This window comes from Janthinobacterium sp. GW822-FHT07H10, assembly GCF_058798675.1.
The window spans coordinates 114,831-230,173 of the sequence record NZ_JBXAKS010000004.1 but is presented as its reverse complement, the minus strand read 5'-3'; the positions used below and the strand labels follow the sequence as shown (position 1 = coordinate 230,173).

The following is a 115,343-nucleotide window of genomic DNA, read 5'->3' as shown; positions in this document are numbered from 1 at the left end:
CAGCACAACCACGCCGATCCATCCTCACTTGCCGCCGCCCAGGCCGCGCATCTGCTGCTGGGCGCGCACTGCGACATCGTCTGGAGCACCAAAACCTTTGGCCAGTTCGATGCCGACCAGCCCTCGTGGCGCGCCTTCACGGGCCAGAGCGAAGCCGAACTGATGGGCCGTGGCTGGATCAATGCGCTGCACCCGGACGACCGCAACCTGCCCTACGCCATGCCAACGCAGCTGACCACGGTGTTCGAGACGGAGTACCGCCTGCGCCATGTCAGCGGCGCCTACCGCAATGTGATCGTGCGCATGCTGCCCGTGCGCGCGCCGGACGGCGGCGTCATTGAATGGCTGGGCTCGCATTGCGACGTGACGCAGCAGCGGCAGACGGAGCAGCGCCTGCGCCTGGCCATGCAGGGCGGCCGCATGGGCACGTGGGAGATCGACCTGGGCAGCGGCAGCATGACGTGTTCCGACGCGTTCAGGGCCAATCTCGGCTTGCCGCCGGCCAGCAGCATTGATTACGCGCAATTGACGGGCGCCATGCTCGACGGCGACCTGCAGCACTGGCAGGCGGCCGTGCATGCGGCGATCGCCAGCGCCAGCGACTTCGAAGTGGAAATCCGCGTGCGCTGGCCCGACGGCTCGCTGCACTGGGCCCACATGCGCGGCGCCTGCGCCAGCGACGGCGCCGGCAACGTCATCGCCCTGTCCGGCATTTCGCTCGATTTGACGGCCAGCAAGCAGAACGAGGAAACCTTGCGCCTGACCCTGGCGGCTGGCGAAGTGGCCACCTGGAACTGGGACATCGTTGCCGACCGCGTCACGGCCGACAGCAATATGGCGCGCCTGTTCCCGATCGATGCGGACGCGACGGCAGCGGCGCCGCTGGCGCGCTACCTGGACGTCATCCATCCTGATGACCGTGAGCAAGTCAGCGCGCAGATTGCGCAAGCGCTGCACGCGCACACGCCGTTCGAGGCCAGCTACCGCGTCGGCGCCGGCGACGGCCAGTACCGCTCGGTCATCGCGCGCGGACGCGTGGAATACGCGGCCGATGGCACGCCGTTGCAATTGCCGGGCGTCCTCCTCGACATCACGCGCCAGAAACAGGTGGAAGACGCGCTGCGCAGCAGCGAGGAACGCTACAGCACCTTGATCGAGCTGATGGACCAGGCTTTTTGCGTGATTGAAATGCTGTACGACGAGCAAGGCCGCCCCGTGGATTTCCGCTACCTGGAAGGCAACCCCGCCTTCGTCAAGCAGTCGGGCCTGGACAATGCCATCGGCAAGACCATCCGCAGCTTCGTGCCCGACCACGACCAGCACTGGTTCGACCTGTACGACCAGGTCGTGAAAACAGGCGAGCCTGCCCGTTATGAAAACGAAGCCGTGGCCATGGAGCGCTGGTTCGAAGTGTTTGCCGCGCGCCTGGGCGGGCCCGGCAGCCGGCTGCTGACGGTGCTGTTCAGCGACATCAGCGAACGCAAGCGCTCGGAGCAGCAGCTGCGCCAGCTGGCCGACAACCTGTCCGAGATGGACCGGCGCAAGACGGAATTCCTCGCCACGCTGGCGCACGAGCTGCGCAACCCGCTGGCGCCCATCCGCAACGGCTTGCAGATCATGCGCCTGGCCGCGGACAAGCCCGCCACCGTGGCGCGCGTGCGCGACGTGATGGAGCGGCAAGTCAATCAGATGGTGCACCTGGTAAATGACTTGCTGGACGTGGCCCGCATCACGCGGGGGCAGATCGAACTCAGGCTCGAACGCGCGGACTTGAAAGCCATCATCGCGGGCGCCGTGGAAACGAGCATGCCGCTGATCGAAGCCAACCGCCACCAGTTGCAGGTAGCGCTAGACGAGCAGGCGCTGCCGCTCAACGCCGATCCCACGCGCCTGGCGCAAGTGCTGGGCAACCTGCTCAACAATGCCGCCAAGTACACGCCAGCCGGCGGCCACATCAGCTTGCGCGCCGTGCGCGATGGCAACGAGGTCTTGATCGAAGTCAAGGACAGCGGCGTAGGCATTCCCGCCGAGTCGATCGCCACCGTGTTCGACATGTTTACGCAAGTGGGGCAAAACATGGGCCGCGCCCAGGGCGGCCTGGGTATCGGCCTGTCGCTGGTGCGGCGCCTGGCCGAATTGCATGGCGGCAGCGCCACGGCGGCCAGCCCCGGCGCCGGCCTCGGCAGCACCTTCAGCGTGCGCCTGCCGCTGCTGGCGGTGGCGCCGGCAGCGCCCGCCGAAACGGCCATCCCGGCATATCCCGCCAGCGGTCGCCATTTCCGCGTACTGGTGGTCGACGACAATGTCGATGCGGCCGATACGCTCGCTGCCGTGCTCGACATGATGGGCCATGCCACGCAGGTGGCCCACGATGGCGCGCAGGCACTGGCGATGGCGCCGCAATTTTTGCCCGACGTCATCTTCCTCGATATCGGCCTGCCCGGCATGAACGGCTACGAGGTGGCGCGCGCCTTGCGCCAGACGCCGGCCGGCGCTGCCGCCGTACTCGTCGCATTGACGGGCTGGGGCGCTGAAAACGACCGCAGCCAGTCGAGTGCGGCCGGCTTCGACCACCATCTGACCAAACCGGCCAACCTGCTCGCCATCGGCGAACTGCTGGCCACCCTATCCACACCGAAAATACTTCCAGACCATGACTGAATCCCTGAATCCCCTCCGCCGCAAGCTCTTGCTGGCCAGCGGCGCCGCCCTGCTGTGCCCGACACCGCTGCTGTTCGCCGCGCCCGCCATCAGCATCGCCACTGCCGAAACACAGCTGGCTGCGCTGGAACAGGCCGCCGGCGGACGCCTCGGCGTTGCCGCCTGGCGCCACGGCAGCGACGTGCGCGTCGCCCACCGCGCCGACGAGCGCTTTCCCCTGGCCAGCACCTTCAAGGCCATGCTGGCAGCCGCCGTGCTGGCCCGCAGCGTCAGCCAGCCGGGCTTGCTGGAGCAGCACGTGCGCTACGAGAAAAAAGAACTGGTCACGTATTCGCCAATCACGGAAAAGCACCTGGCCGACGGCATGAGCGTGGCCGAGCTGTGCGCCGCCACCTTGCAATACAGCGACAATAGCGCGGCCAATTTCCTGATGAAAATATTGGGCGGACCGCAAGCCGTGACGGCCTATGCGCGCAGCATCGGCAATACGCTGTTCCAGCTGGAACGCTGGGAAACGGAACTCAATAGCGCGATTCCGGGCGAAGTGCGCGACACGGCCAGCCCCGCGTCGATGGCGCACAGCTTGCAACAAGTGTTATTGGGAAATAGCTTGCCGGCGCCGCAGCGCCAGCAACTGGACGCCTGGATGCACGGCAACACGACGGGCGACAAGCGCATCCGCGCCGGCGTGCCTGCCGGCTGGCACGTGGCCGATAAAACGGGCTCGGGCGCGTATGGCAGCGTCAACGATATCGGCGTCGCCTACCCGGCCAGCGGCGCGCCGCTGCTGATCGCCGTGTACTACACGCGCGAACAGAAAAATGCGCCGACGAACCAGGACATCATCACGGCCGCCACGCGCATCGTGACGGCCGCGTTGGTCTGATTAGATCCAACCCTGATAAAACCGTCGCGAGCGGAAGAGAGCTGTCGCCGAGAGCGGAACTGTGCTTTAGCACAGTGAGCATCGCAGGCGGCAGATCACGACGCGCAGCAGGTTTGATCAGGTCGTTGGGGGTAAGGCCGCCATGAAACCCGCGTATGTGGACCAGGCGGGGTCGGCCGCGCTGCGAATTTCAATCGGGAACTTCGGGCGCGGCGCCAGCGCCGTGTTCAGGCGGTTGAAGAATTCCTCGCCCGACTGGGTGTAGTAAATCCATTCGCGCAGGTTTTCTCCCGTGGACACCAGCGCCAGGGTGGCGAAGCCATCCGCTTCCACCACCGGTTCCAGCGCCGCTTCCAGCTCTTCCATGTGCTCGCGCTCGTTCGGCGCGGGCATGCCCGTCTCGTCTTCGTAGCGCCAGGCGATGATGATGCGGTCCGGCTGCGACGACAGGTCCCAGTCGTCATGGAAGGCATCGACGTAGCGGTAGATGATGGCCATCTCGTCGCTGTGCGTGACGACGGTGCCCCAGCTGCGGGCGGAAGTGGAATTCTGGTTCATGGTTGCAACAGTCAAAAGTAGGGATCAAACAAAGGGCAAGCAGTTTACAGCACTGGCGGGCAAGTCACATTCCAGGCGTCATATTGGCCCCCGCTCTTGCGCAGCCAGATGCGGGCGTAGCTGTCGCGGTCGCTCTTGAACACCAGTGCATAGCGCTCTTCGGCGCGCGGCGCGGCGGCGCCCACGTCGACGGCCGCCAGCGCAAACGGCAAGGCGCGCAGCGGCGCGCAGGCCGTATTGCCCGCCATCAGCAACCGCGCCCGCGCCAGCAGGGGCTTCTGGTACAGCAACACGCCTTCCAGCTCCGCATCGGGCACGCGCTGCAGCATGCGCACGGGTTCGGCCACGGCGCGGCAAGTGCCACGGTCGAGCCAGGCGTAATACTCGATGCCCGCCTCTTGCCAGCGCGCCTGCTGGCCCGAGCCCTGCAGCACGAACTTGGTGCGCTGCGTGCGGCACAGTGCGCCATGGCCACGGTAGGGCGGCGCTTCCACGCTGCCGACCACCTCGCTGCCACGGCCACCGACCACGGGCACGCTTTCGAACACGGTGCGCGTGGCCGGCTCGCCCGGGTATTGCTGCGCATAAAATGCCAGCAGGGATGCGCGCTGCTGTGCATCGACCACCGCATCGGCTGCGCCGGCAGAGACACACACGGCCGACGCCGCAAACAGCGCCAACGGGCGCACGAAATATCCTCGCATGTCATTCCTTCACTGGAGTTCAAGAGCGGACCTCGCCCAAGCGCAGATTATATAGTTACCAGGAAAGACAGGGATGACGCGGCGTCAGGACGTGCGGAGGGTGGCGGTGCATCGCCTGACTTCGCCGTCAAAGGAGAAGCAAACTTGATACTTAGTAAGACGCTGTCTTGCTGCTCAGTACTTGCCGCAACAGTTGCCGCTTGGCCGACAGCGCCGCGTCCGTCAAGCTCCATTGCTCCAGCCGTGGCGCGTACGCGGGCGTCATCATCCAGCCGAACACTTCGGCCTTGTCTTCCTCGGGGCCGTAGGCCGCGTAGCGGCTGACCAATCCCGGCTGCGGGTGGCCCAGGTTCTGGAAGCCCTTGCCGTAGGCCGTGGCGCCGCCCTGGCCGTACGCCGTATCGGGCGGGTTCAAGGCCAGCCAAACGGGGTCGCGGTAATAGAAATCGTTGAACAGCCGGTATTCGATGAAATGGTAATACTCGTGGTGCACGCGCAGCTCCATGCCGGATGGACACATGGCGGCCAGCATGTTGTCGGCGTAGACGACGCTGTCGATTTCCGGCGCCGGCATGGCCAGGCGGCGCTGGCCATCCACGCTCAAGTCCTTCACCAGCACGACGTGGCGCAAGCCCGTCTGCGCGAAGACGCCGGCCGGATAGCGTTCCATGGCCGGCAAAACGATGCTGAGCAACAACTGCAAGCCGGCCCGGTCCTCCTTCGAGTCCGTGAAGGCTTGCGCCTCGCCGCCGGGCATGGCCAGGGACCAGGCGGGCGCCAGCCGCATGGCCGCCAGGCGCGCCGTGGCGATCGCCTGCAGCTGCGCCACGCTGGCGCCCTCCGGGGCCACGGGCGCATAGCGCGCGCCCCAGTCGCACTCGCTGCGCATGCTGTCCTGCCTGGCGGCGCGCTCGAATGCCTCCGTATGGGCAGCCGATGGCGTGTCCATGCCGGCACTGGCGCAGCCGCCCAGCAGCACAGCACAGATGAGGAGGGGCAATACACGGCGAGACGGCATGGCGGCTTTCACACATGGAACGATACGGCATTGTACTGATGCAAGGCATGCGCCTGCTAAAATCGCCGCGCCTTTCACTCATTCCAGGTCCGCCATGTCCATCTGCCTTGCCCTGCTGCGCCGCGCCGCGCTTGCTTCCGTCCTGACCTGCACCGCCTTGGCCGCCGGCCAGGCGACGGCCACAGCCGCCGCGCCCGCGCACAAAGTCATCGTCGACATGGATATCGGTGACGACATCGACGACGCCTTCGCCCTGGCGCTGCTGCTGCAAAGCCCCGAGATCGAGATCGTCGGCATCACCACCGACTGGGGCGACACGGCCTTGCGCGGCCGCCTGCTCGAACGCCTGCTGCGCGACACGGGCCATGCCGGCATTCCCGTCGCGCAAGGCATCGCCACGCCCAACCCCACGCCGTTCACGCAGGCGCGCTATGCGCAGCGGGGCCTGGCGCCGGCACAGCCGCCGCCGGACGCCATCGACTTTATTTTGCGCGAAATCAAACGCCAGCCTGGCCAGATCACTATCCTGGCATTGGGACCGCTGACGAATATCGGCGCCGCCATCGCGCGCGACCCCGTCGCCTTCGGAACAGTAAAACAGGTGGTGATGATGGGTGGCTCCGTGCGCGCCGGCTACCGCAAGTCGCAGTACGTGCCCGTGCGCCCGGCCGACAAGGAATACAACATCGCGTCCGACGTCAAGGGCGCGCAGGCGCTGTTCGGCTCCGGCGTGCCCATCGTCATGATGCCGCTCGACTCGACGCAGATACGCCTCGATGAAGTGGAGCGCAACGCCATCTTCGGCCATGGCTCGCCGCTGACGGATGCCGTCACCCTGCTGTACCACCAGTGGATCGACACCTATCAGCCATGGTCCAGCAACATGCCGTCGCTGTTCGACGTCGTGCCCGTCACCTGGCTGCTCGACCCGGCCAGTTGCCCCACGACGCCGCTGCGCATTGCCGTCACGGACGACGGCTTGACGCGCGAAGTGGCGGGCAAGGCCAATGCCCAGGTATGCCTGGCATCGGATCAGCCGCGCTTTTTCAACATGTTCATGCAGCGCCTGCTGGCCGCACCGCAAAAGGCGCAGTGAGGCGGCAGTGAGGCTTAACGCGGCAAGACTTCAAAGACGAGGAACTGCGTCACCTGTATCTTGTCGTGGAAATTGTCGTCGGACACCATCACCAGGCTGGCATGGCCGTTCGCCAGCCTGGGGCCCCAGCTGATGCCTTCGATATTGTCCAGGCGCGGCAAGTTCAGCGCGTTCATGTCCAGCACCAGGCGCTTGCCGGCCAGCGTATAGCTGGCGCCTTGCAGCGCGGCCACGTCCTTCACGTCGGTCGCGCCGCGCACGTCCATCTCGTACACGCGCACGAATTCGTGGAACGTGCCCTGCGCATCCTGCACGCCGGCCCGCTCGAGCACCAGCAGGCGGTGCTCGTCGATGGCGAGGATTTCCGAGATGCCGTTTTCCGCGAAGCGCGCGGGGCCGCCTATGGAGGCGACTTTTTCCAGCGGATACACATACTGCGCCAGCACCTGGCCGTCGCGGCCGAAGCGCGTGATGCGGTTATGCGCGCCGGCGACGAAATCGGCCACGGGCCCGTCCTGCAGCAGCGGCGCCTCGATGGCCGCCCACAGCGACTGGCCATCGGCCGCAAACGCCAGTCCCTCGAAGCCCAGGTTGTCGCGCACGCCCGATGGCTTGCCTTGCGCAGGCGCGCCCGGCGCCGGCATGGCGAACATGGCTGGCAGCGGCAGGCTGCCGATCAGGCTGCCGTCGGCGCGCGCATGGCGGATGAACGGTTGCGCCCCCAGCTTGCGGTCGCCTTCGCTCGTGTACCAGAGGCTGCCGTCCTGCGGATCGACGCGGATGCTTTCGATGTCGGGCACTTCGCCGCCCTGCGTGCGCCACGCTTTCAGGTTGGGATAGGGGCTGCCGTCCGCCTGCCGATAGAAATGCACGCCGATCAGTTCCACGGGAGCGACGTGCTGCGCGTCATAGCGCAGCTTTGCCGTATAGAAGCGCGCCGGGTTGATGGCCGAGCGGTCGTCGCTCGTCATCACCCAGCGATCGTTGCTCGCATCGTAATCGATGCCGGACAGGCCGCCCACGGCCGTGCCCTGGTAATCGTGTTTCCAGGCGATGCGCTGCTCGCCGATCAGGCGCAGCGCCATGCCCGGTTCCGCCGGGGCGGCAGCCGTGGCATGCACGCCGCGCACGGGCGGCTGGACGCAGGCGGCCAGCAGGCAGGCGATGGCAAGGGGAGCAAGAATGCGGCGCAAGGGGACGGCCATGGTTTCCTCGTGAGTATGCGCCGGGACACTATGTCGCCGCGCGATGCGCCGACATTTTGCGGGGCAGAAACGGGCCGGTCAAGCCGGCGTTCCCGCCCGCACCGCTTTACCTCTGATAGTTCTTGAAGAAATTCCAGCTGATCACGGTGGCGTCCGGGCCCAGCTCATCGCTGAATGGCCAGCCCGGAGGACCGCCGCTCCACGCGTGGTTCATGCCTTCCACCGTGTATTTTTGCGCGATGACGGCGCCGTTGTGCAGATAGGTATCGATGGAATAGCTGCGGCCATACGGCACGGTCTGGCGCACGATGCTGTCGGCACGGTAGCGCACGCTGTCATTGTCGAGGCCATCGTCGCCGTAATCGCTGGTCTGCAGGAATTGCTCGATGGTTTGCTCGCCATTGACGGGGTTGACGACGATGTCGGAAGTGCCGTGGAACACCATCGTCGGCATCAGCCGGCGCGGCGAACCCGAGCAGCGCCACGCATCCTTGCCGCGCACTTTCGGGTCGAACGAGCTGCCGTTGAACAGCGAGTCGGCGGCCGTGATCATGCCGGTGGCGCCCTTGTACATGCCGCCCGAATGCACCATCACGGCGGCGAACACGTCCGAGTAGCAGGCGGCCATGATGGAGGCCATGGCGCCGCCTGCCGAGATGCCCGTCACATACACGCGGCTGTCCTGCACCGCATATTTATTCTTGACCTTGTTCAAGATGCCCATCAGCACGGCCGGTTCGCCCGTACCCCGCTCCTGGTTCAGCGGCAACATGAAATTCCAGCAGCGCATGGGATTGGCCGTGACGTTCTGGCGCGGATAGACGACGATGAAATTCTCGCTGTCGGCCAGTTCGTTAAAGCGGCTGACGGCGGCCATGCTGTTCGGCTCGGAACCGCAGCCATGCAGCATCAGCACGACGGGCAGCGGCGTGCTGGCGTTGTAGTTGCTCGGTAGCCAGACCTGGTATTCGCGCGAACCCCACAGGCTCGCGTACAGGCCGAAGTCCCACTGCCCGGCGGAAGCCGGCAACGCGGCCAGCAAGCCGCAGGCGGCGATGAATGCAGATAACAAGTGACGCAGTTGGTGACGCAAACTCGGAAATTCCATGCCAGTCTCCTGATTATTATTAACGACGAAAACAGCGACAATGGGCCGGCTTGATCCAACGCAAGCCGGCCACTCCTACAACGCCCTACTCTTGCAACGTCCTACCTTGATGACACCTTAAAATTTGTAGCCTGCCTTGGCGATGATCTGGCGCGGCGGGCCGTAGAAACCGTCGAGGATGAACACGGCGGGAATGTTGTAGCCATCCGTGCGGTAGCGCTTGTTGCCCAGGTTGCTGCCATGCAGGCTCAAGGTCCAGTTCTTCGGCGCTTCCCAGACGATGCCGGCCGTCCAGATGCTGTAGCCGCCCTGCGCCAGAGTTTCGCTCAAGTCCGTGGTCGGATACACCTTGCTGCGGTAGCCATAGCCGACCATGCTGCGCAGGGCGCCGCCGAAGACGTCGCGGTCCGTGCGCGTCAGGTTCAAGCCCACTTGCCGGCGCGGCGTGTTGCTGAACTTTTGCGTATCTGCAATGTTCTTGCCGCCGCTCATGAACTCGTCATAGCCGGCATTGAGCAGGGCGAGGAAGCCGTTGACTTCCCACTGGCGGTTCGGTCGCCACGAGAATTCGAATTCGGCGCCCTTGACGGTGGCCTTGCCCGCGTTCGTGAAGTCGCCATAGAAGCCCGGCACGCCGCCCGGCTGCACATAGCTGGTGAAGACGGACAGCTGGATATCCTTGTAGCGGTTGTAGAACAGGGCCACGTTGGCGTCGAAGGTGTCGTCCGGCGCCGCATACTTCATGCCCACTTCCAGCGCGTCGAGTTTTTCATCCTTGTATGGCCGCGCGGAATCGGGCACCACCAGGTTGTTGGCGCGCACGTTGTAGCCGCCCGACTTGAAGCCGCGCGACAGGTTGCTGTAGAAATTCGTCGTCTTCGACGCTTCATAGCGCACGGACAGTTTCGGCGAGGTATTGCTGACGGAGAGCGACTTGTCGAAGTCGGCCGCCGTCTGGATGGGCCGCGTGAAGCCGACGTCGGCGAAGGTGCGGTTGAGCACGATGGCGCGCTTTTCCTCGCGCGTGTGGCGCAAGCCCGCATTGATGCTCCACACCTTGCCCAGCGGCCAGGTCCAGTCCGTGTACAGCGCCGTGCTGTCCGTCTCCACCGTGCTGACGGCGGCCGTGAACTGGCGTCCCAGGAAGTTGTTGTAGATGCCGCCGCCGGCCGTGCCTTCGAAGCGGTACAGGCCGATCACGCCGGCGCCGTAGTCGCCGCTGTACGAGGCCTGCAGCTCCAGGCTCTTCTGTTCGTCGCGCGAGTCGCCGAAGACGTCGGCGATCGGCTGCGGCAAGCCGTCGAAGTCGATGGTTTGCTCGGACGTGCTGCGCCGCTTGGCGCCGATCACTTTCACGGACCAGTCGTTCGACAGCGTGTAGTTGGCCACCAGCGAGCCGCCCCGGTTGTGCGTGAAGTTGTGGCCAGGCATGCCGCTCTGGATGTCGTACGCATCCGTGCTGGCCGGCCGCTTGAGCGGGTCGAAGGCGCTCACGCCCATGCGCTGGAAGCCGCGCACGCCCGACTTGTCGTCGGTGGCGTCCACGCTCAGCACGACGGTCAAGGGTATATCCTGCGGAAAGTAGCCGACGGAGAGGCGCGCGGCCGTGCTGTCCTGGTCGCTGACCTGCTCGCCATTGAAGGTGTTGCGGCCGAAACCATCGCGGTCCAGCTTGGCGGCCGCCAGGCGCGCGCGCCAGGTGCCGCTTTCGTTGGCCACATTGAAGGCGGCCTTGAAGTTGCGCTGGTTGTAATTGCCCAGGCCCACTTCCGCCGAGCCGCCGTTTTCCTTGCCCAGCGGACGCGAAATATACTTGATGGCGCCGCCGATGGTGTTCTTGCCGTACAAGGTGCCTTGCGGCCCGCGCAGCACTTCGATGCGCTGCACGTCGAAGACGTCGAGCAAGGCGCCTTGCGGACGGGCCATGTAGACGTCGTCGAAATAAATGCCCACGCCCGGATCCACGCCCCAGACGGGGTCGGCCTGGCCGACGCCGCGGATGAACGCCGTCAAGGTGGTATTCGTGCCGCGCGAGGCGTACACGGTCAGGTTCGGCACGCGTTCCTGCAAGTCGGCCAGGTTCTGGATATTCGCCCGCTCCAGGGCCTTGGCGGAAAACGCCGTGACGGCCAGCGGCACGTCCTGCAGGCGCTCCTCGCGGCGGCGGGCGGAAACGGTGACGGTTTCCATGCGTTCTTTCGCATCGCTGGCTTCCTGGGCACTGGCAGTGCTGGCAGCCGCGGGGCTGGCTTCCTGCGCATGGGCCTGGGTGGCAAAGGCGCCGGCAACGGCGAGTGCGGCGGGCAACAGTTTCAAAGCAAGTTTCATAGCGTCTCCAATGTCAGGCTTGCTGACCGCCAGGGAAAACGGCCGGACTCCAGAATCGCAAGACGTAACGGTACCCGCGCGCGTGAAGCGAGCACCTGCCCTGCGACGATTGAAGCCGGCCCCCTGCCCGTGCGGCAAGTGGCCTGTTTATTTTGAATGTAGAGTAAGGAAGGACTGCAACAAGGTATTCACACGCTGCGCCTGGTCCAGGGGCGTGGCGTGGCGCGAGTTCGCAATGATTTCAAACTCGCAATGCTGAATCTGTGCGGCAAAGGCCCGTTTGCTGGCGACGGGCGTGTAATCCTGGTCGGCCGCCATGATGAGGACGGGCATGGCCAGGGCCTGGAAGTGAATCTCGATATCCCAGTGAAAGATGGCGTCCAGCGCGGCCAGGTAGGCGCGCTTGTCCATGCCCGCCATCTGCGTGGCGAAGCGTTCGACCAGCGCCTGCTGCGCGGGATCCGGGAACAGCTTCTTGCCGATGATCTTGCCCATGGGTTTCAAGCCCAGGGTGGCGATCACCGTGCGGCGCAGCCAGTAGGCAAACAGCAGCGCAGCGGGTTTGCGGCCCTGGAATGGTTGCGAGTTGATCAGGCACAAGCTGGCGACGCGGCCCGGCGCCCGGTTGGCCATTTCCAGGCCCACCATGCCGCCCAGGGAAAAGCCGACGATGTGCGCGCGCGGCACGTCGAGCTGGTCCATCAGGTTGAAGACGTCGTTGGCGAAGTCGCCGATCTGCCAGTCGCCGCCGGGAGCGGGACTGCGGCCATGGCCGCGCAGGTCGGGCACGATCACGCGGCGCGCAGCACTGAGGGCGTCGATTTGCGCACGCCAGTCTTCGGCGCAGGAACCGAGGCCATGCAGCAGAAACACTGGGGCTTGCTGCGCGGGATCGCCCTGCCCCCTGCCGAGGTCGAGGTAATGCAATGGAACATCGGATGTCGTGTGACGCCGCATTCTGTCTCCTTGCTGTTGAACATGCTTTGTGTTCAGGTGCAGGAATATATTTTCCTGCTGTTGGAAAACATAATACGGAATCCGAATTCCGATTTCAAGTTAAATCGACAAATATCTCAAGTCAGGTAATTTAAAGCAACACGTACCAGTTCATCCTCGAGCGCCGCGCCCGACAGGAAGGAGAGCGAACCCGACAAAACGTGCTGATTCAGGATGCCCAGCAGCACGGGCGGCACCACCATCATCGCCTGCGTGGGGTTTGGATGGCGGATGCTGGCTGACTTGCTGGCCAGCACGGCCACCGTGCGCTGCGAGATCAGATGATTGATCTGGTGCACCTTGTCGCGGAACTGCGCATCCTGCGAACAGCGCGTGATGAGGGCGCGCAGCACGCCGCGCCGGCCCGTGTTGACGGCCACGAACATGGTCACCATGGCGCGGATGAACTCTTCCAGGCTGCGCCCTTCCCACTGGCGCAGTTCCGTCAGGGTCTCGACCTTGTCCACCATGTCGGAAAAAAAGCGCTGCAGCAGCAAGCGGCTCAGGGTGTCCTTGTCGCCCAATAAGCGGTAGAACGTGCCGACGGAGGTTTCCGCCAGCCTGGCCAGGTCGGCCACGCCGATTTCATCGAAACGGTTTTCCGCCAGCAACTGTTCGCCTACCAGCAGCAGGCGCTCGAACGCTTGCTTGCTGCGCGCCTGGGTGGGCTCGGGTGGCACGATCATCTGCGGGAAGGGCATCGGAAAGGAAGGCATGCGGCGTCGGCGTCTTTGAATAGTGGAACCATGGTTCCGTTATTGGATACGCCTATTGTAACGCGGGAGACGGCCGATGGGGAGCGTTCCCGTCACGCTCAGCTGCGGTTTCTGCCCTGCCACTCCATGTAGACGTCGGCGCGCTGGTAATGGGCGTCGCCGGCCGGCCGCGCCACGTGCGTAAAACCGCTGCTTTCATACAGGCGGATGGCCGGTGCCAGCTTGCTGTTCGATTCCAGGAACAGCAGTTGCGCGCCGCTGGCCTCGAAGGCGTCGAAAGCCCGCTCGATCAGCCGGCGCGCAATGCCCAGGCCCTGGCACTCGGGCGTGACGGCCATCTTCGACAGCTCGAAGCTGGCGTCGCCGGCGCGGATCAGGGCGCAGGTGCCGACGATCGTGCCGTCCAGGCGCGCCAGGAAGATCTGTCCGCCAGCATCGAGGATTGAGCCTTGCGGATCGGACAGCACCTTGTCGTCGAGCGCCTCGACATAGAAATAGCGTTCCAGCCAGGCGATATTCAGGCGCTTGAAGTCGGCCGCATAGGGCGCGTCGTAATCGATGATGTCCACGGCGGCCCGCTCGCGCTGGCGCCGACAGGCGGCGATCGTCTCGCCGAAGCCTTGCGCCTGCAGGCGCGCTTCGGCCCGGTCCAGGCTGGCCATCAGCTGCGGCGTGCCGTGCTCGAACACGGCGTCGACGGCCGCACGCACATCGTCCCACAGCGGCGCCATGTTATGCAGCAAGGCCAGCCCGGCGTCGGACAGCGCCAGCAAGCGGCGCCGCTCGTCCTTGCTGTCCGGCATTTCCACCACCACGCCGGCATCGAGCAGCTTGCGTCCCAGCTGCACCACCACGGGATGCGTCTGCCCGATCTGCGCGGCCAGCGCCGTGATGGACGTGGGACCGTTGTCGCGCAGTAGCAATAACAGGGGGAAACAGCGCGACGTCAGTTCGACGCCAGCCGCCAAATAGCTGGTGTCGACGCCGGCATACAGTTGATCGGAAAGACGGCGCAGGCGACTGGCCAGCATCAGCGAGCCGTAGTTTTGCAGGGTGGAGGACATGAGGAAGGAAATATATGTAAGTAGTTACGTATACCATAACGTAAACTATCTACCCAGGTCAAGAGGGACCTGGTGTCACAGACAACTGGCAGCAAGGGCCGCCAAGGCGTCAATCCTCATCGGCCAGCGCCTCTTGCAGCCTGGCCTGGAACACCGTCTCGACCAGCGCTCCGAGTCCCGGCCACACCTGCGTCAGCCAGCGCCTGCCCTCCTCGCTCGGCGCCACATACGGCTCGCTGCGCGTGGCGCACACCAGGCCGATCGCGATGACTTGGCCCGCATCGTCCAGGCCGCCCGCGATCATGGCGTCGATGGGCAAGGCGATCAGATCCGCGGTCAAATGCGGACGCAGCAGGCAGGCCGGCGCGATGATGGCGAACGACGCTTCCACGTAATTCCAGCAGTTGGTGGGCCAATGGGCCTGTTTGACGGCGTCGAGGAAGGCCGCGTCGCTGAGGGCATCCGGCCGGGCTTGCGCCTGCTCGTAAAAGGCGGCGAGGGCGACGAGTTGTGGCGGGGAAGTCCAGGTGGGCATCGGGCATGATCCGGAAGGCGCCGCGCTGGGCTGGCGGCAAAGGCGGACTGTAGCATGTTCAAGCGGCACGCCGAAACACGGCTGGCCCGGGCATAATGCTGGCATCATTCTCGCCCTTGATCTATGTATGCCGACCGCCTTTGAACTCTGGAAAGCCGAACTTTTAATTGTGGGCAATATCGTCCAGGATGACGATAGCGCCACGCCGCCCGATGACGCGCATCGGCGCTTCCAGCGCTACTGCGCCATGCTCGATGCGCTGACGGGCACGGAAGGCGCGCAATACGCGCTGGCCATTTTTCAATCCGTGCAGGCCGAGCACGATTACGGCGCCTACCAGACGGCCAACCGCGCCGCCTGGCGCTTCGGCGAAAGCGTGTATTGCAACGCCCTGCTGCACGAACTGCCGCGTTTGATCGCCAGCTTGCCCGACTGGGCCGGCGACTTTCTCGTCGGCATCGCCAACGGCGCCGGCACGCCCAACGCCTCGACCATCGCCTGCTTCAACGCCCTGCTGGCCGCCGCGCCGCCAGCGGAGCAGGCGCTGATCACGGCGTTTATCGCGCAGCAGGAAGACGACGGCTGGTTCGAGCATTGCCCGGGCGTGCTGGGCAATCCGTAAGGGCCGCGCGCCTTTCTACTGATGATCAGCATAACTACTTGAGGAACTCCATGTCGGTCTACGCCATTACCATCCCCTGCTTTGCACAGATGCTGCGCTCATTGACGACCTTGCTGGCCAAGGGCGAGGAACGCGCCCAGGCACTGGGCTTCGATGCACAAAACCTGCTCGAGTCACGGCTGGCGCCCGACATGCACACCTTGGCGCGGCAGGTGGAATTCACGTGCACGCAGGCGCAGGAAGCCGTGTGCCGGCTGACGCAGCAGCCTTTGCCGCTACTTGAAACGCCCGCGAACATGCCGGCCGCCAGGGCATTGATCGCGCGCACGCTGGAGCTGCTGGCCGCCGCGGACCGCGCCGCGATCGACGCCAGCGCGCAGCAGCCGGTCGCCATCACCCTGGGCGGCGGCTTGACCTTCGACATGACGGGCCAGGAATACGCGGTGAACTGGGCCACGCCGCAATTCTATTTTCACCTGGTGACGGCGTACAACATCCTGCGGCACAACGGCGTGCCGCTCGGCAAAGCCGAGTATGTGCAGCATATGTTTGCCTATGCGCAGCCAGCGTGAGCGTTGCGACGGCGCACACATTTCAATAAGGAAGAAACCATGCTGTTATCACTCGACGATCCCATCTGGCCCACCCTGGAAGGCGGCTACCGCATGCCTTACGATGTGGCCGAGGCGCTCAAGGCCATGCAGGCCGGCGAAGACATGTGGCATGAGCTTTGGGAAGAGTTGCACCACCAGGGCGACGTGGGCGTCGCCTCGTATGCGGCCGTGCCCCAGCTCGTCCACATGCTCGGTGGCGCGGCATCGCGCGAGGAAGATTTCTATGCGCTCATCGCCTTGATCGAACTGGAGCGCCACCGCAAGCACAATCCGCCGCTGCCGGACTGGCTGGCCAACAGCTACCAGTCGGCCTGGGCGCAGCTGCCCGCCATCGCCGCACGCGACTTGCAGGGCCAGCTTGATCCCGTCATGCTGGAATCCGTGTTCGCCGTGCTGGCCCTGGCCAAGGGCAACTTGCGGCTGGGCGCCCTGCTGCTGCAGATGGACTCCTCCGAAGCGGACGAGTGGCTGGAAGAGCGCCTGGGCTGGAACGAGCTCTACGGCGACGCCGCCTGAGGTTTAGAAACGCTCGTCGCGGATGGCCGGCAGCACCAGTTCGCGCACGAAGCACACGTTCGATAGGCTCAGCAGCGCGCGCACGATGGTGAGAACGTCATGCACGGGAATCAGCTCGCCTTCGCCCCGCGCGGCGGCGTCCGCCAGCGGCACGGACAAGCCATCCTGCGTATTCAGGTAGCCGAGCTGCAGCGCCGTCACGGCCAGGCCCTGCTCGCGGAAACTTTCGCGCAAGGCATCGGCGATGCCGTTCAGGGCGAACTTCGACGCGCTGAACGTCACTTCCGGGCGGCCGCTCTGGCGCAGGCCCGACGTGGAACCCGTGAGTATCAGCTGCGGCTTGCTGCTGCCCAGTAACCTGGGCACCAGGCGCTTGAGCAGCAGGATCGTGGCCGTGATGTTGGTATTGACCATGTCGACGATGGCCTCGTCCGCATCATCGAGGAAGGCATACTCGTCGGAAAACGCCTTTTCTTCCCACACGCCCAGGTTGTAGATCACGGCATCGAGCCCGGCGGGCGCCTCGCGCGCAATCTGCTCGACGGCTTCCACGGGCCGAGCCAGGTCCGCCGCGATCCACTGCAGCTGCGCGCCTAGGCCTGCATCCAGGCCGGCAGGACGCTGGCGCGATACGCCGATGAGCGTATGCCCGTCGCCCAGCAAGCCATCGACGAGCGCGCGTCCCAGGCCCCTGCTGGCGCCCACGATCATGATTTTCATGCAGTGTCCTTTCTAATGAAGTCAACGCCGATGATAGCCGCGTTGTATTAAGCACAGCTGAGGCTGCGTGGGCGGCCGCCGCCCTGGCGCGGCGTTTACTCACGCGGCGGAAATGCGTATGCTAGCTCTGGCAATCTCCCATAAAACACAAGAACGAGACACATGCCTACTTCCGACACCGCCGCAAGCAACGCAGCAACACGCCCCCTGACCCAGCAAGACTACAAGACCCTGTCGCTGGCCGCCCTGGGCGGCGCGCTGGAATTCTACGACTTCATCATCTTCGTCTTCTTTGCCAACGCCATCGGCCAGCTGTTCTTCCCGCCGGAAATGCCTGAATGGCTGCGCCTGCTGCAAACCTTCGGTATCTTCGCCGCCGGCTACGTCGTGCGCCCGCTGGGCGGCATCGTCATGGCCCACTTCGGCGACTTGCTGGGCCGCAAGCGCATGTTCACCCTGTCCATCCTGATGATGGCCGTGCCGACCCTGCTGATCGGCCTGCTGCCCACGTATGCCACCATCGGCCTGGCGGCGCCGCTGCTGCTGCTGTTGATGCGCATCTTCCAGGGCGCGGCCGTGGGCGGCGAAGTGCCCGGTGCCTGGGTGTTTGTCTCCGAACACGTGCCCAGCCGTTTCACGGGCTTTGCCTGCGGCGTGCTGACGGCGGGCCTGACGGTCGGCATCCTGCTCGGCTCCCTCGTGGCGACGGGCTTGAACACCGTCTACACACCGGCAGAAATCACCGATGGCGCCTGGCGCTATCCCTTCCTGCTGGGCGGCATCTTCGGCTTCGGCGCCATGTATCTGCGCCGCTGGCTGCATGAAACGCCGGTCTTCGCGGAAATGCAGCAGCGCAAGGCGCTGTCCACGGAAATGCCGCTGAAATCCGTGCTGCGCAGCCACCGCGGCGCCGTCGCCGTGTCCATGCTGCTGACCTGGATGCTGTCGGCCGGCATCGTCGTCGTCATTTTGATGACGCCTGCCCTGTTGCAAAAGATCCATCACATCGCGCCGCGCACCACCCTGGTGGCCAATACCGTGGCGACCCTGTGCCTGGCCTTCGGCTGCATCCTCGCCGGCATGCTGGCCGACCGCCTGGGCGGCAAGCGCGTGATCTTCGTCGGCTCCGTGCTGCTGGCCATTTCCACGTATATTTTCTACACCACCATCGGCAGCCGCCCCGACCTGCTGCTGCCCCTGTATGCGATGACGGGCCTGTGCGTCGGCGTCGTCGGCGCCGTGCCTTACGTGCTGGTGCAGGCGTTCCCGGCCCAGGTACGCTTCTCGGGACTGTCGTTTTCCTACAACTTGTCGTACGCAATTTTCGGTGGCCTGACGCCCGTGGTCGTGACCCTGATGCTGAAGAACAACGTGCTGGGCCCCGCCTATTACGTGATCGGCGTCTGCGCGGTGGGCATGCTGACGGCGCTGTTCATCCAGGACCAGCGGCAGACGGTGGGACGCTAGATTCGCGCAGCGCGCGGGGCTAGCCTCGTGCGCTGCATCAACTACGCCGCAAACATATCAAGAAAATAGCAATAGGAAGTCGTCAAAGGAGCTTGAAATCTTTCGCCAGTAATCATCGTCCCACAAGATGACAGAGGGCGCGCTCCGGGCGCCCCTGAAATCGAAACAGAATTGACTCCCGTCACCGGCCATGCCGAAACAAATGATTTCTGTAAAATCAACGATGTCCGGTATGGCTCCCGGGCCAGCACTGACACTGCCAAGCTCCCCATAGCAGCCATCGCAGACGAAACACGCCCCGAGCTTCGCTGTCTGGGCAGTCAATTCGACGACATCCGTATAGATGTGAGCCAATTCCGTCTGCAAGACGCCACCGCAAGAATCCAGTTCTTTCTTCAGTCTCAAATTGCAAAATCCTTCCGCATCCCGATGCCTTGCTGCAAAAGCAACATACTCGGCGGGTAAGTCCATACCGTTAATCTGCATCGCTGACTTTACCTTTCACAATCGGAGCATGATATTAAATCAAATGTGCCTGGACCCGGCTTGACGGGTTCCTCCCAGCCGAAAGCCCGCGCCGAACCACACCGCATGGAGCCACACGCTGGCCGGCGCCACCTTCGGGTGGCTTTTTTCGCCCCGATTTGTCGCGCTGCACCAAAATCTGAAAACACGTTTCACATCGCGGAATCTCAAACAGCAGACTCAGCCATTAATGCTCTCACTTTTTGAAAATTCATTTCACATCCTGAAAATCAATAATTAAGCCATTGAAAAACAAGGAATAAATTTAAGTTATATGTCTTATATAAGACTTGAAGATCGCCACGAATCGGCCTACTATTTAGTCATGCAGTTCGCATCGACAAAGCGGCGCACTCGACGATTTTCTCAAACTTAGTTTTTCTTTAGGAGATACACATGTCCCAATATCAAGACGACATCAAGGCAGTTGCCGGTTTGAAAGACCAACAGGGCAGCGCCTGGAACGCCATCAATCCCGAGTCCGCCGCCCGCATGCGCGCCCAGAACAAGTTCAAGACGGGCCTGGACATCGCCAAGTACACGGCGAAGATCATGCGCAACGACATGGCTGCCTACGATGCGGATCCATCCAAGTACACGCAGTCGCTCGGTTGCTGGCATGGTTTCATCGGTCAACAGAAGATGATCTCGATCAAGAAGCACTTCAACAGCACCGACCGCCGCTACCTCTACCTGTCCGGCTGGATGGTCGCCGCCCTGCGCTCCGAGTTCGGCCCGCTGCCAGACCAGTCCATGCACGAGAAAACCGCCGTCTCAGCCTTGATCAAGGAGCTGTATACCTTCCTGCGCCAGGCCGATGCGCGCGAACTGGGCGGCCTGTTCCGCCAGCTGGACGCGGCCCAGGGTGCTGAAAAACAAGCGATCCAGGCCAAGATCGATGGCCATGTGACCCACGTCGTGCCCATCATCGCCGACATCGATGCCGGTTTCGGCAATGCGGAAGCCACCTATCTGCTGGCGAAACAGTTCATCGAAGCGGGCGCCTGCTGCATCCAGATCGAAAACCAGGTATCCGACGAGAAACAATGCGGCCACCAGGACGGTAAAGTCACGGTGCCGCACGAAGACTTCCTGGCCAAGATCCGCGCCATCCGCTACGCCTTCCTGGAACTGGGCGTGGACGACGGCATCATCGTCGCCCGCACCGACTCGCTGGGCGCCGGCCTGACCAAGCAGATCGCCGTCACCAATGAACCAGGCGACCTGGGCGACCAATACAACTCCTTCCTCGACTGCGAAGAAGTGTCGGCCGACGCGCTGGGCAATGGCGACGTCATCATCAAGCGCGAAGGCAAGCTGCTGCGTCCGAAACGCCTGCCGAGCAACCTGTTCCAGTTCCGCGCCGGTTCCGGCGAAGAGCGTTGCGTGCTCGACTGCATCACCTCGCTGCAAAACGGCGCCGACCTGCTGTGGATCGAAACGGAAAAACCGCATATCGCGCAAATCGGCGGCATGGTCAGCGAAATCCGCAAGGTCATCCCGAACGCCAAGCTGGTGTACAACAACAGCCCGTCGTTCAACTGGACCCTGAACTTCCGCCAGCAGGTGTATGACACCCTGAAGGCCGAAGGCAAGGACGTCTCCGCCTACGAACGCGCCCAGCTGATGAGCGTGGAATACGACCAGACGGAATTGGCGATCACGGCCGACGAAAAGATCCGCACCTTCCAGGCCGACTCGGCCCGCGAAGCCGGCATCTTCCACCACCTGATCACCCTGCCGACCTACCATACGGCAGCCTTGTCGACCGACAACCTGGCCAAGGAATACTTCGGCGACCAGGGCATGCTGGGCTACGTGGCCGGCGTGCAGCGCAAGGAAATCCGCCAGGGAATCGCCTGCGTGAAACATCAAAACATGTCCGGCTCGGACATCGGCGACGACCACAAGGATTACTTCAGCGGCGAAGCGGCGCTGAAGGCGGCCGGTAAAGACAATACGATGAACCAGTTCTGAGTTTTGGGTTTGGCTTCAGAATGAAAAAGCCCGCTTCGGCGGGCTTTTTTGCGTCTGCCGGCCGGTACGTGCAACGCGGCTGGCCGCGGGCATCAGCATCGCTGCCCCGCTGCAAGCACGCCGCGATGGCCATGTCCGACAGGCAACTTTCAGCTGTGCTAATCTTGACTCCCGGGTGAGCACCTTGCGCAGAGACCGCATGCCCGGAAAGCCTGGTCCATGCCGGCGTATCGCCGGGCATGCCATGCATTTCTTCTGGAGATAGCGCGTGCCTGATGTGACAGCCTTGCTGATGTTTGGACTCGTGGCCCTGGGCATGGCGTTGACGCCCGGCCCCAACATGATCTACCTGATTTCCCGCTCCATCAGCCAGGGCCGCCGCGCCGGCTTCATCTCGCTGGGCGGCGTCGCCGTCGGCTTCCTGTTCTACATGCTGTGCGCCGCCTTCGGCATCACCGCCTTGGTGTTTGCCGTGCCCTACGCCTACGATGCACTGCGCTTCGGCGGCGCCGCCTACCTGCTGTACCTGGCCTGGCAAGCCGTCAAGCCAGGCGGACGCTCGGCCTTCGCCGTGCGCGACCTGCCTGTCGATGGACCGCGCAAGCTGTTTCTCATGGGCTTGATCACGAATCTGGCCAATCCCAAGATTGCGGTCATGTACTTGTCGTTGCTGCCGCAGTTCATTACGCCGGGGCATGGGAGTATTTTGGTGCAATCGGTGGTATTAGGTTGCGTGCAGATTTCCATCAGCCTGGTGGTGAATGCGGGAATTGCGGTGATGGCGGGGTCGATTGCGGGATTTTTATCGAGTCGGCCGGGGTGGGTGATGGTGCAGCGGTGGATGATGGGGGGCGTGTTGACGGGGTTGGCGGTGAGGATGGCGGCAGAGGGGCGGAAATAAAAAGGCTGAGGCCGAAAGGGAAGCGAGAGGGGGATTCATATCCTAACTTGAAGCGCAGATAGATTCTTGGATGTCGATGAAAATTAAGATGTGCATACCCCCAAATCTACTCTTTTTTCAGCAGAATTTTTATTTTCAACTTTGAAGTTATTATGCTCCCAATGGGATGTAGGATAGCATGATCGATCGGTTGAGTCCGCGCTCCTCGCAGACATAAATTCTTACCACCTTTTTATTGCGCCCAAAGAAGATGAATAACATGCAACATCTGATTTTTCCAAGTAATGGAAAAATAAATAAGGAATACAGATAGTGGTTACTTTATTTTCTATTGGCTACACAATCCGTCCAGCTGATATCATCGGACAGTCCATTATTTTTATAAATTTGAAAGCCCTTAGATCCTTCCTTTTGAATTAGCAACTGAATTTTTGACACACCAGGTGCCAATTTTGTCGGGTAGTCACTATGACTCTTAAAAAGCTCTAAGCAGAATTCCATATCTTCGCTGCTAATAAAATCACCGATTTGATACTTCGCAACCATTTCCCGCATGTGCTTCGTCAGATCTCCCTTCTTCTCAAAGACATGGTTCCCAATCACTACTCGTATAGCTCTCGACATTTCCATCTCCTTAACGAATCACAATTGATTTCTCATCATGAGAAAACTTCCTACCAACTAAATATTTATCGTTGTCCAACTCTGGCGCCACATTGGTGGTTGTCATAATAACTTGATGAACAACGTTCGTACTACTAGAAGCTTGAGCAATAATCTTCTGAAAATTATAGCTCCGATCAACTTCCATACCGCCATCCTCAATACCATCCAAAATTAATAGACGCGGGTAGCGGAAATACTTATTCTGCAACGACGAGAGCAGCAATGCTAAATGGAATGAATGACGGAGGAATACCATCGAACTTGCAGAAAACTGCTTTTGCCCATCAACTGAAAGTTGATTTGCTCCAAAATCGATATCTACAATATTTGCGTTCGCAAAAACATCTTCCCTATATAAATCAGCCCTCAGGATATTTTTTAAATTGTTTGCAACTGAAAGATATGCCGCTTGATGACGATCAGCCTGTTCCCTGGTTACCGCCTCAATTCGGCCCTTGATCCAATTCAAGTTCGCCTCAACGGTACCAAGTTGAGAAGTTAGCTGCTCCAGAAGATCCGCAAGTTTTTTAAGCTCTAACGCATTCTTAATTTCCTGCTCTTTGGCGCCAATTTCACGTGAAATAGCCTGAACTTGGATCAGCTCTGGCGATCGCCATTGAACTTGGTTTCGTTTAAATTCCGTTTCCAAGGACTTGAGCTGTGCATCTGCTGATGGTAGTTCGCGGTTGATTGAGTCCAACTCTTCCAGTTGTTGAACGCGAATAGCCAACGATTCCTTCAATTGCAGTGCCAATTCATTGCGCATCCGAGCAAGCTGTGAGCGTGCCGAATCTTCCGCCACTGGAGATTTGCACAACGCACATGTTGCCGTTGTATCGGTTTTTGGATCAATTTTTGTGAAACAGCTAGGGCAAACAGAAAATACTGCTCGACCAAGATAGGACTCCGCAACAGCAGACTCCTCTAAACTAAACATTCGATCTTCAAGCTCCTTGAGAAAAAGCTCAGAGTCAGCAATTTCAGCTTCTAGTTCAATCTTCTTCTGCTTCAGCTTGGAAAATTTGGAGTGAGCAGCACTCAGCCTCTCACGAAGTGAATTATCCTCTTTTACAGCGGAAACCTTGGGAGATGGCGAATTATTAACATTGTCGAGCTTTTCTTGAAGCGACCTAATTTCACTTCCTAAATTTTGAATCTGGCTCTCCAGAAAATCTAAAGAAATATGAGTACCAGATTTTCCAAAGGTATTATAGATAGTCCGTATACTAGCTCGCAAAGATGATGATTCTTTGTCAGCCGCAGTCTCGCGCAATTTCAACTCATAAAGCTCTGTTGAATCGATACCCAACAAATAATCACCAACTGCTGATCGAGTAATCGCGCGATCAAAGCGATCAAACCTGAACAAATCGGATGATGGCGTTTCTTGGTCAGAATAAATCAATCGCATCAACTGATGCATAGTGATATTTGATCCGCCCTCTCCTCGCAGTTCAGGAACCTCCATCAACCTAAATAAGACTTGCGAGAAACTTTCCTTCGCATCACTACGTTTGAATGGGAACAACTGCCACATTGCTGGAGTAGCAGCAAGTGCCCTCTCAATCTCGCCCCAGAAAATTGACAGCGGCCGTAACAATTCCATACTCACATGACGCTGCAAAGTGACCACAGCTTCATTGATGCTAACCTGCAAATAAATATCGTCACAAACCTTCGCCATCTCATTAAAGCTGATGGACTCTGAACCTAATGCATAGGCAATGAAACGAATGGATGTGGTTTTTCCCGAACTATTTTCACCAGTGATTACATTAAGCCCTTCATGGAAAGATATGTCCATGACGGATCGCTGATCCTTCGTCACAACTAACCGATTTATTAGAATCGTTGGCTTATACAATGTCATATCGGTACTCAATTAGTTTGGAGCGATGCTTCAATCCATTATCACCATTAGGGCGCATAGCAATCATATCGGACAATACGAACTTACCGACCGTCGTTTGCCGATCCAGGAACCTATCTACAGCCGCAACTAGATCATTTGGCATGTCTGCAGCAGACAGTTTCAAGATTCCTCGTTTAAGATCATCCTCATCAACAAAACCAGCAGCGACTAATCCACTCAAAGCGGATAGAAAAATTGGCTTCATCTTTTCGAATGCTGCCTTATTTCCCAGTGTCTGACGGTACGGATTCTCAGCTTCCTTTGCGGCGGTTCGCATAGACTTAAACTCAGCTGGAAAGGTAAAATGAATTATCTTAGCAGGATAAACCAGAAAGTAATCTGCAATTCGAGCAGCATCAAGCGTTAGCTCGATCTCTTTGCCGCTCGCGGCAATAGCGATGGTTAAAATTCTGATTGCACTATGATACGGGTCTAGTGCTGGATCATATATCAGCATCTGCGTCCCACCTTATATGGCAATTACCTGCCAAAAAATAGACCAACCCTTGAATGTCCATCTTATTCAGCATAAGTGGATTGCTCTCTAGAATTTGCAAGGCAGGAGAGATGACCTTTTCCAACATCGCCGCGTCTACTGCCTCGCGGCTACACTTTGCCTGGATCAACGGCCACACGGACATCTCAAAGTTGACAACGATCTCAGCCATCACAAACGAATAAATCGTCTGGGCTGAACGAGATCCCTGCTGCTTCATGATGGCTTTGTAGGCTGCTTGCTTTCGCAGTAAGGCGATTTTTAGCATGTCCTCTCGACCGGCCACTGTAAGCTTTTCTTCCAATCCACGAACATCTGGGCTGGTCTCATTCGTCAAGAAATGCTCAAGTTTTTCGGTCCAGGCTGTCAGGGTTTGATCAGCAAGAGTCTCAGCAAGATATTGTTCAACAAGCCTTGCCATTGCAGTAGGCTCGCGAGCCGCGTAATAATTGTGGATATCACGGCCAGCAATGTCTCGCCCTGCCGCATTCTCACGAATGGTGGTGTTCACGCCGAAAATCTAAACGTTCACTTCTTGTGGATGTCGCGGCCAGCGATATCACCACGAGTTGTGTTTCCTTTAATTGTAGTAGTGTTTTTCGAGTTATCGAAGATCATTTTCAATGTCCAACCACCAGCCAAGCCAGCAATAAACGAGGCGATCTGGGTCCAGTATTCCATTGTATTTTTCCCTAATTTTGTATGTGTATGGCAACGCCACTGTAGCAGTGTTTATCAAAAAAATAAACCTTTGCAAAATATGACGTTGATCTAGCCTCATATTTCTGAGTCCAAGTCGACACAATGCCGCTACCAAAACAACATCATGGGTTTCGGAAACACCTAGTTTCTGCAAAATGCCATCCTGAACCAATTATTCTAGCTACTGAAAAAATTAAAATTCGATCACTTTTCCGGTTCAGAGGCCTCAACCTGATCAACAGTCGCGAGATGCCCGGGAAGGGTCGTCAACAATTCAATTTGACAGGCAACTATGCTTTAACAAAATGGTCATACTCACCGTTAGCCGATCCCACGGCTGGAATCAATGCAGCGCTGCTGCCATTGAGCGATCTCCTCCGAGTCCCAGGCGACAGACTTGGGACCGATGGAAATAGGCGCTGGCAACACGCCTGCCTTCACCTTGCGCCAGATTGTGGCGCGGGACCAGCCGGTAGCCTCGATTACCGCAGGCAAGCGGAGGAATTTTTTAGTAGTGGTCATAAGATTCTCCTTCGATTGATGAACAGCAAACAATGGAGAGTCATGCCGACTCTCCGCGATCGTTCCGGCAGCGCCAGGGCTGCACTCCTTACATATCTTCCGCTCCATGCGCTGCGTCCCTGATACAAGTGAGCGGTCATCTGCCCAGATAGATGGAAGTGACCTGTTCACGTCCATGTCCCATCTCCGCCGAAATCTTCAGCCGCGCAGCTTGATCTGCGAGTTTTTGCGAAGCATCCAGCTGCCTCGACGTCGGGCCGCCACTGGCTGGACTAGGTCGGCCAGTCAGCTCGGCATAGCGCCGCTGCGCGTACTCATGGCGCAGCCCATGCACGCCATGGATGCCAGCCTTGTCGCACTGCGCACGAAAGCGGTTCAACTGATCCCGATACCGCAACTGCGCCGGAATCAAGCTGCCTTTTCCGGCCAGCGCCTTGGCCGCTTCCAGCACGGCGCGCTGCTGTGTCGTGGCAATCGGCACCTCCCGGTACTTGCCGCCCTTGGTCCAGCTATCCTGCAGCCGTATGATGTTCCCGCCATCGGCCCATCCCGGCTTGATCTTGATACTTTCCTCGCGCCGCAAACCAAACGCCGCCTGCAACTGCAGGGACATGCGCGTATACGGATCATTCACGCGGGCCAGCGTGTCGGCGTCGAGCACCTTCGCCTTCGAGACGTTGGTGACAAACACCCGCTCCGCGATGCCGTATTCGCCGTTGGTGCGCGCAATGATGTTTTCCTTGCCGATCTTCTCGGCCCACCAGCGCAGGGCGCTCATGCGATTCTTGATCGTTCCGGTACTGACACCATCCTGTTTCCACTTGCCGAGCAGCGCCGCCACATGCTTTGGTTTCAGACTGTCCACGCTCATATGCTGGAAGCCCCGTTCCGCCAGGTCGTTGGCGCACAGGTTTAATAAACGTTCGCGGTCGGCCTGCGTCGCAAAACTGCCATCCCGGTTGCGGTGACACAGTTGCTTGAGCTGGTAGTTCAGGTCGCGCATGGCAAAGTCATCCTTTCGATCCTTGGTTTTCACATCGATGCAGCGTGGTGTAATCCTGTCAGGTAAGTGTTTCTGGCCACCCTCACTGCCTCGGCAGAAAAGGTTGAATCAAGGACCTCGGGACACCACTCCCGTGTATGCGGTTGCTGTTAATGCCTGCCCGCGCCGCATGCGCGTGTGGCACCGCTGCGCGCTCCCGGAGGGAGCTGCCGCAGCGGGGACCAATCACCCAGGGTCCATGGAGTGCACATCGTGCACGGATCAACTTCAACTAATCAGCCCGTAGCGGGCGAAGGAAATCGCAAGGCTAGCCTGCGATGGAGAGGCATCTGGCCTCGTCACTGAGCACCGTCACGCGGATGCTCTGTACTTGCCGCCTGGGCCTATGCCGTCGGCGGCGCGTCGTCACTGGCAGCACGCCGCCAGTAACGACGCGCGCACGTAGCCATGGCATGTGACGGCATGCATGCCAGCATCGCACTCGCGGTGACGATACTGGCGACTCTGAAGCACACGCGCTGGCGGCAGCCGCGATAGCATCGCATCGCTGGCATTTCTGCTGACGGTGCGGCTTGCGGCAAAGCCATGCTGTGCTTCATACGGTGCGCTACCTCGCGGGGCATGCGAACCAATCGGGGCAGGAGTCTTGCTCCTGTTTGAGGAAGCGCCCATCGGGCGCAATCATCCAGGCAATCCGACTTGCGGATTGTGGGATATGAAGACGCTGAAGGCAGCGCTTTATCGTGCCGAGATGTGCATGCTTCTGCATGGCCCGGCGATATATCTAGCAGAAACTGCTAAGTATCATGGTGGCGGGTGACGACCGCAACGCCTATGCCGCTAAGCATAGGGACATGCTCGATGCATGCCCTCGTGGGAGCGATTCCCACATAAGAGAGCTTCATTCTATGCCTGATATCGACGTTTGCAAGTGGTTCGTTTCGTCAAGTGCGCTTTTCGTAGTACGCAGAATTGGGACCGGCGCGGACTGGGCTGCTGCTACTGGCATTGACCGGCAGCGTTGCAGCCGGGACAAAGGCTCCGATAGCTAGTTTATGTAATTTTTCCTTGGAAGCGGTCTGCTTGATAAGCGCATCCGTGAGGCGCAGTACATACTCAGACATGGTGCCTGGGCGTCTGCGGCGGCGCTCCCTTGCCGCTGACGGCATCGATGTAGTCGGCCCAATCCTGCATCATCTTGCGCCGTTCGGCCAGGAACTGCGCCCGGTCATAGGCACTGGCCACCTTGTCCTTCGGCGCATGTGCCAATTGCCGATCCACGACTTCATGCCGGTAGCCAAGGCGCTCCTTGATGGTGCTCATGGCAAGCGCCCGGAAGCCATGGCCGGTCATCTTGCCCTTGTATCCCATGCGTCCAAGCGCCACCAGTATCGTGTTATTGCTGATCGGCTTTTCGTGGTCACGCTGATTCGGGAACAGGTACCTGCTGCGGCCCGTGATCGCATGCAGTTCACACAGCAGCTCCAGCACCTGGCGCGACAGGCATACATGATGGTTGGTCATATCCGGATTGACGGTCAGCTTGCCGCGCTTCATGCGCTGCCATGGAATGATCCACTCGCCGCGCTCCAGGTCAATTTCACTCCAGGGCGTTTCGATCAACTCGCTGGTGCGCACAAAGCACAGCAGCATCAGCCGCAGCGCAATGCGGGTCGGCGCAAACATGCGTGCTTCGTTGCGGTCCAGAATGGCCAGAAACTGCGGTAGTTCGTCAGCGTTGATAGCGGCGAAGTGTCCGGCGCGGACGGTCTTCAACACATCCTTCATATCGGTGACCAGATTACTCTCTGTGAATCCGCATTGAATCGCGTAGCTGAAAATTGACGCACATACCGCTTTCTGGCGATGGGCGATTTCGCTTGCGCCGCGCTCCTCGATCTTACGCAGTGCAGCGATTACATCGAGGTGCTTGAGTTCATCGATGGGCCTGCGGCCAATGGCCGGGAAGATATCTGCCTCCAGCCGTTGCAGGACGTTCTTGGCGGTGCGCTCGCTCCAGGTCGGCACCTTGTTGGCGTGCCACTCGCGGGCAATCTTTTCAAATGTGTTGGCGGCGCGCTCCTTCAATCGCCGCTTGGCGTCATCGCGGTGCTTGCCGGGATCGATCCCTTGCAGAATCAGGCGGCGGGTCTCCAGGCGCTTTTCGCGAGCATGCTGCAGCGTGATTTCCGGATATGGGCCGAATGTCAGCAGGTTGTCCTTGCCGTTGGCCTGTCGGAACTTGAAGCGCCAGATGCGCGAACCGCTTGGTGTCACCTCGATGTACAAGCCGTCGCCATCAAACAGTTTGTACAACTTCTCGCGTGGCTTGGCGTTCCTGATACGAGCGTCAGTCAGCGGAGCAATGATCTTGGGCATGATGCACCTCCACGTCAACGTGTTGAAAGAACACTATAGACAAGATGGTGCAAATTAAAAGAGTAGACGATCAAGGGTATGCCGCCGATTCCACATCACCTACCCTAAAAAAAGCGCGATGCATTGAAATGGGCTGACACGACCTGAGACGCCGAAAAACGAAAAAACCGCTTAGAATCAAGGCTCTAAGCGGTTTTTGAGGGACTTCCTGAGACGTCCTGATCTTACTTAATTACTATCCGTGGCGGAGAGAGGGGGATTCGAACCCCCGATAGGCTATGAACCTATACACGCTTTCCAGGCGTGCGACTTCAACCACTCATCCACCTCTCCTGCAGGCAATGCGTCTACTTGCTCGCATTGCGTACTATTTCTCGCTTGTCGCGAAGCCGCAGATTATAGCAAAGATTCTACGGACTGCCAAAGTTATTTACCGTGGGGTAAAAGTAGCGCGTACAGCAAGCTGGCAATGGCTGAGGCAGACCCGGCGGGGGCCTGCTCCCCAGTGGGGCGCAGGCCGATCCCGACGGGACTGGCCTTCTTAAGACGCTTCCTTCAACTGCTCCAAGATGGCCGGGTTTTCCAGGGTCGAGACGTCTTGCGTGATCGTCTCGCCCTTGGCCAGCACGCGCAGCAGGCGGCGCATGATTTTGCCGGAGCGGGTTTTCGGCAGGTTGTCGCCGAAACGGATTTCCTTCGGCTTGGCGATCGGGCCGATTTCCTTGCCGACCCAGTTGCGCAGCTCCAGGGCCAGCTTCTTCGCTTCCTCGCCGGTCGGACGCGCTTGCTTGAGCACCACGAAGGCGCAGATCGATTCGCCGGTCGTGTCGTCCGGGCGGCCGACTACCGCCGCTTCGGCCACCAGCGGGTTGGCCACCAGGGCCGATTCGATTTCCATCGTGCCCATGCGGTGGCCCGACACGTTCAGCACGTCATCGATGCGGCCCGTGATGGTGAAATAGCCCGTATCCTTGTTGCGGATGGCGCCGTCGCCTGCCAGGTACATCTTGCCGCCCAGCTCTTCCGGGAAGTAGCTGGACTTGAAACGCTCGGGGTTGTTCCAGATCGTGCGGATCATCGATGGCCATGGGCGCTTCACCACGAGGATGCCGCCCTGGCCGTTCGGCACGTCCTGGCCCGCTTCGTCGACGATGGCGGCCATGATGCCCGGCAATGGCAGGGTGCAGGAACCGGGGACCATCGGCGTCGCGCCTGGCAGCGGGGTGATCATGTGGCCACCCGTTTCCGTTTGCCAGAAGGTATCGACGATCGGGCATTTCTCGCCGCCGATGTTCTTGTAGTACCACATCCACGCTTCCGGATTGATCGGCTCGCCGACGGAGCCCAGCAGGCGCAAGCTGGTCAAGTCGTAGTTGCTTGGATGCACTTTCGGATCGACGTCGGCCGCCTTGATCAGCGAACGGATGGCCGTGGGGGCTGTGTAGAAAATGCTGACCTTGTGCTTCTTGATGGTTTCCCAGAAACGGCCCGCGTTCGGGTAGGTCGGGATGCCTTCAAACACCACTTGCGTGGCGCCCACGGCCATCGGGCCGTACGCGATGTAGCTGTGGCCCGTCACCCAGCCGATGTCGGCCGTGCACCAGAAGACGTCGTCGGGCTTGATGTCGAAGCTCCACTTCATCGTCAGCGCGGCCCACAGCAGGTAGCCGCCGCTCGAGTGCTGCACGCCCTTCGGCGTGCCGGTCGAGCCGGAGGTATACAAGATGAACAGTGGATGCTCGGCATCGACCCATTCCGGCTCGCATTGCGCGCTCTGGCCTTCGACCAGGTCGTGCAGCCACGTGTCACGGCCGGCCACCATCGGCAAGTCGCTGCCCGTGCGCTTGTACACGATGACGTTCTTCACGGAATCGCAGCCGCCCAGCGCCAGCGCTTCGTCGACGATGGCTTTCAGCGGCAGTTTCTTGCCGCCACGCAATTGCTCGTCGCCCGTGATGACGGCCACGGCGCCCGCGTCGATGATGCGTTCCTGCAAGGATTTCGCGGAAAAGCCGCCGAAGACGACGGAGTGCGTGGCGCCGATGCGCGCGCAGGCTTGCATGGCGGCAACGCCTTCGACGGACATCGACATATAGATGATGACGCGATCACCTTTGCTAATACCTTTGGCTTTCAGGCCATTGGCAAATTTGCACACCTGGGCGTGCAATTCCGTGTAGCTGGCCTTGGTGACGGTGCCGTCGTCCGCTTCGAAGATGATGGCCGTCTTGTCGCCCAGGCCATTTTCGATGTTGCGGTCGAGGCAGTTGTACGACACGTTGAGCTGGCCGTCTTCAAACCATTTGTAGAATGGGGCGTTGTCTTCGTTCAGGGTGCGGGTGAACGGCTTCTTCCAGCTCAGGTTTTCGCGCGCCAGCTTGGCCCAGAAGCCTTCGTAGTCGCGCTCGGCGTCGGCCACCATGGCGCGGTAGGCGTCCATGCCGGAAATCGTTGCCTGCGCGGCAAACGCTGCCGATGGGTTAAATACGCGCGACTCTTCTGGTCCCTGCTGTTCCGTGCCCTGCCCTTGGTTTTCTGTACCGGCCATGCTTGTCTCCAGTGTAGTAATTGTTTGCTAACACGATAAGCGCCCTGTCTTACGGACGCCTTACATTGCGCGTTTTATGCTGCGTTTTGCTCTGTCCATACTAACCATAAGCGCCTTCGGCAATAGGAGTCAAGGGGACGCCGTACAGTATTTTCGCTGGGAAAATGCCTGTTGCGCCGAAGGTTCAATACCACTTTGTATTTCATCAAACCCAATAATCCAGAGCAAGGCCATGCGCAGTGATCGGTAGCAAGTGTAAAATGTCGGGCATGCCAAAAATTGGTATTTACTCCCCCAGGAACCTCCACATGATCGACCACCTACCACCGTCTGCCAAACATACCAAGCTGCGCCCACTGTCCGCCTTCATCTTCATGTCGCGCTGGCTGCAGTTGCCGCTGTACCTGGGCCTGATCCTCGCACAATGCGTGTATGTATTCCATTTCTGGGTGGAATTGTCCGACCTTATCGGCGCCGTGTTCGGCAATGATGCCGCCTTGCAGCACGTGCTGACGGCCGTTGCCGTGCCGGGCAGCGCCCTGCCGACCAAGCTCAACGAAGCGACCATCATGCTGGTGGTATTAGGCCTGATCGACGTGGTCATGATTTCGAACCTGCTGATCATGGTCATTATTGGCGGCTACGAAACCTTCGTTTCGCGCATGCACCTCGATGACCACCCAGACCAGCCGGAATGGTTGTCGCATGTAAATGCTTCCGTGCTGAAGACGAAATTAGCGATGGCCATCATCGGCATCTCGTCCATCCACCTGTTGAAGACGTTTATCAACGCCAACTCGTACAAGATCGAAGTGATCATCGCGCAAACGGTGATCCACATGGTCTTCATCCTGTCGGCGATGGCGATTGCCTACACGGACCGCATCATGACGGTCACGCAAACCCAGGCACGCAACCATTGACCCATAAGCCCATGACGGCCGGCGGCCGTCGTGGGCCTTGTCACTCCGATGCAGTAACCGATGCAGTAATTAGTAAAGAGTCTTACCCTTCTTATCTACCGCGAGAACACCATGACTGTCATAAAGCAAGAAGACCTGATCGAATCCGTCGCCGCAGCGTTGCAGTACATTAGCTACTACCACCCTGCAGATTACATCGAGCACCTGGCGCGCGCCTACGCGGCCGAGCAAAGCCCGGCGGCAAAAGATGCGATCGCGCAAATCCTGACCAACTCGCGCATGTGCGCGGAAGGCAAGCGTCCTATCTGCCAGGACACGGGTATCGTCAACGTCTTCCTGAAAATCGGCATGGGCGTGCGCTTCGAAGGTTTTAGCGGCACGGTCACCGACGCCGTCAACGAAGGCGTGCGCCGCGCGTACAACTTCGACGACAACAAGCTGCGCGCCTCCATCGTGGCCGACCCGCATTTCGACCGCAAGAACACCAAGGACAACACGCCAGCCGTCGTGCACATGGAACTGGTCGAAGGCAATACCGTCGACGTGAAAGTCGCTGCCAAGGGCGGCGGCTCGGAAAACAAATCCAAGATGATCATGATGAACCCGTCCGATTCGCTGGTGGACTGGGTCATGAAGACCGTGCCGACCATGGGCGCCGGCTGGTGTCCGCCTGGCATGCTGGGTATCGGCATCGGCGGCACGGCCGAAAAAGCCATGCTGATGGCGAAGGAAGTGTTGATGGAAGACATCGACATGTTTGAGCTGAAACAACGCGGCCCGCAAAACAAGCTGGAAGAATTGCGTATCGAGCTGTGCGACAAGATCAACTCGCTGGGCATCGGCGCGCAAGGCCTGGGCGGCCTGACGACCGTGCTTGACGTAAAAATCATGATGCACCCGACGCACGCCGCGTCGAAGCCCGTCGCCATGATCCCGAACTGCGCCGCCACGCGCCACGGCCACTTCGTACTCGACGGCTCGGGTCCGGCCTACATGGAACCGCCATCGCTGTCGTCGTGGCCGGAAGTGCACTGGACGCCGGACACGGAAAAATCCAAGCGCGTCGACCTCAACACGCTGACGAAAGAAGAAGTCGCTTCGTGGACGCCGGGCCAGACCTTGCTGTTGAACGGCAAGATGCTGACGGGCCGCGACGCCGCGCACAAGCGCATCCAGGACATGCTGGCCAAGGGCGAGGAATTGCCCGTCGACTTCAAGAACCGCGTCATCTACTACGTCGGCCCGGTCGATCCCGTGCGCGACGAAGCCGTCGGCCCGGCCGGTCCGACCACGGCCACGCGCATGGACAAGTTCACCGACATGATGCTGGAAAAAACCGGCCTGATCGCCATGATCGGCAAGGCCGAGCGCGGCCCCGTCGCCATCGAATCGATCCAGAAGCACCAGTCGGCTTACCTGATGGCCGTCGGCGGCGCCGCCTACCTGGTGTCGAAAGCCATCAAGCACGCCAAGGTGCTGGGCTTTGCCGACATGGGCATGGAAGCCATCTACGAATTCGACGTCGTCGACATGCCGGTGACGGTGGCCGTGGATGCGAAAGGTACTTCGGTGCACAACACGGGTCCGAAGGAATGGCAGGCGAAGATCGAGCAGCTCAATAGCAGCGTCAGCCAGATCCCCGTGACGGTCGCTTAAACAGGCACTACCCTACGCCGCGCGGCAATACCAGCGCGGCGTTTTTCATCCTCTTCGGTTTCCTATGACTTCTACTGCAAGCAATGCCCACGCCAGCGCCCCCATCGGCATTTTTGATTCCGGCGTGGGCGGCCTGTCCGTGCTGCGCCATATCCGCGCGCAGCTGCCGCAGGAAGACCTGATCTACGTTGCCGATTCCGGCTACGCGCCGTATGGCGACAAGACGGAGCAGCAGGTCGTCGACCGCTCGCTGGCGATTGCCGCGTATTTGCTCGGGCATGGCGTCAAGGCGCTGGTGGTCGCCTGCAACACGGCCACCATCGCCGCCATCAAGGCCTTGCGCGCGCGCTACCCGGAACTGCCCATCGTCGGCGTCGAGCCGGGCCTGAAACCGGCGGCGGCCATCAGCCGCAATGGCAAGATCGGCGTGCTGGCCACCGAGCGCACCTTGCGCGGCGACAAGCTGCTGGCCCTGCGCGAGCAGGTCAGTGCCGCCACGGGCGCCACGTTCATCCTGCAACCGTGCATCGGCCTGGCCGACCGCATCGAACAGTGCGAGCTGGGCAACGACCCGCTGGACGCCACCAGCGCCATGCTGGAGCGCTACATCGCGCCCGTGCTGGCGCAAGGCGTCGACACATTGGTGCTCGGCTGCACGCACTACCTGTTCGTGCAGGACACTATCGAACGCACGGTGCGCGCGCATACGTCGCAACAGATCACCCTGGTCGACACCGGGGAGGCCGTGGCACGCCAGCTGACCCGCTTGCTCGACGCGGCAAGCTTGCGCCGCACCGGCAACGATGCGCCGCAGCTGCAGGGGTACACGACGGCCACGGTCGAGTCGCTGGCGCAAGCCTTCGCCGGTTTGCTGGACTTGCACCCGCCCGTCACCCACCTGTCCGTGTGAGGGAAATCGGGCGTTTTCAGGCAATCTTTCGATTCTTTAAAAAAGACTGCATTTAGATTTGCCACTTTGCCGAGTTCTTTGTATAATTCGGCACCTGTTCAGCAAAACAGCTAAACAGGTAAGTAAGACAGTGGTGGCTGTAGCTCAGTTGGTAGAGTCCAGGATTGTGATTCCTGTTGTCGTGGGTTCGAGCCCCATCAGCCACCCCACAGAATAATGAAGAGCCCGGTTTTCGAACCGGGCTTTTTCTATTCCGGCGCCGCTTTTCTTCATTCTCCGATACCGGCTCCGGTATCGCTTCCCGTAAAAAATTCATTAGTGCAAATTTGACCATCGCCCTACTCTGGCTTGCGGCCTGGACCGCCCTATAAAAACAGCACGGAGACAACGATGAAGCAAATCCTGGCAGCACTCTGCCTGATGTTCTGCGCCCACGCGGCGCAAGCGATCAACCTGACGGGCGTGCCGAACGCACACGACCCCGGCACCCTGAGCCGCGATGGCGACACATATTTCAACTTCACCACCGGCACGGGCATCTGGTATTCCAGCTCGACGGACCTGCTGAACTGGTCGGCCGGCCCCGCGCCCGTGTTCAGCACGCCACCGGCCTGGATCGCCAATAAAATTCCCAACTTCAGCGGTTCGTACTGGGCGCCCGACGTGATCCACATGAACGGCTACTATTATCTGTATTACTCGGTATCCACCTTCGGCACCTCCGTGTCGGCCATCGGCGTGGCCCGCTCGGCCTCGCTGAAGAACCCGAACTGGACGGACCTGGGCATCGTCGTGCAATCGTATGGGGGCGGCGCGGAAATCAACGCCATCGACCCGGCCCTGTTCCGCGACCATGACGGCAAGGTCTATATGTCGTATGGCTCGTTTTTTGGCGGCATCGGCGTGGCCGAGATCAACCAGGCGACGGGCAAGACGGCGGGCAACGTCACCACCATCCTCGGCGGTGGCGGCAAGGATATCGAAGCGCCCTACATCGCGCGCGATGGCGAGTATTACTATCTGTTCGTCAACCGCGGCAAATGCTGCCAGGGCGCGGCCAGCACGTATTACGTGGAAGTGCAGCGCGCCACCAGCGTGACGGGGCCGTACAGCGGCACGCGCACGGTCTTGCCGAATCTCGATGGCAAATACAAGGGACCGGGCCATATCGGCGTGCTCAAGCAGGATGGCTGCAACTACGCCTCCATCCACTATTACGACGTCAACGACAACGGCGCGGCCAAGCTCGACATATTAAAGATGACGTACAGCGGCGGCTGGCCCAGCCTGACGCGCAATTTTGCGCTCGCCAGCTGCGGCGGCATCTCGGACGGCCCCACGGTGCTGCGCTCGCGCCTGAGCGGCAAGGCGCTGGCCGTGGCCGGCGCCGGCACGGCGAACGGCGCGCTGGTGCAGCAGCAAACCTATACGGGAGGGAAACACCAGCAATGGTATGTGGTGGGACATGGCGATGGCTATTACAGCCTGATCAACGCGAACAGCCTGCTGGGCCTGGATGACTACAACAACTCGACCACGGCCGGCACCAACATCGCGCAATGGAGTTATTGGGGCGGACTGGGCCAGCAGTGGCGCTTCGCCAGCCCGGCGGCCGGCTACCAGACGATCACGAACCGCTACAGCAACCTGACCCTGGACGTGCTGAACCTGAGCACGGCGGAAAATGCGCAGATCATCCAGTGGAACCTGACCAATGCGAACAACCAGCAGTGGTCGCTGAGTCCGCCATAAAGCGAGGAAACTAGCCCGCCAGCACCGACTGCACTGTCGTCGCCAGGTCTTCCATGCGCACGGGTTTCACGAGGAAGTGGCGAAAGCCCACGGCCAGCGCGTCGTCCATGTACATGGGCAGGCTGTGGCCGGTGACGGCGATCAGCACGGCGTGGGCCGTTTCCGGATTGTTGTGCAGGCGGCGGCCGATCTCGATGCCGCTGATGCCTGGCATCTCGATGTCGAGGTAGACGGCGTCGGGCACGCACAGCTTGACTTGCTCGACGGCCATCTGCCAGTTGCGCACCACCACCGCGTGGTGGCCCAGCGCTTCGAGCAGCATGGCCAGCGATTCGCCCACTTCCTGGTTGTCGTCGACCACCAGCAGATTCAATTTGCGCGCGGCGGCGGCCGGCTGCTCGCCCTGGCGGCGCTCCACAGGCGAGTTGCCCGGCGCCTGGTGTTCAGTTGTCTGGCTCATTGTTCGTTCACGTCTGACGGCTGCAAAGACGGCAGTATACAAGAAGCGCGCCCAATGCCGCCGCACCCCAGCACTGTAGCCAGGCGGCAATCCGGACGTCCGCTGTACCGCCCCAACAACACTTCAGCGCCCTGGCATGGGCAAAGGCGGCGCTACGCAGTTTGCGCAATTGACGGATAAAATGAGAATCATTATCATTCTTATCCCCTTGCGCCGGATGCCCACGCCACGATGTTGTCGCGCCGCCTTACCGAACGCGCCAACATTGTCATTACGGAGATCCATGCATGGCCGCCATACATTCCCCCCTGCCTTTTTCGCTGCGCCCGTGCGCGCTGGCCATCGCCCTCGCCTGCCTGGGCGCCCCGCTGGCGGCACAGGCACAGCAAGCGAACACGGCCGACAATGCCGGCCCCATCCTCGAAACGATACAGGTCAGCAGCAACCTGCTGGGCACCAGCATGGCCGCCAGCACGAAGAATTTCGCCGGCGCCCGCACGGTGGTGCAGAAGGACGATATCGAGAACTCGGGCGCGGCCAGCCTCAGCGACGTCATGCGCCGCATTCCCGGCGTGCAGATCAGCGATAACTCGGGCAGCGCCGGCAGTGCCATCTCCCTGAACATCGGCGTGCGCGGCCTGGCCGGGCGCTATTCGCCGCGCAGCACGGTCTTGCTCGACGGCATCCCCATGTCGGTGGCGCCGTATGGCCAGCCGCAACTGTCGTTCGCCCCCGTCAGCCTGGCCAATGTCGAGACGGTCGACGTGGTGCGCGGCGGCGGCGCCGTGCGCTTCGGCCCGCAAAACGTGGGCGGCATCATCAACTTCAAGACGCGCCGCGTGCCCACCACGCCGGGCGTCACGGGCGACGCCACCGTGCGCTACAACTCGTACAGCGAAGTGGGCCACAACACGCAGGCCAGCGTCTTTGCCGGCACCCAGCTCGACAGCGGCCTGGGCCTGGCCGTGCTGTACTCGGGCATCCGCGGCAGCGACTGGCGCGTGGGCAGCGATGAAAAAGTCAACGACTTCGCCCTGAAGCTGCGCTACGACCTGAGCCCGACGGCCGAGGTATACGCCAAGCTGTCCTACTACGACGTGACGTCGCGCACGCCGGGCGGCCTGACGGCGGCCCAGTACAGGCAGGACCCGTTCCAGAACACGCGCCCCACGGACTTCTGGAGCGGCGAGCGCAAGGCCTTCGACATCGGCTACCTGAACGCCATTTCCAGCACGCAGGAAGTGGAAGTGCGCGCCTATTACAACAAGAGCTCGCGCGAAAGCACCCTGATCAACGCGAACCGCACGGGCCTGGGTCACCAGCCGCGCAACTACGAGACGACGGCCATCGAGCCGCGCTACACGCAGCGCTTCATCACGGGCAAGGTATCGCAGGACGTCACCGTCGGCTACCGCTACCTGGCCGAGCGGGCCGATGAAACCATCTACAACGTCGTCATCGCCAGCGGCCTGCAGCAAAAGCCGACGCGCTTCGCGAACAACGCCACCGATGCGCAAGCCGTGTATATCGACGACAAGATCGCCATCGGCGCGTGGCGCATCACGCCTGGCGTGCGCTATGAGCACATCAAGACGGAGCGCTTCAACCACTTGCCGACCGACCAGAAGATCGAGTTGCTCAACAACAAGGCCCTGCCCTCGCTGAACGTGGCTTACTTGCTCAACAACAACGTGACCCTGTTCGGCAACTACAACAGCTCGTTTGGCGCCGTGCAAAATACGCAGCTCAATGCGCAGTCGGACAAGAATCCGCTGCAACCCGAACTGGCGAAAACGGCCGAGCTGGGCGCGCGCTGGAAAAGCGGCCAGCTGTCGGCAGAAGCGACCTTGTTCAACATCAAGTTCGACAACCAGATCCAGTCCGTCGGCAGCGGCGACAGCGCCGTCTTCTACAACGTGGGCGCCACGCACCACCGTGGCCTGGAATCGGCGCTCGACTACCACTTCGACAAGTCCGGCCCGCTGGCCGGCTTGAACGCCTACGTCACCTACACCTACACCAAGGCCACCTTGCAGGATGGCGCAAACGCGGGCAACGACGTGCCGTTCTACTCGCGCAACACGGATACCGTCGGCGCCCACTACCAGCTGGGCGCGTGGGGCTTCGACCTGTCGAGCAGCCACCAGAGCCGCCAGTTCGCCGATGAAGCCAATACGGTGGCGGAAAACGCGGCGGGCAACCTGGGCGTCATTCCTGGCTACCGCACGTGGAATATGCAGGCGAAGTGGAAAGTGCCGGGCCAGGCTGGCCTGGAACTGGTCGCCGGCGTGAATAATCTGAGCGACAAGCGCTACTTCACGCGCACGTCGGACGGCAACCTCGGCAAGATGGTGGGCGCGCCGCGCATGGTCTACCTGCAAGGCCGCCTGGCGTTCTGATGTCCTGATACCCGCGCGCGGCAGTGCCTATCGACTCGATATGCTGCCGCGCACGCTTGCCGCATGAAGAAACCTGCCTCGCTGTTGTAACGATGCAGGTTTTTTTACACCCGCGATGTCACAAAAATACTCTGGTGCAAGCAGCGCCAGGGCGCGCTTCGCCTTGGGGTGGCATTGCAATTAATTCATCATGGAAATCAATTGCCGCAAGGATATAAATGATTTCACAATTGCATTTATTTTTATCGAGCGCTTGTTCTTTGTGTGAGTTTTGGTGATATTCTTTAAATGTCATTTAGGAAATCAAATTAACTTTTAATCAACGGATAACACATGAAAAAGCCTGCCACTCTCTTCACGATCGCCGCACTGGCCGCCCTGGCCACCGCTGGCGCCGCCAACGCCGCGACCGAACTGGTGGTCAACGGCAGTTTTGAAAGCAACGTCATTGGCTCGCCCTACGCGCAGTTGAGCGCCGTCACGGGCTGGACCTCGTCCGTCAGCGGCAACACGGCTTTTGAAATCCAGAAAGGCGCCACGCAAGGCGGCCTGAGCGGCTTCAACCCCGTCGCCGCCGACGGCACGCAATATCTGGAACTCAATACCGAAAGCCTGTCGTCGCTGTCGCAAACGATCGCCACCACGGCTGGCGGCACGTATGCGCTGTCGTTTGCCTACTCGGGCCGTCCCGACACGCCGGGCGGCGCAAACAGCCTGATGAATGTCTACTGGGGTTCCACCCTGCTGACACCCACGGCCCTGGTCGGCAACACGGGCGGCGTCTGGCAAAGCTACAGCCAGAACCTGACGGCGCTCGGCAACTCGACGGTGCTGCGCTTCGAATCGATCGGCCCCGTCTCCGCGCCCACGTACGGTTCCTACCTGGACAACGTCTCCGTGATGGCCGCCGTGCCGGAACCGGAAACCTACGCCATGATGCTGCTGGGCCTGGGCTTGCTGGGCTTCATGGCGCGCCGCAAGCCTGCCGCCTGAACCTGATCGCCACGCCGGCAAAGCCGCCCCGCTGCAAAGCCGGGCGGCTTTTTCACGCCTGCAGACGCATATAAAGTTTCATGAAATGTTGCCCAAAAGAATTAAATTGCGACTACAATAGCATGACGTAGATCAAGCAATGCCCAGCATCGCTCCGCCAGGGCCGCCACCCCGCCCTGATCACCAGCACGCATTTATTGAACAGGATGGCTGGCGAGGCCGGGTGCGTTTCCGCTCCTGGCACCGCCACCAAGCACGCACCATGTCTGAAGAAAAATCCATCACTGAAACGAGTTCCTACGGCAAGGAAACCCCCGTGGGCAGGCCCGATGTCGATGGCCGCGCCGGCATTTTCGTGCCCACGGCGGAATTTGACATCGACAACACGACCACCATCCGCAAGGGCGCTGGCATCGTCGGCTTCGGCAACCTCGACGGCACCCTGACCGTGTATTTCGAGGCCAACCGCTTCGACGAGAGCAATCTGCACAAGTGGGAACACAAGGCGCGCAAGGCGTATGACCGCATGGTCATGGGCGCGCCCACGGTGTCGAAGGCGAAGATCGATGCGCGCATGCTGGAACAGGTGGGCATCATCGATGGCATGGGCATCAATATCAAGCACCCGGAACGCCTGACGCAATGGCTGGCCATGTCGAACGTGCTGGACACGGCGCCGGAAGCGTCCGTGGTGCGCTGGAAGAATCGCTGAATCGGCCGGAGAACGAGGCGTGGCGCCAGCGACGAGGCATTGTCCTACAAAGTGTCGGACAGTCATCTGATGCCCTTAAGCATCAACTCATCCTATGATGAAAGCATACCAACACACCTCATACTACTCAGGAGTACGACATGTCCCGCCTCATCCCGATCAGCTTTGGCGCCTTGCAAATAGGTCTGGCAGCGGCGGCGATGTATATCCTGTGCTCGGCGGACGTGCTGCACCAGACGGCCGTGTATTTCCACTGATTTCATCTCCAGGCAAACACGCAGCCGAGGGCAAGGGACGTTCCCGCCCGCTGCCCCCAAGGTGCAGTCAATTTGCTGCGATGTGACTAACGTCGGCCGTGGTAGCGGCCATGCCCGCCCCAGCCGCCGCGGTGTCCACCGTAGCGCCCAAAGCCAAACACGAAGTCCAGCCCGATCGACACGGGCGGGTTGTAATAATACGGTTGCGGCGCATACACGGGTGCCGGCACATACACGGGCTGCTGCACATAGACCGGCTGTTGCTGCACATACACTGGCTCATTCGTATATTCGACGCGCGGCTCGCTGATGACGCGGCCGGCCTGCACCGGCTCGGACGACACGGTATGCCACTCGTACGGGTTATACGCCCCCTGCGGCGCGCGCGTGCCGTAATAGGCGGGACCGGGCGGGGCCACGGCGCAGCCACCCAGGGCGGCCAGTGAAATTACTGCCAACAGGGTTTTCATCGCAATTCTCCTGATATGTACCACTACTTAATTAAGTACTATAAGAAATAATGAGGCACTTTGCTGCCCTTTTACCGATTGTTACACCCCGAAGCACGCCGCAACATGGAATGTGGCAAAGCCGCCACAGCCGGCCCATGCCGCATGATTCCTCAAATAAATGGAATAGCGCACGTATCGATCACCTTGCCCGCCGCATCGTAGCGCTGCACGCAGACCTGGTAGCGCACGCCGTAATCGAGGTCGACTTGCTCGACCTTGCCATATTTCAATTTCCAGCTGGGCTGCACCTGTTGCTTGCCGGCCAGCGCCGCCACGTCCTGCGGAATGGCCATGGCCGTTTGCACCTCGCCCTGGCGCGCTTCCTGGCGCCGCGCCACCTCGATGGAGACGGTCAGCGCCACGTCGACGCCGCCATCCGCATACGCCAGCACGGGCGCACTGCGCTGTGCCCGCATCACGCCCCAGGCGCAAGCCTGGCCAGCGGACTCGCAGCGTTTCAATTGCGCCAGCGGAAAATACTCGGCAGCAATCTTGCCATCCTTGATGGGCCAGCTCGTGCGCACGCCGTCGCGCTTGCCGGTCAGGGGATTGTCCCAGCTCAGGCTATTGACGACGGCCACCGTCTGTCCCGGCTGCAAGCCGGTGGGCGTGCCCAGCGCGGCGCAGGCGGACAACAGCATGGCGCTGGCGGCAACGGTGGAAAGTGTCAGGATGCGCTGCATGGTAGGCCTCTTTGATGGGGGAGCCCGAAGGTATGCTTCGAGGGTAACAGAATGGGGACGGCGCCGCCGTGGGGTGGCGCACATAACAGTACGGGCAGCGCCTTCGCAAGCGCTGCCCGTCATGGGTGAAGCAAAGTCCGGGAGCCAGGCTCCCGGCTAGGCCAGGATCAGTCCAGCTTCCAGGCGTAATCGACCTTGGTCCAGGTTTGCGCCGCGGCGCCGTCCTTGGTGCCCGGCTTGAACTTGCACGCGGACAAGGCCTTGATGGCAGCCTTGTCCAGGTTCTTGAAGCCGCTGCTCTTGTCGACTTTCGAATCGGCAACAGTACCATCGGCATTGACGAGGAAGGACATGGAGACCGTACCCTGCTCCTCGTTCATCAGCGAGGCTTTCGGATAGTCGGCCTTGCAGGTCTTGGCGTCGAACGACGCCGGCACCTCGGCCGCAAATGCCGCGGAAGAGACGGAAACCAGCAAGGCTGCTGCAACACTCACATAACGCATACTTTTAGACATTTGCTTCCCCATAATAGATCAGAATCAGACAGAGTTCACAGCTTCCAGGCGTAGTCGACCTTGGTCCAGGTCTGCGCCACGCTGCCATCCTTGGTGCCCGGCTTGAACTTGCAGGCGGAAATGGCCTTGATGGCCGCCTTGTCCAGGTTGCGGAAACCGCTGGATTTCTCCACCTTGGAATCGACGACCTTGCCGTCGGCGGCCACCAGGAACGACATCGTGACATCTCCCTGCTCTTCATTGATCAGGGAAGCCTTCGGGTATTCCGCCTTGCAGTTTTTGGCATCGAAGGTCGCCGGCACTTCGGCGGCCAGGATGGTGGCGCTCACGCCGGAGAGGAGTACAGCTGCGATAACACTACGCTTATTCATAGTTACACTTTTACACTTTTCAACAACGTTAAACAAAATCGTAAAACCGGCTGCACGCGTTGCCGTGCGCAGCCCCTGGATCTACCACCACCTGCCTTAAAACTCTTCCCACTCGTCATTGCTGCTGGACGCAGCCGCCTTGCGTGGCGCCGGAGCGGCCACGGGTGCGGCCGCTTCCGCCTTGCGGGCCAGCGACTTGACCGGACGCAATGCCGGCGCCGGCTTGCGCGCGGCGACCGGTGCGGCCACGGCAGGCGCGGGCACGTACGCCGGGGCTTTTTCCTCGCCTTCGACCAGCTTGAAGATGCTGACCACATGGGCCAGTTCGGCCGCCTGGTCTTGCAGGCTTTGCGCGGCGGCGGCCGCCTGTTCCACCAGGGCTGCATTTTGCTGCGTCATGCCATCCATCTCGATGATCGACAGGTTGACCTGTTCGATGCCGGCGCTCTGCTCCTGGCTGGCGCTGGCGATCTCGCTCATGATGTCGGTGACGCGGCGCACGCTGTCGACCACTTCACCCATCGTCACGCCGGCCTGGCCAACCAGGCGCGTGCCGCGTTCCGTCTTCTCGGCCGAATCGTCGATGAGGATCTTGATTTCTTTCGCGGCGCCAGCGGAACGCTGGGCCAGGTTGCGCACTTCCGACGCCACCACGGCAAAGCCACGGCCTTGCTCGCCGGCACGCGCCGCTTCCACGGCCGCGTTCAGCGCCAGGATGTTGGTCTGGAAGGCGATGCCATCGATCACGCCGATGATGTCGACGATTTTCTTCGCCGACTCATTGATCGAGCTCATGGTATCGACCACTTGCGAAACGACGGAGCCGCCCTTCAGCGCCACGTCCGATGCGGTGGCGGCCAGCTTGTTGGCTTCCCGCGCATTGTCGGCATTCTGTTTCACGGTCGAGGTCAGCTCTTCCATGGCCGACGCGGTTTTTTCCAGCGCGCTGGCCTGCATTTCCGTCCGCGACGACAGGTCGATATTGCCGTCGGCAATCTCGCGCGAGGCCGTGCCGATGGTTTCCGTACCGACGCGCACCTGGCCGACGATGCCCACCAGGCTGTTGCGCATTTCCTTCATTTCCGCCAGCAGGCTGGAATTGTCCGATGGCTGCGTATGGATGCCGATCGACAGGTCGCCATTGGCGATGCTGCCGGCGATCGACGCCGTGTAATCGGGTTCGCCGCCCAGCTGCTTCAGCAAGCCGCGGGTGATCACCAGCGCCGCCGCCACGCCCATCGCCACGGCCAGTACGCCGAGGATGATCATGAACAGGCGCGCGCTGTCGAAGGCCTTGCGGGCATCCGATTGCATCTGCTCGTTCAACTTGTCTTCCAGCGTGGCCAGCTGCTCCAGCGCTTCCATCCATTTTTTCTGCACGGGACGGATTTCCTTGATCATCACGCGCGTGGCGCCTTCCGCATCGTTGGCCATCCACAGCGCGGATGCCTTGGCGATGGCCGGCATGGCGGCCGCCTCGTATTCCTTGATCGAGGCCAGCAAGGTTTTTTCCTCAGGCGTCGACTCGATGGCGAATTTCTCTTCGAGCTTTTTCTGCGTTTCCTGATAGGTATTCGTTTGCGTCTTGATACGCGCCATTTCCGGCTCCATATCGCTTGCGTCCGTCATCAGGGTCAGGATGCGCAGCGAGGTGATGCGGTCGCTGACGTTGCCACGCATATCGATCACCAGGCGGGTGACGACATTGTTGACATTGATCACATGATCGAGACGTTCCTGGATTTGCGCCATGCGCGCGATGCCGAGGACGGTCACGGCCACCAGCAGAACCAGTACCAGGGCGAATCCCAGGCCCAGGCGAGTACCAACCTTCATTTTTGCTAAATTCATTTCGGCTCTTCGTAAATGAAACTATTGATAAGAATTTTTGCCCGGCACGACAAGACGAAGGCTGCGGGACGCCGGTTTCCGCCGCTGCCGATTGCTCAGCTGGTGGTATCCGGCCGCACGCAGCCTGGGGTACTTCCTGGTCTGCAGCTGCCCTGAAACAAGCGGTGACTGCGCATGCAAATTTGTTCCACACACTGCTGTTTTTACACTGTTGATGGTGAGATCAACATCAAACATTCATATGAGAAATATTTGTCTATAATCAATTATAGGTGTAAATTTTGCCTCAAAGCAAGCAATAAGTGCCTGAATAAATTGCAGATTAACTTTCTTCGGGGAAATGGCAACAAAGCCGTTTCTTGCCTTCTAGAAATGCCCCATGGCAGTGCGGGCGTGCGCCGAAACAGCGCATTTACAACACATGGCATAACCATATGACATCGTTCTGGAAGGGCGACTCAGAGGAAGGGGGAGTACGGACAATACCAGTGCGCCGGGGCACCGGTCTAGACAAGTTGGATCAGCTATCCCAACTGCAATGCATGACATAGGCGTGGCCGTCCACGCCAAAGACAAAGACGCTCCAGATGGCGCCCAATTGTCCTCCCAGGCTGCGCTGGCCCGACGATACCAGTTGATACCAATGCGGCTCGCTACCGAGCAATTCAAGCAGTTCGCGCGCGAAACCGTCATATAAGCGGGCGTCGAGCGGCTGGCGCTCCGCCTCGCTTATCGGTCGCAGGCGCTCGAGCAGCCACTGGCGCGGCGTGCACAAGGCGCCGCTGCACACCACCATCTCGATCGGCTGCAGGCGCAAGCCATCGGGCGCCACCTGCAGCGCGCGGCACAGCGCATCGAATGCGGCCGGCGGCGCGACGGCTCCCAGATACTCGCAAAGAAAGGCGCTGCCGTCATCCTTCAGCGCGCTGACGGCTTGCAGGTAGCCATGCAGCTGCTGCGCATGGCCGTGGCCGTCGCCGCGCATCAGGCCGGCAACGACAGGCGCGCCGCCGCTTCCAGCAGCAAGCGCGGGTCGCCCGAAGCGAGCTTCTTCGAATCGGACAAGGTCTGGCGGAAACCGCGCGCGCCGGGCAGGTTTTGCATCAGGCCCAGCATGTGGCGCGTGACGCTGTTCAGCTTCAAGCGCCCCGCTTCCTTCTCCAGCTGCGCACTGATGTACGGAATCATCGCCTCGAGCACCTGCTCGCGCGTCTTCACGGGCGACTCGTCGCCGTAATAGCGCTGGTCGAACTGCGCCATCACGTAGGGGTTGTGGTAAGCCTCGCGGCCCAGCATCACGCCGTCGAGGTGCTGCAGGTGCAGGTCGATCTCGTCCAGGGTCTTGATGCCGCCATTGATAATGAACTCGAATTGCGGAAAATCACGCTTCAAGCGGTAGGCATAGTCATACTTGAGGGGCGGCACTTCGCGGTTTTCCTTCGGGCTCAGGCCTTTCAGGATGGCGTTGCGCGCATGCACGATAAACGTCTTGCAGCCGGCATCGGCCACGGTGCCGACGAAGTCGCGCACGAAGTCATACGACTCGCTGTCATCGATGCCGATGCGGTGTTTCACCGTGACGTCGATATCGACCACGTCGCGCATGGCTTTCACGCAGTCGGCCACCAGTTGCGGCTCGGCCATCAGGCAGGCGCCAAACGCGCCCTTCTGCACGCGCTCGGACGGGCAGCCGCAGTTCAGGTTGACTTCGTCATAGCCCCACTGCTCACCCAATTTGGCGCTGGTGGCCAGGTCCTTCGGGTCGCTGCCGCCCAGCTGCAGCGCCACCGGATGCTCTTCCTCGTTGAAGCGCAAATGGCGTTCCACGTCGCCGTAGACGAGCGCGCCGGTCGTCACCATCTCGGTGTAGAGCCAGGTGTGGCGCGTGATTTCGCGGTGGAACTTGCGGCAATGGCGGTCGGTCCAGTCCATCATCGGGGCGACGGACAGGCGGCGGGAAGGCAAAGAGGAGGAAGTCATGGTGTCTACAAAAAACAGGGACTGCAAATGACAAACCCGCTGCGCGCCTCACCAGTGACGGTGACGCGGCGCAGCGGGCCGGAAGCGGCATGGCCCGCGGGCCATGCTCTACAACATATTACGCGTCACGCGACGCTTTTTTACGCTCGTGCTCTTTCAGGAAGCGCTTGCGCAGGCGGATCGATTTAGGCGTGATTTCCACCAGTTCGTCGTCCTCGATGAATTCGACTGCGTATTCCAGCGACATCTGAATTGGCGGTACCAGGCGCACCGCTTCGTCGGTACCCGACGAACGCACGTTGGTCAGCTGCTTGCCCTTGATCGGGTTGACGACCAGGTCGTTGTCGCGCGAGTGGATGCCGATGACCATGCCTTCGTAGACCGGGTCATTGTGCGACACGAACATGCGGCCGCGGTCTTGCAGTTTCCAGATCGCGTAGGCAACAGCGGCGCCGTCGTCCTGCGAAATCAGCACGCCGTTGCGACGGCCAGCCATTTCGCCACGGGTGTTGTCGACTGGCGCGTATTCGTGGAATACGTGGCTCATCAGGCCGGTACCGCGGGTCAGGGTCATGAATTCGCCCTGGAAGCCGATCAGGCCACGCGCCGGGATCAGGTACTCGAGACGCACGCGGCCCTTGCCATCCGATTCCATGTTTTGCAGGTCGCCGCGACGACGGCCCAGTTCTTCCATGACGCCGCCCTGGTTGGCTTCTTCCACGTCGACCGACAGGTTTTCAAACGGCTCGTGGCGCACGCCATCGACCATCTTGAACACCACGCGTGGACGCGAAACGGCCAGCTCGAAGCCTTCGCGACGCATGTTTTCGATCAGAATCGTCAGGTGCAGCTCGCCGCGGCCCGATACTTCGAAGATCGTGTCGTCGTCGGTTGGTGCCACGCGCAGAGCAACGTTGGCTTTCAATTCTTTTTCCAGACGGTCACGCAGTTGACGCGAGGTAACGAACTTGCCTTCGCGGCCAGCCAGTGGCGAGTTGTTGACCATGAAGTTCATGGTCAGGGTCGGCTCGTCGACGGTCAGCATTGGCAGCGCTTCAGGCGTGTCCAGTGCGCACAGGGTCGAACCGATGCCGATTTCGTCGATACCGTTGATCAGGCAGATGTCGCCGGCAACGGCTTCGTCCACCAGCACGCGCTCCAGGCCCTTGAAGTTCAGCACCTGGTTGATGCGGCCCTTGATCGGGGTAGCGCCTGGGCCATTGATGACCAGCACGTCCTGACCGACCTTGACGGTACCGCGGTTGACGCGGCCAATGCCGATCTTGCCCACGTACGACGAGTAGTCGAGCGAGGTGATCTGCATTTGCAGCGGGCCTTCCGGATTGTCGTCGCGTACTGGAACGTGTTCCAGGATGGCGTCAAACATCGGCTTCATGTCGCCGCCGCGCACGTCTTCGGTCAGGCCGGCATAGCCGTTCAGGCCCGAAGCGTAAATGATGGGGAAATCCAGTTGTTCGTCGGTCGCGCCCAGCTTGTCGAACAGTTCGAACGTCTGGTTGATGGCCCAGTCCGGACGTGCGCCTGGACGGTCGATCTTGTTGACGATGACGATAGGCTTCAGACCCAGTGCCAGCGCCTTGCGCGTGACGAAACGGGTTTGCGGCATCGGGCCTTCTTGTGCATCGATCAGCAGCAGAACCGAGTCCACCATCGACAGAACACGTTCCACTTCGCCGCCGAAGTCGGCGTGGCCTGGGGTGTCGACGATGTTGATGTGGGTGCCTTCGTACTCAACGGCGCAGTTCTTCGACAGAATCGTAATGCCGCGCTCCTTTTCCAGGTCGTTCGAGTCCATGACTCGGGTGTCGACCGCTTGGTTTTCACGGAAGGTGCCGGACTGACGCAGCAGCTGATCCACGAGGGTGGTTTTGCCGTGGTCAACGTGGGCGATAATGGCGATATTACGAATTGCGCGTTTTGTATTTGACATGGTCGTAGTAGTTACTGAAAAACTGCGGAGTGCGTACAAGGTGTACGAGATACCCGAATGCTAATCTATTTCCGGAACCGCGTAGTATAGCATGTTGCGTTGCAACGCTATCTAAAAATGCTGGCGGCTCCCGCAGTCGGGGACGGATTGTTTAAAAATGCGACACCGGGTTAGCAGTGTCGCTGATCAATATGACTTGACCATGACTTACCTATGACTTGACGGCACCGGACAAAACCGTCGCGAGCGGAAGTGAGTTGTGGCCAAGAAGCGCAGCTGTGCGCATGCACAGTGAGCCTCGCAGGCCGCAAATCACGACGCGCAGCAGGTTTGCTCAGGTGTTCACTGATTCACTGATGCGCCGTGGCGATCAGACGCTCCGGCGCCAGGATGCTGTACTCCTGCAACTGGCCCGTGCCCAGCAGCTTGCTGTCGTGGTACACGCGTACCCGGCCCGGTTCGGCTGGCACGGCGACGTCTTCCTTGCCCAGCGCGATGCGCTGGCCATGCAGGAAGCGCTTGGCCAATTCTTCCGTCAGCTGCACGGCGGGAAAGCTCGACAGCAAGGCATCGACGGGCGCCAGCAAGCTCAACGGAGCGGCATGCGCCGTCAGTTCGTCGAGCGTGACGACGCCGTCGAGGGTCAAACTGCCCACTTGCGTGCGGCGCAAGGCGTTCAGATGGGCGCCGCAGCCGAGCGCATGGCCGATGTCTTCGCCCAGCACGCGGATATACGTGCCCTTGCTGCACATCACGGACAATTTCAGGAACGGGGCTTCGTAGCCGAGGAATTCGAGCTTGTGAATGGTCACCGGGCGCGCTTCGCGCTCCAGGGTGATGCCTGCCCTTGCATACTCATATAAGGGCTTGCCGTCTCTTTTCAAGGCCGAGTACATGGGCGGCGTCTGCAAGATCGGCCCGCGGAACTGCGCCAGCACGGCCTCGATCTGCTCCTGCGTGACGTTGACGTCGCGCGTTTCCAGCACTGCGCCTTCGGTGTCGCCCGTATCCGTCGTCTGCCCCAGGTGCACCAGGGTTTCGTAGGTTTTATCGGCTTCCAGCAAATCCTGCGAGAACTTGGTCGCCTCGCCAAAGCACAGCGGCAACAAGCCCGTGGCAAATGGGTCCAGCGTGCCCGTATGGCCCGCCTTCTTCGCGTTCAGCACGCGCTTGGCCTTGATCAGGGCATCGTTGCTGGACCAGCCCACGGGCTTATCGAGCAGCAAGACGCCATCGACCAGGTCGCGCACCCGCTTGATGCCGGGCGGTTTCTTCGGACCGGCCACTGTTATTGCTCGTCCGCTTCTGGTTTGACGTCCGGCTCGGCATCGGCCGCGCGCGTGGCGTTCGCCTTGTCGATCAGCAAGGACATTTCCATGCCGCGCGAGGTCGAGCTGTCGTGCACGAAATGCAGCATCGGCAGGGTGTGGATATGCAGGCGCTTGCCCAGCAAGCCACGGATGAAGCCAGCGGCGGCCATCAGGCCTTCGGTGGTGTTCTTGATGGCTTCCTTGCTGTCTTTCAACATCGTGAAAAACACCTTGGCGTGTGCGTAGTCGGGCGTGATCTGCACTTCGGTGACGGTGATCATCGTGCCGACACGGGGGTCTTTCAGTTCGTAGGCGATGATTTCAGCCAGATCGCGCTGGATCTGGTCTGCCACGCGCAAGCCGCGCGCCGGCATGGTTTTGCTATGTTTAGCCATGATAGTAAGTGCTGTCCTAAGTGCCGCAGGGCGCATGGGTCAAACGGTTGCCCGTTGACCAATGCGCCCCACGTGTTTGCGCGGACAACGATATGTCCGCGCCATTACTGCTGTGATTACAGGGTACGAGCGATTTCCTGGACTTCGAATACTTCCAGTGTGTCGCCAACCTGAATGTCGTTGTAGTTCTTCAGCGACAGGCCGCACTCCAGACCGGCGCGAACTTCTTTCGCATCGTCCTTGAAACGCTTCAGGGAGTCGATCTCGCCGCTCCAAACCACGATGTTGTTGCGCAACAGGCGGACGGAAGAAGCACGCTTGACCACGCCATCGGTGACCAGGCAACCGGCAATCGCGCCCACTTTCGAGACCAGGATAACCTGGCGGATCTCGACCTGGCCGATGACGGTTTCGCGTTTCTCTGGCGCCAACATGCCCGACAACGCCGATTTGATCTCGTCGATCGCATCGTAAATGATGTTGTAGTAGCGAATGTCCACGCCATTCGACTCGGCCAGCTTGCGTGCCTGGGCATCAGCACGGGCGTTGAAGCCGATGATGACCGCTTTCGAGGCAACTGCCAGGTTGACGTCCGATTCCGTGATGCCGCCGACGGCCGCGTGTACCACTTGTACGCGCACTTCGGAGGTCGACAGTTTCTGCAAGGAACCAACCAGCGCTTCCTGCGAACCTTGCACGTCGGTTTTGATGATCAATGGCAAGTTTTTGACTTCGCCTTCGGCCATCTGGTCGAACATGTTTTCCAGTTTCGCGGCTTGTTGCTTGGCCAGTTTCACGTCACGGAACTTACCTTGACGGAACAGACCAATTTCACGCGCCTTGCGCTCGTCCGCCATGACGACGACTTCTTCACCGGCGACCGGCACTTCCGTCAGACCCTGGATTTCGACCGGAATCGAAGGACCCGCTTCAGCGATGGCCTTGCCGTTCTCGTCCAGCATGGCGCGAACACGGCCATACGACGAGCCAGCCAGAATCACGTCGCCGCGCTTCAGGGTACCGGACTGCACCAGGATCGTCGCGACAGGACCACGGCCCTTGTCCAGACGCGCCTCGACAACCAGGCCGCGCGCAGGCGCATCGACCGGTGCCGTCAATTCCAGCACTTCGGCTTGCAACAGCACTTGTTCCAGCAGATCGTCGATGCCCTGGCCCGTTTTGGCCGAGACCGGCACGAATGGCGATTCGCCACCGTATTCTTCCGGCACGACTTGTTCGGCAACCAGTTCCTGCGTCACGCGGTCCACGTTGCCACCCGGTTTGTCGACCTTGTTGATCGCCACCACCAGCGGCACGCCGGCTGCTTTCGCATGGGCAATCGCTTCTTTCGTTTGCGGCATCACGCCATCGTCGGCGGCAACCACCAGAATAACGATGTCGGTTGCCTTGGCGCCACGGGCACGCATCGCGGTAAACGCTTCGTGACCCGGGGTGTCGAGGAAGGTGATCATGCCGCGTGGCGTATCGACGTGGTAAGCGCCGATGTGCTGCGTAATGCCGCCCGCTTCGCCCGATGCAACCTTGGCGCGACGAATATAGTCCAGCAGCGAGGTCTTGCCATGGTCGACGTGACCCATGACGGTGACCACCGGTGCGCGTGGCTTGGTTTCGAAGTGCGCGTGTTCGCCCACATCGGCCAGCAACGCTTCCGGATCGTCCAGTTCGGCGGCGAACGCCTTGTGGCCCATTTCTTCCACCAGAATCATGGCGGTTTCCTGGTCCAGCACCTGGTTGATCGTGCACATCTGGCCCAATTTCATCAAATGCTTGATGACTTCGGATGCCTTGACGGACATTTTGTGCGCCAGTTCGGCCACGGTGATCGTTTCCGGTACGTGCACGTCCTTGACGACGGCTTCCGTCGGTGCCTGGAAGTTCGATTCACGGTCGTCATGGTGCGTCGGGCGACGGCCCTTCGCGCCACCGCGCCAGCTGTCACGGCCGCCTGGGCCGCTGTTGCCGCGTGGCTTGGGACCACCGGTGGTGCCGCGTTTTTTCGCGTCATCGGACCAGGTGGACGACACATTGGCCGACTTGATGGATTTCTTGTCTGCAACAACAGGCTTCTTGTCGCCCGGCTTGTCGCCAGGTTTCTTGTCAGCAGGCTTATGCAGCGTGCCTTCCGGCGCCTTCGGCTTGACCGGTACCGGCACTGGCTCAGGGGCTTTGATGGCGCGGCGTGGCGCGTTCATCATGGCCTTGATCTGGGCGACTTCGTCGGCAACAGCCTTGCGTGCACGCTCGGTGGCTTCCGCTTTGTCGGCGGCTTCCTTGGCGGCAACAGCAGCGGCGGCGGCTTTTTTCTTCGCTTCTTCAGCGGCAGCGGCTTTTTTCGCTTCCGCAGCAGCGTCGTCGGCGACGGCCGGCGTGCCGGCGGCAGCGGCAGCAACCACGGTGGCGGCCTTGGCGGCGGCTTTCTTGGCTTCTGCTTCGGCTTCTTTCTTCGCGGCCAGTTCAGCCTGTTGCGTGGCTTTCGCCTGGGCTTCTTTTTCCGCGTCGAGCTTGGCCAGACGTTCTTGCTTTTCGCGCAGATCGGCTTCCTGGCGGGCGATCAGTTCTGCCTGTTTACGGGCATCTTCTTCACGGCGCGCCACTTCGGCGGGATCGATTACCGGTGCGGCAGGCGCGACCGGCTCAGCGGCGGCGACCGGCGCCGCTTCGTCACGCTGGACGAAGGTGCGTTTCTTGCGCACTTCCACCTGGATGGTGCGCGATTTGCCGGTTGCGTCAGCTTGCTTGATCTCAGTCGTTTCCTTGCGGGTCACGGTGATTTTTTTCTTTTCTGTGTCAGCCGCTGCGCCATGGGTGCGGCGCAGATGATCCAAAAGCTTGTCCTTATCATCTTTCGACAATGGATCTGACGTCGAACTTTTTTCGACGCCGGCAGAACGCAGCTGCGTCAGCAGCAAATCTGCAGGCATCTTCAGTTCGGTGGCAAATTGGGCTACGTTGTTACTCGCCATTCAGTCCTCTTTTCTATGTGTCGCGGAGATGATAAAGATACTCAAATTAAGCCTTTGCGGATTCGGCCAGACTCCATGCCTTGGCTTGCAACGCCTTGGCACGATCGTCGTATTTCGAGTCAACCAACTTCATCTCATCGTCGGTCACATCTTTAAATTCACTTGTAATCAGTTCACGCGCACGGTCCGCAGACAAGGCCAGGATTGCGCCAAATTCGTCGTATGCCAGTGCTGCAAATGCTTCAACGGTCTTGATACCAGCCAGACCCAGCTTGCCGGCGGTGACGCGGTCCATGCCTTCCAGACTCACCAACGCCTCATCCATGCCTTCCAGACCCTCTTCCGAAGCGATCGCTTCGGTCACGAGCGCATCACGCGCACGGGTACGGAGTTCATTGACGGTATCTTCGTCAAACGATTCGATTTCCAGCATTTCGGAAATTGGCACGTAAGCGATTTCTTCCAGACTGGCGAAACCTTCTTCCACCAGAATATCGGCCACTTCCTGGTCGACATCGAGCTTTTCCATGAACAGGATGCGCACGGCAGCCGTTTCCTGGGCAGCTTTGTCGGCCGATTCTTCGGCCGTCATGATGTTGATCTTCCAGCCGGTCAGTTCCGACGCCAGGCGTACGTTCTGGCCGGAGCGGCCGATCGCGATCGCCAGGTTTTCTTCATCGACGACGACATCCATCGCGTGTTTCTCTTCATCGACCATGATCGACGAGACGTTCGCCGGCGCCAGGGCGCCAATGACGAACTGCGCCGGATCTTCCGACCACAGCACGATGTCGACGCGCTCGCCGCCCAGCTCACCGGTCACGGCCTGCACGCGCGAACCGCGCATGCCGACGCAGGTGCCGATCGGGTCGATGCGCTTGTCGGCCGTGTAGACGGCGATCTTGGCGCGTACGCCGGCGTCGCGGGCCGCCGATTTGATTTCCAGCATGCCTTGCTCGATTTCCGGCACTTCCAGCTCGAACAGCTTCATGATGAATTCTGGCGCGGTGCGCGACAGGATCACTTGCGGGCCGCGCATATTGCGGTCGATGCGCAGGATGTAGGCACGCACACGGTCGCCGATACGCAGATTCTCTTTCGGGATCATCTGGTCGCGTGGCAGGCGTGCTTCGATCTTGCCCGACTCGACGATGGCGTCGCCGCGTTCCATGCGCTTGATGGTGCCGGTGACGAGCGAATCGCCGCGTTCCAGGAAGTCGACCAGGATCTGTTCGCGCTCGGCGTCACGCACGCGCTGCAGGACGACCTGTTTGGTATCCTGGGCGAAACGGCGGCCGAATTCGACGGATTCGATCGGTTCTTCGATGTGATCATCGACTTCGATATCGGGAATCTGTTCTTTTGCCTCGAAATGCAGGATCTCCTGATCCGGCAATTGCAGGCCCGCTTCATCGGGCACCACGTGCCAGCGGCGGAACGATTCGAATTCGCCCGTTTCGCGGTCGATCGAAACGCGGATGTCTACCTCACCCTCATACCGTTTCTTCGTGGCTTGCGCCAACGCGAATTCGAGGGCGCCGAAGACGACATCTTTATCGACGTTTTTTTCGCGCGCCAGCGCGTCAACCAATAATAAAACTTCGCGGCTCATGCTTTGCGTCCCTTAAAAACCACCTGCGGCACCAAGCGTGCCTTATCCACATCGGCGAGCGTAAACTCCAACATCGCCGGACCATCCTTACCTTCAAATTCCAACGACAATTTATCGCCCACGGGTTCTTGCAGAATCCCCTGGAACGATTTCCGGTTGTTCGTACCCGGCATCGCCACGTTCAGCTTGACGATGATTTCCTGGCCTGCGAAACGGACAAAGTCTTCCAGCTTGCGCACCGGACGATCGAGACCCGGGGAAGAAATCTCGAGACGCTCGTAAGGAACGTTCTCTACCGTCAACACATGCGATAACTGGTGACTGACCGTGGCACAATCTTCGACCGTGATCGGACCTTTTTCAGCGGCATCGGCGGCGCTGAAATCAATAAAGACGCGCAGCAGCCCGCGCTCGGCACGTTCGACATCAACGAGCTCATAGCCCAGACCTGTGACTGTCTTTTCAATTAATCCCAACTGCTGCAAGAAATTCTCCAGAAAAAGGCCTGTTTTTCAGCATCGCGGCACTGCAACAGCGCCGACGGCATGCAAAAGAACACGCACAAGTCATATATGGCCCCTTGCGGAGCCATTACAAACGGTTCAACAAAAAAAAAATGGGCATCTGCCCATCTTCTTGTATTTCCCCAACCAGATGAAAGCACTCCCCACCAAACAACCCTGCGGAGAACTTTTATTAGGCTGCAGATTATAACCTCTTATTAACTTCGCCGCAATGCCGCACACGAGGAGCGGCCCGGCTTACAACAGTTACAAGAGCGCGCACCCGGGGCAAATAATCGGGGGCGCGAGAAGCAATCCTCTGAATTAACCTTTGCTGCGACGGCGCGGCATGCCATCCATGCCGCCACGATCCATGCCGCCGCGCGGCTGGCCACCGGAGCGCGCCTGACCACCGGCACCGCCCGCATTGCGGCGCGGACCCGTGTTGGCGAAACCGAATGCCGTTTGCAGCGGATCGGGCTGGCGCGGACCGCGTTGCGGCGCGCGGCCTTCGCCGCCACCGGCCGGACGGCCCTGGCCTGCCGCACGCGGCGGACGACCCTGGCCTTGCGGCGCGCCTTCGAACGACGCCGACGAACGGGGCTGGCCACCCTGGAACGGACCTTGCGGCTGGCCACGGCCAGGACCACGCGCTTCGCCAGGACGGCCGCTGCCGCCTGGGCGACCCTGGCCTTGCGGACGGGCAAACTGGCCTTGCGGCTGGCCACGGCGCGGCGCGACCGGGAATGGATCGGCGTTGCGGTTGCTCACATCGATGCGGTTGCCGTTCGGCTCATCGTCGCGGCTGGCCTTGCGTGCTTCGCGGCCCTTGGCGGCGCCGGCGGCACGGGGATCGCCCGAAGGCGGCATTTTCTTTTCGATGCCGTAGGCGGCCAGCAGGTCGCGCACGGTGTTTTCATCCATCTCTTCCCAGCGGCCGCGTTTCAGGCCGCTCGGCAGGGTCATGGCGCCGTAGCGGGTACGGATCAGGCGCGAAACGGTCAGGCCGATCGCTTCGAACATGCGGCGCACTTCGCGGTTACGGCCTTCGCCGATGACCACGCGGTACCACTTGTTGATGCCTTCGCCGCCGCCATCGGCAATCTTGGAGAATTGCGCCAGACCGTCTTCCAACTCGACGCCGGCCAGCAGCTTCTGGCGCATGCCCTCTTCCAGCTCGCCCAGCGTACGCACGGCGTATTCGCGGTCGATGCCGTAGCGGGGGTGCATCAGGCGGTTGGCCAGGTCACCGGACGTGGTAAACAGCAGCAAACCTTCCGTATTGAAATCGAGGCGGCCGACGGCCAGCCATTTGCCGGCCTTCATGGTCGGCAGGCGGTCGAACACGGATGGACGGCCGTCCGGGTCATTATGGCTGACGATTTCGCCGGCCGGCTTGTGATAGACCAACACGCGCGGCGGCTTCTTGCTGACGCGGCGCTGGATCAGTTTGCCGTTGATGCGCACATGGTCGCTCGGCAAGATGCGCTGGCCGATATGGGCTGGCTCGCCATTCACGGAGACGCGGCCGGAAATGATCAGGTCCTCCATGTCGCGGCGGGAACCGAGGCCGGCTTCGGCCAGCACCTTGTGCAGCTTCGGCGCGTCGTCGTCGGACGTCAGGTCGCGGCGCACGGCGGCTTTTTGCACGCGGCCCGTGCCACCCTCTTCGCTGTCGAAAGCGTCGGAGGTGACGAAGGAGAACACGGCGTCAGCATCACTGAGCTTGCCCGGCGCGGCCTGGCGGCCCTTGCCCTTCTTGCGGCTCTTGCCGGCGTTCTTGCCGGCGCCTGGCACGTCGTTGCGCGGACCGCGCGGCAGGCGCGGACCGGAAACGAGGTTGCCTTCGGCATCGAACACATCGGCGACGGGCGCGGCCGGTGCCGCATCGGCGGCCTGCGGCGCTTCGGCGCTGTCAACAGGCGGACGCGGCGGCTGGCGCAACGCGCGCTCGGCTTGCACGCCACGCATCTGACGCGGACCGCGCGTCGGGCGCGCTTCGGCTGGCTTCTCGGCCACGGCTTCCGGCGCAGCTTCCGCTTCGGCGGCGGCGGCCTTGGCGGCGGCGCGGGCGCGCGGCGGACGCGGCGCCGGGGCGGCAACCGCCTCGGCAGCGGCTTCCGCCGCGTCGGCCACGGCCTTCAGGGCTGGCTTGGCGCGGGTTTTCTTGGCGGCCGGCGCGGCATCGGCAGCGGCAGCATCGGCAGCGACGGGCGCATCGGCGGCCACGTCGGCTTTCGTGCGGCGCTTCGGCTTGGCGGCAACGGCGTCGCCAGCAGCGGCAGCGGCTGCCGTATCGGCTTCGATCTGGGCCTTGGTGCGGCGCTTGGGCTTGGCAACGATGGCTTCGTCGCTGGCGGTAACTGTCTCGGGTGTATTCGGATTATTCATTCTTCGTTTCTTGGCTGTGCTGACCTGGCGCAGCGTCAACCGTTAGTTCTGGCGCAGGGTCGTGAGTGTAGGCTTCGTCCATGGGCGAAGCATCGGGGCCGGCATCAAGGCTTGCTGTCACATCTGTCACAGCCGTATTGCTACCTGCACCAAGCTGTAGGGCAACTTCATTCGTTGCCTTGTCAAAATTTTCTTGCAGGGCCGCTTCCAGGGCTTCAAGCCCATTGCCCTGCATTTCACTGATTTGCTGCAACGGCGGCAGCTGGGACAGCGAATGCAAACCCAGGTCATCCAAAAACTGCTTGGTGGTGGCCAGCAAGGCCGGCCGTCCCACCACGTCGCGGTAGCCGATCGCATCGACCCAGCCGCGGTCTTCCAGCATCTTGATCGTCTGCGAATTGACGGCAACGCCGCGAATTTCCTCGATATCGCCGCGCGTCACCGGCTGGCGATAGGCGATGATGGCCAGGGTTTCCAGCGTCGCCCGCGAATACTTGGGCGGCCGCTCCGGCGTCAGGCGGTCCAGATACATCTTCATTTCCGGACGGCTTTGAAAACGCCAGCCGGAAGCGAGGCTGACGATCTCGATGCCGCGTCCTTCCCACTCATCGCGCAACTCTTCCAGCAGCTGCTTGATCGTGTCGGCGCCAACGCCGACGCCGCGCACGCGGCCATTCTCGTCCGCATCGACGAACAGCTTCTTCAAGCTGTGGATCGACAGCGATTCACGAGCGCACAGCAATGCGGTTTCGAGGACTTTCTTAGCCTCAATTGTATTCATAGCAATTCTGTGCGGATGTGTGTTGCAATTCGTATGCAGAGAAAGAAATCAAAACGTTCATTTCAACGTAACAGATGGCAGACATCGATGATGACGCCGTGCTGGGTTACTAGTTGAGGCTGTTTCCGACGCCTTGGCCGATGCGCGCAAAGCGGGACTTGCGGATGCAGTGAAAGTCCTGCGATCCATGGTGCTGGCCTTAAATAACCAGCAATGAAACGATATCCGGAGCAGCTGCTTCCCCTGTGGCGGCACATCAGCCAGGCAGGCGAGCAACAGTCGTCGTTTCATCCAACGATGCCAATTGTACCTGATAAAAAGCGGAAAAGCGCAAAACCGGGCAAAACACGCGTTTTACCCGGCCCTGGCGCGACACATCGCCCTGCCCTTCGCCTTACAGGGAGGCGAGTTTCTCCGAGAGAATGGCCGATGCACCCAGGAAAGCTGGGTACTGCGCCGTGATGACAAACGTCGGCACTTGCGACACGTAGTTGGCAAAGCGGCCCTTGCGCTCGAAGCGGGCGCGGAAACCGGAGCGGTCGAAGCGCTGCCCCAGGCGTGGCACGATGCCGCCGCCTATATAGATACCGCCGAGCGCGCCCAGGGTCACGGCGACGTTGCCCGCCACCGTGCCCAGCATGCAGCAGAACGCCTCGATGACGTCGTCGCACAGCTGGGATTCGCCGGCCAGCGCGCGGCGCGTGATTTCCGCCGCCGTCAAGTCTTCGGCCGGCACGCCGGCGCGGTCGGCCAGGGCGCGGTAGATCAGTTCCAGGCCGTCGCCGGAAATCAGGCGCTCGGCCGAGACGTGCTCGTATTCGCGCCAGGCAAATTGCAAGATGCTCACTTCCGTCTCATTGAACGGCGCGAAGCTCACATGGCCGCCTTCGCTTTGCAGGGCGATCCAGCCGCCATGCGACGGAATCAGGCCCGACACGCCGAGGCCCGTGCCGGCACCGATCAGGCCGATGGCCGTGTTCGGACGCGCCGTGCCGGCGCCGATCTGGTGCTTTTGCTCGCTCGACAGCAGCGGCAGCGCGCGCGCCAGGGCCGTGAAATCGTTGACCACGTCCAGGGTCGTGAAACCGCACTCTTCGCGCATGGCGCGGATCGAGAACGACCAGTGGTGGTTCGTCATGCTGAGGAAGTCGCCGTCGACGGGGTTGGCGATGGCGATCATGGCATGGCGCACGGCTTGCCCGCCTGCGGCGGCCACATGCGGCAAGGCCAGGTAGGCTTGCAGCGCGGCGGACAGGCTCGGGTAATCGGCGCAAGGCAGCACTTCCACCAGGATGATGTGGCCGGTGGCCACTTCCAGGGCGAAACGGGCATTGGTGCCGCCCACGTCGGCCAGCAGGCGCGGTCCATCGGCGAAGGCGGAAGTCGGCAGTACGGGAGAAGACGAAGCGCTCATGATTTGAATTATGAAGTGGGACGCATGGGACGCCAAGCTTAAAGGATGAATGCGCCCGGAGGCAAGCAAAGTTTGTAGTTTAAGTACATCAAAACAAGCCTTTATTGGTAGTTCCACTCCAAATGCAACAAGCAGCGTCAAAATTGCTCACGAACAATGATTTATAGTAAGTACTTGCACTCGCCAGCCATGTGAAAAGCATGCTGCACAGCAGCAGGAATCGCCTTGAAAGCAGAGTATGCCGGAGTTTGCGCAAAGCCGCTGTATACGCGACGGCGCAGGTGCGGCACTGCCGTCCGGACGGCCCGGCGACGCTGTTTTCGTATTATTACTACCGGTTTTTACGGCCGGCCTGCGTGCAGGATGCGGCGCGGATCAGGATGGCAAACCTTCGCCCAGCAGGCTGGCCGGTACGGCCTGATCGGAGCGGTAGGCGGCATTCCAGGCATCGAGGCCGCCATGCAGGGGCTTGGCCCGGTGGAAGCCGTGCTGGTGCAGCAGCGTGGCCACTTGCGCGGCCGTCACATCGTTAGGACAGCTGCAATACACGATGATGTGGCGGTCCTTGTCCATGGCGATCATGGCTGGTACCGGTTCCTTGCCGTTGAAGAACAAGGCACCCGGCACGGCCGGCTCCAGCGCCTGCGCCGTGGCGCTGCGGGCGTCGACCATCAACGGGTCCTCGCCCTGCTCGATCAGGTCCAGCAATTCATCGATGCCGATGCGCTCGATCTGTAAGGCCTGGCGGAAACGCCGGCGTTCAAGGAATTTGTACAGCAGGAACAATCCCAGCAAGGTCGCCAGCACCAGCAGGGCCGTGCTGCCCATGGTGCTGAGCAAATCGAGCACTTGCTGCACGCTGGCATGGAAGATCACGCCGACGACGATGCCCGTGCCGCTCCACAGCAAGGCGCCCAGGCCCGCGTACAGGAAGAACAGGCCCGGCGGCGTGCCCAGCGCACCGGACATGGGCGCGGCCACGGTATTGAAACCCGGCACGAATTTGGAGACGATCAGGGCTTTCGGGCCCCAACGCTTGAACTTGTCTTCCGTCTGGCTGACGCAGTAATCGGGCGACAGCGAGATGCGGCACAGCAGGCGCAGGATGCGCTTGCCGAAATGGCGGCCCGCGCGGAACCACGTAAAGTCGCTGATCAGGCAGGCGCCCAGCGCGGCGGCCAGCACCAGCGCCCCATTCATGTCGCCATCGACGGCCAGCGCGCCCGCCACCACGAGAATGGGGAAGGCGGGAATCGGCAGGCCGAGCTGCTCCACCAGCACGATGCCAAAGACGATCAGGACACCGTAATGTTCGAGCAGGTAAATGAGGTTGGGCATGGCCGCTATCTTACCGTAAAAGCGAATTTAAACCTGGACGCCTTTCGGAATGGCGCTGAGCAGGGTGCGCGTGTACGGATGGACGGGATTGCGGTACAGCTCATCCGAATCGGCCAGCTCCACCACTTGCCCCTTGTGCATCACCATCACCTGGTCGGCGATGTATTTGACCACCGACAAATCGTGCGAGATGAAGATGTACGACAATCCGAATTCATCCTGCAAATCCTGGAGCAGGTTCAATACCTGCGCCTGCACCGACACGTCGAGTGCGGACACGGATTCGTCGCAGACTAGAATTTCCGGCTGCATGGTCAGGCAGCGGGCGATCGCGATGCGCTGGCGCTGGCCGCCGGAAAACTCGTGCGGATAGCGGTGGAAAGCCTGTTCCGGCAAGCCCACCTTGTCGAGCAGCCAGTACGCCTTGGCAATGCGTTCCTTGTCATCGGCGCCGATGTTGTGGATGCGCATAGGCTCGAGCAAGATCTGCCCCACCGTAAAGCGGGGGTTCAGCGAGGCATACGGATTCTGGAAAATGATCTGGATGCGGCGCTTATACGGCAGGTATTCCTTGTTCGGCATGGCGATCAGGTCCTTGCCGTGGAACATGGCCGTGCCGCCCGTCGCCTGGTGCAGGCGCAGCAGGGTCAGGCCCACCGTCGTCTTGCCGGAACCGGATTCGCCCACCACGCCCAGCGTCTTGCCACGCGGCAAGGTGAACGACACGTCCTTGACGGCCTGGAACTCGCGCTTGCCGAACAGGCCCTCGCGCGTATAAAAGCTCTTGCTCAGATTATTCACCACCAGCACCGGCTCGTCGCCCGGGGTATAGCCGCGCGTGCGCTGCTTCACTGCCACGCCGGGACCGGCCTTGCCTTCCATATAGTCGGCGATGACGGGCAAACGCCACGGGCGCTCGTCCAGGGACGGACGGCAATGCAGCAGGGCTTTGGTATAGGCATCGGTCGGCGCTTCGAATACCTGGCGCACCTCGCCCGTCTCGCGCACTTCGCCGTGACGCATGACGATCACCTGGTCGGCAATTTCTCCCACCAGGCCCAGGTCGTGGGTAATGAACAGCACGGACATCTGGTGTTTCTTTTGCAGCGCCGCGATCAGGTCCATGATCTGTTTCTGGATCGTCACGTCCAGCGCCGTCGTCGGTTCGTCGGCGATCAGGAGCTTCGGCTCGCAGGCAATCGCCATGGCGATCATCACGCGCTGCTGCTGGCCGCCCGACATCTGGCTCGGGTAGGCGTCGATCTTGGTGGCCGGATCGGGAATGCCCACTTCCTCGAGCAGCGCCAGCGTGCGCGCCCGCGCCTGCTTGCGGTTCATGCCCATGTGCTGGCGCAACACTTCGGCGATCTGGAATCCCACGGTGAAGACGGGGTTCAGGGACGACATCGGCTCCTGGAAGATCATCGAAATATCCTTGCCGCACATGGTGCGCCGCTCGGCAATCGACAATTGGAGCAGGTCGCGCCCGCCGAAATGGATGCTGGAGCCGGGATCGATGATCGTGTTATCCGGCGGCAACAAACCCATCACGGCCAGCGAGCTGACGGACTTGCCGCTGCCCGATTCGCCCACCAGCGCCACGGTGCTGTTGCGCGGCACGTTGAACGAGATGCCCTTGACGGCTTCGAACGTGGTCTTCTTGTCCAGGCGGAAGGTGACGCGCAGGTCGCGCACTTCCAACAGGTTATTCTGGTCCATGAGCAACTCCTATTTCACTTTGGGGTCGAGCGCATCGCGCAAGGCATCGGTAAACAGCGAGAACGCCGTCACCAGCACGGCCATCGCCGTGGCAGCGGCCGTCAGCTGCCACCATTTGCCCAGGATCAGTTCATTCTGTGCCTCGTTGAGCATGCTGCCCCACGAGACGGTCCCCACCGGCACGCCAAAGCCGAGGAAGCTCAAAATCACTTCGGCCTTGATGAAGCCCACCACGAGGATGGACATTTGCACCAAGGCAACGTGGCTCACGTTCGGGAAGATGTGCGAGAACATCTTGCGCCAGTGCGAGGCGCCGATGGCGTCGGCCGCCATCACGTATTCGCGCGCCTTGTGCTTGATGTATTCGGCGCGTATCAAACGGTACGGCCCCGTCCAGCCCGTTAACCCCAGGATCAGCACGATGGTCAGCACGCCCTTCTGCTGCAGCACGGCCGCCACCGTCAAGATCATCAGGATCGATGGAATCGACGTGAAGATGCTGTAGAACCAGTTGAAGAAGTCATCGACGATGCCGCCGAAGTAGCCGGACACGGCGCCGAACAGCGTGCCCAGCACGACTGCCAGCAAGGCCGCCACCAGGCCCACCACGATCGACGTTTCGCCGCCCTTGATGGTTTTCTGGATGATGTCATGGCCCCACTTGTCGGCGCCGAACGGCAAGGTTGCCGCCTTGTGCGTGACGAGTTTCTTGGCCTTGCCCATGCCGGCGCGCAAGGCCGTCAAGTCGTCGGCCAGCGGGTCGGTGACGCCGTACATTTCCACGCCAGCCGATGGATTGCTGCCCATCTGGGCGCGCAGTTCGGCGATGTCGTCGGCCAACGGGTCGAGCACGTTGACGGGCGTGGGCGCGCTGCGCTCGTCCGGCACGTGGATGGCGCCATCGCCCCCCGCGTCCGCATCGGCGCCGACAAAGGTCGGCGGCGCATAGCTGACGGCCACTTCATCTTCCCAGTTCGACGCCACCAGGCCGCTGGCGGACGCCAGCACCAGCAGGAAAAATGCGCCGACCACGGCCAGCGATACCATTGCAATCTTGTCGCCGCGCAAACGGCGCCACGCCAGGGCCCACAGGCCGGGCGATGTATGAGGTTTCGACATCGTCTCTTTCTACTTCAGTTGTACGCGAGGGTCGACCGCCTGGTACAGCAGGTCGGTGAGCAGGTTGAAGAGCATGGTGGCGGCGGCGACATACACGGTGATCGCCTTGATCACCGGAAAGTCGCTGCGCTCGACGGCCAGGATCACTTCACGCCCGATGCCGGGAATGCCGAAGAAGCGCTCGAGCAGGAAGGCGCCGATCAGCAGGGCTGGCAAGTTCGACATCACATAGGTAATGATGGGGATGGCGGCATTGCGCAGCACGTGCACCCACATGATGCGGCCTTCCTTCAAGCCCTTGGCGCGCGCCGTGCGCACGTAATCCTGGTTCGCCTCGTCGAGCACGAAGGTGCGGAACAGGCGCAGCGTGGGCGCGATGGAGACGGCCAGGCCGATCAGGATCGGCAGGGTCGAATAGCGCAGCAGGTTTTCCCAGAAACTGTCGCCCCAGCCCTGCACGGGGAACAGGCCCAGCTTGTAGGCAAAGCCGTACTGGAAGACGATGATGTAGACGAGGATGGAAATCGACATGCCCACCGTGCAGGCGATCATGACGGCGCGGTCCGTCAGCGAGCCGCGCACGAAGGCGATGGCCAGCGCCAGCGCCACGCCAAAGAAGGTTTCCAGCACGGTCAGCGGGATCAGCACCATCATCGACGGGCCCAGGCGCGAAGTGATGATGTGCGACACGGATTCGCCCGTGGCCCAGCTCTGGCCGAAATCAAACGTGACGATCTGCTTGATGAAGATCCACAGCTGTACATAGTATGGCTGGTCGACGCCGAGCTGGCGGCGGATGTTGGCGATGCTTTCCGCACTAGACATCTTGCCGGCCAGGATGTAGGCGGGGTCGCCGCCCACCCAGTTGAACAGGATAAACACCAGCAAGACCACGCCCAGCATGGTGGGCAGCATCTGCCACAGGCGGCGCAGGATATAAGCAAACATAATGATTCCTTGTCGTTATAAGCTGCGCTTATTTTTTAGCGGGGTCGGCAGCAGGCGCCGCTGGCGCGGCGCTGCTGTCGATGTCCATATACGCCCATTCCTGGAACAGGATCGGGTGCTTCTTGTAGCCTTGCACCGTCTTTTGCGCCAGCATGTTGCGGTAGCGCGCGTAGCCGATCAGGGCGCCCGCGTTCACTTCCAGGCGGCGCGCCATCTTGTGGAACAGCTCGTCGCGCTCGGGGCTGGCCGGCATGGCCTGGCTGGCCGCATACCACTTGTCGTATTCCGGATCCTGATAGCAGCCATTGTTGTTCTGGTGCGTGTTCGGGCCATAGAACAGCTGCATGAAGTTGTCGCCGTCCGGGTAATCGGCCAGCCATGGCGCCGTGCGCGTCTGCATCTTGCACTGCTTTTCCGTTTTTAAAATGTCGGAAAAGATCATGCGGTCGTTTTCCATGCGGATGCCCAGCGAGTTGTAGGTCTTGCGCCACATTTCCGCCTGCAGCACGCCATTGGCTTCGTTGCGCGAGGCGTAGCGTATCAGCAGCGGCTTGCCATCTGGCAAGGTACGCCAGCCGTCGGCGCCCTTCTTGTAGCCGAACTTGTCCAGCAGTTTGTTCGCCAGCACGGGATCGTATTGCAGCAGGGATTTGTAGTGCGGATCGTAGCCGACGACGCCGGGCGGGATCGGATAGTCGAGGCGCTTGGCCTGGCCATTCCAGATGATGCGGATTTCTTCGTCGATATTGTGCGCCATGGCAATCGCGCGGCGCAGCGCGATCTTTTCCTTGCCGAAACCGCCCAGCACGGGATCTTCCATGTTCCAGTAGTAATAGCTGATTTCCGGATCCAGCAAGCGTGACAGTTGCACGCCCTTCTCCGCCAGTTCGGGACGCAGCTTGCCGTTCAGCAGCGCTTTCGGCGCCAGCGGGCCATCGAGCCAGAACACGTCCGTGCCGCCGCTCTGGAACGACAGCCAGCGCGACTGGTCTTCGATCATCACGGAAATTTCGATGCGGTCGATGGCGGGTATGCGCTTGCCCTGCATCTGGCGCACGATGCGCTGGTCGTCCGGATCGTCGCCGGCCATGAAATTCCACGTTTCCGGCAAGTGCTGCGGGTTGCGGTTCAGGACGATGCGATTGCCGCGCGTCCATTCACCGAGCGTGTAGTAGCCGGTGCCGACGGGGTTGGAACCCACCTCGCCCTTCACGTCGCCATACTTTTCCACCACTTCGCGCGCCAGGGCGGCCGTCGGCACGTAGGCGAGGATCATGGGGAAATTGAAATCGGTCTTGGTCAGCGAGATGCGCAGGGTGTACGGGTCGAGGATTTCCAGGCCGGCGACTTTCTTGCTGTAGTCGAGCTTGTTCGACTTGGCCGCGTCCTTCGCCAGGTCGTCCAGGCCCACTACCTTGCCTTCGAACAGCCAGCTGTGCGGCGACGCGAGGCGCGGATCGAACAGCCGCTTCCACGAATAGACGTAATCGGCCATCGTCAGCTCGCGGCGCTTGCCGCCGAACGCGGCGTCGGGCGTGAACAGGATGCCTTTTTTCAGGCGGATGGTATAGGTCTTGCCGTCGGCCGACACTTCCGGCATGGCGGCCGCCGCGCCAGGCACCACCTTGACGGGGCGCGCCAGGTAATCATAGGTGTACAGGGTGTCGAAGACGGCCTGCGTGATGTGGTTCGAATACAGGTCGCGCGCGGTGGCCGGATCGAAGCCCGTCTCGGCGGCCGGCAGGATATAGCGCAAGGTTTTGACCGGCGCTGCCGCGGGGGCAGCGTCAACGGCAGTGGCCGCCAGCGGCAGGGTGGCCAGGCAGGCGAGCAGCGCCACGCGCCGCATCCATGGTGACTTCATGTAATACCCTTCATCTCGATTATCTGTCGCACCGTATTGGTGCGCTTGTACTGGCTTCCTCCTGGGATACAGGAGTCCACCGCCAAAACCAGTCCATCCTCGCAAGATCTGTGCCTTGTTTCCCGGTAGCGGCGCCGCTGCGCAGGCGCGCTGAAAAAGGCGTAACGATAACGCATATTTTGCGCGCCGGGCAAAAAGCCGCGGCACTTCCATGGCGTGCGGCAACAGCCGCCTGTATCGCCCGGCTTATTTTGCGCACTGCAACATGACGGTGCCGATACACAGATGAGGCCGCCTGACAGAAACCGGGACAGTCGCGAATGGCGGCGATGGCCGGCGCGCGGAGGAAAGCGTATATCGCAACGCAACATTTGCATAATTACTAATTACGAAACACCGCAACATGAGAAAAAACACTGTTGTTTCCATGATGAAAGGTCACATGTGCGCGTTGACAAGGTTTCACGGCAAATGGTCATATCAGTGGCGGCAATTCACATTTGCCGCATTCGCCACAGCGATTGCCGACGCAGCAATCTTTTTTAGACCAGCGCGGTTGCGCCGCAGGACGGCCAGCCGAGCGTACTTTTCGGAGTTCTGAGAATGATGATGGAAACAGTTATGTCCCGCTCCGTGCGCCTGATGTTTTCGGGCAGCGTGGCAGCGGTCAGCCTGGGCCTGATGGCTGCGCCGGCAATGGCGCAAGACGCCAATGTGCAACGCGTGGAAATTACCGGCTCGAGCATCAAGCGCGCCACGGCGGAGACGGCATCGCCGGTGCAGGTGATCACCCGCGACGACCTGATGAAATCAGGCAAGGCCACCGTGGCCGAATACCTGCAAACCCTGACCGCCGATGGCGCCGGCTCGCTGCCGACGGGCTTTGGCAACGGCTTCGCGGCCGGCTCCACGGCCATCTCGCTGCGCGGGCTGGGCGCCACCTCGACCCTGGTCTTGCTCAATGGCCGCCGCATGGCGCCGTTCGCGCGCGCTGACGATGGCCAGAAAAGCTTTACCGACCTGTCCACCGTGCCGATGCAGATCGTCGAACGCATCGAGATCCTCAAGGACGGCGCCTCGTCCACGTATGGCGCGGACGCCATCGCCGGCGTGGTCAACATCATCCTGCGCAAGGATTTCGAAGGCCTGACCCTGAAAGGCGACACGGGCATATCCGGCGACAGCGACGCCAAGCAGCACCGCGCTTCGCTAACCTTCGGCAAGGGCAACCTGGACACGGATAAATACAACTTCGTCATCAATGCCGAATACACGAAGTCGGACATGCTGATGAACAAGGACCGCGCCGACCGCAAATGGATAGGCAAGGGCGACCTGCGTCCGTATGGCTATGCGATCAACACCCAGTTCGCCGGCGGCTACATCAACGGCACCAACGATGCGAACGCCTCGCCGGTCGGCCTGATCCGCGATCCCGTCACCAACAATTACGTGGCCCTGCCCGGCTGCTCCGCCCTGTCCTCGTCCTCGCCGCAAGATCCGAAGGGCGGCTGCCTGTGGCATCATGACCAGTTCCGCTCGATGCAGCCGAAGATCGAATCGGTCAACCTGTACACGCGCGGCACGTGGCAAGTCAACGCCGACACCCAGGTGTATGCGGAAGCGGGCTACTCGAAGCGCGATACGGCCTTCACCCTGATCCCGCCGTCGATCACGCCCACCATCGCCTTCCCGCCCAATGCCGGCAGCCCGACCGGCGTCATCAACTACGGTTCCGGCGCCGGCACGACCATCGTGCTGGCCGCCAACCATCCGCAAAACCCGTACGGCGTGCCGGTACGCGTGCGCTACCAGGCCTTCGACGTGGGCGCGAGCACGCGCAAGGCCAACAACGAGTTCAACCGCATCGTGCTCGGCGTCAAGGGCAATGCCATGGGCTGGGATTACGATGCCGGCTATACGCACTCGGAATCGAAGCTGCACCTCGACTACAGCAACATGCTCAACATGGCCGTCGTCAAGGACGCGCTGGGCAATCCGAACAGCCAATATTTCCCGTACTACATCGGCGCGCAGGCGGGCAAGAATCCGGCGTCGCTGTACGCGGCCATGGTGACAAACGCCACCTCCGATTCCACGACCAAGCTCGACATCATCGACTTCAAGGCATCGCGCGAGCTGATGCAGTTGCCGGGCGGCGCCATGGGCCTGGCCGTGGGCGCAGAACACCGTCGCGACAAGCTCGACAATCCATCGCTGTCGGGCACGGAAAACGGTTCGATCAACTCCAGCTATGTGGCCGCCAAGGGCGACAGCAAGGTCTCGGCCGTGTTCCTGGAAGTGCTGGCGCCCGTGATCAAGACGGTGGAACTGTCGGCGGCCTTGCGCTACGACAAATACGACCGCTTCTCGTCGACGACGCCGAAACTGGGCGCCAAGTGGACGCCGCTGAAAACCTTCGCCTTGCGCGGCACGTATTCGGAAGGCTTCCGCGCACCGGGACCGGCCGAAAGCAACGCCAATTCGCAATCGACCGGCACCTCGACCGTGAGCGATCCCGTGCGCTGCCCCGGTGGCAAGCAATTGCCTGGCGCCAATGCCAGCGACTGCGAACTGCAAGTGGCGGCCGTCAAGATCGGCGACCCGAACCTGAAGCCGGAAAAATCCAAGGGCTACACGCTGGGCCTGGTATGGGATCCGTTCAACGATACCAGCCTGTCGCTCGATGGCTGGAAGATCAAGCGTGAAAACGAGATCAACCCGCTGCCGTACAACGAAGCGGCGGCCCTGCCGACGGCCATCCGCGCCGACAACAACCTGACCATCAATGGCGTCGTCACGCCGAACACGGGCACCTTGCTGATCACCAAGGCCCCGTACCGCAACTCCAGCTTCACGGAGATCAAGGGTATCGACCTGGACATCAAGCAGCGCGTGCGCCTGGGCGAATACGGCCGCGCCACGTTCGGCATGACGTGGACACATATCGCGTCATGGGTGCGCGCCGAATCCTCCACCGTGCGCTACCAGTTCGCCGGCACGCATGGCAATTGCGATACGTCAAACTGCGCCGGCACGCCGAAGGACAAGATCAATGTCACCGGCTCGTGGGACCTGGGCAACTGGAATCTCAGCGGCATCGTGAACTACCGTTCGGATATGAAAAATATCAAGTTTGAAGGCGACCCATGCGCTTCCAAGCTGGCCAACGGCACGCCGGCGCCGAACGGTTGCAAACTGGCCTCGTTCACCACGCTCGACCTGTCGACGCGTTGGAACTACAGCAAGCAGTTGCAGTTGTATGCCTCGATCAACAACGTGACCGACAAGATCGCGCCGCTCGATCCGCTGACCTACGGCGGCATGAGCTACAACCCGATGGATGCCAGCGGCGCCATCGGCCGCTACTTCAAACTGGGCGCCAGCTACAAGTTCTTCTAAGCCGGCACAGCCATCATGACGCGGGGCGGTGAGCAATCACCGCCTTTTTTTTCGTCCGCGACCGTGGCGCGCGCCCGCTCATCCACACACTGCTTGTGCCAGCGCAAACCTGAGCTGCTGCGTGCCTGTAAAACTCCCTTGCAGGCCACTTGGCCATGACCACGCCACAGGAGTGTCAGATGATGCAACCCCGCAGCCCCTCCCCCACCTTGCGCCTGCTGTGCGCAGCCTTGCTCGGCGCGCATGGCCATGCGGCCGTGGCGCAGGACAGCGGCGCCGCCGGCGGGGCGCCCGCCATGCAGCGCGTCGAAGTCACCGGTTCCTCGATCAAGCGGCTCGTCGCGGAAACGGCGACACCGCTGTCCATCTTCAAGGCCGAGGACTTCGCCAAACAAGGCTTGACGACGGCGCAGGAAGTGCTCGGCAAGATCCCCGCGAATGCGTCGAGCATGGGCAGCGGCAATGCCGTCGGCGGCAATACCAGCGGCTTGCCCACGGGCGGCCAGGCCAGCGCCGACTTGCGCGGCCTGGGCGGCGACAAGACCCTGGTCCTGCTCAATGGCCGGCGCATCGCCAACCATCCTTACGACGGCGCCAGCGTCGACCTGAACATCATCCCCCTTGCCGCCCTCGAGCGCGTCGAAGTGCTGCGCGACGGCGCCTCGGCCATCTACGGCACGGACGCCATCGGCGGCGTCATCAACTTCATCACCAGGCGCTCCGTCAACGCGACGACTGTCACGGCCGAGGTCATCGCGCCCCAGCACAAGGGCGCCGACGGACACCGGCTCAACCTGTCGACGGGCGTCGGCCAGCTCGACGCGGATGGCTACAACCTGTTCGGCGTGGCCGATTACCACAAGCAACAAGTGCTGACCTCGCAAGACCGCGCCTTCTCGCAGACCGGCGTCATTCCCGCGCGCGGCCTGTCGATTACCAGCGGCACGACTTTCCCTGGCAATTATTTCGATGCGGCCGCCAACGGCGGCGCTGGCCTGGCCGGCAATCCCTCTGCGGCCAGCGGCTGCCTGCCGCCGCTGTCGGTGCCGGCGGTGCCGGCCAACGGCACTTGCCGCCAGGATTACACGCGCCAGATCGACGACCTGCCCGCGCAGGAGCAGCTGGCCGTCTTCGGCAAGGGCGCCTTCAAGCTCGGTGGCGGCCACCTTGCCAGCGTCGAATATTTGCATGCGGAAAACAAGGTCAAGGCGCGCACGGCGCCGCCGCCGCAGACGGCCCTGACCCTGCCTGCCAGCAGCAAATACTATCCGGGCAACGCGGGCGGCGTGCCGGCCCAGCCGGGCCTGTCGGGCCAGCCCCTGAGCGTCAACTGGCGCCCCGTCGAGGCAGGCCAGCGCCAGATCGATTCGCACGGCAAGGCCGACCGCCTGGTGCTGGCGCTGGAAGGCGAACTGGCCCGCTGGGATTACAGGACTGGCCTCAGCCATGCGATCAGCAAGTCGTCGGAACAATTTACGGGCGGCTATGTACAGGACGCGAGTTTTGCCGCCGGCGTACTGAACGGCATCCTGAATCCGTTCGGCCTGCAGGACGCGGCCGGCAAGTCTTACCTCGACAGTACCGCCCTGCGCGGCGAAGTGCAGAATGCCAGGGTCACCACCACGGGCATCGACATCAAGGGCAGCCGCGAGCTGATGCCGCTGGCCGGCGGAGCGCTGGCGCTCGCACTCGGCGCCGAATGGCGGCGCGAACGGGCCGACTTCAACGTGAATCGCGACATCGCCGGCCAGGCCGCCAGTTCAGGCTTGTCCGGTTCGCTGTCGAAGAGCGGCTCGCGCACCATCGCAGCCGTCTTCGGCGAACTCAACTTGCCCCTGCTGCAGGACCTGGAAGTGCAGCTGGCAAGCCGTTTCGACCATTACAGCGACGTGGGCAGCACCACCAATCCGAAGCTGGCCGTGCGCTACCAGGCCAGCAGCGCGCTGGTGCTGCGCGGCTCGGCCAGCACGGGTTTCCGCGCGCCTACCTTGTTTGAAAAGAATGCGCCGCCATCGCGCAACGACACCAACGATTCCTATGACGACCCCATCCTGTGTCCGGGCGGCGTGCCGCAGCCGGGCGCCAATCCCCTGCGCGACTGCGACTTGCAGCAATTCAAGCTGCAAGGCGGCAATGACAAGCTGAAGCCGGAAAAATCCACCACCTTCGCCGTCGGCGCGGTGCTGGAACCGGTCAAGCAAGTGACCGTTGCCATCGATTACTGGAACATCCACTTGAAGGACAAGATCGCCGCGCTGCCGGAACAATCGATCTTCGGCAACTACGAAAAGTACAAGGCCTTGTTCCTGCGCAATCCCGATGGCTCGCCGTATGCGATTCTCGACCTGAACGACAACCTCGGCGAAGTGAAAACCGACGGCATCGATGTCAGCCTGAATGCCCGCCTGGGGCGCGGCGCGTTTGGCAATGTCAGCCTGTCCGTGGACGGCACCTGGACCCGCAAGTATGACTACCAGAACGAGCGCGGCGGGGAATTCATCGCCAACGTGGGCCGCTATGCGGACAACAACCCCGTATTCCGCTGGAAACATACGGCGGCGCTGAACTGGCGCAAGGGCAACTGGGGCGCGACCGTGTCGCAATCGTTCAAGTCGCGCTACACAGACCAGAACCAGGTGGCGCCGCAGTACCGGCACGACGTGTCGTCGTACAGCCTGCTGGGCGTGTCGGCCAGCTATGCGTGGCGCGGCTTGCTGCTGATGGCGGGCGTGAAGAACCTGCTAGACAGGGAACCGCCGTTCTCGAACCAGGGCACGCTGTTCCAGAAAGGCTATGACCCGCGCTATACGGACCCGGTCGGTCGCGCGTACTACCTGCGCGGCAGCTATACGTTTTAGGGAAAAATCGGCAGGAAAGCAATGAAACAAGGCAGCGCTGGCAAGCGTGTGCCAGCCAGGCTAAAAGCGGCGCCATCAGCGATGATGTGCGCCGTTTTATTTTACCCGCCTGAGCATGGCTGACAAGTGTTCACGATATTTTATTCCTGAAGTAATGCAAAAAAAATAGCAATTTGTTGCATTTCGTCCAAAAAGTCTGCACGAAATTGACAATCTGAATCGCGAATGTTTTGATGAGGACCCTGAAAATTTACAGAATTTTCATTGGTGGAATTTGAAAGTGGCAAATAAATTGTTGGTGAGCAACAAGTTATTTCAAAATAAATGCCATCTTTATCACAATAACAAGGAATTTCAGATGATGATAGAAAATGTAATGTCGCGTTCGCTGCGCCTGATGTTTGCTGGCGGTATCGCCCTGGGTATGCATGCAGCGTATGCGCAAGAAACAACGGATGGCACCATGCAGCGCGTGGAAGTCACGGGTTCGAGCATCAAGCGCATCGCTTCGGAAGCGTCGCTGCCGGTGCAATCGTTCAACCAGAAAGACATCAAGAAAACCGGCGTCAGCACGGTCACCGATTTCATCCAGCAAATCCCCGCGATGCAGGGCTTCTCCGTGGCCGCCGATTCGGTCGGCGGCGGCGGCGGCGGCGTCACCACGGCGTCGATCCACGATATCGGCGCAGCCTACACGCTGGTGCTGCTGAACGGCCGCCGCATTGCGCCGTCCAATTCGGGCACCACCATCGACCTGAATTCGATTCCGCTGTCGGCCATCGAACGCGTGGAAGTGCTGACCGACGGCGCCTCGGCCCTGTATGGCGCCGACGCCATCGCCGGCGTGGTCAACTTCATCCTGAAAAAAGGCGCATCGCCGCTGGAAATCAATGCCAAGTACTCGCGTCCTGAAGAATCGGGCGGCGCCAGCAACTCGTTCTCGATCAGCAAGGGCTTCGGCGACATCGACGACGACGGCTACAGCATCTTCGTGTCGGCCAGCCATGACGAACAAAAATCGCTGAAAGCATCGCAGCGCAGCTTCGCCAAGAGCGGCATCATCAATTTCAACGATCCGAAGACCGGCAAGGCACTGCAATTCATCAACGGTTCCTCGCGCTCCGCGCCGGCCAACGCCACCGTCGATTACAACGCCATCGATCCTGCCACGGGCAAGACCGTCAGCAAGTCCGTCAACCTGAATCCCTATGCGCTGGCCAACGGCGGCAAATGCGCCGCCAGCAATATGGACTTCTATGGCGACGGCAACTGCTATTTCGATTCGCCGTCGACCATCGAAATCAATCCGGAATCGAAGCGCGACTCGCTGTTCAGCTCCGGTAGCGTCAAGCTGGGCAATACCGGCTTCCAGGGCTTCTATGACCTGGCCTACACGGAAGCGCGCATCATCGCCAGCATCGCGCCGTACCCGGCCGATTTCTCGGTCCCCGTCGGCTCGCCGCTGTTCAATAAATACCTGGCACCGGGCCTGACGCCGGAGCAACTGGCCAACGCCACGGGCGCCATCGCCAAATACCGCCTGTCGGAAATGGGCAACCGCGTGTACGACTATGGCACCAAGGCCACCCACATCGTCGCCGGCATCGATGGCAACGCATTCGGCTGGGATATCAACTCGGCGGTGACGTACTCGAAAAACAAGCAGACGCAAGACTACGTGAGCGGCTTCCCGCTGTCGGACAAGTTTGACGCGCAAGTGGCCGCCGGCAATATCGACCCGTTCGCCTACCCTGTCGGCGCCATGCCCGATTCCATGCGCCAGGCCTTGCTGGGCACCGGCTTCAGCGGCACCTACAACACGCAAACCGTGGAGATGAAGGGCATCGACGGCCGCGCTTCGCGTCCTGTCTTCTCGCTGCCAGGCGGCACCGCCATGCTGGGTATCGGCGCCGACTACCGCAACACCTCGTACAAGGTGCAACAGGCGAACGTCGCCAAGCAGGCGCAGATCCTGTTTGACAATCCGCAAGTCGACAGCGAATATGCGCGCGACAACGCCGGCGCGTATGCCGAGCTGATGTTGCCGATCTCGAAGAAACTGGAAATGACGGGCTCGCTGCGTTATGACCAGATCGGCGCCATCGATGACAAGCTGACGGGCAAGACCGTGGGCAAGAAAGAAAACGCCACCACCTGGAAAGTCAGCGGCAAGTACTCGGCCGCCAAGAACCTGATGTTCCGCGCCGCTGCCGGCACCGGCTTCCGCGCCGCCAGCATGCAGGAAATCGCTGGTCCATTGGAAGACTGGGGCGTTACCGGTGGTAACTATCAATGCCCATTGACGGCCGCCAACGGCATGGCCGGTCACCCGCTGGCCAGCTATTGCAGCGGCGTGGGACGCCAGCAATTCGAAGCCTTCCAGGGCGGCAATCCCGACCTGAAGCCGGAAACGTCGAAACAGTGGAGCATCGGCACCGTGTTCGAGCCGATCGACAGCCTGTCGATGTCGTTCGACCTGTGGAACGTGGAAATCCGCGACCAGGTGACGGCCGTGTCGGAAGGCCTGATCTTCAACGATCCAGCCAAGTACGCCAACCTGTTCACCACCAAGCACATCAGCTCGACGGGCAAGGACGTGCTGGCCATCAAACTGCTGCCGATCAACATCGGCAAGGTGGAAAACCGCGGTATCGACTACGACTTCACCCACAAGATGAAGCTGCTGGACGGTCGCCTGACGAGCCGTCTGATGGGTACCTATCTGCTGCGTTCGCGCTACACGACGCCAGGCACCGATGATCAATGGGAAACCAGCCTGAACCGCTACGGTTCGAACGACAAGGTCAGCTTCCGCAACATCATCCGCGCCAGCACCACGTATGAGACGGCCAAGTTCACGCATACGCTGAGCGCCAGCTACCGCAATGGCTACACGGACAAGGAACAGACGGTCGACGACTGCGCCGTCATCGTGGCCGGCAGCCCTGGCGAATGCTATGGCATCCAGCTGGAAGTGCCGAGCTACACCACGTTCGACTTCCAGACGGCTTACCGTCCGCTGAAGAACGTGGAAATCACGGGCGGCATCCTGAACCTGTTCGACCGCAACCCGCCGTTCACGCTGCGCAACACGGGTTCGCATCAAGTGGGCTACAACCCGTCGTACTCGAGCGCCCTGGGCCGCCAGTTCTACCTGAGCGGTTCCTACAAGTTCTAAGCTGACTGTGAGCTGAAAATTGAAAAAGCCCGGAAAGCTTAGCTTTCCGGGCTTTTTTTCATGCCGCGCGCCGCTTTATTCCGCGTCGCCCTGCAGGCGGCGCTGCTTCACGGCCGCCGCCAGGTTTTCCAGCACGGCCACGCTGGCGCTCCAGTCGATGCAGCCATCCGTGACGGACTGGCCGTAGATCAATTCCTTGCCCGGAATCAAATCCTGGCGGCCGGCCACCAGGTGCGACTCCACCATCACGCCCACGATGCGGCCATCGCCCGCCGCCACCTGGCTGGCGATATCGGCGCACACGGGGATCTGGTTTTCCGGTTTTTTCGAGCTGTTCGCATGCGAGGCGTCGATCATCAGGCGCGCCGCCAGGCCCTGCGCGGCGATGGCCTTGCAGGCGTCGTCCACGCTGGCCGCGTCGTAGTTCGGCGTCTTGCCGCCGCGCAAGATGATGTGGCAATCCTCGTTGCCATTGGTCGAGACGATGGCCGAGTGGCCGCCCTTCGTGACGGAGAGGAAATGGTGCGGCTGCGAGGCGGCCTTGATGGCTTCCACGGCGATTTTCACGTTGCCGTCCGTGCCATTCTTGAAGCCGACCGGACAGGACAGTCCCGACGCCAGCTCGCGGTGCACCTGCGACTCCGTGGTGCGCGCGCCGATGGCGCCCCAGCTGATCAGGTCGGCGATGTATTGCGGGCTGATCACGTCGAGGAATTCGGTACCCGCAGGCAAGCCCAACTCATTGATGTCGCGCAACAGTTCACGCGCCATGCGCAAGCCGTCGTTGATGCGGAAGCTGTTGTCCATGTACGGATCGTTGATCAAGCCCTTCCAGCCCACCGTGGTGCGCGGCTTTTCGAAGTACACGCGCATGACGATTTCCAGTTCGCCGGCGAAACGCGCGCGCTCCTTGACCAGCAGGCGCGCATATTCCATGGCTGCCTTGGTGTCGTGGATGGAGCAAGGCCCGATGACCACCATCAGGCGGTCGTCCTGGCCATGCAGGATGCGGTGCAGGGCGATGCGCGCACTGGCGGCGGTCTGTTCGGCTTGTTCTGAGCAGGCAAATTCGCGGATCAGGTGGGACGGCGGAGTCAATTCCTTCATTTCGCGAATACGCAAATCATCGGTGCGGGGCATCATTTTCTCCAAAATTTGAACAAGGGTAAAACATCTGGGTAAAAAAAAACCGCCATCAGTGGCGGTTTTTTAGAATTTGCTGGGATCTCGTTTTTGCTGCTACGTGAACCGTCCGCTACTCCACCGCCTTTGGGTTGGAATTGCTAAAGTAAAAATAAGCGGTAAAAAAGTGGCGAGCGAACATGCGAGTCATCCCTGAGTGATGGCTGACTATAAACCTAAATTGCAAGGGTTGGCAAGCATATTTGTCGGCAAAGCCGCATGCTGCTGCCGTTTTACACTGCACAACACGCAAAAAAGCATAAAAAGTTGCGCGCGGTGAATCTCGCTGTGAACCCGCGCCGTGCATCTGAATCCGGGCGCCACCGCTGTGCCCGTCGTGGCAGCCACGCCACGCCAGCCATTCTATCGACGACAAGCGGCGCACTCATTGATCTAGATCTAATCCCGGCGTCGCCGCACGGACAAAACTCAAGGACGTATTGATGATCTCTTTGACTGCCTGACCTTTCCGGAGAACCGCATGATGCCTACACCATCCTTACCGTCCGCCGCCTTTTCACCACCGCGCCTGGGCCTGGCGCTGGCCAGTGCATTGCTGAGCCTACCCGTCCTGGCGCAGGACAATGCCGCGCCCGCCCCCCTGCAACGCGTGGAAATCACCGGCTCGAACATCCGCCGCGCGCAAGCTGAAACGGCATCGGCCGTGCAGACGCTGAACGCGGCCGATATTGAAAAATCGGGCAAGTCCAGCGTGGCCGAATTGCTGCAAACCCTGGCCGTCGACAACCAGGGCTCCGTGCCCACCACCTTCGGCAACGGCTTCGCCGCCGGCGCCTCCGGCGTGTCGCTGCGCGGCCTCGGCACGGCCTCGACCCTGGTGCTGCTGAACGGCAGGCGCGTGGCGCCATACGGCCTGGCCGACGATGGCCAGAAAGTATTTGCCGACCTGAACATCATTCCCCTGGAAGCCGTGGAAAGAGTGGAAATCCTCAAGGATGGCGCCTCGGCCATCTACGGTTCGGATGCGATCGCCGGCGTCGTCAACGTGATCCTGCGGCGCGACTACCAGGGCACGGCCATCAAGGGCAATTACGGCAAGACCAAGGAATGGGATGGGCGCGACGCGCGCGCCGCCATCACGCACGGTTTCGGCGACATCGACCGCGACCGCTACAACGTGCTGCTGAACCTCGAATACAGCGAAAAGGCCGCCATCTGGAACCGCGACCGGGCCGGCCGCGGCGCTGTCGGCCGCAGCGACTTGCGCGACCTGGGTTTCAGCGCGCAGGAAACCCTCAGCGGCGCGGGCGCCATCACCACCAACAACGCGGCCGGCAGCGCCGTCAACGGCAATGTGCGCAATCCCGACACGCTCGACTACTACAACCGCGGCAACCTGGCCGGCGTGGGCTTTACGCGCACCTTTCCCGGCGCCGCCTGCGGCAACTTCACGAGTCACCCGCAGGGCGACCCGGGCGGCGGCTGCCTCACCGATGCCGCCCAGCAGTATGGCCAGATCCAGCCGAAGCAGAAGAACGTCAATTTCTTCGGCCGCGGCGCCTGGCAACTGACGCCGGCCCTGCAAACCTATGCCGAACTGAACGTCTATCACAGTGAATCGAACTCCGCCACCACGCCGTCGGGCATCAGCGGTTCAGTCGGCTATCCGGGCGGCCCCGTCAGCAATGCGGGCGTGTCGCTGGGCGCCAGCCACCCGGACAACCCGTATTTCGGCACGGCCGCGCGACTGCGCTACCTGGCGGCCGATGTCGGCCCGCGCCTGTCGCAAGTCGATTCCACGTTCACGCGCTTTGTCGCCGGCATCAAGGGCACGGTGGCGGGCTGGGACATCGACAGCGCCCTGCTGTACTCGCAAAACAGGGTATCGAACGATCTGGACGGCTATCTGCAGCGCGACGTGGCCTTCGCCCTGCTCAACCCGACGGCCGCCAACGTGGCCCTCGCCAGCCAGAATCCCGCCTACGCCGCCCTGCCCGCCGGCAGCGTGTGGCGCATCGCCGAAAATGCGGGACTCAATTCGGCCGCCCTGTACGCGGCCCTGTCGCCGCGCATTTCCAACGATGCCAAGACGCATATCGCACAGATCGACTTCAAGGCCAGCCGCGAAGTAGGCAAGCTCGACGGCGGTGCCCTGGGCCTGGCCGTGGGCGCCGAGTTCCGCCACGAGTCGACGGAACTCAAGCCCACCACGGGCACCGAGCGGGGCAATATCATCGGCCTCGGCTATTCCGCCTACAAGGGCAGCCGCAACGCCTCGGCCATCTATGCCGAGGTACTGGCGCCCGTCCTGAAAAACGTGGAACTGTCGGGCGCCCTGCGCGCCGACCATTTCACCGATGTGGGCAACTCCTACACGCCGAAAGTGGGCGTGAAATGGACGCCGGTGCGCGAACTGGCCTTGCGCGGCACCTTCGCCAAGGGTTTCCGCGCCCCCAGCGCGGCGGAAAACGGCGTCGGCGGCCTGGCCGCATTCGCCACGGCCAGCGATCCCGCGCGCTGCGCGCTGGGCGTGGCAGCCGCCTGCGACCCGGCGTCGATCGCCGTCATCACCTCGCCCAACCCGAACCTGTCGCCCGAGCGCTCGCGCAGCTATTCCGTGGGCGCCGTATGGGACCCGCTGCCGCGCAGCAGCATTTCCGTCGACCTGTGGCAAATCCGCCGCAAGAACGAAATCAACCAGGAACAAACGGACACGGCCATTGCCGAAGGCCATGTGGCGCGCGACCCGTCGACGGCGACCGGCATTCCCGGCGATCCGGGCGCCATCACAGCCGTGCTGGCCAACTATGTGAATTCGGCGCAAACGACGGTGCGCGGCATCGACATCGACGCGCGCCAGCGCTTCAACCTGGGCGGCGATTACGGCAACCTGGTGTTCGACCTGAAGTGGACGCATTTGTACAAGTGGCTGCGCACGGAGCAGGATGGCACGCAGCGCGATTTTGCCGGCACGCATGGCAATTGCGACATCTCAAACTGCATGGGCACGCCCGACGACAGAATCAACCTGGGCGCCACCTGGGAGCGCCAGAACTGGCGCGTCTCGGCCAACGTCAACTACCGCGCGCCGCTCGACAACATACTGTTCAAGAATGACCCGGACGGCTGCGCCACGCATTTCGCCGATGGCACGGATGCGCCGCGCGGCTGCCGCATCGCCTCGTTCACCACGGTGGACTTGACGGCCCGCTGGCTGGCCACGCCCAAGCTGGAAGTGTTTGCGACGGTGCAAAACCTGTTCGACAAGATCGCCCCGCTCGACCCGCTCACGTATGGCGCCACGGGCTACAACCCGCTCGACTACGCGGGCGCGGCGGGCCGGTTTTTCAGCGCGGGGGTGAAATACAAATTCTGAGAAACGGGGGAGAGACGCGTAGGTCGGATTAGCAGGGGCCGCCACGAGCAATCCGGTGACAGCATTGGCGCGGCCGGTGGTGGTGTCGGGTTACGCGCTGTGCGCCAACCCGACCTACGCGAGCGCAATGTCAGAAAAAGCAGGTCGGATTAGCCAGGAGGGCGTAATCCGACAATCAGGTTGGCCTGGAAGTGTCGGGGGAAGATCAGGCCGTGCCGCCAACGGTAATGCCGTCCAGGCGCAGGGTCGGCTGCCCCACGCCCACGGGCACGCTCTGCCCTTCCTTGCCGCACACGCCCACGCCCGCATCGAGGCGCATGTCGTTGCCGATCATGGAGACGCGGTTGAGCACGTCCGGGCCATTGCCGATCAGGGTGGCGCCCTTCACGGGGTAGCTGAGCTTGCCGTTTTCGATCATGTACGCTTCGCTGGCCGAAAACACGAACTTGCCGTTCGTGATATCGACCTGGCCGCCGCCGAAGTTGACGGCATACAAGCCGTTTTTCACGGAGGCGAGGATCTCGCCCGGGTCCTTGTCGCCGCCCAGCATATACGTATTCGTCATGCGCGGCATGGGCAGGTGGGCGAACGATTCGCGGCGCGCATTGCCCGTCACGGGCATCTTCATCAGGCGCGCGTTCATGGTGTCCTGGATATAGCCTTTCAGGATGCCGTCCTCGATCAGGGTCGTGCACTGCGTGGGGTTGCCCTCGTCATCGATATTCAGCGAACCGCGGCGGCCAGCCAGGGTGCCGTCGTCGACCACGGTGACGCCTTTGGCCGCCACCCGTTCGCCGATGCGACCGGAAAACGCGGACGAGCCCTTGCGGTTGAAATCGCCTTCGAGGCCATGGCCGATGGCTTCATGCAGCAGGATGCCGGGCCAGCCCGGCCCCAGCACGATGGTCATGGGGCCGGCCGGCGCCGGGCGCGCCTCGAGGTTCACCAGCGCCGAATTGACGGCGTCGGCCGCATATTGCTCGAGCACGGCGTCGCTGAAATAATCATAGCCAAAACGTCCGCCGCCGCCGGACGACCCCGTTTCGCGGCGGCCATTCTGTTCGGCGATGACGGTCACGGAGACGCGCACCAGCGGACGGATATCGGCCGCCAGCACGCCATCGCTGCGCAGCACCAGCACCACGTCGTATTCGCCGGCCAGGCCCGCCATCACCTGCACCACGCGCGGGTCCTTCGCGCGCGCCATCTTTTCCACGCGCTCGAGCAATTGCACCTTGGCCGTGGCGTCGAGCGAGACGAGCGGATCGTTGGGCAGGTACAGGGAACGTCCGCCCTGCGGCTGCATCTGGCCCGCGATCTTGATTCTGCCGGCGCCCACGCGCGCTATCGTGCGCGTGGCCGCCGCCGCTTCCAGCAGGGCCCGCTCGGAAATGTCGTCCGAATACGCAAACGCCGTCTTGTCGCCGGACACGGCGCGCACGCCCACGCCCTGGTCGATGGAAAAGCTGCCCGTCTTGACGATGCCCTCTTCCAGGCTCCAGCCCTCGCTCTTGGTGGACTGGAAATACAGGTCGGCATAGTCGACCTTGTGCGTAAACATCGTGCCCAGGGCTTTCAGCAGCTTGTCTTCGTCCAGGCCGAACGGCGTGAGCAGGATGTCGCGCGCCACGGCCAGGCTGGACAGATTGGGTTCAAATGGGGTCATGGCTCTTTCTCACAATTCAATTCTTTTACAGTGCCTGACAGCAGCGTAGCGCTCGGCAGTGACTGATGGCCGCACAGCGCGACGCCCAGCAGCGCATGCCAGGTACTCTCACATGGTGCGGTGGGTCAGGGCAGGCAGCGATTCGCGCACGCCGGCCAGAAACAGCGGATCGATCTCGCCGCTGACCACGCCCTCGCCCTCGGGCAGCACGGCTTTCACTTCGCCCCAGGGGTCGATCAGCATGCTGTGGCCCCAGGTACGGCGGCCGTTCGGGTGCAGTCCGCCCTGCGCCGAAGCCAGCACATAGCACTGGTTTTCGATGGCGCGCGCGCGCAGCAGCACTTCCCAGTGGGCGCTGCCCGTCGTGTGGGTAAACGCGGCCGGCACGACGATCAGCGCGCAATCGCCCATGGCGCGGTACAGCTCGGGGAAGCGCAGGTCGTAGCAGACGGACAGGCCGACGCGGCCAAACGGCATCTCGATCGAGCGCACCTGCGCACCGGGCACGATGGTGCGCGACTCATTGTACGACTCGGTGCCGCGCGTAAAGCCGAACAAATGGATCTTGTCATAGCGGCCAGCCGGCGCGCCTTGCGGGTCGTACACGAGGGTGGTGTTCAAGACCTTGCCTTCCTGGCCAGAAATCAGGGGCAAGGTGCCGCCGATCAGCCAGATGCCATGCTCGCGCGCCATCTGCGCCATGCCATCCTGGATGGGGCCATTGCCGGGCTGTTCCGCGTGGGCCAGCTTGTCCGTTTCCTGCTTGCCCATGATGGCCCAGTATTCGGGCAGCACCACCAGCTCGGCGCCACCGGCGGCGGCCTTCGCCACCAGCCGGCGCGCCGTGGCCAGGTTGTCTGTCACGGAAGGGGAAGAAATCATTTGTATTGCTGCGACTGTATGCATCATCTCACCTCTACGTTCTTACTGGCAGCCCACTGGCCGCGCAGCGCCTATTTCGCGACGGCGTCCTGCGCCGCCGCTGCCGGCGTGGCCACAGGCTCCAATTTACCACCATCGAGCTTGGTCACCACGGGCGCCTTCCATGGACCGGCGATCCGCATATGGTAAGTCAGCGCCTTCATCACGGGGGCGCGCAGGAACAGCTGGGCCAGGAAACTGCCCAGACCGATCACGGGATTGACGGCCAGCGCGTACACGAGGGGGCCCGTGCCCAGGTTGAATTCCGGGATCACCACCACGTGCAGGTTCGTCGTTTCATTGGCGATATCGGCCGTGCCGTCCATCAGCACGGTGGCGGCCACGCCATGCATCTTCAGGTTGTCGGTGCTCACCACGCCGCGCTTGATGCTGGCGTTGGCCGTGATGCCGTCGAAGGCCAGGCCTTCCGAAAACACGTCGTGGAAATCGAGCTTCAGCAAACGGGGCAAGGCTTGCAGGCTGAGCACGCCCAGCAGCTTGGCCGCGCCCGGATCCTGCTTGAGGAACTGGCCCGACTCCACATTCATTTCGATCTGCCCCGACAAGGTGGGAATATCGAGCGAATACGGCAAGCCATTCCAGGCGATGTCGCCGTTCAGGCGTCCCTTGCCGCGGCGCACCGTGTCGGCAAAGCCGAAACGGTCGAGCAACTTGCCCGCGTCGACGATATCGAGGCCGAAACGCAGGCTGGTCGTGCTTTGCCCATCCTTGATGACCCATTTGCCGTTGCCGCTCAGGGCGCCATCGGGATTCGACAGTTGCAGCTTGCCCACGCGCCACTCGCGCCCGCCGGCCGCCATGGTGTTATAGGCCTGCAACTCCAACCGGCCAATCTTCTTGTTGAACAGCTCAAATTGCTCGGCAACGATATCGAGCGAGGGGATCGATTGGGCGCCGCTCTTGCCTTCCAGCAAATTCTTCACGTCGTTGGCAGCCGATTCCGGAATGATCAGCGACGACAGGCGGGCCGTCATCTTGCCCAGGCCGGACGGCGTTTCCAGCCACGTCACATAGCCCGATATTTGTTTCGCATCAATGTTGGCCTGCCACACATCCTTCTGGTGCGTGGCGCCCACCACGACGTTTTCCAGCTTGCGCTCACCCAGCATCAGTTCGCTGGCGCGGGCCGCCATCATGTCGGGCACCACGTATTGCGCGATATCGGGCGCATCGTCGGCGCCGCCGGCGTCGGCCGTGGCCGCGCCGCTGCCGGCGATCTCGCTGCCGGTGGCGATCCAGCTATCCACGTCGAGCGACTTCAGGCTGACGTTGAGCATCATGCCGCTGTCGGGCTCGGGCGCAGGCACGTTCACGCCGATGCCGCCGCGCACCAGGCGCCACGCTTCCCTGCCCTGCTTCTGGCGCTGGTAGCGGGCGCCGATGCCGGAACCGAGCGCGATGCGGATATCGTCCGTGCGCAAGCCGGCCGCATTGGCCGCATTGCCCGTCAGCGTGAATTTCACGGGCAGGCTGTCGCCGGCCGCCTTTTTCAGGGGCGCGGGGAAGTCCAGGCCCAGGCCCGTCAACGACGACTCGACATTGACCACCACCTGGTGGTCGCGCGCCGTGATCAGGCCGCTGTAGCGGGCGCCGCCATTCAAGTGCTTCGCCAGGCGCTGCAGCACAGGCGCCGGATAGGTCTTGCGCAAGCCGTCGATGGTCATGTTGCCGGCGATTTTCACCTGGATGGAATTGTCGGGCTGGCTGCCGCCCGAGATGGCCAGCGGGCCGCCCAGCAGGCTGCCGTTCAAGCCATTCAGGCTGACGCCCTTTTCATTGAATTCGATCTTGCCCTGCGTGCCGAGCACGGGCGGCATGTCGTGGAACAGCACCACATCGTTGCCCGCCAGCTGCAAGCTGCCTTGCACCGTCGACTCGAGCATGCGCTCGATGGGCAGATGCAATTTGAGGGCCAGCCGGGCGTTGCCCGTCGCCGTCGTTTCATCCGTGAAATGCTCGATCCAGCCCAGCACGGGGCTGGCCGTCACGTATTTGAGGAATTCCTGCATCGGGCCGGCCGCGTTGCCCTCGATATCGAGCAGGGTATCGAAGACGGTCAGGTCGGGAATCACGGCCTTGACATTCGTCAAGGCCACGCCGCCCGTGGTGGCCGTGTCGCCGCGAATTTCCATGCGCGCGCGCTCGAAAACGAAGCTGCCCTTGATTTTCTCCGCCTGCGGCCACAGGGGCGCCTTGCCCGCCAGCGGCCCGTTTTCCGCGAATTCGCCGGGCGCGTAGTTCAGGGTGCCGTTCTCGATCTTGCCGGCCACGCGGAATTCGCCGTGATTGCGCTGGGCGGGCGTATCGGCCTTGAACGGGAAATGTTCGAGTTCGCCGCGCAGGCGCAGGCTGACGTCGTGCGCCATGCCGCCTTCAAGCGCGCCCGTCAGCCAATGGCGCAGGTGCTCCGGCGTTTGCAGCGGCAGGTAGCGGCCGATGGTGTTGATCTGGAAATTGTCGATCGTCCCCGTCAAGTCCACCTGGCCCAGGTTCTTGCCGTCGAGCGGCATGCGGTGCGTGCCCTGCAAGGCGACGCGCAAGCCCTGCTGATTGAAGTCGAGCTTGTCCAGTTCGACTTTGAGCATATTCTCCGCTTCGAACGTCCAGCGCGCCTGCATGTCGAACTGTTCGAACGGCATGGCCGGTTCGCTCAGGTAGGTGGGCAATTGCAGCACCAGGTCTTGCGCATCGATGGCGATGCTGCCGCCCTTCTCGCTGGCGTCGATGCTGCCGGTCAGGCGGTCGAAGCCGGGAATGGCCGGTGCGGCCGCCTGACCGGGGCTGGTCGCCGTCTTCGCCACGGCCAGGCGCGCCGGCTGCGCATTCAAGCCCAGCTCGACGAGCCGGCCGCGCAGACGGTAGCTGGCCGGGGCAGCCATGTCGCCCTGCCACTGCGCGGAAAAATCCTGCAGGCGTCCGCGCGGCGCCAGGGCATCGAGGCGCTGGCGCTGCTGTGTGCCCAGCGGCAACTTGTCGGCCAGCGCGGCCAGGGTCTGCAAATCGAGGGACTTGGCCGTGATCTCCGTCTGCGCCGGCTTGCGTTTCGTAGCGGCAATAAAACGCTCGGACAAGGTCGTCGGCGGCAGGCTGAGGCCATCGCGTGTTTCCAGCGCGAAATTCGTCAACTCCACCTGGTGGCCGTTCGCGCCGAAGGTCGGCTTGCCATCGGGCGCGTCGGCAGACAGGGTTTCCTTCGCCGAGATGCGTCCGCTGACCGTCAGCAGGTCGAGCGGGGCGATGTGTTCTCCCAGCTGCGCCTGCACATCCGTCAAGCCCACATCGGCCGTGAAGCCGGCCAGGCGCGCATGATCGAGACTCAGCCAGGCGCGCAGGGCGCCCTTGCCCTGGCTCAATTCAAACGGGTAGTCGAGGTAGCGGCGCCAGGCGGCCAGGTCGGCATCTTTCAGGTCCGCGTACAGTTCGCCTTTCCACATCGACATGTCGGAGATGCGCTTGCTGAAAGGCGGATGCGTGAAGTGAGCGCGCACATCGATGGGGGCGGCCAGGCTGGCGGGCGGCTTTGCCTGCAAACCCAGGCGGTGGCTGCGCCAGCGGTTGCGCAACAGCACATTGACCTGCTCCAGCGCCAGCTCGGGCGTGCCGCGCGCTTCGTCCGTCCAGCGCACCTTGCCGTCGCGGATGATGATGTCGTGCTGCGACAGCAGCCAGTCGGCGCCCTTGCCATCGCTGCCCTGCCGGCTGTCGACCAGCACGCCAGCCACATACAGCTGGCCATCCTTGCTGCGCCGCACGTCCAGGTCGGGCCGCGTGATTTCCAGGGTCTCGAAGCGCAGGGAACCGAGCACGCTCCACCACGAGAGGGTGGCCGAGACGCTCGGCAGGCTCAGCGCCTGGCGGCCCGTCTGGTCGCGCAAGGTCACGTCGCCGAGGAACAAATTCGGCCGCACGCCATGCCACGAGGCATAAATACGCGCGATACTGACGGGGTTGCCCAGCGCGCGGCTGGCCGCCCGCTCGATATCGCCTTTGTAGTAATCGATATTCGGCAGGATGGCGTAGCGCAGGAACAGGAAGAGGACGGCGAAGGCGAAATACGCGAGCAGCACCAGCTTGATGGCAAAGCCGAGCACATGGTGGGTGGCCAGGTTGGCCATGCGATAGGCGGCACGCAGCCGCTGCCAGCGCAGGGCCAATGGCACATGTTCTGTCACGCTTGCTTCTGGCGGTTTTTGCATCAATAAGCTAATAAACTGGCCCGGCGTCAAATAATGGCAAAAATCGTCTGAATTCGCGGCGTGCCGGCACGCCCGACTGGCGCGCGCCTGCATCCTTGCGCTTGCGTCCGCACGGCAGCTCCCTTACCATCGTCCGGGAGAGCGCGCACTGCCCGGCAGCATTATCGCCGGCGGCACAATTTTACCGCATCCCCCGCCGTTCACAGCCAAGTTAACGACGAACCTGACACGAAGTACCTACCGAAACCGCCACCATGAGCCACACGCCCCTGATCTCAGCCTCCCGATTCCACCAGCGCTGGCTCAATGCCGCCCCCGAACGCGCCGCGCAGCTGGCCGAACTGGTGCGCGCACCGCTGGACGGGCTGGACTTTGCCGCCGCGCTGGCCGCCCAGGCCGACGCCGCCACGCCGCCGCTGCCGGCCGAGCGGGCCATGCGTCGCCTGCGCAACTTGCTGGTCTGCGGCTTGATCGAGCGCGACCTGGACGGCCAGGCCGACTTGCACGAAGTCGTCACGGCCATGACGGGCTTTGCCGACTTCGCCATCCGCACGCATGTGGACGCCATCATGGCCGAGATGGTGGCCCTGCACGGCATGCCCGTCGGCGAAGAGTCGGGCCAGGAGCAGGAGTTGATGGTGTTGGCGATGGGCAAGCAAGGCGGCGGCGAGCTCAACGTTTCATCCGATATCGACCTGATCTTTGTGTATCCCGAGGATGGCGACACGCAAGCGACCATGCCGGGCCAGCGCAGCCTGTCCAACCACGAGTTTTTCATTCGCATGAGCAAGAAGCTGATCGCCGCCCTGGCCGAGATCACGCAGGACGGCTTTACCTTCCGCGTCGACATGGCGCTGCGCCCGAACGGCAACTCGGGGCCGCTGGCCGCCAGCCTGGGCATGGTCGAGCAATACCTGATCGTGCAGGGACGCGAATGGGAGCGCTACGCCTGGGTCAAGGCGCGCGCCGTGACGGGCAAGCCGGACGATATCGCCGCGCTCGACGCCATCGTGCGCCCCTTCGTCTTCCGCCGCTACCTCGATTTCGGCGTCATCGACGCCATCCGCACCATGCACGGCCAGATCCGCGCCGAGGTCAACCGCCAGGAACGCTTGCATCCCGACCGCAGCAACAACGTCAAGCTGGGGCGCGGCGGCATCCGCGAAATCGAATTCCTCGCGCAAGTGTTCCAGCTGATACGCGGCGGACGCGATGCCGAGCTGCGCGAACGTTCCACGCGCGCCACCCTGCGCACGGTGGCGGAAAAAGGCTTGCTGGAACCGGCCATCGTGGAACAGTTGCTAAATTCCTACACTTTCCTGCGCAACCTCGAGCACCGGCTGCAGTATCTTGACGATGCGCAAACCCACACCCTGCCCGCCAGCGAGGCCGACCGCCTGACCGTGGCGCAGATGATGGGCCTGCCCGACACGCCCGCCCTGCTGGCCCAGCTGGAAGCGCACCGCGTATTTGTCGCCGGCCAGTTCGACGAGATGTTCAGCGACAAGAGCAGCGGCGCGCCGCCAGCCGACACGGGCATCGACCCGCAAACGTCGAACGAGTGCGCCGCCTCCGACCAGCAGGAAGCCATCGAGGCGCGCTTTGCCGCCCTGGGCTTCCATGAGCCGGCCGCCTGCGCGCGACGCCTGCTGGCCACGTGGCAGGCGCCGCGCCTGCAATCGTTGCCCGAGGCGAGCCGCACGCGTTTAGTGGCCCTCGTCAATTCCGCCCTGCCCCTGATCACCGATTGCTCCGTTTCCAACGGCAACGCCAGCCAGCTGGCCACCCTGGGCCGGCTGCTCGATTTCCTGGAAGCCATCGCGCGCCGCTCCGCCTATCTGTCGCTGCTGACGGAATACCCGCATACGCTCGAGCGCGTCGTGCGCATGGTATGCGCCAGCGGCTGGGCCGCCACCTTCCTCACGCAGCACCCGATCCTGCTCGACGAGCTGCTCGACGAGCGCATCCGCAACACGGTGCCCGACCCGGCCGCGCTGGCGCTGGACTTGCAGCGCCAGCTCGACGACGCGCCCGGCGACACGGAGCGGCAAATGGACATCCTGCGTGAAATGCACCACGCGCAGCTGTTCCAGTGCCTGGCGCAAGACCTGGCCGGCGACCTCAGCGTGGAAAAACTGGCCGACTACCTGTCGCAGCTGGCCGACATCATCGTCGCCGCCACCGTGCAAGCCGTCTGGCAAACCTTGCCGACGCGTCACCGCGAGGTGCCGAAGTTCGCCGTCATCGCGTATGGCAAGCTGGGCGGCAAGGAACTCGGCTATGTCTCCGACCTCGACGTCATCTTCCTGTTCGACGACGACGACCAGGAAGCGCCCGGCCTGTACGCCAAGCTGGCGCAGCGTTTCATCACATGGATGACCTCGCACACTTCGGCCGGCATCCTGTTCGACATCGACATCGCCCTGCGCCCCGACGGCGCCTCGGGCATGCTGGTCTCGAGCGTGCAGGCATTCGAGCGCTACCAGAGCAGCGCCGCCTGGGTGTGGGAACACCAGGCCCTCACGCGCGCGCGCTTCTGCGCCGGCGACGCCACCATCGGCAAGCACTTTGAGCGCATCCGCGACACGATCCTGCGCAAGGAAAGGCCGGAAAACGGCCCGCTCAAGGGCGAAGTGGTGGCCATGCGCAAGAAAATGCTCGATGCACACCCGCCCCGCCCCGGCAACTTCGACTTGAAGCAGGATCCGGGCGGCATGATCGACATCGAGTTCATGGTGCAATACCTGGTGCTCCAGCATGCGGCGCAGTATCCGCAGCTGACGGCCAACTCGGGCAATATCGCCCTGCTGCGCCTGTGCGGCGAGCTGGGACTGATCGACGCCCGGCTGGCCGCGGCTGTCGCCGACGCCTACCGCGCGCTGCGCAAACTGCAGCACCAGCTGCGCCTGCAGGGCCAGGACCTGGCCCGCGTGGAGCCGGAGCGCGTGCGCGTGCATGCGGACAACGTGATGCGCCTGTGGCAAGCCATGTTTGGCGCCGCGGCCTGAGGCTGGCCCGCGCATGCCGCTACGCTACCTGTCCCGCCTGAGCGGATCGGCGCGCGACACGCAAGCCAACCTGCAGCTGGGCTGCGTGCTGGCGCTGGTGGCCGGCGCCGTGAATGCGGGCGGTTTCCTCGCCATCGGCGGCTATACCTCGCACATGACGGGCATCGTCTCGGGCATGGCGGACGACTTGGCGCTGGGCAACGTGACGGTGGCGCTGGCCGCGCTGGGCGCCTGGCTGGCCTTCGTCAGCGGCGCCGCCGTCACGGCCATCATGGTGAACTGGGGCAAGCGGCGTCGGCTGCACAGCCAGTTTGCCGCCAGCCTGCTGCTGGAAGCGACCCTGTTATTGCTGTTCGGCCTGGCAGGCAATTACCTGGCGGCCATGCCGGATGTGCTGGGCCCTGTCACCATCTTGCTGCTGTGCTTTGTCATGGGCTTGCAGAATGCCATCATCACCAAGATCTCGGGCGCCGTCATCCGCACTACCCACGTGACGGGACTGTCGACCGATATCGGCATCGAACTGGGCAAGATGGCGTATTACAACCGGCGGGAACTGCCGGACCGGGTCGTCAAGGTCAACCGCGGCAAGCTGAAAACGCACAGCCTGCTGATCAGCTGTTTCTTCCTCGGCGGCGTCAGCGGCGCGCTGGCCTTCAAGCATATCGGCTTTCCCGCCGCCACCATCGTCCTTTCCGGCGTGCTGATGTTGCTCTCCGGCGTGCCCGTGCTGCGCGACCTGCGTCTGCTGTGGCGCTTTTACCGGCGCCGCCTGCACGCCTGGCGTTAGCAGGAATATTTTTCTTTATGGCAATCAATCACTGATTTTAATGCTAAGATTTTTCTGCGCTGGGCAAGCGGATCAAGCCTGCCATGGCGGCCTTTTGATTCGACACCCTACCGTTGTCCAATTCTGAAAGCGAGAAACATGATTTCCATTAAAAGAGCCCTGTTTGTCTTTGCCATCGCCGTCGGCGTCGCCGCCTCATTCTCCAGCACGGCCGCCGTGCGCGCGTGGGTGCCGTCGGAAAGCTGCGACTACATCCTCAACATGTGCTACCAGGGCGTCGAAGCATCGTGCGAACAGTGGCGCAACCAGTGCGAGCCCAGGGAATAGGCGCGCGACAGACGAAAAAAAACGCCCTCGCGGGCGTTTTTTAATGGACAGCCAGAAATTACTTGGCCGACATCAGGGCAACGGTGGTGTCGAGCATGCGGTTCGAGAAACCCCACTCATTGTCGTACCACGACGATACCTTGACCAGACGGCCCGACACTTTGGTCAGGGTCGAGTCGAAGTTCGACGACGCCGGGTTGTGGTTGAAGTCGATCGATACCAGCGGTTCGGTCTGGTACGTCAGGATGCCTTCCAGGGCGCCTTCCGAAGCGGACTTCATCAGCGCATTGACTTCTTCCACCGTGGTGTCGCGCTTGGCGATGAAGGACAGGTCGACCAGCGACACGTTGATGGTCGGCACGCGGATGGCGAAACCGTCCAGCTTGCCATTCAGCTCAGGCAGCACCAGGCCGACGGCGGCAGCGGCGCCGGTCTTGGTCGGGATCATGCTCATGGTGGCCGAACGGGCGCGGCGCAGGTCTTCATGCATCACGTCGGACAGCACCTGGTCGTTGGTGTAGGCGTGCACGGTGGTCATCAGGCCCGTTTCGATGCCGATGGCGTCGTTCAGCGGCTTGACCAGCGGTGCCAGGCAGTTGGTGGTGCACGAGGCGTTGGAAATGACGGTGTCCGTCGATTTCAGCACCGAGTGGTTGACGCCGAAAACGACGGTGGCGTCCACATCCTTGCCGCCTGGCGCGGAAATGATGACTTTTTTCGCGCCGCCCTTCAGGTGGGCCGATGCTTTTTCTTTGGTGGTGAAGAAGCCCGTGCACTCGAGCACGACGTCCACGCCCAGCTCGCCCCATGGGATTTCAGCCGGATTGCGCTGTGCAAACACGCGGATCGGATCGCCGTTCACGATCATGTTGTCGCCTTCGACGGTGACCGTGCCCGGGAACTTGCCGTGCGCGGTGTCGTAGCGGGTCAGGTGGGCGTTCGATTTGGCATCGCCCAGGTCGTTGATGGCAACGATCTGGATATCCTGTTTCTTGCCGCCTTCGTAGAAAGCGCGCAACACATTACGGCCGATGCGGCCGTAGCCATTGATTGCAACTTTGATCGTCATACTCTGCTCCTGATTGAATAGAAAGTACTTAGCACATTAAAAAATCTGCTCGCCGCCGCGCCCATCTGCGGGACGCTGGCGGCGGAAACGAGTAGGTCGCCCGACCAACCGTAGCGAATGGCAGCGATCTGTGGCCGGGAAGCGGAACGGTGCTTGAGCACAGTGAGCATCGGAGGCCGCACATCGCGACGCGCAGTCGGTTTGGTCAGGTGATCTTAGCCGGCGATGACGGCCTTGACCTTGGCTACGACATTGTCGACCGTGAAGCCGAAATGCTTGAACAGCACGCCGGCAGGGGCCGATTCGCCGAAGGTGTCGATACCGACGACGGCTCCTTCCAGGCCCACGTATTTGTACCAGAAGCTGGTCACGCCCGCCTCGATGGCCACGCGCGGCACGCCCTTCGTCAGCACGCCGGCCTTGTAGGCGGCGTCCTGGCGGTCATACACGTCGGTCGACGGCATCGACACCACGCGTACATTGATGCCTTCGGCAGCCAGCGCGCTGGCGGCGGCGACAGCCAGTTCCACTTCGGAACCGGTGGCGATCAGGATCGCCTTGGCGTCGGCCACGTCGTTCAGCACATAGCCGCCGCGGTAGATGTTCTCGATCTGTTCGGCGCTACGCTCCTGGTACGGCAGATTCTGGCGCGAGAAGATCAGCGTCGACGGGCCGTCCTTGCGGCGCACGGCGGCACCCCAGGCAGCGGCCGACTCGACGGTGTCGCATGGACGCCAGTTGTCCAGGTTCGGGATCAAGCGCATCGACGAGACGTGCTCGACCGATTGGTGCGTCGGGCCGTCTTCGCCCAGGCCGATCGAGTCGTGGGTGAACACGAAGATCGAACGCAGCTTCATCAGGGCAGCCATGCGCAGCGCATTGCGGCTGTAGTCGGAGAACGTCAGGAACGTGGCGCCGAACGGGATGTAGCCGCCGTGCAGGGTGATGCCGTTCATGATGGCGCTCATGCCGAATTCGCGCACGCCATAATTGATGTGGTTGCCAGGCTGGCCCGAACGCACGGCCACGCACTCTTTCCAGTTGGTCAGGTTCGAACCGGTCAGGTCGGCCGAGCCGCCGAGGAATTCCGGCAGCGACGACGCCAGCGCCTGGATGGCGTTCTGGCTGGCCTTGCGGGTGGCGATGTTTTCTTTCTTCTCGACGCAGGAAGCGATGGCGGCCGACAGCGCCGTTTCAAACGCGGCCGGCAAGTCGCCCTGCATGCGGCGGGTCAGTTCGGCCGCTTGCTGCGGGAATTCGCGGCTGTAGGCAACGAAACGCTCGTTCCAGTCCGCTTCCAGCAGGGCGCCTTGCTGCTTGGCATCCCAGGCCGCGTACACGTCGGCCGGCATCTCGAACGGTGCGGCATCCCAGCCGATGTATTCGCGCACGGCGGCGATTTCCTTGTCGCCCAGCGCGGCGCCGTGGACCTTGTCGCCGCCCTGCAGGTTCGGCGAACCCTTGCCGATGATGGTCTTGCAGCAGATCAAGGTTGGTTTCGACGCGGTCTTGGCGGCGGCGATGGCGGCAGCCACGGCGGCAACATCGTGGCCGTCGACGGCGCGGATGACGTTCCAGCCGTACGCTTCGAAGCGCGCCGGGGTATCGTCCGTGAACCAGCCTTCCACTTTACCGTCGATGGAAATGCCGTTGTCGTCGTACAGGGCGATCAGCTTGTTCAAGCCCAGGGTGCCGGCCAGCGCGCACACTTCGTGCGAAATACCTTCCATCAAGCAGCCATCGCCGACGAAGGCGTAGGTGTAGTGGTTGACGATATCGTGGCCAGGCTTGTTGAATTCAGCGGCCAGCAACTGCTCCGACAGGGCCATGCCGACGGCGTTGGCGATACCCTGGCCCAGCGGGCCGGTGGTCGTTTCCACGCCGGGCGTGATGTCGACTTCCGGGTGGCCCGGGGTTTTCGAATGCATCTGGCGGAAGGCCTTGATGTCGTCCATCGACAGGTCGTAGCCGGTCAGGTGCAGCAGCGCATAGTGCAGCATCGAGCCGTGGCCGTTGGACAACAGGAAACGGTCGCGGTTCTGCCATTTTGGATTCGCCGGATTGTGGCGATAATGACCACTCCACAAGGCAACTGCGATCTCGGCCATGCCCATCGGCATGCCTGGATGGCCGGAATTGGCCTTTTGTACAGCGTCCATTGCCAGTGCGCGGATCGCATTGGCCATTTTGGTAGTCGGGAGCGTAGTTGTCATGGTGGTGTGGTCAGTCGCGAGTTTGGGATTCGTTTGCAGCAGCGCAGACAAGGAAGCCGGCTGCTTTCTGTAGTCAACTATTTTACCAGACTGGGGGGCCGCAAATTAGAATTGCGGCGTACTGGCCAGCCAACTCGCTATACTTTACTGTCTTTTTACCCCACTTTCATCCCCGTTGAGGATTTGCATGCCGCGTTTTTTCTGCCCCCAGCCGCTCGTCGCCGGCACCACCGTCTCCCTGCCTGAGGCCGTCGCCCACCATATCCAGGTCGTGCGCCTGGCGCCGGGCGACCTGATCACCCTCTTCAATGGCGAAGGCGGCGAAGTGCAGGCCAGCCTGGCGAGCATCGCCAAGCGCAGCGTGACGGCCGACATCCAGGCACACGTGGCGCGCGAGGCGGAACTGCCGTATGCGGTGACCCTGGCGCAGGCGCTGCCGGAAGCGTCGAAGATGGACTGGATCATCGAAAAAGCCATCGAGCTGGGTGCGGCCGGCATCGTGCCGCTGTCGGCGCAGCGCTGCGTGGTGCGCCTGTCCGCCGAACGGGCCGAGAAAAAACTGGCTCATTGGCAAGGAATCATCGTCTCCGCCTCGGAACAGTGTGGCCGCAACCGCCTGGCGCAGCTGGCGCCGTTACAGGATTTCAATAGCTGGAGCAGCCAGCAGGATTTACATAAGCGCATCATCCTGACGCCGCGCGCAGACCAGTCGCTGGCCGAGTGGGCGCGTCACCAGCCGCCGCAGGCGATTACGGTGATGGTGGGACCGGAAGGCGGATTTTCGGCAGCGGAAGAAAAAGCCGCGCTGGCCGCCGGCGCCATCGGCCTGTCCATGGGCCCGCGCATCCTGCGCACGGAAACGGCGGGCCTGACGGCGCTGGCGACGCTGGCCGCATTATGGAGCGGGATGTAGGAAAAACGCGCCCAGGCAGGCCTGCGCCATGCGCGGCTGCCCCCCTCCAGTCCAGGCTGGCTACATGAGCGATCAGGCCAAATGGCACAGACTGCATTACCTGGCCGAGACGGCCAGGCAAAAAAAAACCGCTGGCTTGCGCCAGCGGTTTTTTTCTTTTCCCCACCTGCCGTGAAACACGGCAAGGGGTAAAAACAAGTCAATTAAAACTTGTAGTTGTACTCGGCGGTCAGACGTACGGAACGCGGTGCGGTGTAGCTGATAACGCGGCCATAGGTTGGGCTGACGTTCAACGAGCTGTCCACGTTGTACGTTTCGTCCAGGGTCTGCACGGTTTGCTTGTTGAGTACGTTAAATACGTCAACTTTCAATGCCAGGCCTTTCAACAGCTGCGGACGGTAGGACAGGTTCATGTCCAAACGCGTATCCCAAGGCAGGGTGCCGCGGGAACCGCGTGGTGCCGCAGCGCCATCGCAATAGAAGTACACCGAGCCGTAGTCAACTTCGCCAGGAACGTTAGGGTTCCAGCCGAAGCAGTTCTTCGGACGACCCGAAGCCAGCAAGGCATTCGCGCCGACAGTCCACTCAGGGTTCAGCTCATAGAAACCGAAGGCCTTGATTTGGTGCTCGCGGTTATTTGGCAGCAAGCCGTTGGCGCCAACCATCAACTCTGGATTATCCCAGGTCGACGTTGCAGCAACGTCGGTTTGGGCATTGTCCGAACGGGTTTGACCTTCGGTATTACCTTTGCTACGCGACCACGTGTAGTTCACACGGCCATACCAGCCATCACGCATCGGATGCTCGGCAAACAGATCGATTGCCGTGTACGTACGTTTCGCATCGTCAAAGCCCAGTTGAGCCTTGGTCAGGTGAACTTTCGTGTAGTTGCTGCGGGTGCCGGCATAGTCGACCAGGAAGGTGTTGTCTTTGCCTGGGTTGAACGATGCGCACGAGAAGCCGGAGAAGTTCGACGTATCGATCTTGTTGTCGACAGCGTAAGCGTCGATCAGACGGGTATCGCAGTAGTCATCGATGGTGGCTTTCAATTTACGATAAGTGACTTTCGCGCCAAAGTTCAGGCTAGGCGAAAACGCTTTTTCGAAACCGACAGTCAACTCATCCTGGTAGGTTGCCTTGATATCCTGGGCAACAACGGTTTTTGGATCCTTGTATTGACCCAGTTCGTTGTTGACCGAGTATACCGGCGCCAGCGATTGCAGGCCCGTAGGCTGACCGTACGCGTCGGTACCCGTGTAGGTGTAGCCTTCACGCGTCAGCGTCGAACGGCTGCCGCCGCGAACCGCGAGGTGGGTCGGGATTTGCAGCGCGTAACGACCGGCGCTACCGAACACTTTCAACGATGCATCACCGTTGACGTCCCATGCCGCGGCAAAGCGTGGCGAGACCATGTTCTTCACTTCCAGGAAGGTGTCGCCGTCGCCGTTGACGTTTTTGAAGCCTTCGTTACGAATGCCCAAGGTCAGCAACAGGTCCTTCGTGGTTTGCCAGCGGTCTTCCAGGTATTGTGCGCTTTGCTCGGAACGGGCATCGGTCACGCTGGAGAACAGGCGTTTGCTGACCCAGTAACCCTGGGAAGCCAGCAGGCCAGGATTGTTCGAGGTCTTCACGGTGCTGCCACCCAGCTGCAGCGGCACGGTACCGTCGCCGACGCCGTTTTTACGGGTTTGGCCGTATACCCAGATACCGCCGCCGCCATAGATTTCACCGACGTTGGTCGAGGTCAGCTTGTTGTCATCCAGACCGCCGCGGATGGTGTGGTTGCCAATCTTGTATTCCAGATCCAGACGGGAAGACTTGATCTTGCTGGCCGAGTTGTTGGCAGCAACGGCGCCGTTCAGGGTTTGCGGGCTGCTGTAGTTCAGGCCAGGCGCGCGCACGTTGCTCGCTGCGCTGATCTGGAACAGGTCCGCTGGTGCGGTGCCGATCGGATCATAAACAGCCGAGTTTGGCGTTTTGCTTTGACCATACAGGGCATTGACCGTCAGGTTGTCGGTCAGGTTACCCGTGTAGCGAAGAATTTGCGTTTCTGCACCAACCGATGGCGAGAAGTCTTCGCTGTTCTTGTAGTGCTGCGATGCGGTCTTCGCAAGACGACGGCTGTTCGTATAGTCGTAGCCATACAATTGACGGTCGGTCTTCGCTTCATCGCCCATGAACGTCATTTCCAGGCGGTGATTGTCCGTGATATTCCAGTCAAACTTGGCCAGATAGCGGTCGATCGTATGCTGGTTCGATTGCCAGCCGGTGGTGGCATTCGATGCCGAGGTACGGGTACCCAGTGCGGCGTCGGTATCGAGATTGCGCGATTCAAACGCGGCAAACATGAACAGTTTGTCCTTGATGATCGGGCCGCCTACGTAGGCGCCATACGTCTTTTCCGAGCGCGAGCTATCGCTGCGACGCAGGTACAAGGTATTGTCGGTCGCCGCGTTCGACGCTGCGCCCGTGTTCGGGTAGTAGTAGTCTTTTGGCGTCGAGCGCAGGCCGTTAGGTTCGATGGCTACCTGGGCACCGAATTCCCAGGTGTTGGTGCCGCTCTTCGTCGTGACGTTGACCACGCCGCCAACCGAACGGCCAAACTCGGCGCCGAAGCCACCGGTCAGGATCTGTGCCTGGGCGATCGCGCCAAATGGCAGTTCCGAAGCACCCAACTGTGTCAGTGGGTTGGTAACAGGGAAACCGTTGATGTAGTACGCATTTTCCGAAGCGCCGCCGCCGCCGAACGATGCGCCGGCAGAGTAACGGGAGTCGGCACGCGTCGTGTTAGGCGCCAGCTGAATGATCGCGGCAACGTTTTGGGCGATAGGCAGTTTCGCCAGTTCTTTGGCGGTAAACGTCGCGCCATTGTTCGAGCTCGACACGTCGATACGGCTACGACGGCCGGTAACCTGCACTGCCTGTACCGCGCTGCTGGCGAACGATGCATCAACGCCCTGGCCCACGATCACATCGGTTTCGACGGTGTTGACAGTCTTGCCGTCACGTACCAAGTCAATCTTGTAGTGGCCAGGAGCCATGCCCGATGCAAAATAGCGGCCCGCGCTATCGACCGCAACGGTACGTTTGGTGCCCGTACCAATATTATGCAAGACAACGGAAGCGCCAGCAGCTGCGCCGTCAACCGTACCGTAGATATTACCGGCAGCGTTAGATTGCGCCATTGCGGCAGGAACGACAGCTGCAGTCATCGCGGTCGCACTAAATGCAATCGCCAATGCACGCACTAAGACAGTTTTTCTAAACATGTGATTTCCTAATTATAGTTAAGCTTTTCTCGTGGATCAGCTTGGATAGAATGCATACAACAAATCACGGTCAATATTATTTTAAGTCCCGATTTTCCCCACTCCCGTCATTTTATGACAGGTCATATAGTCCGATAGCCGGTCCCCTAGCTAGCTGACTAGACAACATATGGAAACATATGCAAAGCTTAACTGTCAACAAAGAGAACGGAATGGTGCGCAGAAACAACAAACCTGCACAAAAAAGGTCAGGAAAAATAAACGCGTCCAAAAATGGTGCGGCAATGCACAATTTTGATGCGTGGAAAAGGCATAAAAACGCATATGCAAATGCGCTTTTTTGAGCTTGGCTAGCTCTTGTATAGTGAGGAAAAGCGGGGGCTGCGGCGGAGGGGCGGTGTTATGTGCAAGTGCGCAAATAGTGGCCGTCTACCCGTCATGCAGCACCCGACGCCTGGCGGATCGGGTGAACACTGACGGGTAGCGGACGCAATGCGCCGACGGCGATCATATGGCCAAATATTTCTTTTTGGGAATATGATTCAAAATTGACATATTATCATTGCGATAATTATTTCTTTTTATACGCAATACTTTTCATATCTTTCAGGTGACGCAGGTTTCTCGATTCCTGGTCATTATCATTTTCCAGCTTTAACAGCTGGGCTTTATGTTGTTCATTGCTGTTAGAAACAAATTCTTCCGTATCTTTTTTCCAGCGGATATTATCGGCAATGATTACATCCGCCACCGTCTGGCCATCACTTGCTATTCCTTGATATGTTTTCGAAATCAGCGCGTCGGCCCTGACGAATTCCTCGTTATTCATCAGTTTGATGATATCGGGCGGAATCGTATTCGTTACCGGCATCGCCGCATTCAAATTCTTCACGAAACGTCCGTAGCAATCCACCCAGGCATTGACGGCGGCATTAACCGAATTAATTTCCTCATTTTTAGTCGATACCTTGGGAATTACAGGCTGGGTGCAATTAAATTTGCCATAGGCGGCAGCGGCGCCATCGAAGTTGGTCGTGTAATAAGCGATATCGGCCTTGCGTGCGCTGCGCTGCTGCACCAGTTCAAGCGATGCGGCCGCTTCCGGGTTGCCGCTGGCAGCGGCCTGCTTGAGCCAGTGCCTCGCCTGTGCCGCGTCCTCTGTCGTCCCTTCGCCAAAGCCGTACATTTCACCGAGCTGCAATTGCGCGGCACTGTTGCCCTGATTGGCCAATTTCGTGAACTTCTGGAACGCCGTTGAAAAATCCTTCGCTTCCCATGCCTTCTGAGCATCAGCAAGCTCATCTGCATATGCAGCCCCGAATGCCATCATTAAGCAAAAGCTGAGTGTTATTTTTTTCATCTTGACGTCCACTAGGAAGTTGATCGGGATAAAAGATTTTTAGCTGGCGAGCCGGCCTCCCCACGAAGCCAGTAGCAGTTTCCAGAAGGAAAAATCAAGCCAGACACGAGCATTAATCCTAGCTCAGAAATATGCGCTCCGCAATTAGTAAGTTTGATAAAAGGATCACATTTTGCGACACTGTTAAATAAAAAAGACAACATTATCGATACGACAGGTTCGACAGCCGGATCTCCGTGCGCCAGCGGCACTATCGGCAGGCGCAGCAAAAAAACGCCACACTTCACCTCGTTTTGTTAACTATTTATATTGTTTTCACACAAGCCCACTGTCCATGGCAGCCCAACGATGACAGCAGCACCATGCATGACGCCCGACCGGATGGCCGCGAACCGCCTGCCATCGCCGAGACACTCTGCAAATGGCGGCGCTAAGGGTAAAATAGCGTCTGGACCGCGCGTTCCCCTCCCTGGCAAAATCTTGCCGTACCGATGCAATGTGAAACCGAGAAGAAAAATCTGTGCGTCAGCACGGCTGCGTATCCGCCGGCGACGGCTTGCAAGGGGCGACAGGCTTTGTCAGGCAGTCCGCGCGTGCTTTATTCATGGGGCCTAAATAGCCCCCCACCTAGGAATCGACTATGTTACGACTCAACGAAGTAAAACTCCCCCTCGAACACGACGAAGCGGCCCTGCCCGCCGCCATCCTGGCCCGCCTTGGCATCGATGCCGGCGACCTGCTGGGCTTTACCGTCTTCAAACGCAGCTATGACGCGCGCAAGCGCAGCGCCGTGGTGCTGATTTACTCGCTGCATGTCGAGCTCAGGAACGAGGCGGCCGTGCTGGCGCGCCTGCAGCACGATGTGCACCTGATGCCGGCGCCCGACACCGACTACAAATTCGTCGCCGGCGGCGAACAGCTGGCCGGCCACAGCAATCAGCCGCGCCCCATCGTCATCGGCACGGGCCCCTGCGGCCTGTTCGTGGCGCTGATCCTGGCGCAGATGGGCTTGCGGCCCATCATCCTCGAGCGCGGCAAGCAGGTGCGCGAACGCACGGTCGACACCTTCGGCTTCTGGCGCAAGCGCGAACTGAATCCGGAATCGAACGTGCAATTCGGCGAAGGCGGTGCCGGCACCTTTTCGGACGGCAAGCTGTACAGCCAGATCAAGGATCCCAAGCACTACGGCCGCAAGGTCCTGACGGAATTCGTCAAGGCCGGCGCCCCCGAAGAAATCATGTATGTGAGCAAGCCGCATATCGGCACCTTCCGCCTGGTCAAGATGGTGGAAGAAATGCGCGCGAATATCGAGCAGCTGGGCGGCGAATACCGCTTCAGCAGCAAAGTGGTCGATATCGACATCGTGCCAGGCAGCGATGGCGGCCAGGTGCGCGGCGTAGTGCTGGACAATGGCGAAACCATCGCCAGCAACCACGTGGTGCTGGCCATCGGCCATAGCGCGCGCGATACCTTCGAGATGCTGCACCGCCGCGGCGTGTACATCGAGGCGAAGCCATTCTCGATCGGTTTCCGCGTCGAACACCCGCAGTCGCTGATCGACAGCTGCCGCTTCGGCCCCAGCGCCGGCCACCCGATTCTGGGCGCGGCCGACTACAAGCTCGTGCATCACGCCAGCAATGGCCGTTCCGTCTACAGCTTCTGCATGTGCCCGGGCGGCACCGTGGTGGCGGCCGCCTCGGAGCCGGGCCGCCTGGTGACGAACGGCATGAGCCAGTACTCGCGCAATGAACGCAACGCCAACAGCGCCATCGTCGTCGGCATCACGCCGGCCGACTATCCGGGCGACCCGCTGGCCGGCATCGCCCTGCAGCGCGAGCTGGAAGAACGGGCGTTTGCCCTGGGCGGCGGCAATTACGATGCGCCTGGCCAGCTGGTGGGCGACTTCGTCGCCGGACGCGCCTCGACGGAATTCGGCAGCGTGGTGCCGTCGTACAAGCCGGCCGTGCACCTGACGGACCTGGCGCCGTCCCTGCCCGAGTATGCGATCACGGCCCTGCGCGAAGCGTTTCCTGCGTTCAACAAGCAGATCAAGGGCTATTACAAGGCCGACGCCGTGCTGACGGGCGTGGAAACGCGCACCTCGTCGCCGATCCGCATCAAGCGCCGCGACGACGACCTGCAAAGCCTGAATACGCGCGGCCTGTTCCCCGCCGGCGAAGGCGCCGGCTATGCGGGCGGCATCCTGTCGGCCGCCGTCGATGGCATCAAGGTGGCCGAAGCCGTGGCCCTGTCGATCGCCGCCGCTTGAGGCGGTAGCAACGGCAGATCAGGCGGCCAGCGGCAGCCTGATCTGTATATGGCAGCCCGGCGTACTGTCGATGGCGCACACCTGGCCGCCCAGTTGCTGCACGATCGTGTAGACGATGTGCATGCCCAGGCCGGAGCCACCCTGGCCCCGCTTGGTGGTGAAAAACGGTTCGAACATGTGCTCGCGCACGGCGGGCGCCAGGCCGATGCCGTCGTCGGAAAACTCCAGCAGTAGCCATGGCAAGGCCGCAACCTCCTCGTCCACCTCGATGCGCGCACGTATCGTGATCTGCCCCGGCCCGCCTTGCGGGTAGCCGTGGCGGGCGCTGTTCATCAGCAGGTTCGACAGGATTTGTGACAGCTTGCCGGCCGCCAGGCGCACCTGGCAGTCGGGCGCGATGTCGAGCTCCACGCGCAGGGCCGCCTTGCGCAGTTCCGGGCTGTGCGCCGACACCAGGCCATGCACATAGTCATGCAGGGCCAGGTCGGCCACGTATTCGCTGACCTGGTCCACGGCCAGCTGCTTGAAATTACCGATCAGGTCGGCCGCGCGCGCCAGGTTGCGCTCGATCAAGGCGGCCGCGCCCTTCAGCGCTTCGGCGATGTCGATCAGCTCGGCGCGGCTGACCTTGGCGCCACCGAGCAGCTGCACCAGCTGGTCGGCATAGCTGCCCATGCTCGACGCCGCCGTCAGCGCCACGCCGACGGGCGTGTTGACTTCATGCGAAACGCCCGCCACCAGCGAACCGAGCGCCGCCATCTGTTCCTGCTCGATCAGGTTGGCCTGCGCCGTCAGCAGCGATTCCGTGCGCTGGCGTACGATTTCTTCCAGCTGCTGCGTGCGCTCCTGGTGCTGCAGCTCGGCCGCGCTGCGGGCCGAGAAGATCGACAGCAGCAGCAGGGCCAGCAAACGCTTGTTTTCATCGATGGGACGCGTGTCGATGGCCGACAGGATGCCCAGGGTCTTGCCCTCGGTATCGATGAGCGGCATGCCGACATAGCTTTCCGCATGCATGTCGACCAGCAGGCTATCGAATGGAAAGCGACGCTGGATGTCGCTGCCGTGAAAACACATGCTCTGGCAGGTGACGTCCTGGCAAGGCGTGTGCTGCAGGCTGTATTCGATGTTCGGCTGGTAGTCGTTGCCCCCCCACAGGGCCAGGGTGCGGATGCCTTCGCTGCCATCCGCCATGCGAATCAGGCGGCCGGCAATCACGTACTGCACGTCGAGCGCCTCGGCCAGGTCCTTGACGAGGATGCGCAGGAAGTCGTCGCCCCGGGCGCGCGCCGTCGAGGCGGTGATCGAGCGCAGGGCCGCCTCCGCCAGGGTGCGCCGCTGCTCGGGATCGAACAGGGGTTCTTGCGAATTCACATCAAACAGCGGAATACTCATGAATGCTCCTGCGCAGCACGGAAAGCGCAGGCAAACCTGCCGGCGCGGCGACTCTCAGCCATTGGCCCGGGCGAGCGGACCTGCCGCGATTGTACCCCCGGATATTGTCCAATAATACAGATTTGCAGGAATTTTTTATAGCCAGCCGGATCGCTTGAACAAGTAATACATATAACCGCAGACACAGCTCATCACTCCCACGGCCGCAGGATAGCCGTAATGCCAGTCCAGTTCCGGCATGAACTTGAAGTTCATGCCCCAGATGCCGGCAAACGCGGTAAACACGGCGAAAATAGCCGCCCAGGCCGCCAACTGCTTGTTCACTTCGCTCTCGTCGATGGCCACCATCGACAGATTCACCTGGATCGCCGTACTGATCGTATCGCGGATGGTGTCGAGCGTGCCATTGATGCGCGCCAGGTGATCGTGCACGTCGCGGAAATATTCCTGCGTATCGTGGCACAGCGGCGGCACGCGCCCGCCATGCAGCTTGCCCACCGCTTCCATCAGGGGCGCCACCACGTGGCGCAAGACCATCACCTTGCGCTTCAACTGGTACAGCCGTTCGATATTGTCGCGCTCGGTGCCGCGGTCGAAGATGCGGTCCTCGATCAGTTCCAGCTCCGACTCGAGCGCATCGAGCACGGGAAAGTAGCGGTCGACGACGGCATCCATCAGCGCATACAGGACGAAAGCGGAGCCCTGGCGCAGCAGATGCGGTTCGCGCTCGGCGCGCGCGCGCACGCCGAGGAAGCCTTGCGAGCTGTTGCTGCGCGACGAGAGCACGTAATTGGCGCCAACGAAAATGTCGACTTCGCCCAGCACCAGCTCGTCGCCCACCATTTCCACGGTTTTCACCACGGCAAACAGGGAGTCGCCATATTCCTCGATCTTCGGGCGCTGGTGGCCGCGCTGCGCGTCTTCCACCGCCAGTTCGTGCAGGCAAAACTCGTGCTGCATCTGCTTCAGCTCGTCGGGCGTGGCGTCGAGCAGGGCGACCCAGACGAAGCAATCGGGGCGCTCCACGTAATCGCTGATATCGTCGATCGGCAAGTCGGCCAGTTTTTTGCCATCCTGGTAGGCCACGCAGTTAATCAGCATACAGTTCCACAATGAAAGTTAAGACCGGACGAAACCATCCGGCAGGCGCCAGCTTACCCTATCGTCCGCTTTGATTGTGCATTGTGGCGCGCAACAGACGCCGGGGAAGGAAGGCAGACGGAGCGGGCTCCCCTTGCGGGCGCCCCGTGGCTCCGTCCGGCAGGTGGCTCAATCGTCCTTGGCGCCGTCGATGCCCAGTTCCGAGATCTTGCGCGTGATGGTGTTGCGGCCGATGCCCAGGCGCACGGCGGCGTCGTTCTTGCGCCCATGCGTATGCTTGAGCGCCGTCTTGATCAGGGCCGACTCGAATTGCCGTCCCAGCACGGCCATGACTTCCTGCTGCCCCGCGCCCAGCATGCCGGCCGCCTGCAGTTCCAGCAAGCCGATCCAGCCCGGCGGCGCGCCATTGGCGGGCGCGGCGGCCTCGAACACCTGGCCGCCATGCGCATGGGCCACGGCCGGTGCCGCGCCTTCGCCCGAGACGACGCTGGCGGCGCCATCGCCCTGCCCCTGCGTCAATTCCAGCGGCAAATCCTTGATTTCCACCGTCTGGCCCGGCGCCATGACGGTGATCCAGTTGCACAGGTTTTCCAGCTGGCGCACATTGCCGGGCAAATCGAGACTGCTGAGAAACTGCATGGTCGGTTCGCTCATGCGCTTGGCTTCCACGCCCAGCTGGCGCGCGCTCTGCACCAGGAAGTGGCGCACCAGGATGGGGATATCCTCGCGCCGCTCCCTCAAACTGGGCAGGCGCAAGCGGATCACGTTCAGGCGGTGATACAAGTCTTCGCGGAACAGGCCGTCGCGCACGCGCTGCTCGAGGTTCTGGTGCGTGGCCGTGATCACGCGCACATTGGCTTTCATGGGCTGGTGCCCGCCGACGCGATAGAAATGGCCGTCGGACAGCACGCGCAAGAGCCGCGTCTGCAGGTCGAACGGCATGTCGCCGATCTCGTCGAGGAACAGGGTGCCGTTCTCGGCTTGCTCGAAGCGGCCCCGGCGGGTCGTCTGCGCGCCCGTAAAGGCGCCCCGTTCATGGCCGAACAGTTCCGATTCCAGCAAATCCTTGGGAATCGCCGCCGTGTTGAGGGCGATGAAGGGCTGCGCCGCGCGCGGACTGTGCTTGTGCAGCGCGCGCGCCACCAGTTCCTTGCCGGAACCGGATTCGCCCGTGATGAGCACCGTCACGTTCGATTGCGACAGGCGGCCGATGGCGCGGAAGACTTCCTGCATGGCCGGCGCCTGGCCGAGGATTTCCGGCGTTTCCGACGGCCCCGATTCGACGCTCGTCTCGCGCAGGCTCTCTTCCAGCGCGCGGCGGATCAGTTCGACGGCCTTGTCGATGTCGAAGGGCTTGGCCAGGTATTCGAAGGCGCCGCCCTGGAAGGCCGCGACGGCCGAATCGAGGTCGGAAAAGGCCGTGATGATGATGACAGGCAAGCCGGGAAAGCGCGACTTGACCGTCTGCAGCAATTCCAGGCCGGACGCGCCCGGCATGCGGATGTCGGACACGAGCACTTGCGGCGTGTCCAGTTCCAGCGCGGCGATGGCGTCACGCGCATTGGCAAAACTCTTGGTGGCGAGATTTTCCCGCGCCAGGGCTTTTTCCAGCACCCAGCGGATTGATTCATCGTCGTCAACTATCCAGATTGGCTTCATTAGTGTGTGCGTCCCGCAATGGATTTCATGGGTGGGATACGCCCCCGCTTATGGCAAGGGCAGAACGATCCTGAAATCGGTGTATCCAGGCCGGCTTTCGCACTCGATCACGCCCAGGTGCTGCTGCACGAAGGTTTGCGCCAAGGTCAGTCCCAAACCGCTGCCGCCTTCCCTGCCCGACACCAGCGGGTAGAAAATCCGGTCGCGGATCTGGGGTGCGATGCCCGGTCCATTGTCAATGATATGCAAGTCTAATGCCAGGTTGTAGCGGACCTTGGCCAGGGTCACCTGGCGCGCCACGCGCGTCTTGAAAATCAGTTCCGCATCGCCCGCCTCGATGCGCTCGGCCAGCGCCTGCGCCGCGTTGTGCGCGATGTTGAGCACGGTCTGTATCAATTGTTCCTTGTCGCCGCGGAACTCGGGGATCGAGGCGTCGTAATCGCGCGAAATGGTCAGGCCGCTGGGAAACTCGGCCAGGATCAGGCTGCGCACGCGCTCGCACACTTCGTGGATATTCACGTCGCCCACGATGTGCGGGCGGCGGTGCGGCGCCAGCAGGCGATCGACCAGGGTCTGCAGGCGGTCCGCTTCCTTGATGATGACCTGCGTGTATTCGCGCAGCTCGCTCAGGTGCAGGGCCGGCAATTCCAGCTCCAGCAGCTGCGCCGCGCCGCGGATGCCGCCCAGCGGGTTCTTGATTTCATGCGCCAGGTTGCGGATCAGCTCCTTGTTGACCTGGCTCTGGTCGAGGATGCGTTCCTCGCGGTCGAGTTTGAGTTGCTGCACGTTTTCGCGCAGCTCGATCAGCACGCTGTCGGGCGGCGCGTCGAGCGCGCTGATGATGCTGTGCACGCGCAGCGGTTCGCGCCCCAGGCGCTCCAGGCTCAAGTCCTGGCGCAAGTCGGAAAACTTGTGCTCGAGCGCCTGCGCGCAGATGCCGGCCAGCTCGTCGGGATTGAGGAACAGGGCCGTCAGCTTTTGCCGCGACAGGGCTTTCAGCGAGCTTTCCAGCAGGTTTTCCGCCGCCGCGTTGGCATAGCCGATGCGGCCGTCGCCGTCGAGCAGGATCACGGCTGACGCGAGCAGATCGAGGCCGGCCAAGTGGGCCGGGCGGCTGGAGTGGGTGTCTGTAGTCATCGTCTCGTCATCGGATATTCGCGATCTCGCGTTTCAGGGCCTCGACGTTCTGCTGTGTCCGGCTAATGTTGTCCTTCAGTTGCGCCACCCGCTCCTGGTACTTGGCATAGTTGCGCTCATTGCCCTGGCGTTCCGGCTGACCCTGGTTGAATTCCAGGCGCTGCGCCGCCAGTTTCTGCTCTTCGCTGCGTAATTCATCCTGCAAGATCTGGCGCCGGTCCAGGTCGCGCGCGCGCTGCTCGGCGCCATCGACCCGGGGAAACGCGCCGGCGGCGGGCGCCGGCGTGCCTGCCGCCTGGATGCCGGGCCGCGCGGGCGCGCCCGACAGGGGCGGCGTCTTGCGCGCCGGCGGCGCCGTGATGGCGCCCGGTAAATCGAGCAGCTGGCAACTGGCGTTGCGCCGCATATCCGTCAATTCCTTGTGGCCCTGGGCATCCGTGCACAGGAAAATCTGCCCATGCGCCTGGGCCGCGGCGCCCAGCAATCCGGCCATCAACGCCATTCTGTAATGCTTAGTCAATCTCTACTCCTGTCAGCTTGCATCGCATCGATGCTGGGCTGAATATACAACATCACACTGGCGCGCCGGATAAAAAAACGCGGGCAAGACCATCGCCTCACCCGCGTTTTTTATTCACTACCGGCAAGTTGCCGGCATGGCGCCATTACAGCGAGTAGTACATGTCGAACTCGGCAGGATGCGTGGTCATGCGCATGCGCTGTACGTCCTGCATTTTCAGTTCCAGGTAGGCATCGATCATCGAATCGCTGAAGACGCCGCCACGGGTCAGGAACTCGCGGTCCTTGTCCAGGGCTTCCAGCGCTTCTTCCAGCGAGGCGCAAACGGTAGGGATCAGTGCATCTTCCTCTGGCGGCAGATGGTACAGATCTTTCGATGCGGCTTCGCCCGGATGGATCTTGTTGGCAACGCCGTCCAGGCCAGCCATCAGCAGTGCGGCGAAGCACAGGTACGGGTTTGCCAGTGGATCCGGGAAACGCGCTTCCACGCGGCGGCCTTTTGGATTGGCCACGTGCGGGATGCGGATCGAGGCGGAACGGTTTTTCGCCGAGTACGCCAGTTTCACCGGTGCTTCGTAGCCTGGTACCAGGCGCTTGTACGAGTTGGTGCCCGGATTGGTGATCGCGTTCAGTGCCTTGGCATGCTTGATGATGCCGCCGATGTAGTACAGGGCGAAATCGGACAGGCCGGCATAGCCGTCGCCGGCGAACAGGTTCTTGCCATCTTTCCATACGGATTGATGCACGTGCATGCCCGAGCCGTTGTCGCCAACGATAGGTTTCGGCATGAAGGTGGCGGTCTTGCCATAGCTGTGCGCCACGTTCCACACCACGTATTTCAGGTTTTGCGTCCAGTCGGCACGCTCGACCAGGGTCGAGAACTTGGTGCCGATTTCATTCTGGCCCGCGCCGGCGACTTCGTGATGATGTACCTCAACCGGGATGCCCAGCGATTCCAGGATCAGGCACATTTCCGAACGCATGTCCTGGAAGCTGTCCACTGGCGGCACGGGGAAGTAGCCGCCCTTGACGGTAGGACGGTGGCCGCTGTTGCCGCCTTCGATGTCCTTGCCGGTCGACCACGAACCTTCGTCCGAACCGATCTTGACGAAGCAGCCCGACATGTCGATCTTCCAGCGCACGCTGTCGAAGATGAAGAATTCCGGCTCAGGGCCGAAGTAGGCGGTGTCGCCCATGCCCGACGATTTCAGGTAGGCTTCGGCGCGTTTCGCGATCGAGCGCGGGTCGCGGTCGTAGCCCTTGCCGTCCGACGGTTCGATCACGTCGCACTGCATGAACAGCGTCGTTTCTTCCATGAACGGGTCGATATTGGCGGTGTTTGGATCCGGCAGCAAGATCATGTCGGACGCTTCAATGCCTTTCCAGCCAGCGATCGAGGAGCCGTCGAAGGCATGGCCCGATTCGAATTTATCCATGTCGAAGTGCGACACGGGAACCGTCACGTGCTGCTCTTTACCACGGGTATCGGCAAAGCGGAAATCAACGAATTTGACTTCGTTCTCTTCTACCATCTTCAAGACTTCTGCGGCTGTCATTGCCATGCGTATCTCCTAAATGAATGTGGGGTGAGCCGACCTTAATGCGTCCGGGCTGATGAAGCGAAGCAAACATTGCGTGCCACCAAAACTCATAGGGATCATAGCAGATTCCATGCCAGCTCCAGGAGCTCCTGGGTGTCGGCGGCAAAATCGCTGTCATCCCAGTGAAAGTTTTCATGGCGGCGATTTCCACGCAAGGACAGCCGTACATCAGGAATGCACTATACAAGTGCGAAAAACGAATAACGCACCATTATCGTGCATTTCCTCGCTTTTTTGAGAAAATGCCTCTTTATGGTGCGACGCGCATGCACCGCGTATTCCCGTTTGCGGGGCGCCGGTGGCGCACTATAATCGTTCATACCATTCCACCTTCATCGAGGACGCCATGACCACCGCCGCCGACATCCTGAGCACCGCCCGCAGCCGCGCCAATGAGGGTACGCCGTACGCCGGCGCCGTGACGCCGCAGGAAGCGTATGAATTGCTGCAACTCGATGCCAGCGTCAAGCTGATCGACGTGCGCACCAATGCCGAGCGCGACTGGGTCGGCCGGGTCGACATCGCCGATACCCAGCATGGTGCGGTGCAATGGGCCACTTATCCGGGCGGCGTGCCCAATCCCGACTTTCTCGCGCAACTGGCTGCCCAGGCCGGCAAGGACGAAGTGCTGCTGTTCCTGTGCCGCTCCGGCGTGCGCTCGCGCCATGCGGCCAAGCTGGCCACCGAACACGGCTATGCGAATTGCTTCGACATCCTCGAAGGCTTCGAGGGCGACAAGGATGCCGACGGCCACCGCAAGCAGATCGGTGGCTGGTGCAAGGCGGGCTTGCCGTGGCTGGGCGCCTGAGGTTTTAACGGTGCGGCTATGGCTCGGGCCGCACGGCGCGCTCCGGCGCTAAGCAGGAAACGCCGGCATCCAGCGCTCAGGCCGGCTCGCCCGCCTCCGCCGCGGCGGTCGGATGCTCGCCCATCAGGGTTTGAATCCGCTTGCGCACGAAATTGATGTGGCTGCGCAAGCCGTACAGGCCGTCCGCAAACGACAGCGGGATCGAAATCTGGTTGACCATTTCCTCGATCTGGTCGAGCCGCGTCAATTGCTCCGCATACACTGCAGCACGCCTATCTTCCGGCACGTCTTCCAGCGCCTGCTCGACCGTGCGCAGCTGGCCATACCAGCGGTACACGCGCGAGCGGATGCGCCACACATACAGCGGCGGCACGACGCGCGACAGGGGCAGAATCAGCGCGCCCAGCGCCACCACCAGCACCCACATGCGGTCGAAGAAATTGGCCAGCCAGAAACTCATATAGCGCTGCAGCACGGGCGCGCCATCCTTGTAGAATTTCAGCGCTTCCGGCGCGACGGGAATTTCCGTGTAGCGCGCGGACGGGAACTGCCCCTGCTGCTGGAACCAGCCCGTGCCGCCGTGGATGCCGGCCGCCGCCTGCACGAACAGGTCGATCAGGGCCGGATGCAAGTCTTCGCGCGCCACCAGCGTGGCGGTCGGCGCGATCAGGTGATAATCCTGCGCGGGAATGTTCTGCCCCAGGTCGACGATGCCACGCGGCAAGATGACATGGGTCAGGAAGGGCAGGCGCCGCGTGTACGCCTCGGCTTGCGAAAAATCAAACAGCTTGATGCCCGGCGTTTGCAGCAGCATCTGAATCAGCGGCGCTTCCGGCGCCGAGCTGAACACGAGGCCGTCGATGCGCCCTTCCAGCAGCTCCACCGTGGCGGGCGTGTTTTGCAGGTCGCTTACCGTCAGCTCCGTTGCTTCTACGCCATTTACGGACAGCAATTGACGGAACAGGCTGGGCACGCCCGTGCCCTCCGGCCCCAGGTTGATCTTCATGCCTTTCAGTTGCGTCAGCTCCGTGACGGCCTTGTCTTCGCGCATGAACAGCCACACGGGTTCCGTAAACAGGCTGCCCAGCGAAATCAGGCCATGCCGTTCGGCATCGGCGTGCTCCGTCGAACCGCTTTGCACGAAGGCGATATCGGTCTTGCCGCTATTTAAGCGCTGCAGGTTTTCCTGCGAGCCCAGCGATGGCTGCAGGGTCACCTTGATGCCGTGCTTGGCCAGGGTGGCCGCGTATTTCTTGCCGAATTCTTCGTAGGCGCTATTGTCCTGCCCCGTCGACAGGCTGACCTGGCGCGGCGGCGCCGGGTCGACCAGCCAGTACGCCAGCGCGCAGACGGCGCCGATCAGCAGCAGGGTGGGGCCGGCGGTGGCGAGGAAATCGCGCACGGAAAAGCGGCTGAACGCGAGGATTTTGGACATGTGGTGGCGCATAGGTTTCATGGGTGGCTACGATGCCAAGAAAACCGCAACTATGCAAGGCATCTCTCGCGCGCGGCGTCGCCAATTCGGCTACAGTGCTGGATCAACCACTTGCCCCGGGAGCCCTGCATGCTGAAAATTCTTGGAAAAGCCGCCTCGATCAACGTCCGCAAAGTCCTGTGGACGTGCGAGGAACTCGATCTGCCGTACGAACGCGAAGACTGGGGCAGCGGCTTTCGCGCCACCGACGACCCCGCCTTCCTGGCCCTGAACCCGAACGCCATGGTGCCCGTGCTGCTCGATGGCGACCTGGTGCTGTGGGAATCGAACACGATTTGCCGCTACCTGTGCGCGCAGGCGGGCCGCGACGACTTGTTGCCAGGCAGCCCCCGTGCCCGCGCGGAAGTGGAAAAATGGATGGATTGGCAGATGGGCGATTTGAACAACAGCTGGCGCTACGCCTTCATGTCGCTGGTGCGCCACAGCCCGGCGCACCAGGATGCCGCGCAACTGGCGGCCAGTATTGCCGGATGGAACAAGATGATGGGCATCCTCGAGCAGCAGTTGCAGCGCACGGGCGCCTTCGTGTGCGGCGAAGCGTTTACCGTGGCCGATATCGTGCTGGGCCTGTCCGTCAAGCGCTGGCTGATGGCGCCGCTGCAGCGTCCCGACTACCGCGCCATCGCCGCCTATCATGCGCGCCTGGCGGACAAGACCGCCGTGTTTGCCGGCTAATCGAGTTCCACTGCCTCGACCGTGCCGCCGATGACATAGCAATCGCCATCGCGGCGCACCTTGTCCAGGGTCGCAGGCTCGTCGTGCGCATACGTGCCGTCGACATCGACGCACCACAGGTCGCCAAAGCGCAGCAGCTTCACGCCGCAGCAGATGCGGTTGATGAAGTTGCCCGGCGTCTTCAGCGCCACTTCCTCCACCTCGCCCACCGTGATGGCCACCCGGCGCC

At 61.6% G+C, this 115,343-nt stretch carries 87 protein-coding genes and 2 tRNA genes (2 of these 89 cut by a window edge); 28 read left to right on the top strand and 61 right to left on the bottom strand.

Annotated features, from left to right (window positions below):
• Both AC1RDJ_RS11660 and bla read left to right on the top strand, forming a co-directional pair.
• Positions 1-2,661 carry the 3' portion of a hybrid sensor histidine kinase/response regulator gene (locus tag AC1RDJ_RS11660; RefSeq protein ID WP_493027517.1) on the top strand. It extends 15 nt beyond the left edge of the window, so only the last 2,661 of its 2,676 coding nucleotides appear in the window; its start codon lies off the left edge, out of view; it ends in the stop codon at positions 2,659-2,661.
• On the top strand, positions 2,654-3,547 hold the full coding sequence (gene bla / locus AC1RDJ_RS11655; protein ID WP_493027516.1) for a class A beta-lactamase: 894 nt from the start codon (positions 2,654-2,656) through the stop codon (positions 3,545-3,547). Before AC1RDJ_RS11660 ends, bla begins: the two co-directional genes overlap by 8 nt.
• A 117-nt stretch (positions 3,548-3,664) precedes the next feature.
• Here the strand turns inward: bla and AC1RDJ_RS11650 are convergent, their stop codons facing one another.
• The 3 genes from AC1RDJ_RS11650 to AC1RDJ_RS11640 all read right to left on the bottom strand — a co-directional run bounded on the left by AC1RDJ_RS11650 (position 3,665) and on the right by AC1RDJ_RS11640 (position 5,827).
• Complete coding sequence (locus AC1RDJ_RS11650) at positions 3,665-4,105, bottom strand: DUF695 domain-containing protein (RefSeq protein ID WP_071325043.1); 441 nt, start codon at positions 4,103-4,105, stop codon at positions 3,665-3,667.
• Between the two features lie 44 nt (positions 4,106-4,149).
• On the bottom strand, positions 4,150-4,809 hold the full coding sequence (locus tag AC1RDJ_RS11645; RefSeq protein ID WP_156894934.1) for a hypothetical protein: 660 nt from the start codon (positions 4,807-4,809) through the stop codon (positions 4,150-4,152).
• A gap of 151 nt (positions 4,810-4,960) precedes the next feature.
• Positions 4,961-5,827 carry a hypothetical protein gene (locus tag AC1RDJ_RS11640; RefSeq protein WP_493027515.1) on the bottom strand — a complete coding sequence of 289 codons (867 nt, stop codon included), beginning with the start codon at positions 5,825-5,827 and terminating at the stop codon, positions 4,961-4,963.
• 94 nt (positions 5,828-5,921) lie between these two features.
• Between AC1RDJ_RS11640 and AC1RDJ_RS11635 the strand changes: the two genes are divergently transcribed.
• A complete protein-coding gene (locus tag AC1RDJ_RS11635; protein ID WP_493027514.1) occupies positions 5,922-6,923 on the top strand; it encodes a nucleoside hydrolase in 1,002 nt (333 codons plus the stop codon).
• Positions 6,924-6,937: 14 nt separating this feature from the next.
• On the opposite strand, the gene AC1RDJ_RS11630 is transcribed toward AC1RDJ_RS11635, so the two are convergent.
• From AC1RDJ_RS11630 to AC1RDJ_RS11600, 7 genes are all read right to left on the bottom strand, one after another.
• Entirely contained in the window at positions 6,938-8,128 is a 1,191-nt protein-coding gene (locus AC1RDJ_RS11630) for an esterase-like activity of phytase family protein (RefSeq protein WP_493027513.1), read from the bottom strand.
• 106 nt (positions 8,129-8,234) lie between these two features.
• Complete coding sequence (locus AC1RDJ_RS11625) at positions 8,235-9,236, bottom strand: extracellular catalytic domain type 1 short-chain-length polyhydroxyalkanoate depolymerase (RefSeq protein ID WP_071325048.1); 1,002 nt, start codon at positions 9,234-9,236, stop codon at positions 8,235-8,237.
• Positions 9,237-9,353: 117 nt separating this feature from the next.
• Positions 9,354-11,564: a TonB-dependent receptor gene (locus tag AC1RDJ_RS11620; protein WP_493027512.1), complete on the bottom strand. Its 2,211-nt coding sequence runs from the start codon at positions 11,562-11,564 to the stop codon at positions 9,354-9,356.
• 147 nt (positions 11,565-11,711) lie between these two features.
• Complete coding sequence (locus AC1RDJ_RS11615; RefSeq protein ID WP_493027511.1) at positions 11,712-12,521, bottom strand: alpha/beta fold hydrolase; 810 nt, start codon at positions 12,519-12,521, stop codon at positions 11,712-11,714.
• A 116-nt stretch (positions 12,522-12,637) separates the two neighbouring features.
• Positions 12,638-13,276 (bottom strand): TetR/AcrR family transcriptional regulator, encoded by a 639-nt coding sequence (locus AC1RDJ_RS11610; RefSeq protein WP_493027510.1) that lies wholly within the window; start codon positions 13,274-13,276, stop codon positions 12,638-12,640.
• 98 nt (positions 13,277-13,374) lie between these two features.
• Positions 13,375-14,340 carry a bifunctional helix-turn-helix transcriptional regulator/GNAT family N-acetyltransferase gene (locus AC1RDJ_RS11605; protein WP_493027509.1) on the bottom strand — a complete coding sequence of 322 codons (966 nt, stop codon included), beginning with the start codon at positions 14,338-14,340 and terminating at the stop codon, positions 13,375-13,377.
• A 109-nt stretch (positions 14,341-14,449) separates the two neighbouring features.
• Positions 14,450-14,875: a hypothetical protein gene (locus tag AC1RDJ_RS11600; RefSeq protein ID WP_493027508.1), complete on the bottom strand. Its 426-nt coding sequence runs from the start codon at positions 14,873-14,875 to the stop codon at positions 14,450-14,452.
• A 127-nt stretch (positions 14,876-15,002) separates the two neighbouring features.
• Here AC1RDJ_RS11600 and AC1RDJ_RS11595 point away from each other — a divergent pair, with 127 nt between their 5' ends.
• Genes AC1RDJ_RS11595 through AC1RDJ_RS11585 form a run of 3 tightly spaced genes read left to right on the top strand, consistent with a single transcriptional unit; the run spans position 15,003 to position 16,627 of the window.
• On the top strand, positions 15,003-15,497 hold the full coding sequence (locus AC1RDJ_RS11595) for a hypothetical protein (RefSeq protein ID WP_493027507.1): 495 nt from the start codon (positions 15,003-15,005) through the stop codon (positions 15,495-15,497).
• Positions 15,498-15,547: 50 nt separating this feature from the next.
• Positions 15,548-16,069: a DUF1993 domain-containing protein gene (locus AC1RDJ_RS11590; protein ID WP_493027506.1), complete on the top strand. Its 522-nt coding sequence runs from the start codon at positions 15,548-15,550 to the stop codon at positions 16,067-16,069.
• Between the two features lie 39 nt (positions 16,070-16,108).
• The gene (locus AC1RDJ_RS11585) at positions 16,109-16,627 is read left to right on the top strand and encodes a hypothetical protein (protein ID WP_493027505.1); all 519 of its coding nucleotides are present in this window, start codon (positions 16,109-16,111) and stop codon (positions 16,625-16,627) included.
• 3 nt (positions 16,628-16,630) lie between these two features.
• Here the strand turns inward: AC1RDJ_RS11585 and AC1RDJ_RS11580 are convergent, their stop codons facing one another.
• Positions 16,631-17,347, bottom strand: a complete 717-nt coding sequence (locus tag AC1RDJ_RS11580) for an SDR family oxidoreductase (RefSeq protein WP_493027504.1) — start codon at positions 17,345-17,347, stop codon at positions 16,631-16,633.
• Between the two features lie 162 nt (positions 17,348-17,509).
• Between AC1RDJ_RS11580 and AC1RDJ_RS11575 the strand changes: the two genes are divergently transcribed.
• Complete coding sequence (locus AC1RDJ_RS11575) at positions 17,510-18,814, top strand: MFS transporter (protein ID WP_493027503.1); 1,305 nt, start codon at positions 17,510-17,512, stop codon at positions 18,812-18,814.
• A gap of 57 nt (positions 18,815-18,871) precedes the next feature.
• Here the strand turns inward: AC1RDJ_RS11575 and AC1RDJ_RS11570 are convergent, their stop codons facing one another.
• Positions 18,872-19,285 carry an SMI1/KNR4 family protein gene (locus AC1RDJ_RS11570; protein WP_198043786.1) on the bottom strand — a complete coding sequence of 138 codons (414 nt, stop codon included), beginning with the start codon at positions 19,283-19,285 and terminating at the stop codon, positions 18,872-18,874.
• A gap of 450 nt (positions 19,286-19,735) precedes the next feature.
• On the opposite strand from AC1RDJ_RS11570, the gene AC1RDJ_RS11565 reads away from it, so the two are divergent.
• On the top strand, positions 19,736-21,316 hold the full coding sequence (locus tag AC1RDJ_RS11565) for an isocitrate lyase (protein WP_071325059.1): 1,581 nt from the start codon (positions 19,736-19,738) through the stop codon (positions 21,314-21,316).
• A 268-nt stretch (positions 21,317-21,584) separates the two neighbouring features.
• Positions 21,585-22,217 carry a LysE family translocator gene (locus tag AC1RDJ_RS11560; RefSeq protein ID WP_493027502.1) on the top strand — a complete coding sequence of 211 codons (633 nt, stop codon included), beginning with the start codon at positions 21,585-21,587 and terminating at the stop codon, positions 22,215-22,217.
• Positions 22,218-22,538: 321 nt separating this feature from the next.
• Here AC1RDJ_RS11560 and AC1RDJ_RS11555 read toward each other — a convergent pair whose 3' ends face one another.
• From AC1RDJ_RS11555 to acs, 10 genes are all read right to left on the bottom strand, one after another.
• On the bottom strand, positions 22,539-22,841 hold the full coding sequence (locus tag AC1RDJ_RS11555; RefSeq protein WP_493027501.1) for a DUF3223 domain-containing protein: 303 nt from the start codon (positions 22,839-22,841) through the stop codon (positions 22,539-22,541).
• Between the two features lie 10 nt (positions 22,842-22,851).
• Positions 22,852-24,687, bottom strand: coding sequence for an AAA family ATPase (locus AC1RDJ_RS11550; RefSeq protein WP_493027500.1), 1,836 nt, complete (start codon positions 24,685-24,687; stop codon positions 22,852-22,854).
• A 52-nt stretch (positions 24,688-24,739) separates the two neighbouring features.
• Positions 24,740-25,252 (bottom strand): ABC-three component system middle component 5, encoded by a 513-nt coding sequence (locus AC1RDJ_RS11545; protein WP_493027499.1) that lies wholly within the window; start codon positions 25,250-25,252, stop codon positions 24,740-24,742.
• The gene (locus AC1RDJ_RS11540; RefSeq protein WP_493027498.1) at positions 25,239-25,802 is read right to left on the bottom strand and encodes an ABC-three component system protein; all 564 of its coding nucleotides are present in this window, start codon (positions 25,800-25,802) and stop codon (positions 25,239-25,241) included. Before AC1RDJ_RS11540 ends, AC1RDJ_RS11545 begins: the two co-directional genes overlap by 14 nt.
• Positions 25,803-25,819: 17 nt before the next feature.
• On the bottom strand, positions 25,820-25,972 hold the full coding sequence (locus tag AC1RDJ_RS11535) for a hypothetical protein (protein WP_493027497.1): 153 nt from the start codon (positions 25,970-25,972) through the stop codon (positions 25,820-25,822).
• A 342-nt stretch (positions 25,973-26,314) separates the two neighbouring features.
• Positions 26,315-26,515, bottom strand: coding sequence for a helix-turn-helix transcriptional regulator (locus AC1RDJ_RS11530; protein WP_493027496.1), 201 nt, complete (start codon positions 26,513-26,515; stop codon positions 26,315-26,317).
• A 136-nt stretch (positions 26,516-26,651) separates the two neighbouring features.
• Positions 26,652-27,518, bottom strand: a complete 867-nt coding sequence (locus tag AC1RDJ_RS11525; RefSeq protein WP_493027495.1) for a phage integrase N-terminal domain-containing protein — start codon at positions 27,516-27,518, stop codon at positions 26,652-26,654.
• A 1,116-nt stretch (positions 27,519-28,634) separates the two neighbouring features.
• Entirely contained in the window at positions 28,635-29,897 is a 1,263-nt protein-coding gene (locus tag AC1RDJ_RS11520) for a tyrosine-type recombinase/integrase (protein ID WP_493027494.1), read from the bottom strand.
• A gap of 242 nt (positions 29,898-30,139) precedes the next feature.
• A tRNA-Ser gene (locus AC1RDJ_RS11515) sits at positions 30,140-30,230 on the bottom strand.
• Between the two features lie 208 nt (positions 30,231-30,438).
• Positions 30,439-32,445 (bottom strand): acetate--CoA ligase, encoded by a 2,007-nt coding sequence (gene acs, locus AC1RDJ_RS11510; protein ID WP_493027493.1) that lies wholly within the window; start codon positions 32,443-32,445, stop codon positions 30,439-30,441.
• A gap of 308 nt (positions 32,446-32,753) precedes the next feature.
• On the opposite strand from acs, the gene AC1RDJ_RS11505 reads away from it, so the two are divergent.
• The 5 genes from AC1RDJ_RS11505 (at position 32,754) to AC1RDJ_RS11485 (ending at position 37,686) form a co-directional block, all read left to right on the top strand.
• Positions 32,754-33,368, top strand: coding sequence for a YqhA family protein (locus AC1RDJ_RS11505; protein WP_493027492.1), 615 nt, complete (start codon positions 32,754-32,756; stop codon positions 33,366-33,368).
• Between the two features lie 111 nt (positions 33,369-33,479).
• Complete coding sequence (locus tag AC1RDJ_RS11500) at positions 33,480-35,024, top strand: fumarate hydratase (RefSeq protein ID WP_071325103.1); 1,545 nt, start codon at positions 33,480-33,482, stop codon at positions 35,022-35,024.
• Positions 35,025-35,088: 64 nt separating this feature from the next.
• A complete protein-coding gene (gene murI, locus AC1RDJ_RS11495; protein ID WP_493027491.1) occupies positions 35,089-35,934 on the top strand; it encodes a glutamate racemase in 846 nt (281 codons plus the stop codon).
• A gap of 133 nt (positions 35,935-36,067) precedes the next feature.
• Positions 36,068-36,143: transfer RNA gene (locus AC1RDJ_RS11490), tRNA-His, on the top strand.
• Positions 36,144-36,324: 181 nt separating this feature from the next.
• On the top strand, positions 36,325-37,686 hold the full coding sequence (locus tag AC1RDJ_RS11485; RefSeq protein ID WP_493027490.1) for a family 43 glycosylhydrolase: 1,362 nt from the start codon (positions 36,325-36,327) through the stop codon (positions 37,684-37,686).
• A gap of 10 nt (positions 37,687-37,696) precedes the next feature.
• Here the strand turns inward: AC1RDJ_RS11485 and AC1RDJ_RS11480 are convergent, their stop codons facing one another.
• A complete protein-coding gene (locus AC1RDJ_RS11480; protein ID WP_493027489.1) occupies positions 37,697-38,146 on the bottom strand; it encodes a response regulator in 450 nt (149 codons plus the stop codon).
• A gap of 287 nt (positions 38,147-38,433) precedes the next feature.
• On the opposite strand from AC1RDJ_RS11480, the gene AC1RDJ_RS11475 reads away from it, so the two are divergent.
• Positions 38,434-40,545: a TonB-dependent receptor family protein gene (locus tag AC1RDJ_RS11475; RefSeq protein WP_493027488.1), complete on the top strand. Its 2,112-nt coding sequence runs from the start codon at positions 38,434-38,436 to the stop codon at positions 40,543-40,545.
• 118 nt (positions 40,546-40,663) lie between these two features.
• Here AC1RDJ_RS11475 and AC1RDJ_RS11470 read toward each other — a convergent pair whose 3' ends face one another.
• Complete coding sequence (locus tag AC1RDJ_RS11470) at positions 40,664-40,840, bottom strand: hypothetical protein (RefSeq protein ID WP_289888351.1); 177 nt, start codon at positions 40,838-40,840, stop codon at positions 40,664-40,666.
• A 38-nt stretch (positions 40,841-40,878) separates the two neighbouring features.
• On the opposite strand from AC1RDJ_RS11470, the gene AC1RDJ_RS11465 reads away from it, so the two are divergent.
• Complete coding sequence (locus AC1RDJ_RS11465) at positions 40,879-41,538, top strand: FxDxF family PEP-CTERM protein (protein WP_289888350.1); 660 nt, start codon at positions 40,879-40,881, stop codon at positions 41,536-41,538.
• A 262-nt stretch (positions 41,539-41,800) separates the two neighbouring features.
• Positions 41,801-42,250 (top strand): hypothetical protein, encoded by a 450-nt coding sequence (locus AC1RDJ_RS11460; RefSeq protein ID WP_493027487.1) that lies wholly within the window; start codon positions 41,801-41,803, stop codon positions 42,248-42,250.
• A 343-nt stretch (positions 42,251-42,593) separates the two neighbouring features.
• Here the strand turns inward: AC1RDJ_RS11460 and AC1RDJ_RS11455 are convergent, their stop codons facing one another.
• The 21 genes from AC1RDJ_RS11455 to AC1RDJ_RS11355 all read right to left on the bottom strand — a co-directional run bounded on the left by AC1RDJ_RS11455 (position 42,594) and on the right by AC1RDJ_RS11355 (position 68,748).
• Complete coding sequence (locus AC1RDJ_RS11455) at positions 42,594-42,977, bottom strand: hypothetical protein (RefSeq protein WP_071325119.1); 384 nt, start codon at positions 42,975-42,977, stop codon at positions 42,594-42,596.
• A 152-nt stretch (positions 42,978-43,129) separates the two neighbouring features.
• Positions 43,130-43,702: a hypothetical protein gene (locus AC1RDJ_RS11450; protein ID WP_493027486.1), complete on the bottom strand. Its 573-nt coding sequence runs from the start codon at positions 43,700-43,702 to the stop codon at positions 43,130-43,132.
• Positions 43,703-43,869: 167 nt separating this feature from the next.
• Complete coding sequence (locus AC1RDJ_RS11445) at positions 43,870-44,205, bottom strand: energy transducer TonB (RefSeq protein WP_156895065.1); 336 nt, start codon at positions 44,203-44,205, stop codon at positions 43,870-43,872.
• Between the two features lie 47 nt (positions 44,206-44,252).
• Entirely contained in the window at positions 44,253-44,588 is a 336-nt protein-coding gene (locus tag AC1RDJ_RS11440; RefSeq protein ID WP_071325121.1) for an energy transducer TonB, read from the bottom strand.
• Between the two features lie 96 nt (positions 44,589-44,684).
• On the bottom strand, positions 44,685-46,439 hold the full coding sequence (locus tag AC1RDJ_RS11435; protein ID WP_232250958.1) for a methyl-accepting chemotaxis protein: 1,755 nt from the start codon (positions 46,437-46,439) through the stop codon (positions 44,685-44,687).
• 520 nt (positions 46,440-46,959) lie between these two features.
• Positions 46,960-47,424: a hypothetical protein gene (locus AC1RDJ_RS11430; protein WP_493027485.1), complete on the bottom strand. Its 465-nt coding sequence runs from the start codon at positions 47,422-47,424 to the stop codon at positions 46,960-46,962.
• The gene (gene dusA, locus AC1RDJ_RS11425; RefSeq protein ID WP_071325124.1) at positions 47,424-48,419 is read right to left on the bottom strand and encodes a tRNA dihydrouridine(20/20a) synthase DusA; all 996 of its coding nucleotides are present in this window, start codon (positions 48,417-48,419) and stop codon (positions 47,424-47,426) included. Before dusA ends, AC1RDJ_RS11430 begins: the two co-directional genes overlap by 1 nt.
• A 118-nt stretch (positions 48,420-48,537) precedes the next feature.
• Positions 48,538-50,370, bottom strand: a complete 1,833-nt coding sequence (gene typA / locus AC1RDJ_RS11420) for a translational GTPase TypA (RefSeq protein WP_071325125.1) — start codon at positions 50,368-50,370, stop codon at positions 48,538-48,540.
• Positions 50,371-50,720: 350 nt separating this feature from the next.
• Entirely contained in the window at positions 50,721-51,656 is a 936-nt protein-coding gene (gene truB, locus AC1RDJ_RS11415) for a tRNA pseudouridine(55) synthase TruB (protein WP_493027484.1), read from the bottom strand.
• Between the two features lie 2 nt (positions 51,657-51,658).
• Positions 51,659-52,075 (bottom strand): 30S ribosome-binding factor RbfA, encoded by a 417-nt coding sequence (gene rbfA / locus AC1RDJ_RS11410; RefSeq protein ID WP_071325127.1) that lies wholly within the window; start codon positions 52,073-52,075, stop codon positions 51,659-51,661.
• 116 nt (positions 52,076-52,191) lie between these two features.
• The gene (gene infB, locus AC1RDJ_RS11405; protein ID WP_071325128.1) at positions 52,192-55,059 is read right to left on the bottom strand and encodes a translation initiation factor IF-2; all 2,868 of its coding nucleotides are present in this window, start codon (positions 55,057-55,059) and stop codon (positions 52,192-52,194) included.
• A gap of 46 nt (positions 55,060-55,105) precedes the next feature.
• Complete coding sequence (gene nusA, locus AC1RDJ_RS11400; protein ID WP_071325129.1) at positions 55,106-56,671, bottom strand: transcription termination factor NusA; 1,566 nt, start codon at positions 56,669-56,671, stop codon at positions 55,106-55,108.
• The gene (gene rimP / locus AC1RDJ_RS11395) at positions 56,668-57,156 is read right to left on the bottom strand and encodes a ribosome maturation factor RimP (RefSeq protein ID WP_071325130.1); all 489 of its coding nucleotides are present in this window, start codon (positions 57,154-57,156) and stop codon (positions 56,668-56,670) included. The genes nusA and rimP overlap by 4 nt, the downstream gene beginning before the upstream one ends.
• Before the next feature lie 342 nt (positions 57,157-57,498).
• On the bottom strand, positions 57,499-59,565 hold the full coding sequence (gene rluB, locus AC1RDJ_RS11390) for a 23S rRNA pseudouridine(2605) synthase RluB (protein WP_493027482.1): 2,067 nt from the start codon (positions 59,563-59,565) through the stop codon (positions 57,499-57,501).
• The gene (scpB, locus tag AC1RDJ_RS11385; protein WP_071325132.1) at positions 59,558-60,346 is read right to left on the bottom strand and encodes an SMC-Scp complex subunit ScpB; all 789 of its coding nucleotides are present in this window, start codon (positions 60,344-60,346) and stop codon (positions 59,558-59,560) included. The genes rluB and scpB overlap by 8 nt, the downstream gene beginning before the upstream one ends.
• A gap of 394 nt (positions 60,347-60,740) precedes the next feature.
• Complete coding sequence (locus tag AC1RDJ_RS11380; protein ID WP_071325133.1) at positions 60,741-61,760, bottom strand: glucokinase; 1,020 nt, start codon at positions 61,758-61,760, stop codon at positions 60,741-60,743.
• A 375-nt stretch (positions 61,761-62,135) separates the two neighbouring features.
• Positions 62,136-63,098 carry a VTT domain-containing protein gene (locus AC1RDJ_RS11375; protein WP_071325134.1) on the bottom strand — a complete coding sequence of 321 codons (963 nt, stop codon included), beginning with the start codon at positions 63,096-63,098 and terminating at the stop codon, positions 62,136-62,138.
• A gap of 27 nt (positions 63,099-63,125) precedes the next feature.
• Entirely contained in the window at positions 63,126-64,817 is a 1,692-nt protein-coding gene (locus AC1RDJ_RS11370) for an ABC transporter ATP-binding protein (protein WP_071325135.1), read from the bottom strand.
• A gap of 9 nt (positions 64,818-64,826) precedes the next feature.
• Positions 64,827-65,936 carry an ABC transporter permease gene (locus tag AC1RDJ_RS11365; RefSeq protein WP_071325136.1) on the bottom strand — a complete coding sequence of 370 codons (1,110 nt, stop codon included), beginning with the start codon at positions 65,934-65,936 and terminating at the stop codon, positions 64,827-64,829.
• Between the two features lie 9 nt (positions 65,937-65,945).
• Complete coding sequence (locus tag AC1RDJ_RS11360) at positions 65,946-66,884, bottom strand: ABC transporter permease (protein WP_034760169.1); 939 nt, start codon at positions 66,882-66,884, stop codon at positions 65,946-65,948.
• A 28-nt stretch (positions 66,885-66,912) separates the two neighbouring features.
• Complete coding sequence (locus AC1RDJ_RS11355) at positions 66,913-68,748, bottom strand: ABC transporter substrate-binding protein (protein WP_083411994.1); 1,836 nt, start codon at positions 68,746-68,748, stop codon at positions 66,913-66,915.
• A 621-nt stretch (positions 68,749-69,369) separates the two neighbouring features.
• On the opposite strand from AC1RDJ_RS11355, the gene AC1RDJ_RS11350 reads away from it, so the two are divergent.
• The 3 genes from AC1RDJ_RS11350 (at position 69,370) to AC1RDJ_RS11340 (ending at position 78,186) form a co-directional block, all read left to right on the top strand.
• Positions 69,370-72,150 (top strand): TonB-dependent receptor, encoded by a 2,781-nt coding sequence (locus AC1RDJ_RS11350; RefSeq protein ID WP_493027480.1) that lies wholly within the window; start codon positions 69,370-69,372, stop codon positions 72,148-72,150.
• A gap of 179 nt (positions 72,151-72,329) precedes the next feature.
• Positions 72,330-75,008, top strand: coding sequence for a TonB-dependent receptor (locus tag AC1RDJ_RS11345; protein WP_493027479.1), 2,679 nt, complete (start codon positions 72,330-72,332; stop codon positions 75,006-75,008).
• A 358-nt stretch (positions 75,009-75,366) separates the two neighbouring features.
• A complete protein-coding gene (locus AC1RDJ_RS11340; RefSeq protein WP_071325138.1) occupies positions 75,367-78,186 on the top strand; it encodes a TonB-dependent receptor in 2,820 nt (939 codons plus the stop codon).
• Between the two features lie 75 nt (positions 78,187-78,261).
• On the opposite strand, the gene aroG is transcribed toward AC1RDJ_RS11340, so the two are convergent.
• Complete coding sequence (gene aroG, locus AC1RDJ_RS11335; RefSeq protein ID WP_071326664.1) at positions 78,262-79,326, bottom strand: 3-deoxy-7-phosphoheptulonate synthase AroG; 1,065 nt, start codon at positions 79,324-79,326, stop codon at positions 78,262-78,264.
• A gap of 523 nt (positions 79,327-79,849) precedes the next feature.
• Here aroG and AC1RDJ_RS11330 point away from each other — a divergent pair.
• A complete protein-coding gene (locus AC1RDJ_RS11330) occupies positions 79,850-82,705 on the top strand; it encodes a TonB-dependent receptor (protein WP_493027478.1) in 2,856 nt (951 codons plus the stop codon).
• Between the two features lie 205 nt (positions 82,706-82,910).
• On the opposite strand, the gene tldD is transcribed toward AC1RDJ_RS11330, so the two are convergent.
• From tldD to AC1RDJ_RS11315, 3 genes are all read right to left on the bottom strand, one after another.
• Positions 82,911-84,371 (bottom strand): metalloprotease TldD, encoded by a 1,461-nt coding sequence (gene tldD / locus AC1RDJ_RS11325; RefSeq protein ID WP_493027477.1) that lies wholly within the window; start codon positions 84,369-84,371, stop codon positions 82,911-82,913.
• Positions 84,372-84,479: 108 nt separating this feature from the next.
• Positions 84,480-85,280 (bottom strand): carbon-nitrogen hydrolase family protein, encoded by an 801-nt coding sequence (locus AC1RDJ_RS11320; protein ID WP_493027476.1) that lies wholly within the window; start codon positions 85,278-85,280, stop codon positions 84,480-84,482.
• A 44-nt stretch (positions 85,281-85,324) separates the two neighbouring features.
• On the bottom strand, positions 85,325-89,485 hold the full coding sequence (locus AC1RDJ_RS11315) for a YhdP family protein (protein WP_493027474.1): 4,161 nt from the start codon (positions 89,483-89,485) through the stop codon (positions 85,325-85,327).
• 278 nt (positions 89,486-89,763) lie between these two features.
• On the opposite strand from AC1RDJ_RS11315, the gene glnE reads away from it, so the two are divergent.
• From glnE to AC1RDJ_RS11300, 3 genes are all read left to right on the top strand, one after another.
• A complete protein-coding gene (gene glnE, locus AC1RDJ_RS11310) occupies positions 89,764-92,517 on the top strand; it encodes a bifunctional [glutamate--ammonia ligase]-adenylyl-L-tyrosine phosphorylase/[glutamate--ammonia-ligase] adenylyltransferase (protein ID WP_493027473.1) in 2,754 nt (917 codons plus the stop codon).
• Between the two features lie 13 nt (positions 92,518-92,530).
• Positions 92,531-93,307: a YoaK family protein gene (locus AC1RDJ_RS11305; protein ID WP_493027472.1), complete on the top strand. Its 777-nt coding sequence runs from the start codon at positions 92,531-92,533 to the stop codon at positions 93,305-93,307.
• Positions 93,308-93,445: 138 nt separating this feature from the next.
• The gene (locus AC1RDJ_RS11300) at positions 93,446-93,634 is read left to right on the top strand and encodes a hypothetical protein (protein ID WP_493027471.1); all 189 of its coding nucleotides are present in this window, start codon (positions 93,446-93,448) and stop codon (positions 93,632-93,634) included.
• Positions 93,635-93,692: 58 nt separating this feature from the next.
• Here AC1RDJ_RS11300 and gap read toward each other — a convergent pair whose 3' ends face one another.
• Both gap and tkt read right to left on the bottom strand, forming a co-directional pair.
• Positions 93,693-94,703, bottom strand: coding sequence for a type I glyceraldehyde-3-phosphate dehydrogenase (gene gap, locus AC1RDJ_RS11295; RefSeq protein ID WP_046685413.1), 1,011 nt, complete (start codon positions 94,701-94,703; stop codon positions 93,693-93,695).
• Positions 94,704-94,918: 215 nt separating this feature from the next.
• Positions 94,919-96,916, bottom strand: coding sequence for a transketolase (gene tkt / locus AC1RDJ_RS11290; protein ID WP_071325144.1), 1,998 nt, complete (start codon positions 96,914-96,916; stop codon positions 94,919-94,921).
• Between the two features lie 187 nt (positions 96,917-97,103).
• Between tkt and AC1RDJ_RS11285 the strand changes: the two genes are divergently transcribed.
• Positions 97,104-97,829, top strand: coding sequence for a 16S rRNA (uracil(1498)-N(3))-methyltransferase (locus AC1RDJ_RS11285; RefSeq protein WP_071325145.1), 726 nt, complete (start codon positions 97,104-97,106; stop codon positions 97,827-97,829).
• 203 nt (positions 97,830-98,032) lie between these two features.
• Here AC1RDJ_RS11285 and AC1RDJ_RS11280 read toward each other — a convergent pair whose 3' ends face one another.
• Both AC1RDJ_RS11280 and AC1RDJ_RS11275 read right to left on the bottom strand, forming a co-directional pair.
• The gene (locus tag AC1RDJ_RS11280; protein WP_071325146.1) at positions 98,033-101,098 is read right to left on the bottom strand and encodes a TonB-dependent receptor; all 3,066 of its coding nucleotides are present in this window, start codon (positions 101,096-101,098) and stop codon (positions 98,033-98,035) included.
• Between the two features lie 571 nt (positions 101,099-101,669).
• Entirely contained in the window at positions 101,670-102,458 is a 789-nt protein-coding gene (locus AC1RDJ_RS11275; protein WP_156894951.1) for a tetratricopeptide repeat protein, read from the bottom strand.
• Between the two features lie 640 nt (positions 102,459-103,098).
• On the opposite strand from AC1RDJ_RS11275, the gene AC1RDJ_RS11270 reads away from it, so the two are divergent.
• Positions 103,099-104,727: an NAD(P)/FAD-dependent oxidoreductase gene (locus AC1RDJ_RS11270; RefSeq protein WP_289888307.1), complete on the top strand. Its 1,629-nt coding sequence runs from the start codon at positions 103,099-103,101 to the stop codon at positions 104,725-104,727.
• A gap of 18 nt (positions 104,728-104,745) precedes the next feature.
• Here the strand turns inward: AC1RDJ_RS11270 and AC1RDJ_RS11265 are convergent, their stop codons facing one another.
• From AC1RDJ_RS11265 to glnA, 6 genes are all read right to left on the bottom strand, one after another.
• A complete protein-coding gene (locus AC1RDJ_RS11265) occupies positions 104,746-106,119 on the bottom strand; it encodes an ATP-binding protein (protein WP_071325149.1) in 1,374 nt (457 codons plus the stop codon).
• 135 nt (positions 106,120-106,254) lie between these two features.
• The gene (gene corA / locus AC1RDJ_RS11260; RefSeq protein ID WP_071325150.1) at positions 106,255-107,220 is read right to left on the bottom strand and encodes a magnesium/cobalt transporter CorA; all 966 of its coding nucleotides are present in this window, start codon (positions 107,218-107,220) and stop codon (positions 106,255-106,257) included.
• A gap of 168 nt (positions 107,221-107,388) precedes the next feature.
• Entirely contained in the window at positions 107,389-108,879 is a 1,491-nt protein-coding gene (gene ntrC, locus AC1RDJ_RS11255; RefSeq protein WP_071325151.1) for a nitrogen regulation protein NR(I), read from the bottom strand.
• A gap of 48 nt (positions 108,880-108,927) precedes the next feature.
• Entirely contained in the window at positions 108,928-110,016 is a 1,089-nt protein-coding gene (gene glnL / locus AC1RDJ_RS11250; protein WP_071325152.1) for a nitrogen regulation protein NR(II), read from the bottom strand.
• 7 nt (positions 110,017-110,023) lie between these two features.
• Positions 110,024-110,518 carry a DUF4124 domain-containing protein gene (locus AC1RDJ_RS11245; RefSeq protein ID WP_493027470.1) on the bottom strand — a complete coding sequence of 165 codons (495 nt, stop codon included), beginning with the start codon at positions 110,516-110,518 and terminating at the stop codon, positions 110,024-110,026.
• A 163-nt stretch (positions 110,519-110,681) separates the two neighbouring features.
• Complete coding sequence (gene glnA / locus AC1RDJ_RS11240) at positions 110,682-112,097, bottom strand: type I glutamate--ammonia ligase (protein ID WP_070219258.1); 1,416 nt, start codon at positions 112,095-112,097, stop codon at positions 110,682-110,684.
• Positions 112,098-112,482: 385 nt separating this feature from the next.
• Between glnA and AC1RDJ_RS11235 the strand changes: the two genes are divergently transcribed.
• A complete protein-coding gene (locus AC1RDJ_RS11235; protein ID WP_071326668.1) occupies positions 112,483-112,944 on the top strand; it encodes a rhodanese-like domain-containing protein in 462 nt (153 codons plus the stop codon).
• A 76-nt stretch (positions 112,945-113,020) separates the two neighbouring features.
• Here the strand turns inward: AC1RDJ_RS11235 and AC1RDJ_RS11230 are convergent, their stop codons facing one another.
• Complete coding sequence (locus AC1RDJ_RS11230; RefSeq protein ID WP_493027469.1) at positions 113,021-114,379, bottom strand: TAXI family TRAP transporter solute-binding subunit; 1,359 nt, start codon at positions 114,377-114,379, stop codon at positions 113,021-113,023.
• A 129-nt stretch (positions 114,380-114,508) separates the two neighbouring features.
• On the opposite strand from AC1RDJ_RS11230, the gene AC1RDJ_RS11225 reads away from it, so the two are divergent.
• The gene (locus AC1RDJ_RS11225; RefSeq protein ID WP_493027468.1) at positions 114,509-115,114 is read left to right on the top strand and encodes a glutathione S-transferase family protein; all 606 of its coding nucleotides are present in this window, start codon (positions 114,509-114,511) and stop codon (positions 115,112-115,114) included.
• On the opposite strand, the gene AC1RDJ_RS11220 is transcribed toward AC1RDJ_RS11225, so the two are convergent.
• Positions 115,111-115,343, bottom strand: partial view of a hypothetical protein gene (locus AC1RDJ_RS11220; protein WP_493027467.1) — the 3' portion only. The gene runs 148 nt beyond the window's last position; 233 of the gene's 381 nt are visible here — the last part of the coding sequence; the start codon falls outside the window, past its right edge; it ends in the stop codon at positions 115,111-115,113. The genes AC1RDJ_RS11225 and AC1RDJ_RS11220 overlap by 4 nt on opposite strands.

Excerpts from the sequence above, each read along its gene's own strand:
- AC1RDJ_RS11505 (WP_493027492.1), top strand. The coding sequence starts at position 32,754 with ATGATCGACCACCTACCACCGTCTGCCAAACATACCAAGCTGCGCCCA.
- AC1RDJ_RS11275 (WP_156894951.1), bottom strand. The coding sequence starts at position 102,458 with ATGAAAAAAATAACACTCAGCTTTTGCTTAATGATGGCATTCGGGGCT.
- AC1RDJ_RS11565 (WP_071325059.1), top strand. The coding sequence starts at position 19,736 with ATGTCCCAATATCAAGACGACATCAAGGCAGTTGCCGGTTTGAAAGAC.
- AC1RDJ_RS11610 (WP_493027510.1), bottom strand. The coding sequence starts at position 13,276 with ATGCCTTCCTTTCCGATGCCCTTCCCGCAGATGATCGTGCCACCCGAG.
- AC1RDJ_RS11555 (WP_493027501.1), bottom strand. The coding sequence starts at position 22,841 with ATGTCGAGAGCTATACGAGTAGTGATTGGGAACCATGTCTTTGAGAAG.
- AC1RDJ_RS11235 (WP_071326668.1), top strand. The coding sequence starts at position 112,483 with ATGACCACCGCCGCCGACATCCTGAGCACCGCCCGCAGCCGCGCCAAT.
- dusA (WP_071325124.1), bottom strand. The coding sequence starts at position 48,419 with ATGACTTCCTCCTCTTTGCCTTCCCGCCGCCTGTCCGTCGCCCCGATG.
- AC1RDJ_RS11380 (WP_071325133.1), bottom strand. The coding sequence starts at position 61,760 with ATGAGCGCTTCGTCTTCTCCCGTACTGCCGACTTCCGCCTTCGCCGAT.
- AC1RDJ_RS11645 (WP_156894934.1), bottom strand. The coding sequence starts at position 4,809 with ATGCGAGGATATTTCGTGCGCCCGTTGGCGCTGTTTGCGGCGTCGGCC.
- corA (WP_071325150.1), bottom strand. The coding sequence starts at position 107,220 with ATGCTGATTAACTGCGTGGCCTACCAGGATGGCAAAAAACTGGCCGAC.
- bla (WP_493027516.1), top strand. The coding sequence starts at position 2,654 with ATGACTGAATCCCTGAATCCCCTCCGCCGCAAGCTCTTGCTGGCCAGC.
- AC1RDJ_RS11355 (WP_083411994.1), bottom strand. The coding sequence starts at position 68,748 with ATGAAGTCACCATGGATGCGGCGCGTGGCGCTGCTCGCCTGCCTGGCC.
- AC1RDJ_RS11455 (WP_071325119.1), bottom strand. The coding sequence starts at position 42,977 with ATGAAAACCCTGTTGGCAGTAATTTCACTGGCCGCCCTGGGTGGCTGC.
- AC1RDJ_RS11590 (WP_493027506.1), top strand. The coding sequence starts at position 15,548 with ATGTCGGTCTACGCCATTACCATCCCCTGCTTTGCACAGATGCTGCGC.
- AC1RDJ_RS11520 (WP_493027494.1), bottom strand. The coding sequence starts at position 29,897 with ATGCCCAAGATCATTGCTCCGCTGACTGACGCTCGTATCAGGAACGCC.
- AC1RDJ_RS11225 (WP_493027468.1), top strand. The coding sequence starts at position 114,509 with ATGCTGAAAATTCTTGGAAAAGCCGCCTCGATCAACGTCCGCAAAGTC.
- aroG (WP_071326664.1), bottom strand. The coding sequence starts at position 79,326 with ATGCCCCGCACCGATGATTTGCGTATTCGCGAAATGAAGGAATTGACT.
- AC1RDJ_RS11635 (WP_493027514.1), top strand. The coding sequence starts at position 5,922 with ATGTCCATCTGCCTTGCCCTGCTGCGCCGCGCCGCGCTTGCTTCCGTC.
- rbfA (WP_071325127.1), bottom strand. The coding sequence starts at position 52,075 with ATGGCTAAACATAGCAAAACCATGCCGGCGCGCGGCTTGCGCGTGGCA.
- typA (WP_071325125.1), bottom strand. The coding sequence starts at position 50,370 with ATGTCAAATACAAAACGCGCAATTCGTAATATCGCCATTATCGCCCAC.
- AC1RDJ_RS11280 (WP_071325146.1), bottom strand. The coding sequence starts at position 101,098 with ATGTTTAGAAAAACTGTCTTAGTGCGTGCATTGGCGATTGCATTTAGT.
- AC1RDJ_RS11640 (WP_493027515.1), bottom strand. The coding sequence starts at position 5,827 with ATGCCGTCTCGCCGTGTATTGCCCCTCCTCATCTGTGCTGTGCTGCTG.
- nusA (WP_071325129.1), bottom strand. The coding sequence starts at position 56,671 with ATGAGCCGCGAAGTTTTATTATTGGTTGACGCGCTGGCGCGCGAAAAA.
- AC1RDJ_RS11485 (WP_493027490.1), top strand. The coding sequence starts at position 36,325 with ATGAAGCAAATCCTGGCAGCACTCTGCCTGATGTTCTGCGCCCACGCG.
- AC1RDJ_RS11440 (WP_071325121.1), bottom strand. The coding sequence starts at position 44,588 with ATGAATAAGCGTAGTGTTATCGCAGCTGTACTCCTCTCCGGCGTGAGC.
- AC1RDJ_RS11445 (WP_156895065.1), bottom strand. The coding sequence starts at position 44,205 with ATGCGTTATGTGAGTGTTGCAGCAGCCTTGCTGGTTTCCGTCTCTTCC.
- AC1RDJ_RS11435 (WP_232250958.1), bottom strand. The coding sequence starts at position 46,439 with ATGAATTTAGCAAAAATGAAGGTTGGTACTCGCCTGGGCCTGGGATTC.
- AC1RDJ_RS11265 (WP_071325149.1), bottom strand. The coding sequence starts at position 106,119 with ATGAGTATTCCGCTGTTTGATGTGAATTCGCAAGAACCCCTGTTCGAT.
- AC1RDJ_RS11345 (WP_493027479.1), top strand. The coding sequence starts at position 72,330 with ATGATGCAACCCCGCAGCCCCTCCCCCACCTTGCGCCTGCTGTGCGCA.
- AC1RDJ_RS11370 (WP_071325135.1), bottom strand. The coding sequence starts at position 64,817 with ATGGACCAGAATAACCTGTTGGAAGTGCGCGACCTGCGCGTCACCTTC.
- AC1RDJ_RS11605 (WP_493027509.1), bottom strand. The coding sequence starts at position 14,340 with ATGTCCTCCACCCTGCAAAACTACGGCTCGCTGATGCTGGCCAGTCGC.
- gap (WP_046685413.1), bottom strand. The coding sequence starts at position 94,703 with ATGACGATCAAAGTTGCAATCAATGGCTACGGCCGCATCGGCCGTAAT.
- murI (WP_493027491.1), top strand. The coding sequence starts at position 35,089 with ATGACTTCTACTGCAAGCAATGCCCACGCCAGCGCCCCCATCGGCATT.
- AC1RDJ_RS11625 (WP_071325048.1), bottom strand. The coding sequence starts at position 9,236 with ATGGAATTTCCGAGTTTGCGTCACCAACTGCGTCACTTGTTATCTGCA.
- glnE (WP_493027473.1), top strand. The coding sequence starts at position 89,764 with ATGAGCCACACGCCCCTGATCTCAGCCTCCCGATTCCACCAGCGCTGG.
- AC1RDJ_RS11585 (WP_493027505.1), top strand. The coding sequence starts at position 16,109 with ATGCTGTTATCACTCGACGATCCCATCTGGCCCACCCTGGAAGGCGGC.
- AC1RDJ_RS11575 (WP_493027503.1), top strand. The coding sequence starts at position 17,510 with ATGCCTACTTCCGACACCGCCGCAAGCAACGCAGCAACACGCCCCCTG.
- ntrC (WP_071325151.1), bottom strand. The coding sequence starts at position 108,879 with ATGAAGCCAATCTGGATAGTTGACGACGATGAATCAATCCGCTGGGTG.
- AC1RDJ_RS11430 (WP_493027485.1), bottom strand. The coding sequence starts at position 47,424 with ATGCGCGGCGACGGCCACGGCCATGCGCAGCAGCTGCATGGCTACCTG.
- AC1RDJ_RS11330 (WP_493027478.1), top strand. The coding sequence starts at position 79,850 with ATGATGCCTACACCATCCTTACCGTCCGCCGCCTTTTCACCACCGCGC.
- AC1RDJ_RS11650 (WP_071325043.1), bottom strand. The coding sequence starts at position 4,105 with ATGAACCAGAATTCCACTTCCGCCCGCAGCTGGGGCACCGTCGTCACG.
- glnL (WP_071325152.1), bottom strand. The coding sequence starts at position 110,016 with ATGACTACAGACACCCACTCCAGCCGCCCGGCCCACTTGGCCGGCCTC.
- AC1RDJ_RS11375 (WP_071325134.1), bottom strand. The coding sequence starts at position 63,098 with ATGCCCAACCTCATTTACCTGCTCGAACATTACGGTGTCCTGATCGTC.
- AC1RDJ_RS11460 (WP_493027487.1), top strand. The coding sequence starts at position 41,801 with ATGTCTGAAGAAAAATCCATCACTGAAACGAGTTCCTACGGCAAGGAA.
- AC1RDJ_RS11570 (WP_198043786.1), bottom strand. The coding sequence starts at position 19,285 with ATGGACTTACCCGCCGAGTATGTTGCTTTTGCAGCAAGGCATCGGGAT.
- AC1RDJ_RS11500 (WP_071325103.1), top strand. The coding sequence starts at position 33,480 with ATGACTGTCATAAAGCAAGAAGACCTGATCGAATCCGTCGCCGCAGCG.
- AC1RDJ_RS11525 (WP_493027495.1), bottom strand. The coding sequence starts at position 27,518 with ATGCGCGACCTGAACTACCAGCTCAAGCAACTGTGTCACCGCAACCGG.
- acs (WP_493027493.1), bottom strand. The coding sequence starts at position 32,445 with ATGGCCGGTACAGAAAACCAAGGGCAGGGCACGGAACAGCAGGGACCA.
- AC1RDJ_RS11545 (WP_493027499.1), bottom strand. The coding sequence starts at position 25,252 with ATGCTGATATATGATCCAGCACTAGACCCGTATCATAGTGCAATCAGA.
- AC1RDJ_RS11580 (WP_493027504.1), bottom strand. The coding sequence starts at position 17,347 with ATGAAAATCATGATCGTGGGCGCCAGCAGGGGCCTGGGACGCGCGCTC.
- AC1RDJ_RS11230 (WP_493027469.1), bottom strand. The coding sequence starts at position 114,379 with ATGTCCAAAATCCTCGCGTTCAGCCGCTTTTCCGTGCGCGATTTCCTC.
- AC1RDJ_RS11450 (WP_493027486.1), bottom strand. The coding sequence starts at position 43,702 with ATGCAGCGCATCCTGACACTTTCCACCGTTGCCGCCAGCGCCATGCTG.
- AC1RDJ_RS11595 (WP_493027507.1), top strand. The coding sequence starts at position 15,003 with ATGCCGACCGCCTTTGAACTCTGGAAAGCCGAACTTTTAATTGTGGGC.
- infB (WP_071325128.1), bottom strand. The coding sequence starts at position 55,059 with ATGGCGAGTAACAACGTAGCCCAATTTGCCACCGAACTGAAGATGCCT.
- AC1RDJ_RS11535 (WP_493027497.1), bottom strand. The coding sequence starts at position 25,972 with ATGGAATACTGGACCCAGATCGCCTCGTTTATTGCTGGCTTGGCTGGT.
- AC1RDJ_RS11475 (WP_493027488.1), top strand. The coding sequence starts at position 38,434 with ATGGCCGCCATACATTCCCCCCTGCCTTTTTCGCTGCGCCCGTGCGCG.
- AC1RDJ_RS11320 (WP_493027476.1), bottom strand. The coding sequence starts at position 85,280 with ATGATGCATACAGTCGCAGCAATACAAATGATTTCTTCCCCTTCCGTG.
- AC1RDJ_RS11340 (WP_071325138.1), top strand. The coding sequence starts at position 75,367 with ATGATGATAGAAAATGTAATGTCGCGTTCGCTGCGCCTGATGTTTGCT.
- AC1RDJ_RS11245 (WP_493027470.1), bottom strand. The coding sequence starts at position 110,518 with ATGGCGTTGATGGCCGGATTGCTGGGCGCCGCGGCCCAGGCGCATGGG.
- scpB (WP_071325132.1), bottom strand. The coding sequence starts at position 60,346 with ATGAATACAATTGAGGCTAAGAAAGTCCTCGAAACCGCATTGCTGTGC.
- AC1RDJ_RS11480 (WP_493027489.1), bottom strand. The coding sequence starts at position 38,146 with ATGAGCCAGACAACTGAACACCAGGCGCCGGGCAACTCGCCTGTGGAG.
- AC1RDJ_RS11270 (WP_289888307.1), top strand. The coding sequence starts at position 103,099 with ATGTTACGACTCAACGAAGTAAAACTCCCCCTCGAACACGACGAAGCG.
- tldD (WP_493027477.1), bottom strand. The coding sequence starts at position 84,371 with ATGACCCCATTTGAACCCAATCTGTCCAGCCTGGCCGTGGCGCGCGAC.
- AC1RDJ_RS11305 (WP_493027472.1), top strand. The coding sequence starts at position 92,531 with ATGCCGCTACGCTACCTGTCCCGCCTGAGCGGATCGGCGCGCGACACG.
- AC1RDJ_RS11630 (WP_493027513.1), bottom strand. The coding sequence starts at position 8,128 with ATGGCCGTCCCCTTGCGCCGCATTCTTGCTCCCCTTGCCATCGCCTGC.
- glnA (WP_070219258.1), bottom strand. The coding sequence starts at position 112,097 with ATGGCAATGACAGCCGCAGAAGTCTTGAAGATGGTAGAAGAGAACGAA.
- AC1RDJ_RS11615 (WP_493027511.1), bottom strand. The coding sequence starts at position 12,521 with ATGCGGCGTCACACGACATCCGATGTTCCATTGCATTACCTCGACCTC.
- AC1RDJ_RS11530 (WP_493027496.1), bottom strand. The coding sequence starts at position 26,515 with ATGACCACTACTAAAAAATTCCTCCGCTTGCCTGCGGTAATCGAGGCT.
- AC1RDJ_RS11360 (WP_034760169.1), bottom strand. The coding sequence starts at position 66,884 with ATGTTTGCTTATATCCTGCGCCGCCTGTGGCAGATGCTGCCCACCATG.
- AC1RDJ_RS11365 (WP_071325136.1), bottom strand. The coding sequence starts at position 65,936 with ATGTCGAAACCTCATACATCGCCCGGCCTGTGGGCCCTGGCGTGGCGC.
- tkt (WP_071325144.1), bottom strand. The coding sequence starts at position 96,916 with ATGACAACTACGCTCCCGACTACCAAAATGGCCAATGCGATCCGCGCA.
- AC1RDJ_RS11470 (WP_289888351.1), bottom strand. The coding sequence starts at position 40,840 with ATGACATTTAAAGAATATCACCAAAACTCACACAAAGAACAAGCGCTC.
- AC1RDJ_RS11550 (WP_493027500.1), bottom strand. The coding sequence starts at position 24,687 with ATGGACATATCTTTCCATGAAGGGCTTAATGTAATCACTGGTGAAAAT.
- AC1RDJ_RS11350 (WP_493027480.1), top strand. The coding sequence starts at position 69,370 with ATGTCCCGCTCCGTGCGCCTGATGTTTTCGGGCAGCGTGGCAGCGGTC.
- AC1RDJ_RS11465 (WP_289888350.1), top strand. The coding sequence starts at position 40,879 with ATGAAAAAGCCTGCCACTCTCTTCACGATCGCCGCACTGGCCGCCCTG.
- AC1RDJ_RS11300 (WP_493027471.1), top strand. The coding sequence starts at position 93,446 with ATGATTTCCATTAAAAGAGCCCTGTTTGTCTTTGCCATCGCCGTCGGC.
- rluB (WP_493027482.1), bottom strand. The coding sequence starts at position 59,565 with ATGAATAATCCGAATACACCCGAGACAGTTACCGCCAGCGACGAAGCC.
- AC1RDJ_RS11285 (WP_071325145.1), top strand. The coding sequence starts at position 97,104 with ATGCCGCGTTTTTTCTGCCCCCAGCCGCTCGTCGCCGGCACCACCGTC.
- AC1RDJ_RS11600 (WP_493027508.1), bottom strand. The coding sequence starts at position 14,875 with ATGCCCACCTGGACTTCCCCGCCACAACTCGTCGCCCTCGCCGCCTTT.
- AC1RDJ_RS11620 (WP_493027512.1), bottom strand. The coding sequence starts at position 11,564 with ATGAAACTTGCTTTGAAACTGTTGCCCGCCGCACTCGCCGTTGCCGGC.